The organism is Streptosporangium pseudovulgare, assembly GCF_014648055.1.
GTDB classification, from domain to species: domain Bacteria; phylum Actinomycetota; class Actinomycetes; order Streptosporangiales; family Streptosporangiaceae; genus Streptosporangium; species Streptosporangium pseudovulgare.
On sequence record NZ_BMQJ01000001.1, the window covers coordinates 645930 to 759355 of the forward strand.

Here is a 113426-nt window from a genome sequence, read left to right on the forward strand (position 1 = left end):
CACTGGTGACCAGGTAGCCCACGAGCACCCGCGGCGCGTCCCGTTCCTCGTCCGCCGTCATCTGGAACGCCGTCAGCGGCAGGATCGGCGCCTTCATCACCACCACGCCCACCAGGAACGGTGTGAAGACCGCCACGACGACGGCGAGCCCGTGGGTGAGCAGCCGGGCGAGCACCCTCGGCACCGGGCCGGTCAGCAGGCCCGCGATCCCGGGCGGCAGGAGGAGCAGGATCGAGGTGGTCACGTCCCGCGCGGCGATCGCCTGGCCGATGGCGGGCCACAGCGCGGCGTAGACGAGCACGGCGGCCACCGCGGGCAGGACGTAGCAGACGGCCACCCGCAGCGTCCTCCTGCCGGGGAAGCGGTCGCGCACCGTCAGCCCGGCGGTGGTCAGCGCCAGCATCTCCAGCGTGGGCAGGAACCGCAGTTCCCAGGAGACCAGGCCCACCGCCACCGCCAGCGCCACCACCCAGCCGGGCAGGCGCTCGGCGGCGCGCAGCAACCAGGAGGAGCGGTCCGCGCCGGTCCAGCCCCGCGTGCTGATCCAGTACAGGGCGCCGAGCATCCGCCCGCTCAGGACGAGGGCCGGCAGGATCCACACGGTCGTCAGCAGCACGGCGGTGAGCAGGCCCAGCGGGCTGATGTTCTGCACCAGCAGCAGCAGGGTCTGGGTGTCCTGGCGGCTGGCATACCACAGCCGCATGGTGAGCAGGAGCAGCGGGAAGGCCGGGAGCAGCGCGAGCAGCCACTCCTGGTTCCTGGGGTGCTCTCTGGACGTGCGCTTGGTCCGCCCGATGCCGCTCAACGGGTCGGGCACTCCTGGACGGGAAGCGTCCGCTCCCACGGCCATCGGCGTACCTCCGGAGGCAGCGCGCAGGGCTGTTCGGCCTGCGCCACGTTCACCCCGGGGTTGGCCGCCAGCAGCGGGTCGATGTACGTCCGGTACGCCTGCTCCCACCGCTGGTCCTGGGGGTCCGCGTAGGAGCGGTAGAGCGAGAGGTCGACCAGCGTGCGCAGGGCGGCGTTGGGGCCGGCGTTGACCGCCCACATCTCCGTCTTCTCCAGCGCGATGTCATGGTGGAGCAGCCCGCCGCCGGACTCGGCGACGAACCCGGCCAGGAGCGCCGCGTCGGTGGTCACCGCGTCGAACTCCTTCTTCTTGAGGCCTTCGACGCAGTCGCTGATGAGGTTCCGGGCGGTGACGGTGGCCCTGGTCGCCCGCTCCAGCGCGATCTCGGAGGTCGAGGTGCCCAGCGTGCAGACCTTCCTGCCCTCCAGCTGCCCCAGCGAGGTGATCTTCCCGGGATAGTCGGACCGGGTCACCACGGACTGCTCGGTGTAGAGGTAGGGCGTGCTGAAGCCGACCGCCGGGTCCTGCCGCCGCTCGGGCGTCATGCTGAAGGTGGCGACCACCAGGTCCACCTTGACGAACCGGCCCTGTTCGTCCTGGGCCTGCATGCGCGCCCTGTCCTCGGTCTCGATGGACAGGAAGTCGACCTTGTCCGGTGAGAAGCCCAGGTCGGCGGCGATCATGTAGGCGATCTGGATGTCGAACCCGGTGAAGGCGCGCCTGCCCGTCTTCTCCTGGAGCGCGATGCCGGGGGTGTCGGACTTCACGCCGATCCGGAGCCGGTCCTTGTTGAACAGCCCGGCCCGCTCCCGCAGCTCCGCCTCGGTGGGCGGCCCCTTCACCATCAGGACGGACGCGCCGACCACGACCGCGGCCAGGACCAGGGCGATCCAGGCGGCGATCCGAAAGCGGCGGAACCTCTTGATCGGCTGTGGCTCCGGCTGCGGGAACGGGTCGGGCACGGGATCGGCCGGGGGGTGCGGCGGCGCGTCGGCCCGTGGATCGGGCGTGCCCGCCGGCGAGCCGGGACGCCACCGCTTCCCGGCGAACAGACCGGCCTTTCCGGACGGCGCCGTCGCGTCCTCATGCTCTTCGGTCATAACCCCACGGACCCCCTGCTCGTTAGGCAGGCTATGACGTGGCTCCGGCCGGGAGGGGGCTCTTCATCAAGACGAGATCAAACCGCCTCCCGCCGAAGTGACCGGAATACCCCCTAAGATCCAGTACCGAATGTCAGGAACGGGGGATGGTGACTCCTCCGCTCCCCTAGGGGAGCGGCTTCTCGCTTTCCTCGGCCGAGGTAGGCGACGGACAAGCCCTGCCCGTTTCGAACGCATGGACCATATCAAGGAAGCGATTCCCCTGCCGGGCGAACCCGTCAGGGGGATGCTGGACGGGATGGATCTCATCATCGGGCCGTACCGCGTGACCGGCAGGCTGTGGCAGGACGCCGCCGGTGAGGCCTTCCTCGCCCACGACCCCGCCGGCCGGCAGGTCGTGGTCAAGGTCCTCGACCCGGCCCTGACCGCCGATCCCGGCGTCCGGTGGCGCTTCCAGCAGGAGACGGGCGCCGCGGCCCGGGTCGCCCCGCGCTGCGTCGTCCCGCTGGTCTCGGCGGGGTTCGACGGTGACCGCGCCTACGTCGTCACCGAGCACGTCGAGGGCCCCTCCCTGCGCGAGCGGGTCGAGGGGCAGGGCCCCCTGGCGGGGCCGGGCCTCAGCTCGCTGGCCGTGTCCGTCGCCGTCGCCCTGCAGGCGATCCACGCCGCGGGCGTCACGCACGGGCGGCTGACGCCGTCCGACATCCTGATGAGCCCGCTCGGGCCGAGGGTGGGCGGTTTCGGTCTCTCCTTCCTTCCCCTCCACGACCCCCGCCACGACGCCCCCGGCAGCGGTACGCCGCCCGAACGGGCGCGCGGCGAGGCGGCCACCGCGGCTTCGGACGTGTTCTCGTGGGGCGCGGCCGTCCTGTACGCGGCGACGGGACGCGAGCCGTACGGCGATGCCGGGCGCGAGCCGTACGGCGATGCCGGCGACCCCGAGGAGACCGCGCGGGTCGTCCGCCCCCGGCCCGACCTGACCGGCCTGCCCGGCCCGCTGCGCGACCTCGTGGCGAGCGCCCTCGCCGAGGATCCCGGCCGCCGCCCGGACGTGCGCGACATCGTCCGCGCCCTGACCGGCGTCAGCGATCCGGCCGCCGCGTCGGTCCCGCCCAGGCCGCCCGCCGCGAACGGGACTCCCGCCGGGCCGTCCACCGCCGCCGGATCGCCCGCCGCCACGGGCCTCGTGCCGGTCCCGCCCACCGGCCGCCAGGTGCCCGCCCCGCCTGACCTCGGTCAGGGACCGGTCGCCCCGCCCGTCATCGGTCAGGGACCGGTCGCCCCGTCGCCCGCCGTGGCCGGGACCCCCGCCGGACCGCCCGCCGCGGGGGCCGCGCCGGTTCCGCCGCCCGCCGTTCCCCAGCCGGTCTCCCTGCCCGTTCCCGGTCCGGGGGTCGCCCCGCCACCGGTCGCGGCGGCTCCGGGTCAGGCCCCGCCGCCCGCCGTACCGGCCGTCTCCGGGTATCCGGGCGCGGCCCGCCGTACCGACGCGGCGGCGGCCTCCGACACGGCGCGGCAGGTCAGGCGGCATCTCATCCCCGCCGCGGCGGGTCTGGTCCTCGCCGGGGTCATCGCCGGGGCCGCCTGGCTCCTGCCCCGGGACCCGGCGCCCGGCGACGTCGCGTCGCAGGCCCTGCCCACCGCTCCGGCGAGCGCCGGGCCCGCCCCGGTGACGGCGTCGCCCACATCGTCGCCCACATCGTCGCCCCCGCCCTCGCCGGCGCCCGCGCGGCGCACCGCCCGGCCCACCACCGAGCGCGCCCTGCCGTTCCAGGACGACTTCGGCGGCGCCGGCGGCTGGAGCAGCACGGCGGCGGGGAACGCCGGGAAGCACCGGCCGGACCACGGCGCCTACCGGCTCACCGTCCGGGCCGGCGCGAGCCTCCCGGTCACCGCCCCCGTCACCGCCTCGCTGCGGAACGCCGTCATCACCGTGAAGGCGCGCCTGCTCTCCGGCAAGGGGGACTTCGGGGTGTTCTGCCGCGGCCGGAAGTCGACGGACGAGCGCTACGAGTTCGCGCTCACCGGCGACGGCGGCGCCTCGATCACCCGGAGTGGCGAGGCGCCGTCGGCGGTGCGGCGCGTCCCGGGGCTGCGTCCCGGCCGGCTCACCGTCCTGCAGGCGGTCTGCCGCGGCGGCGTGACGGGGACCACGCTGAGCCTGCGGGTCAACGGCAAGGAGGTCATCTCCCGGGTGGACCGGGCCCGGCCGCTGACCGCCGGTTCCATCGGTGTCTTCGCCCGGGGCCGGCGCGGCGGTTCCGGCCTGGACGTCGCGTTCAACTCCTTCGCGGCCCGCCCCTGAGTCCTCCGGCCCGGCGGGGGAGGGTCGGCGCCGACCTCACCGCCCGGCACCGGGGCTCGCCGCGGTTCGCGCCCGAGCCGGCCGCCCGAGCCGCTCGGCGGTACGGCCGGGCTTCGCCCCGTGCGGCAGGGCCCGCCGCATCCGGCGCCGTCAGTCGTAGAAGCCCAGCCGGCGCAGCTGCTTGGGGTCGCGCTGCCAGTCCTTGGCGACGCTGATGCGCAGGTCGAGGTACACCCGGGTGCCGAGCAGCGCCTCGATGTGGCCGCGGGCCCGGCTGCCGACCTCCTTGAGGCGGCTGCCCTTGTGCCCGATCACGATGGCCTTCTGCGAGGGCCGCTCGACGAACATGTGGGCGTAGATGTCGAGCAGGTCGTCGCGGCCCTCGCGGGGCACCATCTCGTCGACGACGACCGCGATGGAGTGCGGCAGCTCGTCGCGGACGCCCTCCAGGGCCGCCTCCCGGATCAGCTCGCCCACCAGCACCTGCTCGGGCTCGTCGGTGAGCTGCCCGCCCTCGTACAGCGGCGGGCTGGCCGGGAGCCTGCCGACCAGCACGTCGCGCAGCACGTCGAGCCGCTCCCCGGACTCCGCCGAGACCGGGACGATCTCCTCGAACTCGGCGAGCTGCGACACGGCCATCAGCTGCGCGGCGATCTGCTCGCGGGTCGCCAGGTCGCACTTGGTGACGACGGCGACGACCGGGGTCTTCTTGACGGCGGCGAGCTTCTCGGCGATGAACCGGTCGCCCTTGCCGATGGGCTCGTTGGCCGGCACGCAGAAGCCGATCACGTCCACCTCGGTGAGCGTGGACAGCACCAGGCTGTCGAGCCGCTCGCCCAGGAGGGTCCGGGGACGGTGCAGGCCGGGGGTGTCGACGATGATGAGCTGGGCGTCCGGGCGGTGCACGATGCCCCGGATGACGCGACGGGTCGTCTGCGGCTTGGAGGAGGTGATGGCCACCTTGGTGCCGACCAACGCGTTCATCAGCGTTGATTTGCCGACGTTGGGCCGTCCGACGAAACAGGCGAAACCGGCGTGGAAATCAGCGGCTGGAGAACTCACGTCACCCATTGTCCCCGATCGTCGGCTCAGCTCTGACGCGGTGTCCCGTCCGGACCGGCCACCAGCAGCCGCTCGCCGCCCATGTCGCGCACGGCCCGCTCGTCCTCCGGGGAGGGGCCTTCACCCGCGGTGACCAGCGCCGCGGCCTCCAGGGACTCCGCGCCGCTGGAGACGGCCATGGCCACGGCGACCTGCAGCGCCGACAGCGTCAGCGAGGGCAGCGCCACATTGGTCGCCACGTAGGTCCGGCCCGTCTCGTCGCGCACCGCGGCCCCCTCGGCGGTGCCGTTGCGGGCGCGGGCGGAACGGGCCAGCACGATGATCTTGTTGTCCTCGGGGTCGAGGTTCGCGTCGCTCACGGCACAAGGGTATTCAGCCGCCGGATCAGGCGGAGAGCCGGCCGACCACGAGCCGGGCGAGCCGCCGGGTGCTCTCCTCGTCGATCCCGGCCATTCCGCTGTGCACCAGCGAGACGACGGTGTTGCCGACGCGGGCGAAGACCACGTGCAGCTCGTACGGGTAGCCGTTCAGCCGGCCGCGCAGTCTCCCGGCCCGCACGTCGCCGGGCACGTCCACCTCCAGGGGGGAGACCCGCAGCGAGGTGCCACGACCGGCGAGGGGGCCGGCCGCCACCGGGCAGCCGTCCAGGGCGTCGGAGATCTCGGCGAAGCGGAGGGCGGCGCCGGTGCCGGTGTAGGACACCAGGGCGACCCCGGCCAGCTCACCCACGTCGTCGCCCTGGTAGGTCACGGTGACCCGGGGCTCGGCGGTACGGCGCGGCGAGCCGCCTCCGGCCATGTTCAGGACGGTCCGGCACTCGGGGTTCTCCGCGCGGAACGGGGGCCGCCAGCCGTCCCGCGGCCGGGCCGAGAACCCCTCCGGCATGTCCTCCTGGAGCGGCAGCAGGCCGCGCAGCCGCGCCTGCTCCGCCCTGGCGTCCGCCCGGGTGTACCGCGCCGGCCCGGTGCCGCACGCGATCGGGGCCACCGCCAGCAGCCCGCAGACCGCGACCGCGACGGCGGCCCGGATCCCCGGGGTCCGAGTCCCCCGCCCCATGTCCGTTCCCCCGATGTCGGGCGCGGGCCCCCGCCCCCGCCGATCCGCTTCCTTCCCTCTTGGCAAAAGCGGCAATCATCGGCAAACACCCAGGACCCCGCCAACCCGCCTCACACGCCTCCTGTACGGCGACGCGGGCCGGTCCCGGGCCGGGGCCCGGAACCCCGGCCCCGGCCCGATGTCCGGGTCTCTCAGGCCCTGCTCTGGTCGTGCTCCGGGGCGGTCTCGGCCGGGTCGGCCTCCTCCTCCGGGGGGACCCGCCGGACGAGGACCGTGCCGATCCGGTTGCGCCGCCCGGCGAGGCTCTCGGCCGTCAGGCTGAGGCCGTTCACGACGGCCTCGGAGCCGGCGATCGGCACCCGGCCCAGCGCGTGGGCCAGCAGGCCTCCGACGGTCTCCACGTCGTCGACCTCCAGCTCGGCGTCGAACAGGTCCTCCAGGTCTCCCACGGGGAGCCGGGCGGTCACCCGGACCGAACCGTCCTGCAGCGGCTCGACGCGCGGGGCCTCCTGGTCGTACTCGTCGGTGATCTCCCCGACGATCTCCTCCAGGATGTCCTCGATCGTCACCAGGCCGGCCGTCCCGCCGTACTCGTCGATCACGATGGCCTGGTGGATCCGGCGGGCCTGCATCTCCCGCAGGAGCTGGTCGATCGGCTTGCTCTCGGGGACGTAGGCGGCCGGACGCATGATCGTCTCGACCTGCTCGGCGCGGCCCGCCTCGCCCGCCTCCTGCACCCGGCGCACGATGTCCCTGAGATAGGCGATGCCGATGACGTCGTCCTCGTTCTCGCCGACCACCGGGATGCGGGAGAAGCCGCTGCGCAGTGCGAGCGACAGGCCCTGGTGCAGGGTCTTGCCGCGCTCGATGAACACCATGTCGGTGCGGGGCACCATGACCTCGCGGACGATGGTGTCGCCGAGCTCGAAGACCGAATGGATCATCTCCCGCTCGTCCGGCTCGATGACCCTGCGCTCCTCGGCCAGGTCGACCAGGTCGCGCAGCTCGGCCTCGGAGGTGAACGGCCCCTCCCGGAAGCCCTTGCCGGGCGTCAGGGCGTTGCCCAGCAGGATGAGCAGCTTGGGCAGCGGGCCGAAGATCCGGGTGAGGCCGTACACCGGGGAGGCGCTGGCCAGCGCGACCGGCTCGGCGTGCTGGCGGCCCAGCGTGCGCGGGGAGACGCCGACGATGACGTAGCTGACGACGATCATGATCGCCGCGGCGGCGGTGTAGGCCCAGCCCTGGTCGCCGAGCCAGTCGATGCACAGCAGCGTGACGATCACCGTGGCGATCATCTCGCAGCTCAGCCGGATCAGGAGCAGCAGGTTGAGGTAGCGGGGCGGGTCGGCGACGATCTCCTGCAGCCGCGCGGAGCCCCGGCGCCCCTCGCGGACGAACTCCTCGGCCCGGACCCGCGAGATGCGCGTCAGCGCCGTCTCCGCGCTGGCTATCAGGCCGGCGACCACGACCAGGACGACCGCCGAGAACAACCACCCATTGGCACCGTTCACCGCTGGGCGCGCACCTCCCGCCACGATTCGAGCAGTTCGGCCTGGAGGCCGAACATCTCCTTGTGCTCCTCCGGCTCGGCATGGTCGTAGCCGAGCAGGTGGAGGATGCCGTGGGTGCACAGCAGCTCCAGCTCGGCCTCGGTGCCGTGTCCCGCCTCGGCCCCCTGCCTGGCGGCGACCTGCGGGCACAGCACCACGTCACCGAGGAGGGCAGGGTCGGCGGGGGAGTCGCCCTCCTGCCGGGCGCCGCTGCCGCCGCCGGGCCGCAGCTCGTCCATCGGGAAGGACAGCACGTCCGTCGGGCCGGGCTCCCCCATCCACTGCTCGTGCAGAACCGCCATGGCCTCTTCGTCGACGATGAGGATCGACAGCTCGGCGAGCGGGTTGATGTCCATCCGCTCCAGCACATGGCCGGCCAGCGAGACGATGAGGCCCTCGTCGACCTCGACGCCGGACTCGTTGTTGACCTCGATGCTCACCGGTCGTTCTCCACTACTTTCACGATCTTCCTCGGGGACGCTTGGCCACGCCCTTGATCGGCTGCGGCGCGCTCTGCCGCTGCGACTCGTCGTAACGGCCGTAGGCGTCGACGATGTCGCTCACCAGCCTGTGCCGGACCACGTCGGCGCTGGTCAGCCTACTGAAATGAATGTCAGGGATGCCGTCGAGGATGTCCTGCACCACCCGCAGGCCGCTCTGGGTGCCGCCCGGCAGGTCGACCTGGGTGACGTCGCCGGTGACGACGATCTTGGAGTTGAAGCCCAGGCGGGTCAGGAACATCTTCATCTGCTCGGGCGAGGTGTTCTGCGCCTCGTCCAGGATGATGTAGGCGTCGTTGAGCGTACGGCCGCGCATGTAGGCCAGCGGGGCGACCTCGATCGTGCCGGCCGCCATCAGCCGGGGGATCGACTCGGGGTCGAGCATGTCGTGCAGCGCGTCGTACAGCGGGCGCAGGTAGGGGTCGATCTTCTCGTACAGCGTGCCGGGCAGGAAGCCCAGCCGCTCCCCCGCCTCGACCGCCGGGCGGGTGAGGATGATCCGGTTGACCTTCTTCTCCTGCAGGGCCCGCACGGCCTTGGCCATCGCGAGGTAGGTCTTGCCGGTGCCCGCCGGGCCGATGCCGAAGACGATGGTGTGCCTGTCGATCGCGTCGACGTACCGCTTCTGGTTCACCGTCTTCGGGCGGATGGTCCGGCCCCGGGAGGAGATGATGTCGAGGGAGAGCACCTCCGCGGGGCGCTCGGAGGTCATCCGCAGCATCGCGATGCTGCGCTCCACAGCGTCCGCCGTGAGCTCGGCGCCGCCGCGGACGAGCTCGGTGAGCTCCTCGAAGAGACGCACGACGGTGCCGCTCTCCTCCGGGCTGCCGGTGATGGTGATCTCGTTGCCCCGGACGTGGATGTCGGCCCGGAAGGCTCCCTCGATGACCCGCAACAGCTCGTCGCCCGAGCCCAGCAGGCTGACCATCGAGTGCTCGTCCGGAATCACCACCTTCGCCTGGGTGCGCCCGGGGGTCTTCGACCGCGGCGACGTTCTGTTGGAATCGTTTGTCTCGGACATAGGCGGGCCTTTCGGCCTGTTCGCCTCCAGATATCGGAGTGTGACTTCTACGCCATGGTATCCGCGATGGGCGCCGTGACGCCTCCCGGTTGTCAGCCGGGCGGCCAGTTCAGGTCGCGCCCGCCGACCACGTGTCCGTGCACGTGGAAGACGGTCTGACCGGCGCCGGGACCGGTGTTGAAGACCAGCCGGTAACCGGACTCGGCGATCCCCTCCTGCTCGGCGACCTCGTGGGCGGCCCTGATCACCTCGTCGGTGAGCCCGTCGTCGGCGGCGGCCAGGGCCGCGGCGGTGGGGTAATGGTCCTTCGGCACCACCAGCACGTGGGTCGGCGCCTGCGGATTCACGTCACGGAAGGCCAGCGTGCGGTCGGTCTCGTGAACGATCCGCGCGGGGATCTCCTTGGCCACGATCCTGCAGAACAGGCAGTCGGCTTCACTCACCATGCGGGCACCCTATCCGGTCCGGGCGTTGCCAATCGGTGATGGTCCATCCCCGGCGAAGAAAGATCCACACGGATATGGTGGATGTGCGAAACTTCAACAACTACAGACCATTGCGATTCGCACGACATGGCCGCCGGGCCGAGGACACGACTGGGTCATGCCCCCTAATGAACCGGAAGAGCGTAAACCCTCTGGGAAGGCCGAGCGTCCCACTGATGTGACCACCGAGACCCTCGTGGCCGACAGGTCGCTCGGGGCGGTGCCCGTCGGCTGGGACGCCGACATGGCCGTGACCGCGCTCTACAGCGCGCACTATCGGTCGCTCGTGCGTCTCGCTGTTCTGCTCGTCCGCGATGTGGCAACCGCGGAGGAGGTCGTGCAGGACGCGTTCGTCGCCATCCACGGCGCCTGGCGCCGGCTGCGCGACACCGACAAGGCACTCGCCTACCTGCGCCAATCGGTCGTCAACCGATCTCGTTCGGTGCTGCGGCACCGGGCGGTCGTGGAGAAGTACGCCCCCAAGGGCATGCCGGACGCGCCGAGCGCCGAGAACGGCGCGATCGGCGAGTTCGAGCGCTCCGCCGTCATCGAGGCGCTGCGCGCCCTGCCCGCCCGGCAGCGCGAGGCACTGGTCCTGCGCTATTACGGTGACCTGTCCGAGGCACAGATCGCCGACGCGATGGGAATCAGCAAAGGCGCGGTCAAGAGCCACACGGCTCGCGGCATGGCCGCCCTACGAACCACACTGGAGCAACTGTCATGACCGAGTCCCCCGATGAGTACGGCGAGCTGCTGCGCCGTGCCCTCAACGCGGAGGCGAACTCGGTCGTTCCCTCCCCCGACGGACTGGAGATCATCCGGGCCCGGATCGAGCGTCGCGGGCTCCGCGGACTCCGCGGGCTGATGTGGTGGCGCGCCGGCGCCTCCGTCGCTGGAGCGGTCCTTGTCGCGGCGACCGTCGTGATGATGGTCCCCCAGCTGCGCGAGCAGGTGATCCAGGAGGTCTACAGCGGCGAGGTGAACTTCACCCAGTCCACCGCGCCCGACATGTCGGCCACCTCACGGCCGCCGGCGAACAACGACAACCGGGTCCCGGTCGTCCCCAGGACGTCCAGCGCCCCGCCCCCGCCGGAGCCGACCGAGCGTTCCAGGAGCACGGCGCCGAGCGTGAAGGCGACCCCGACGCCCAAGGCGACCCCCACGCCTGAGCCCACCCCGTCGGACGGCTGCCCCACGACGCCCGCGGACGACACCGCGCCCGGCGACGTCTCCGAGGAGTGCCCGACCACGCCGACCGCGGCGCCCGAGCCCACCGGCCAGTCCGAGAGCCCGTGCCCGCCGTCCGGCTGCCCCCAGCCGGACGAGCAGCCCCCCACGCCGAGCGAGGGCGCGCCCACCCCGGTGAGCCACTGACCGGCGGCGATCCGCCGCCGGTCGCCTACCAGCGGCCGGTGCGCGCCTGGAGCACCGCCGCGGCCGCGACCCCGGCCGTCGAGGTGCGCAGCACCGTCGGCCCGAGCAGCACCGGCGCGGCCCCGGCGGCGCGGAAGGCGGCGATCTCCTCCTCGGAGACCCCGCCCTCGGGGCCGACGACCACCACGATGTCCCCGTCGGCGGGCAGCGGGAGGCCGGACAGCGGCGAGGCGGCCTCCTCGTGCAGCACGACGCCCAACGCCGCCGCCGACAACAGGGCGGCGACCTCGGCGGTCCTCGCCGGGTCGGTCACCTCGGGCAGGTGGAAGCGGCGCGACTGCTTGGCCGCCTCCCGCGCCGTGGACCGCCAGCGGGCCAGCGACCTGGCCGCCCGCTCCCCCTTCCACTGGGTGACGCAGCGGGCCGCGGCCCAGGGCACGATCACGTCCACCCCGGCCTCGGTCATCATCTCCACGGCCAGCTCGCCCCGGTCGCCCTTGGGCAGGCCCTGGACGACGACCAGGCGGGGACGCGGCGCGGGCACCTCGTAGCGGCGCAGCACCCGCACCCGCAGGGAGTCCTTGCCGGCGTCGTCCACCACGCACTCGGCCACCGCGCCCGCGCCGTCGGTCAGATCGAGGCGCTCCCCGGCGCGCAACCGCCGTACGGCGGCCGCGTGCCGGCCCTCCGGGCCGGCGAGAGTGAACCCCTCCCGGCCCAGGTCGGCCGGATCGGCCAGGAAGACCGGCGCCGTCATGCGGCGGCGGGGACGCCGCGGCGGACCCGGGAGGCGCCGCCCGCGCCCCGCCGGGGAGCGCCGGCGGCCGCCGGGTCAGCGGCCATTGAAGGCGTCCCGCAGGCGGGAGAAGAAGCCCTGCTGGCCCGGGGCGAACTTGCCGGGCGGGCGCTCCTCGCCGCGCAGCCTGGCCAGCTCGCGCAGCAGCTCCTCCTGGGCGGGGTCGAGCTTGGCGGGGGTCTCGACGTTGACGTGGACCAGCAGGTCGCCGCGGCCGGTCTCGTTGAGCCGCTGGACGCCGCGGCCGTAGAGCGGGATCGTCTGGCCGGACTGGGTGCCGGGCCGGATGTCCAGCTCCTCGTTGCCGTCGAGGGTCTCCATGACCAGGATGGTGCCGAGCGCGGCGGCGGTCATCGGGATCTGCACGGTGCAGTGCAGGTCGTCGCCCCGCCGCTCGAAGACATCGTGCGGGCGCTCGACGATCTCCAGGAACAGGTCGCCGGGCGGGCCGCCGCCGGGGCCGACCTCACCCTCGCCGGCGAGCTGGATGTGGGTGCCGTCCTCCACTCCCGCGGGGATGCGGACCTTGATGGTCCGCCGGGTGCGGACCCGGCCGTCGCCGGAGCACTCCTGGCAGGGGTTACGGATGATCGAGCCGAACCCGCCGCACTGGGGGCAGGGCCGGGACGTCATGACCTGGCCGAGGAAGGACCTGGTGACCTGGGAGACCTCACCGCGGCCGTGGCACATGTCGCAGGTGTCGGGGTGGGTGCCGGGCGCGGCGCCCGCACCCGAGCAGACCTCGCAGAGCACGGCGGTGTCGACGACCAGCTCGCGGGTGGTTCCGAAGGCCGCCTCGCGCAGGTCCAGCTCCACCCGGATGGTGGCGTTGCGGCCCCGGCGGGCGCGTGAGCGCGGCCCGCGACCGCCGCCGCCGGCCGCCGCGCCGAAGAAGGCGTCCATGATGTCGCTGAACGGGAAGCCCGCGCCGAAGCCCCCGGCGCCCGCGCCCCCGCCGGGAGCGAACGGGTCGGCACCCATGTCGTACATCTGCCGCTTGCTGGGATCGGACAGGACCTCGTAGGCCTGCGTGATCTCCTTGAACCTCTCCTGCGTCTCAGGATCGGGGTTCACGTCGGGGTGCAGCTCGCGCGCCAGCCTGCGGTAGGCCTTCTTGATCTCCTCCGCACTGGCGTCACGGCGTACCCCGAGGGTGCCGTAGTAGTCGCTCTTAGCCACTTAGTTGACCTCTTAGGATGCAGCCAGGATCTGGCTGACGTAGCGTGCCACCGCGCGCACCGCGCCCATCGTGACCGGGTAGTCCATTCGCGTCGGGCCCAGCACGCCGAGCCTGGCCAGTTGCTTGTCCCCCGAACCGTACCCGGCGACGACGATGGACGTGCCCTGGAGACCGGTGTAGGGGTTCTCCGAGCCGATCCGCACCGTCAGCGCCGACAGGTCCGAGGTCTCTCCGAGCAGGCGCATCAGCACGACCTGCTCCTCCAGGGCCTCCAGCACGTCGCGGAGGCCGACGCTGAGGTCGGCTCCCGCGAGGTTGGCCGCCCCGGCGAAGACGATCTTCTCATCGTGCCGCTCGACCAGCGACTCCAGCAGCACCGACAGGATCGTGGCGGCGAGCGGGCGGTCCTCGGTCGGCAGCCGCGAGGGCAGATCGGCCACCCTGTCGGGGACCTCGGTCAGCCCGCAGCCGTCGAGGGAGGCGTTGAGCGTCGCGCGCAGGTGCGCGACGCGGGTCTCGTCGACCACCTCGGGCAGCTCGACGACGCGCTGCTCGACCCGGCCGGTGTTGGTGATGAGGACGAACATCAGCCGGCGCTCGCTCAGCGGGACCAGCTCGACGTGCCGGACCGTGGAGTGCGTCAGCGTGGGGTACTGCACCACGGCGACCTGGCGGGTGAGCTGCGCCAGCAGCCGCACCGTGCGGGTCACGACGTCGTCGATGTCCACCGCGCCGGCGAGGAAGCTCTCGATCGCCCTTCGCTCCGCGCCCGACAGCGGCTTGACCTGGGAGAGCCGGTCGACGAACAGCCGGTAGCCCTTGTCGGTGGGCACCCGCCCCGCGCTGGTGTGCGGCTGGGCGATGTATCCCTGCTCCTCCAGCACCGCCATGTCGTTGCGGATGGTGGCGGGCGAGACGCCGAGATTGTGCCGCTCGGCGAGCGCCTTCGACCCCACCGGCTCGTTGGTGGACACGTAGTCCTCGACGATGGCCCGAAGCACCGCAAGCCTGCGGTCATCGACCAACGTGCTCACCTCCTTGCCCTGCGCCGAACCGGGAACGCGGAGTCTGGCACTCTGTGTTCCCGAGTGCCAAGTGTACGGCTCTTGCCGACGGGGTGCGATAAGGCGACGGCCCTTTGCTAGCGTCCCCTTGATCGGCGAGGTGCGAGGAGGTGCGGCCGGCGTGTACGAGCGCGACGTGCTGGCGGGTGACTGGCGGCGTCCGGGCAGGGGGACGATCCCGCAGGTCCCCGCCGAGATCGACCTGGTCGTGGAGGACGCCGACGGCGGCTTCTGCGGCGCCGTGGTGGCCTGCGACAAGGAGGCCGTCACCCTGGAGGACCGGTTCGGGCGGCGGCGCGTCTTCCCGCTGGAGCCGGCCGCGTTCCTGCTGGAGGGCCGGGTCGTGACCCTGGTACGGCCGGCCGCCGCGCCCCGCGCCCCGCGGCGCAGCGCCTCCGGCTCCATCGCCGTGGAGGGCCTGCGCGCCCGGGTGGCCAGGGAGAGCCGGATCTACGTCGAGGGCGTGCACGACGCCGCGCTGGTGGAGAAGGTCTGGGGCCACGACCTGCGCGTCGAGGGCGTGGTGGTGGAGTACCTCGAAGGGGTGGACCACCTGCCGGAGATCGTCGAGGAGTTCGGTCCGGGCCCGGAGCGCCGCCTGGGCGTGCTGGTCGACCACCTGGTCGCCGGGTCCAAGGAGAGCCGGATCGCCGACCGGGTGGCCTCGCCGTACGTGCTGGTCGTCGGGCACCCGTTCGTGGACGTCTGGCAGGCGGTCAAGCCGTCGGTGCTGGGCATCGGCGCCTGGCCGCGGGTGCCGCGCGGCGTGCCGTGGAAGGAGGGGGTCGTCGCCGCCCTGGGCTGGGACCTCGCCCCGGCCGACGCCTGGCGGCGCATCCTCGGCTCGGTCACCACCTACGCCGACCTGGAGCCGGAACTCCTCGGCCCGGTCGAGCGGCTCATCGACTTCGTGACCGTCCCGCAGGAGGACGGCTGAGACCGGTGCCCGGCGCGGTCAGGTGAGGTCGCGGACCAGGGCGTCGGCCAGCAGCCGGCCGCGCAGCGTCAGCACCGCCCGGCCCGCCTTGAACGGCTCGACCTCCAGCAGCCCGTCGGCCAGCGCCCGGGCGACCACCGGCGGCCGCTCGATCTCCGCCAGGGGGAAGCCCTGGGCGAGCCGCAGCTCCAGCATCAGCCGCTCGACCGCCCGGTCCTCGGCCGACAGCACCTCGCGGGCGTAGGCGGGTGAGACGCCCTCGGCCAGGCGGCGGGCGTAGGCGGCCGGGTGCTTGACGTTCCACCAGCGGGTGCCGCCCACGTGGCTGTGCGCGCCGGGACCGACGCCCCACCAGTCGCCGCCCGTCCAGTAGAGGAGGTTGTGCCGGCAGCGCGCGGCCTCCGAGGTCGCCCAGTTGGACACCTCGTACCAGTCGAAGCCCGCCTCGGCGAGCATGGCGTCGGCGATGAGGTAGCGGTCGGCGGCCACGTCGTCGTCGGGCATCGGCAGCTCGCCGCGCCTGATCCTGGCCGCCAGGCGGGTGCCGTCCTCCACGATCAGCGAGTAGGCCGACACGTGGTCGGGCCCGGCCTCGATCGCCGCGGCCAGCGAGGCCCGCCAGTCGTCGTCGCTCTCGCCGGGCGTGCCGTAGATCAGGTCGAGGTTGACGTGGTCGAACCCGGCCTCCCTGGCCTCCCGTACGGCGTGCGCCGCCCGGCCCGGGGTGTGGCGGCGCTCCAGCACCCGCAGCACGTGCTCGCGGGCGCTCTGCATGCCGAAGCTCACCCGGGTGAACCCTCCGTCGCGCAGCCCGGCGAGGTAGGCACGGTCCACCGACTCGGGGTTGGCCTCGGTGGTCACCTCGGCGCCGGGGGCGAGCCCGAACTCCTCGTCGATGGCGCCGAGGATGCGGACCAGGTCGGCCGCGGGCAGCAGGGTGGGGGTGCCGCCTCCGAAGAACACCGTCTCGACCGGCAGGTCCGCGTCGCCGAGGACGGCCCGCGCCCGCCGCACCTCCGCGACGGCGGTCGCGGCGTAGTCGGCGTGCGAGGCGCCGGGCCCCAGCTCGGAGGCGGTGTAGGTGTTGAAGTCGCAGTAGCCGCAGCGGGTCACGCAGAACGGCACGTGGACGTAGAAGCCGAACGGCCGCTCACCGAGCCCGCGCAGCGCGCTGCCGGGGAGCCGGCCGGAGGCCGGTACGGGGTCGCCGTCGGGAAGTGTGGATGGCACGGGTCAAGTCTGCCGCCCCGGGACGGATGCCCGGTACCGCGCCCCCACCGGCCGGGCGGCCTCGTCGTACGCGCCGACCGCCGGGACCCCGCCCGCCGCTCCCCCGGCGGCGGGCGGCGGGGACCCTACTTCTTGGTCTTGTCGGAGGAGGAGGACTCGGTGGACAGCGCGGCGACGAAGGCCTCCTGGGGGACCTCCACCCGGCCGACCATCTTCATCCGCTTCTTGCCTTCCTTCTGCTTCTCCAGCAGCTTGCGCTTACGGGAGATGTCGCCGCCGTAGCACTTGGCGAGGACGTCCTTGCGGATGGCGCGGATGTTCTCGCGGGCGATGACCCGGGCGCCGATCGCGGCCTGGATCGGCACCTCGAACTGCTGCCTCGGGATGAGCTCGCGCAGCTTCTTGGCCATCTCCACGCCATAGCCGTACGCCTTGTCCTTGTGGACGATGGCGCTGAAGGCGTCGACGGCCTCGCCCTGGAGCAGGATGTCGACCTTCACCAGGTCGGCCTCCTGCTCGCCGTACGGCTCGTAGTCGAGCGAGGCGTAGCCGCGGGTGCGGGACTTGAGCTGGTCGAAGAAGTCGAAGATGATCTCGCCGAGCGGCATGGTGTAGCGGATCTCGACGCGGTCCTCGGACAGGTAGTCCATGCCCTGCAGGGCGCCCCGGCGGTTCTGGCAGAGCTCCATGATGGCGCCGATGAACTCCGACGGGACCAGCACTGTCGCCTTCGTCACCGGCTCGAAGACCTTGTCCACCTTGCCGGTGGGGAACTCCGAGGGGTTGGTGACGTCGACCTCCTTGCCGTCCTCCATGATCACCCGGTAGACCACGTTCGGCGCGGTGGAGATGAGCGAGAGGTTGAACTCCCGCTCCAGGCGCTCGCGGACGATCTCCATGTGGAGCAGGCCGAGGAAGCCGCAGCGGAAGCCGAAGCCCAGGGCGGCGGAGGTCTCCGGTTCGTAGACCAGGGCGGCGTCGTTGAGCTGGAGCTTGTCCAGGGCCTCGCGCAGCTCGGGGTAGTCGTCGCCGTCGATCGGGTAGAGGCCGGAGAAGACCATCGGCTTGGGGTGCTCGTAGCCGCCGAGCGCCTCGGTGGCGGCCCGGGCGGCCGACGTCACCGTGTCACCGACCCGCGACTGGCGGACGTCCTTCACGCCGGTGATGAGGTAGCCCACCTCACCGACGCCCAGGCCCTTGTCCGCGATCTTCGGCTCCGGCGAGATGACGCCGATCTCCAGCGTCTCGTGCGAGGCGCCGGTGGACATCATCTGGATGCGCTCGCGCTTGCCCAGGTGGCCGTCCATGACGCGGACGTAGGTGACCACGCCGCGGTAGGTGTCGTAGACCGAGTCGAAGATCAGCGCGCGGGCGGCGGCGTCGGCGTCGCCGACCGGGGCCGGCACCTTCTCGACCACGTGGTCCAGCAGCTCCCGGACGCCCACGCCGGTCTTGCCGGAGACCTTCAGCACCTCCTCCGGCTCGCAGCCGATGAGGTGGGCCAGCTCGGCGGCGTACTTCTCCGGCTGGGCGGCGGGCAGGTCGATCTTGTTGAGCACCGGGATGATCGTCAGGTCGGCGTTCATCGCCAGGTAGAGGTTGGCCAGCGTCTGCGCCTCGATGCCCTGCGCCGCGTCGACCAGCAGGATCGCGCCCTCGCACGCCTGCAGCGACCGGGAGACCTCGTAGGTGAAGTCGACGTGCCCCGGGGTGTCGATCATGTTGAGGACGTAGTCGGTCTCGCCGGCCTTCCACGGCAGCCGGACCGCCTGCGACTTGATGGTGATGCCGCGCTCGCGCTCGATGTCCATCCGGTCGAGGTACTGGGCGCGCATGGAGCGGTCGTCGACCACGCCGGTGATCTGCAGCATGCGGTCGGCAAGGGTGGACTTGCCGTGGTCGATGTGCGCGATGATGCAGAAATTGCGGATCACCGCGGGATCGGTCTGGCCAGGCTGAATGCGCACCGGTGTCCGTTTCGCAGTATTGACGTGATCTACGGCTGGCATCCCAGCCGTCTTCCATGGTGACATGTCCGGGTGATTGCCCGGACCAGAGCACGGCGCGGCCTGCGGTTTCTCGCGGTGGTGGCGGCCGTCCTCCTTGTGCTCCCGGGGGTGGCCGCGGCCACCCTCACCCTGCAGTTTACCGGGACCCCGGCGTCCTGGGCGAAGACGAGCGGCCACGACGCCCTGTGGCTGGGCCACGCCTGGGTGGACGGCCGCAAGAGCGCGGCGGACCTCAGGCGCCTGGCCGACCGGCTGCGCCGGACCGGGATCAGGGACGTGTACGTCCACACCGGGCCGTTCAACGCCGACGGCTCGCTGCCCGACCGGAGTCCAGGGGCGCGCGACTTCGTGAAGCGGTGGCACGCCGAGCTGCCGGATGTGCGGGTGTCGGCGTGGCTCGGGCAGAAGGTGGACGGCTTCCTGGACCTCGACGACCGGGCCACCCGGGACCGGGTCGTGGAGAGCGCGCGCTCGGTCATGGCGCTGGGCTTCGACGGCGTCCACTACAACTTCGAGCCGGTCGGCGACGGCGACGCCGACTTCCTGGACCTGCTGGAACGCACCCGCCCGGTCCTCGGCGACGGCCCGCTGTCCACCTCCACCCCGCAGATCGAGCCGTTCCCGCTGACCCGGCCGGTGGTGCGGGGCGTCATCGGCCACGACAAGTACTGGTCGCCGGCCTACTTCCGGCAGGTCGCGGCCCGCGTCGACCAGGTCGCGATCATGACCTACGACTCCTTCCTCCCCTCCGAGCTGCTCTACGGCGGCCACGTCGTACGGCAGGCCGTCTTCGCCCTGGACCTCGTGCCCTCGGACAAGACCCTGCTCATCGGCGCGCCCGCCTACCACGACCACGGCGCGTCGTGGTCCGACGGGGCCGAGAGCGTCGCGACGGCGGCGCGGGGCGCGCGGCTGGCGCTGACCGCCCACGGCGAGCGCCGCGAGCGGTTCGGGCTGGCGCTGTACGTGGACTTCGCCGCCACGGACCAGGACTGGGAGGAGTACCGGCGGTTCTGGTTCCGACCCTGATGGAAGAAGGGTAAGCTTGCCAGGCATCCTTCTGACCCGGCTGTCGATTTGAGCGATCGTCCGGTCCGTTGGTAGCCTGTTCAACTGCGTGTGGCGCGCCCTCTCTGCCCGCGCGCCCCACTCCGACAACTTTCACCGAGGCTTCTTCGTGGCGAACATCAAGTCCCAGATCAAGCGCAACCGGCAGAACGAGAAGGCCCGGCTGCGTAACAAGGCTGTCAAGTCGTCCCTGAAGACGGCGGTCCGCAAGTTCCGCGAAGCCGCCGAGCAGGGCAACGTCGACGAGGCCATCGCGCTGCAGCGCGCCGCCTCCCGCCAGCTGGACAAGGCCGCCAGCAAGGGCGTCATTCACAAGAACCAGGCTGCCAACCGCAAGTCGGCGATCGCCCAGCGCGTCGCCGCCCTGTCGGCCGCCAAGTAATCCCGGTTCTTTCGGAGCGCCGCGTCCCCTCGGGGCCGCGGCGCTCCGGCGTTTCCGGCCCACCCCGCGTCCCGCCCCGCCGACCGCGGAGATCCGCGGAACGGGACCTACCGGCCGGTACGGCTGGCGACGACGGTCTGGATCAAGTGCTCCAGCGCGTAGGCCGGGTCGGCGCCGCCGCCCTTGACCTGGGCGTCGGCCGCGGCGACGGCCTGCAGGGCGCGGGCGATGCCCTCGGGGCCCCAGCCGTTCAGCTGCTTCCTGGTCCGGTCGATCTTCCATGGCGGCATGCCGAGGTGGCTCGCGAGCTGCCCGCCCCGCAGATTGCGCGGAGCGCCGCCCACCTTGGCCAGCGAGCGCAGGCCCCCCGCGAGCGCGCTGACCAGCAGGACCGGGGCCGTGCCGGTGGCCAGCGCCCAGCGGAGCTGCTCCAGCGCGTCCCCCAGCCGGCCCTCCACCGCCGAGTCGGCCACGGTGAACCCGCTGACCTCCGCCTGCCCCCGGTGGTAGCGGGCGACGGCGGCCTCGTCGATGGTCTTGCCGGGGGTGTCGAAGGCGAGCTGGTTGCAGGCCGCGGCCAGCTCCCTCAGGTCGTTGCCGACCGCGTCGAGCAGCGCGGCCGCCGCGTCCGCGCCGATGGACCGCCCTGCCCGCTTCATCTCGGTCCTGATGAACGCCAGCCGCTCGGCCGGCTTGGTCAGCTTGGTGACGGTGACCACGTGGGCGCCGGCCTTCCTGACGCCGTCGGCCAGTGCCTTTCCCTTGGCCCCGCCGGCGTGCGCGAGCACCAGCACGGTGTCCTCGGCCGGGTGTGCGGCGTAGGAGACGACTTCGGTGACGACGTCCTTGACGAGGTCCTGGGCGGAGCGGATCACCACCACGGCCCCGCCGCCGAACAGCGACGGCGAGGACAACCGGGTCAGCTCCCCCGGCTCGACCTTCGCCCCGACCAGGTCGTGGACCTCCGCGCCGGGGTCGGCGGCACGGCACGCCGCGATCACTTCGCCCACCGCGCGATCGGCCAGCAACTCCTCGTCGCCGACCACCAGTGTCACCCGTGCCGGGTCGTTCGCCGCCATGCCCAGCAGCATGCCACGTGCGGGTGACCGAATCGCAATCAGCAAGCCGTTCGCAACCCGGATGCGGTCGTTCTCGGGCACGCTGTGGAGCAGCCGAAGGGGATGAATGATGATGCGCTCCGCCGTCTGCCGTAACACCTGTCCGCGCTGCGGGTCGCCCCTCGACGAGGGGCCCGTCGTGTACCGCTGCGCGTGCTGCGGCCGTTCGGTCTACGCCGCCGACGTGAACACCGAGTTCCGCCGCCCGGCCCCGCCCCCGGCTCCGGTCTCAGTCCCGCTTCCGGCTCCGGTTCCGGTTCCGGCTCCGGTTCCGGCTCCGGCCTGAGACAGCCGCCGGGAGGCGCCCGGCGGAACCTCACGGCGGGGGTCCGCGTCCTCTGACGACGACCGCCAGGCCGTCCTTCCCTGCCACCACGGCGAGGTCCCCCGACAGGTCGGTGCGGTAGACCCGCACGCCCAGGTGACTGAGCCGGGCCAGGGTCGCGGGGGCGGGGTGGCCGTAGTCGTTGCCCGCCCCGACGCTGATCAGTGCGGCCCGGGCACCGGTGGCCGCGAGGAAGCCGGGGTCGCCCCTGGCGGACCCGTGGTGGGGGACCTTGAGAACGTCGGCCCTGGGCAGGCCCCGCCGCAGCAGCTCCGCCTGGGCCTCCGTCTCGGCGTCCCCGCTGAGCAGCGCCGACCCCGCCGCCCAGCTCACGTGGACCACGACGCTGGCGTTGTTCACGGCCGTCTCCTCCCCTCCGCCGGCGGCGGACGCGCCCTCCGGCGGGCCGATGACCGTGAGCCGGGAGGGGCCGAAGGTCCAGCTCACGCCCGGCCGCGCCGCCCACTCGGGAATCCGCCGGCGGGCGAGGTCACCGCTCAGCCGGAGCCGCCCGGGCCCGGATCCCCCGTACGGGGTGACGACCACCGCTCCCACCTCGCGCCCCCGGAGGACCCCGTCCAGGCCGCCGATGTGGTCGAGGTGCGGATGGGTGAGGATGACCAGCGGCACCTGGCGGATCCCCATGGCCCGCAGGCACCGGTCGGTGGACACCGGATCGGGCCCGGCGTCGACCACCACGGCCCGCCCGGGGCCGGCGGCCACCAGGAGGGCGTCTCCCTGGCCGACGTCGCAGGCGACCAGCAGCCAGCGTTCGGGCGGCCAGCCGGACACGGCCGGCCCGGCCACGGCCGCTGCGGCGGCCGCGCCGACCGCCAGGGCGAGGACGACCAGGCGCGGCCGCCGGTGACGCAGCACCAGGACGGCGACGGGCACGGTGACGGCCAGCGCCACCAGACCTGGCACGCCGCCCGGCCACGGGATCACCCCCAGCGGGAGCCCGGCGGCCCGCCCGGCCACCGCGATGATCCACCCGGTGGCCAGGCCCGCAGGGCGGACCAGCAGCCGGGCGAGGTCCATCTGCACGGGTGCGACCAGCGCGGCGAGGAACCCGATCAGCGTGGCGGGCGCGACGGCGGGCCCGGCGAGGAGGTTCGCCGGGATCGCCACCGGTGCGAGCTGTCCGGCCATCAGGACCAGCACGGGGGTGACGGCGGCCTGCGCCGCCGCGGGCACGGCGATCGCCTCCGCGGCCCAGCGGGGCAGCCGGGTGGCGAGGCGGTCGCGCCAGCGCGGTGCGAGGAGCAGGATGCCGCCCGTGGCGCAGACCGACAGCGCGAAGCCGTAGGAGCGGGCGAGGACGGGGTCGAAGAGGATCAGCCCGAGGACCGTCGCCGACAGGGCCGCCACCCCGTCGCGGGACCGGCCGGTACCCAGCGCCACCGCCGCGACGAGGCCCATGACGAGGGCGCGCAGCACGCTGGGCGACGGCCGGGCCACCACGGCGAAGGAGAGCATGGCCACCGCCGCGAGCACCGCCCTGGCCGGCAGGGGGAGTCCCGCGACACGGGCCAGGGCGATCGCCGCTCCGGCCACGATCGCCAGGTTGGCTCCGGAGACCGCGGTGAGGTGGCTGAGCCCTGCGGCTTTGAAGTCGGCCGTGACCTGCCGGTCCATCCCGGAGACGTCACCGGCCACCAGTCCGGGCAGCAGGCCGCGCTCGTCGGGCGGCAGCACCGCGGCGGCTTCCCGCAGGCCGGAGCGGAGCGCCCCGGCCACCCGCTGCTCCCAGGAGGGCGCGCCGAGGATCCGCGGCGGCCCGCGCACGAGCACCACGGCGGCGAGCAACTCGGCGGAGTCCGCGTGGACGAACCGGCCCCGGACGGCGACCCGCTGGCTGGGCAGCAGCGGCCGCCACTCCCCGCCCGTGGTGAGCAGCATCACCGGGGCGCGCAGCGACATCCTGCCGTGCGCCGTCTCGACCGACTCGACCCTCGCGGGCACCGCGAAGCTCTCCCCGCGGTAGGGGCCCGCGCGCCGGGGCAGCTCCCGGGGGTCGCCCGTCAGCACCGCCTCGATCCCCGCCGGGGCTCCGCTCCTGACCAGCTCGGCCACCGGGCCCGTGCCGACGGCGTGGACCCGGAACGCCACCGTCCCGGCGACCGCGGCGACGCAGCCCAGCACCGCGAGGACCGTGTTCCGCCAGGCGGGGTGCACTCTCAGCACACGCGCGCCCGTGGCCGTACCGAGAGCCGCCGCGGCGGCGAGCACGGCGGTGACGGCGCCCGCCGGGGCCGGGCAGCCGAGAAGGACGAGAGCGGTCGCCCACGAGGCGAGCGCGGGCAGGGCGAGCCGCGGAGTCCGGTCGAGGATCCGTGCCACACCACTCATCCGGTCCCTCCGGCCGAGAATCCGCGCCACACCACTCATCCGGTCCCTCAGGTTGAGAATTCGTGTCAAACCCGCACCCTGTCCTTCATCTCGGCGTACTTCCGGTCGCCGATGCCGCTGACCTCGCGGAGCTGCTCTACGGCGCGGAACCCGCCGTGGCCGTCGCGGTATTCGACGATGCGGCGGGCCAGCACCTCGCCGACGCCCGGCAGCTGTTCGAGCTGTTGCGGGGTGGCGGTGTTGAGGTCGATGACGGCCTCCGCGGGATCGACCCCGACCGGCGGCGCGGTGGCGGGTCCCGGTGCGCCGACGTCGATCTGTTCGCCGTCGACGAGCCTGCGGGCGAGGTTGAGGTGGCCGGTGCCGGCCCCTCGGCGGACGCCCCCGGCGGCCCGGACCGCGTCGGTGACCCGGGAACCCGCGGGCAGGGTGATCACACCCGGACGGCGGACCTTGCCGGTGACGTGGACCACGACCTCGGGGACGACTCCAGGTGCCCGACCGGCTCCCGCGGCACCCGGCCCCGGAGGCTGCGAGCCCTGCCGCGCGAGGTCGGGCGGCGCGGAGGGAGGTGAGGGCGCCGGAGCCACGAGCGGAGCGCCGGAGACGGGGACGGGGACGGGCGGGGTGAGCGGCTCGGGCTCGGGCTGGGACCGCCAGGCGTAGAGACCGCCCGCGACGGCCGCGGCCAGGGCGACGAGGAGGAGCAGGCGCAGGCCGGGACCGCTCGGTGCGAGTGCGGGGGCCTGCGCGGCGACGGCCGTACGGAGGGCCTGGAAGGAGGAGGGAGCGGAAGGGGGGACGTGTGGGGGCGGGACGGTGGGGCCGGGCGCCGTCAGCGCCCGTAGCCGTGACTCGGCCCGGAATCGCTCGGTGTCGTGGTCGGTGATCCGCACATCCGGGACGCTACGGCGGCCTCACCGGCCGAATCCGCGCCGAATCCCGTTCTGGGGATAACCCGCTCTCCCAGGCGGCCTGTGGAAAAGCCCCACCCGGTTTCGCCCGGTCCCGGTGCCTCGGGGAACGCGGGCTCCCGAGGTCCGGCGCTGGAGGAAGCCGGAAGAAGAGGGCGGGCCGGTGAGGAATTCCGCGGGCCGACGACCAACGGGGCGGTGAGGAGTCCCGCGGGCCGACGACCGACGGGGCGGTAAGAGGCTCAGCAGTGCGGGGAGACCGTCAGGCCGAGCATGCCGGGGCCCACGTGGGCACCGATCACCGCGCCGACCTCCACCACGGTCACCGAGGCGAGCCCGGGGACGCGCTGGGGCAGCCGCGCGGCCATGGCGCCGGCGCGGTCCTCCGCGGCGAGGTGCTGGACGGCGATGTCCACCGGGCCGCTCCCCGCGGCCTGGACGGCGAGGTCCTCAAGGCGGGCGATGGCCCGGGAGGCGGTACGGACCTTCTCCAGGGGGACGATCACGCCGTCGGCGATGTGCAGCAGCGGCTTGGTCCGCAGTGCGGAGCCGAGCAGCGTGGCCGCCGCGCCGATCCGGCCTCCCCTGCGCAGGTGTTCGAGGGTGTCGACGTAGAAGAAGGTGCGGGTCGCCTTCATGCGGCGGCGGGCGGCGTCGGCCACCTCGGTCCGCCTGGCGCCCCGCGCGGCGGCCTCGGCGGCGGCGAGGACGGGGAAGCCGAGACCCATGGCGATCGACCGGCTGTCGACGACCTCGACGGGCACCAGCGAGTCCTCGGCCCCGGCGCGGGCCGCCTCGACCGTGCCGGACATCTCCCCCGACAGGTGGATGGAGACGATCCCGGCCGCGCCCCGCGCGGCGGCGGCCTCGTAGGCGTCCGCGAAGCGCTGGGGCGCGGGCCTGGAGGTCGTCACCGGAGCCCACTCGCCGAGCGCGTCGTTCATCCCCGCGCCGTCGATCTGGGCCACGTCGTCGAGTCCTCTGCCGCCGACGACGACCTGCAGCGGCACCACGGTGATCCCCAGACGGGAGACCGCCTCCTCGGGGAGGTAGGCGGTGGAGTCGGTGACGACGGCGACCGATGGCGGCATATGCCGAGATTACCCGGCGGGACCGGCCGGATGCGGGGCGCCGTCGCCCGACCCGGCGGGCGGCGATCCGGTGACCGGACCGCCTTGATCACTGGATCGGCCCGTCCACCGGACCACCCCGCTCACCGGACCGCCCCGACCACCGAAGCAGCCCGGTGACCGGACCGCCCCGACCACCGGAGCAGCCCGATCAACGGACCGGGACGGTCACTGGACCGGGACTCCGCCGCGCCAGACGCGGCGGGGCTTGAGGCCGAAGGCCCAGGCGAAGGCGCCCTCGTGGTCGGCGTCCCACTGGACGATGTCGGCCAGTCGTCCGGGTGCCAGGACGCCCCGGTCGGGGGCGCCCAGGACGGTGGCCCCGCCGAGGGTGGCCGCGCGGAGCGCGTCGCCGACGCTCATACCGAAGGCCGCCACGGCGAGACTGATGACCAGGGACATCGAGGTGATGCCGCAGTGGCCGGGGTTGTGGTCGCTGCCGAGTGCGACCGTGACGCCCTGGCCCAGCATCCGGCGCACCGGGGGCAGGCTGCCGTGCTGGAGGGCGGTGCCCGGGCAGACCACGGCGGGAACGCCGTATCTGGCCATCAGCGCGATGTCGTCGTCGGAGGTGTGGTGGAGCAGGTCGGCCGACGCGCAGCCCATCTCCGCGGCGAGCTGCACGGCGCCGCGGCGGCTGTGGGCACCGGCGTGGATGCGGGGCAGCAGGCCGACGTTGCGGCCGGAGGCGAGCACCCAGCGGGCCTCGTCGGTGGTGAAGTGGCCCTCGTCGCAGTAGACGTCGACGCTGTCGGCCCCGGCCGCCGCCGCGTCGGCGCACCAGGAGCCCACGGCCTCGACGTAGTCGCGCTGGCGGCCGAAGTACTCCGGGGGGACGACGTTCGCGGCCATGAACGTGACGTGCACGCGCGGCATCATCGGCTCCTTCTCCAGCTCGCGCAGGAGCCGCACGTCGGCCAGCTCGCCGTCGCGGGTGAGGTGGTAGCCGGTCTTGGCCTCGACGGTGGTGGTGCCGCTGAGCAGCCACTCGCGCAGGCGCTCGCGGACGCCGTTGCACATGGTCCACGGGTCGGTGCCGCGGGTCACGGTGACGGTGGAGCCGACGCCGCCGCCGGCGGCGGTGATCGCGGACATCGACGAGCCGCTGGAGCGCATCGCCATCTCGGCGTAGCGGTTGCCCGCGTAGACCGGGTGGGTGTGGGCGTCGATCAGGCCGGGGGTGACCAGCGCGCCGCCGAGGTTCTCCACGTGGTCGACGTCGACGATGTCGTCCACCACACCGGGGACGCTCTGCGGGAGGTCGGCCGCGCGGCCGACCCAGGCGATCCGGTCGTTGTGCACGAGGATCGCGCCGTTGCTGCAGACGTCGTTGCCGGTCCAGAGCCGGCCGATGTTGGTCAGGAGGCGGACCGTCATCGCATCACCGCCTTGTGCGCGGGGGAAGGCGTCGGGGAGGAGACCTCTCGCGGCCGGACCGGGCCGCCCCGGCCGATGCCGGACGCCGTGCCCGCCGGGACCGCTGTGCATCCGGACGACATCGGGGGGTCTCCTGCTCTTATCCGCTTGCTCGTTGGTGGGGCGGCGGTGGCGCCGGGATCATGATCAGGCGATTTCAGTTCAGTTACGTTATTTCACAAGTGAGCTTGCTGTACAGGCTAATTGGGAAGAACGCCGCTTCACCGTGACCACCGCCTACCGGCCGGCCCGGTGGCCGCACCCGGAGTCGGGGGCCCTCTCGCAGCTCAGGCCACTTTTTCCTCATCCGTAACAGCGGACCCCGGACCACCTTCCGGCGTGCTGTCTTGCCGAAGTTTTTATCATGGCGACCCCGCCCCTGGCGAGAAAATGTCGCTTTTAATAACTTCTGTACGATTCCTTGGGACCCTCAGTCCATTCCATAGAGGCCGCCGACCGCAAGAGGAACCATTGAAATGCAGTCGGCGGAATATCTAGTCTGAGCATCCGCGGCGACGAGGACGCCTCCGGCGCGTGACCGGAAACGGTCACCCCTGCGGCGCGAAACCACCCGGCGCGACGGCCCGCACGCCGCGGAACCATCCCGCGCGTACGGCTCCGCACGGCGGAGGACCGAGGACGCCACGACGGCCCCGCGCGACGGCCCCGGCGCGCCCCCTCCTCCTGCGCCAAGCCCCCCTACCAGCAAAAATGCCATCGAAGTGGGGCCTAGCATGTAATCTTTCGTGGAACCACCCGTCAGCTGTAAGCATGGGAGCTACCTTGTCGGTCTCCGCGGACGCCGGTCGGCATCGCATCGAAACACTTCTTGCCACGAACGAAGACCAGATCTTCAGGCGTTGGCTTGAGATAGCGGGAGCTTCCTCCAGCGGGCACGTCGACCGTGGGAACCTCAACGGTCAGCTTCGTGAACTCTACAACGCCCTCGTCCGGTCGTTCGGCGACTCCGGCCGGCCGGGTGAGTCCAGCGAACTGCGCGGGCTCCTCGCCGAACTCTCCCGCAACCGCGCCCGCCAGGGCTTCACCCCGACCGAGACCGCCACCGTGGTGTTCGGGCTGAAGGAGGCGGTCTACGAGAGCACCGGTGATGACGGCTCCTCCGAGGCGCTGCAGGGCTTCCTCTGGTTCTCCCGGCTCGTCGACGACCTGGGCCTCTTCACCATGGAGACCTACAGCGCGACCCGAGAGAAGATCATCCTCGACCAGGCCGAGCAGCTCCTCGAGCTCTCCACCCCCGTGGTCAAGCTCTGGGAGGGCATCGTCGCCGTGCCGCTGGTCGGCACGCTCGACTCGGCCAGGACCCAGGTCGTGATGGAGAAGCTGCTGCAGACGCTGGTGGACACCGGCTCCGAGCACGCGGTCATCGACATCACGGGCGTGCCCGCGGTGGACACCCAGGTCGCCCAGCACCTCCTCAAGACGGTGGTGGCGGCCCGGCTGATGGGCGCCGAGTGCGTGATCTCCGGCATCCGCCCGCAGATCGCCCACACCATCGTCACGCTGGGCATCGAGTTCGGCGACATCGTGACCAAGGCCACGCTCGCCGACGCCCTCGCCCACGCGCTGCGCGAGAGCGGCGTCGAGATCGTCAGAAATCGCGGGTCCCGCGTCGCCCTGCGGACCGTGGAGGAATGATGGATCGCGTACCCGTCCTCAAGCTCGGCGACATCCTGATCGTCTCCATCCAGATCGACCTCCAGGACCAGAGCGTGCTCGCGCTCCAGGAGGACCTGGCGAACAAGGTGGTGGAGACCGGCGCCCGCGGTGTGATCATCGACATCACCGCCGTGGAGATCGTCGACTCGTTCATCGGCCGCATGCTGGCGACCATCGCGGCCATCTCCCGCATGCTCGACGCCGAGACGGTCGTCGTGGGCATGCGGCCCGCCGTGGCGATCACTCTCGTGGAGCTGGGCCTTTCGCTGGGCGGCGTGCGCACCGCCCTCAACCTTGAAAAGGGTGTCGCATTGCTGAACCACATCGACGGCTCCGAGATCGCCACGGCAACACGGTGACCACCCCCGCCGAGATGCCCATCCACGGCAACAGCGACATCGTGCTGATCCGCCAGCGCGTCAGGACCGCCGCCGTGGAGGTCGGCCTCTCCCTCGTCGACCAGACGAAGGTCGTGACCGCGGCCAGCGAGCTGGCCCGTAACGCCCTGGTCTACGCGGGGGGCGGGCAGGTTCGGATCGAGGTCGTGCACAACGGCGTGCGACGGGGCCTGCGGCTCGCCTTCAGCGACGACGGCCCCGGTATCCCCGACCTCGACCAGGCGCTCACCGACGGGTGGACCACCGGCGGCGGACTCGGGCTCGGACTCAGCGGCTCACGCCGGCTGATGGACGAGTTCGAGCTCAAATCGGCTCCCGGCGAGGGGACGCTGGTGACGGTGACCAAATGGGCAAGGTGATCCGTTCCCAGAACGACACCTGGCTGCGGGCCGAGGACGCCAGCGCGATCGGCGCCCTGCGGCGGGTCGCGGTCACGCTCGCCGAGGGGCGGGGGTTCGGCGAGGAGGACGCCGGACGGGTCGCGGTCGCGGTGAGCGAGGCCGCGTCCAACCTGGTCAAGCACGCGGTCGAGGGGGTCATGCTGATCCGGCCGCACCCGGAGCTGCCCGAGGCGATCGAGGTCGTCGCGCTCGACCGGGGACCGGGCATGCGCGACGTCACCCGCGCCCTGCGCGACGGTTACTCCACCACGGGCACCCTCGGCATCGGCCTCGGCGGCATCGCCCGCATGGCCAGTGGGTACGAGGTTCACTCCATGCCCGGCCGGGGCACTGTGCTCGGCATGTACTTCGCCACCCGTGGCGCCCCGCGGCCCGAGGCCCGGGTCAGCGGGGTCACTCGTCCCATCGGCGAGGAGATGGTCTGCGGCGACGCGTTCGCGGTCGTCGAGACCGGCGCCACGACGACCGTGATGCTCTGCGACGGGCTCGGGCACGGCGACTTCGCCGCCCAGGCGTCGCAGGAGGCGGTGCGGCTGTTCCTGCAGGACGCGGACCGGCCCCCGGTCACCCTCCTCGAACGGCTGCACGCCGGCATGCGGCAGACCAGGGGCGGCGCCGCGGCGGTGGCCCACGTCGACCGGGCCGCGGGCAGGATCACCTTCGCCGGGCTCGGCAACGTCTCCGCCTGGATCGCGTCCCAGGACGGCCGCCAGGGGATGATCTCGGTGCCGGGCATCGCCGGGCACCAGGCCCGCACCCTGCGCCAGTACGAATACGACATGCCGCCGGAAGGCGTGGTCGTGCTCCATTCCGACGGGCTGTCGGACCGCTGGGACATCACCTCCTACCCGGGGCTCGTCACCCGCTCCCCCTCCGTCGTCGCCGCCACGCTGCTGCGGGACGCCGGGACCCGCAGGGACGACGCCTGCGTGGTCGCGGTGAGGACCGGCACATGACGGGCCGGACGACCGGCGAGGAGCTGATCCGGATCCGCGTCCGCGACGACTCCGACATCTTCGTCATGCGGAAACTCGGCCGCGAGGCGGCGGAGGCGGTCGGGCTGGCCCCCCAGGACCAGATCCGGGTGGCCACCGCGCTGAGCGAGATCAGCCGGGAGGTGCTGGGCGAGGGCCGCGAGGCGTACGCCGCGTTCCTGCTGGACGGCGAGGCCCTGGTCGTGACCATTGATCTTCCCGCGGCAGCCGGTTTCCGGTCGGCGGACGGCGTGACGCTGGCGGGGCGTCTCCTCGACGAGATCGAGTTCGACCCCGCCGGGGGACGGGTGAAGATGCTGAAACGGCTTCCCGCGGGGCGGCCCGACCTTTCGGTGGCGGAGATCCGCGCGCGGCTCGCCAGGCTGACACCGGCGACCGCCGTCGACGAGCTGCGGCAGCAGAACCGCGAGCTCGCCGAGACCCTCCAGGAGGTCCTGCAGCTCAACGCCGAGCTCCAGGAGACCAACCAGGGCGTGGTCGCCCTGTACAACCAGCTCTCCGAGGAGCTGGAGGAGACCAACCGCGGCGTGGTCGCCCTGTACGCCGAACTCGACGAGAAGTCCCGGCAGCTCCGGGCGGCGAGCGACGCCAAGAACAGGTTCTGGGCCACGGTCAGCCACGAGCTGCGCACCCCGCTGAACTCGATCATCGGCCTCGTCCGGCTCCTGGTGGGCCCCGGGGGCGAGCCGCTGGCCGAGGAGCAGCGTCACCAGGTCCAGCTCATCGGCTCCTCGGCCGAGACGTTGCTGACGATGGTCAGCGAGCTGCTCGACATGGCCAAGGCCGAGTCCGGGCGGCTCGAACCGCAGTCGTCCCGGGTCGACCTCGTCGCGCTGACCGAGCGGTTGCGGATGACGCTGCACCCCACCAGCGGGAACGACCGGATCGCGCTCTCGGTGGACATCCCCGGCGAGGCGTCGGAGATGCTGGTGGACGAGGTGATGCTCACCCGGATCCTGCGGAACCTGCTGTCCAACGCGCTGAAGTTCACCCAGGAGGGCGAGGTCAGGCTCGGCGTGCGGGCCGACGCCCCCACCCAGGAGATGGTCTTCACCGTGACCGACACCGGCGTCGGCATCCCCGAGGAGCACCTGGAGCGGGTCTTCGAGGAGTTCTTCCAGGTCCCGGGACCGATCCAGGTGCGGGTGAAGGGCACCGGCCTCGGCCTGCCGTACGCGCGCCGCCTGGCCGAGGCGATGGGTGGCACGCTCCAACTGGACAGCGCCCTCGGCGAGGGCACCCGGGTCACCGTACGGCTGCCGCACCGGCAGGACGGGGAGCCGGTGGTCGGGCGGGTGCTCGTCGTCGACGACAACGAGGAGTTCCGGGCCACCGTACGGCGCATGCTCGCCGGGTTCGCCGCCCACGTCGACGAGGCCCCGGACGGGGAGGTCGCGCTGGAGATGATGGCGCACGAGCGGCCCGACCTCGCGCTGGTGGACCTGTTCATGCCCCGCCTCGACGGCGCGGCGCTGATCGAGCGGATGGCCTCCGACGAGCGGCTCCGCGACGTGCCGGTGATCGTCGTGACCCTCGCGACCTCCCACCAGTACCCCCAGGGCGTCAGCAGGGTCCTGTCCAAGCAGGGGCTGCGGAAGGAAAACCTGCTGGAGACCGTACGAGAGGCTCTGGGGCGTGACGATGCCTGACGGACCGGCGACCGTGCTGGTCGTGGACGACACACCGACCAAGCTCTACATCCTGTCCAGCTGGCTGCGCCGCTCCGGGCACGAGGTGCTGCAGGCCACCGGCGGCGTGGAGGCGCTGGGCAAGGTCCGGGACCTCCGCCCCGACCTGGTGGTCCTGGACGTACGGCTGCCCGACATGAGCGGCTACGAGGTCTGCGAGCGGATCAAGGCCGACGAGGCGACGTCCTCGATCCCGGTCATCCAGATCTCCGGGGCGGCGATCACCCCCGCCGACCGGACCCAGGGGCTGGAACGCGGGGCCGACGCCTACCTCGCCGAGCCGGTCGAGCCGGACGAGTTCGCCGCCACGGTCGAGGCGACGCTGCGCTACTACCGCGCCCGGCAGCGGGCCGAGCGGATGGCGAACCGGCTGGCGACCCTCACCGAGGTCACCCTGGAGATGAACTCCGCCGACACCTTCGAGGCCCTGCTGAGCACGGCCGTCGAGGGCGCCTCCCGGATCCTCGGCCGGCGCGCCGGGGCGCTGGCGATCCCGCCGGACGGCCGGACCCGCAGGTTCGTCGCGACGCCGCCGTCCACCGTGGCCGTCTCCAAGGCCGTCGCTCCCGACCTGCTGCTCCGGATCGGCGCGATGTCGCTGGGCAACGCCGCGGGGACCCAGGTGTTCACGGCCCCGGCGGAGGAGTGGCTGCAGCTGATGCCCGACGCCGGCGTCGGCGGCGGCGATGACGGCGACGGCGGCGGCGATGCCACGGCCGTGTTCTGCCGGACCAAGGTCGGCCGCCCGCCGGTCTGCCTGGGGGTGTACGCGGCCCCGCCGCTGGACCCGGACGAGACCAACATCCTGCGTCAGCTCGGCCAGGCCCTGGCCCTCACCGCCGACGCCCTGCGCGCCTACGCCGAGGAGCACGCGATCGCCCTGACGCTGCAGCGGAGCCTGTTGCCGGCTCGGATCCCGGACACCCCGGGGCTGGAGATCAGCTGGCGTTACCAGCCGGCCGTCGACAACGTCGAGGTCGGCGGCGACTTCTACGAGGTGCTGCGGCTGGGCGACCAGGTCCTGCTGGCCATCGGCGACGTGCAGGGGCACTCCCTGGTGGCCGCGACGGTCATGGCGGAGCTCCGCCACGCGCTGCGCGCCTCCCTGCTCGGCCCCGTGGACCTGAGCGCGTCCATGGCGTTGCTGAACAACGTGCTGCGGTGCTACCACCGGCGCATGACCGCGACCGTGTGCCTGGTCCTGATCAATCCCGCGACCGGCGAAATGGAGATCGCCAACGCGGGACACATCCCGCCGCTGCTGATCGGCGGCGAGACCCGCTACCACGGTCTGGGCAACCTGCTGCTGGGGGTGGCGGACGAGACCTACCGCGTCGACCGGCTCACCCTGGGCGAGGAGGAGTCCGTGCTGATGTTCACCGACGGGCTCATCGAGGACCGCGACAAGCTGCTCGACGAGAGCCTGGAGATCGTTCGGTCCATGGCCGAGGCGTCCGACGAGGGCCTGGAGCCGTTCTGCGACCGGCTGATCCGGCAGTTCGGCGCCCGCGAGGACGACGTCGCCCTCGTGGCGTTCCGCCGCACGAAGGCCGCCTGAGACCGTACGGAGGCCGCCTGAGACCGCACGAGGACCGGCCGGGACCGCACGAGGACCGGCCGGGACCGCACGAGGACCGGCCGGGCCGGCGGGCGCCTCGCGGGCCCGGCTCGGGGCCGAAGGCCGTCTGAGGGCCCCGGACACGGCTCGGGGCCGGTCCGGCGACGCGGACCGGCCCCGAGGGGACGGCGGATCAGACGGTCTCGACCGGCTTGGCGGTCCGCTCCAGCTCCGCGAAGAGGGCGGGCAGGACCCTGGCGTGCAGGATCGTGCCGTCCTCGGTGTGCTCCACGCCGAGGACCTCGCCCTCGGCGTGGGCGCGGGAGATCAGGTCACCGCGCTGGTACGGCACCAGCATCCTGACCTCCTGGTCGAAGCGGGGCAGCTCGCGCTCGATGACGGCCATCAGCTCGTCGATCCCGGCGCCGGTGCGGGCCGAGACCACGACGGTGTGCTTCTCCCGCGCGGTCAGCTGGGCCAGCACCACCGGGTCGGCGACGTCGGCCTTGTTGACGACCACGATCTCCGGGATGTCCAGCGCGCCCTCGATGTCGGAGAGCACGGATCGCACGGCGGCGAGCTGGGACTCCGGGTCGGGGTGCGAGCCGTCCACCACGTGCAGGATCAGGTCGGCGTCGCCGACCTCCTCCAGCGTGGAACGGAACGCCTCGACGAGCTGGTGCGGCAGGTGCCGGACGAACCCGACGGTGTCGGCCAGCGTGAACAGGCGGCCGTCGGGGGTGTGCGCCCGGCGGACGGTCGGGTCCAGCGTGGCGAACAGCGCGTCCTCGACCAGCACACCGGCACCGGTCAGCCGGTTCAGCAGGGACGACTTGCCGGCGTTGGTGTAACCGGCGATGGCCACGGCGGGGACCTCGCGCTGCACTCGGCGTGCCCGCTTGGTCTCGCGCGCGGTGGTCATCTCGGCGATCTGCCGGCGCAGCTTGGCCATCCGCTCGCGGATCCGGCGGCGGTCCAGCTCGATCTTCGTCTCACCGGGGCCGCGGCCGCCGATGCCGACGCCGCCCGCGGCGCGCCCGCCGACCTGGCGGGACAGGTTGCCACCCCAGCCGCGCAGCCGCGGCAGCAGGTAGTTGAGCTGGGCCAGCTCGACCTGGGCCTTGCCCTCGCGGCTCTTGGCGTGCTGGGCGAAGATGTCCAGGATCAGCATGGTCCGGTCGATGACCTTGACCTTGACGACGTCTTCGAGCTGGCGGAGCTGGCCGGGGCTCAGCTCGCCGTCGCAGATGACGGTGTCGGCGCCGGTGACCGAGACGACGTCGGCGAGCTCCTGTGCCTTCCCCGAGCCGATGTAGGTCGCCGTGTCGGGCTTCTGGCGGCGCTGGATCAGACCTTCCAGCACCTCGGAACCCGCGGTCTCGGCGAGCAGCTTCAGCTCCAGGAGAGAGTTCTCGGCGTCCGCCGCCGTGCCGGAGGTCCAGACGCCGACCAGAACGACCCGCTCGAGTCGCAGCCGGCGGTATTCGACCTCGGTGATGTCCTCAAGCTCGGTGGAGAGTCCCACGACCCGGCGCAGTGCCTGGCGGTCGGCCAGGTCCAGCTCACCGGTGTCGATCGGCTCGTCGAACAGGTCGATGTCCAGCGGCTCACGAGTGTCTATGTCGTTGCTCCATTCAGATGCATGGTTCATACGCGTCCTCATCTCATAGAGAACAACGCCTGAACCCTCCGGGTATCTTCCCTCGATGGTGCCACGTGGGCACCGCCATTCTCACCCGGTTATCGGCTGTTTCGCGGTAAGGACCCGCAGCGCGTCCCGGTCGTTCCGCCGTCGCCGGGCCGGGATCCGCGCCGCCCGCCACCCGCCGCCCGCCGTACGCGGGCAGGGCCGTGCCGTTCGGGAGGGAAGGTCCGGGAGGGAAGGTCCGGGAGGGGAGGTTCAGGAGGGCAGCACGTCGATGTTCCCCGAGCCGCTGCGCGCCTCGACCTTCCTGGGGGAGGCCGGGTCGTTTCCGACCTGGACGGTCTTGTCGCCCGAACCGGTGTCGAGGGTCAGCGCGTAGGTGTTCCGCGGCAGCCGCAGGGTGACGTCGCCCGAGTCGGACCTGGCGGCGACCCGGTCCGGCGCGGCGTCGAACATCGCCTCGACCGTCCCCGAGCCGGTCTCGGCGGTGAACCGCCGGGAGGCCAGGGAGTGGGCGGCGATGTCGCCGGAGCCGCTCTCGGCCCGCACATCCTCGCCCTTCAGGCTCCGCAGGGTGACGTTGCCCGAGCCGGTCTCGGCGGTGAGCTCCCCGACCTCCGAGGAGCCGGCCTCGATGTCGCCGGAACCGGTCTTCGCGGTCGCCTTCGTCCCCTTCAGACCGCGGAGGGTGACGTTGCCCGAGCCGGTGTCGGCCGTGACGTCCAGCCCCCGCGGGATCTCGATCTTGTAGTGGACCTCGCAGCCGCGGGCGCATTCCTGGCGCAGGGTGAGCGTGCCGCCCTGGACCGGGTGCTCGGTCTCGGGCCGCCGGCTGCCGCGCCAGCGGAGCGTCTCGGTGACGTGGACGCCCTGCCGGTCCGAGGCGCCGACCACGATGTCCCCCGAGTCCGTGGTGACGTCCAGGACCTTCAGGGAACCGGTGACGTCGTAGGAGACGACGTCCTGCTCGGACGGGCCGAAGCCGATGCCGACCCCGCAGCCGGAGAGCAGGGCGACGGCGCCCAGGAGCGCCCCGGCGACGACCAGGTTCTTCTTCATGGGTCCCTTTCCTCGGCACGCCTCGGCCCGGGGGGTCTCCGCCCGTCCCGCGCCTCGGCCCCTCCCCGCCGCGGGGAGGCGGGATCAACTCTCACACGGCCCGGCGGCCGGGAGCATCCGGGACTCCCCCGAGCACACCCTGAGGAATCCCCCACCGTTGACCGGCAGGGATCCGCCCAGTAGCGTCTATTCCACATCCCAGAATTATTTTTCCGCTATACGGAAAGGAAGCGCATGGACGGCGTTGAGATCACCGGCCCCGTGCTGGACAGGTTCGACGAGATCCTCACGCCGGAGGCGCTGGCCTTCGTGGCCGCCCTCCAGCGCGAGTTCGGCCCCCGCCGTCTCGACCTGCTGCGCGCCCGCCAGGAGCGGCAGGCGCGGCTGTCGGCGGGCGGCACCCTGGACTTCCTGCCCGAGACCGCGCACGTGCGCGAGTCGGAGTGGACGGTCGCCCCGCCCGCGCCCGGCCTGGTGGACCGCCGCGTGGAGATCACCGGCCCGGTGGACCGGAAGATGACGATCAACGCGCTGAACTCCGGGGCGAAGGTGTGGCTGGCCGACTTCGAGGACGCCAACGCCCCCACCTGGGAGAACACCGTCAACGGCCAGCTCAATCTGCGCGACGCGCTGGACCGGGCCATCGACTTCTCCTCCGGCGGCAAGAGCTACGCGCTCGGGCCGGACGAGGAGCTGGCCACCATCGTGGTCCGCCCGCGCGGCTGGCACCTGGACGAGAAGCACGTCGTCGTCGACGGGTCCCCGGCCTCCGGCTCGCTCGTCGACTTCGGTCTCTACTTCTTCCACTGCGCCCGGCGGCAGATCGACAAGGGCAGGGGCCCCTACTTCTACCTGCCGAAGATGGAGTCGCACCTGGAGGCCCGCCTCTGGAACGACGTCTTCGTCCGGGCCCAGGAGCTGCTCGGCGTCCCGCGCGGCACGATCCGCGCGACCGTCCTCATCGAGACCTACCCCGCGGCGTTCGAGATGGAGGAGATCCTCTACGAGCTGCGCGAGCACTCCGCCGGCCTCAACGCGGGCCGCTGGGACTACCTGTTCAGCGTGATCAAGAAGTTCCGCACCCGGGGCCGGGAGTTCCTGCTGCCCGAGCGGAACTCGGTGACCATGACCGCGCCGTTCATGCGCGCCTACACCGAGCTGCTGGTCCGCACCTGTCACAGGCGGGGCGCGCACGCGATCGGCGGCATGGCGGCCTTCATCCCCTCCCGCCGGGACCCGGAGGTGAACCGGGTCGCGCTGGAGAAGGTCAGGGCCGACAAGACCCGCGAGTCGGGCGACGGCTTCGACGGGTCCTGGGTGGCCCACCCCGACCTGGTGCCGATCTGCCGCGATGTGTTCGACGGCGTGCTCGGCGACCGTCCCAACCAGCTCGACCGGCTGCGCGAGGACGTCCGGGTGACGGCCGAGGACCTGCTGGCGGTCTCCAAGACGCCGGGTGAGATCACCGAGGCCGGGCTGCGCAACAACGTGGACGTGGCGCTGCGCTACCTGGCGGCCTGGATGGGCGGGCAGGGCGCGGTGGCGATCCACAACCTGATGGAGGACGCCGCCACGGCGGAGATCTCCCGGTCGCAGATCTGGCAGTGGATCCACAACGACATCGAGCTGGCCGACACCGGGGCCGTGGTCACCAGGGAGCTCGTCGAGCGGATCATCGACGAGGAGCTCGACGGGATCAAGGCGGAGCCGGGCTACGACGAGGCCCGTTACGCCCAGGCCACCGCCCTGTTCAAGGAGGTCGCCCTGGACGACGACTTCGCCGAGTTCCTGACCCTGCCCGCCTACGCGCGGATGCCCTGAGGCGGTGTGACCACGCGGGGGACACGGAAGGAGGGGCGATGGCGGCGGAGCCGCTCGCGGAGCTGACCCGGCGGCTGGAGGAGGCCCTCGGCCGCGGATCGGTGATCACCGATCCGGTACGGCTGCGCACCTACGAGTGCGACGGGCTGACCCACCACCGGGCCGTCCCCGGCGTCGTCGTGCTGCCGGAGACGACCGAGCAGGTCGCGGCCGTGGTACGGCTCTGCGCCGCCCGCGGCGTGCCGTTCGTGGCCAGGGGCGCCGGCACCGGCCTGTCGGGCGGCGCGCTGCCCCGCACCGACGGGGTGCTGATCGTCACCTCCAGGATGCGGCGCATTCTGTCGGTCGACATGGCCGCCCGGCGGGCCGTGGTGGAGCCGGGGGTCACCAACCTCGCGATCACCGAGGCCGTGCGCGACCTGGGCTACTACTACGCGCCCGACCCCTCCAGCCAGCAGGTCTGCTCGATCGGCGGCAACGTGGCGGAGAACTCCGGCGGCGCGCACTGCCTGAAGTACGGCTTCACGGTCAACCACGTGCTCGGCCTGGAGGTCGTCACCCCCGACGGCGAGATCGTCGAACTGTCGGACGACGACCCCGGCTACGACCTGCTGGGGGTGTTCGTCGGCTCGGAGGGCACGCTCGGCATCGCCACCAAGATCACCGTACGGCTGACCCGGGCGCCGGAGGCCGTGACGACGCTGCTGGCCGCCTTCGACGGCATCGAGCGGGGCGGCCGGGCGGTGTCGGCGATCATCGGCGGCGGCATCGTGCCCGCCGCCATCGAGATGATGGACGCCCTGGCGATCGAGGCGGCCGAGGCCGCGGTGGCCTGCGCCTACCCCGAGGGCGCCGGGGCGGTGCTCATCGTCGAGCTCGACGGGCCCGCCACGGAGGTGGCCCGCCAGTACGAGGAGGTGACCCGGATCTGCCGGGAGACCGGCGCGTTCGAGCTGCGGACCGCCGACAGTCCGGAGGAGCGCGCCGCGATCTGGAAGGGCCGCAGGTCCGCCTTCGCCGCGGTGGGCCGGATCAGCCCCGCCTACATCGTGCAGGACGGGGTGGTGCCCCGGACCGCGCTGCCCGGGGTGCTGGCGAGCATCGACCGGCTGTCGCGGGAGCACGGCATCCGGGTGGCCAACGTCTTCCACGCCGGGGACGGCAACCTGCACCCGCTGGTGCTGTTCGACGACGCCCGGCCGGGGGAGGCCGAGCGGGCCGCGCTGGTCTCGGGGCGGATCCTCGACCTGTGCCTGGAGCACGGCGGGTCCATCACCGGCGAGCACGGCGTCGGCGTGGATAAATCCCGATATATGCCGAAGATGTTCTCAGAAGACGATCTCGACACCATGCAGCGGGTGCGCTGCGCCTTCGACCCCCGGAGCCTGTCGAACCCCGGCAAGGTCTTCCCCACCCCCCGCCTGTGCGGCGAGGTCCCCGGGGTCCGCAGAGGCGCGCACCCTCTGGTCGAGTCAGGACGGGCGGAGCAGTTCTGATGGACGGCCGGCGCGAGGACACACCACAGGGGACCGCACCGTACGGAACGGCCGCGCACGAGGCCGCCGCGCCGTACGGGACGGCCGCACGCGAGGTCACCGCACCGTACGAGACGGTCGCGCACGAGGCCGCCGCGCCGTACGGGACGGGGGTCGCGGTCCGGGAGGCCGGGCCCGGCGACGCCGTGTCCGGCGTCCGGCCCCGCTGGGTGGCGCTGCCGGAGAGCACCGGGGAGGTCGCCGCGCTGCTGCGCCACGCGGCCGCGCACGACCTCGCCGTGGTCCCGGCGGGCGGCGGCACCAAGCCGCACCGGGGCCTGCCGCCCGAACGCTGCGACCTGGTGGTCGGCACCGGCCGCCTCGACGGGGTGCTGGAACACGCCGCGGGCGACCTGATCGTCCGTGTCCTGGCCGGCACGACCATGGAGACGCTGGCCGCCGTCCTCGCCGGACGGGGACAGCGGCTCTGCCTCGACGTCCCCGCCGGCGGCGCCACGGTCGGCGGCACGCTCGCCACCGCCGAGGCGGGCCCGCTGCGGTTCCGCTACGGCACCGCCCGCGACCTGCTGATCGGCGTCACCGTCGTGCTGGCCGACGGCACGGTCGCCAGGTCCGGCGGCAAGGTCGTCAAGAACGTCGCCGGATACGACCTGGGCAAGCTGTTCACCGGCTCCCACGGCACGCTCGGCGTCATCACCGAGGCGGTCTTCCGCCTCAACCCCGTGCCGCCCGCCCGCCGCTGGGTCGTCGCGGAGCCGGCCGTGTCCGGTTCGCCGTCCTGTTCGCCGTCCTGTTCGCAGGGGAGCGCGCTGGACACGCTGGCCGGGCTGCTGGCCGCCTCCCCCGCCGAGCCGAGCGCGATCGAGGCCGACCTTCCCGGCCCCGGCCGGGAGCCCTCGCTCGCCGTCCTGGTCGAGGGGACCGCGGCCGAGGAGCGGGCGCGCGCCGTACGGGACCTGATGGACGGCCACGGCCCGGCGCGGGTCACCGATGAGGCGCCCGCGTGGTGGGGGGTGCCGCCCGGCGAGGAGACGCTGCTGGAGCTGCGGTTCCCGCCCGGTCGGGCCGGCGGTGCGCTGCGGGCCGTGGCGGCCGGCGTCCTGCCCGCCCGGGTGCGCGGGTCGGTCGCGTCGGGCGTCCTGCGGGCCGGGCTGCCCTCCGGCGTCGCGCCGCCGGAGTTCGCGGGGTTCGTGACGTCCGTCCGGGACGGCCTGGCCGGCCTCGGCGGCAGGCTGACCGTCGTCGCCGCGCCGCCCGCGCTGATGACCGCCGTCGACCCCTGGGGGCCGGTGAGCGCGCTGCCGCTGATGCGGCGGGTCAGGGAGCGCCTCGACCCCGGCCGCAGGATGTCCCCCGGCCGCCTCCCCGGAGGGATCTGACATGGACCCCGAACTGATCGCCGACTGCGTGCACTGCGGGTTCTGCCTGCCGACCTGCCCGACGTACGTGCTGTGGGGCGAGGAGATGGACTCCCCCCGCGGCCGGATCCACCTGATGGGCCAGCACGTCGGCGGCACCCCGCTGACCCCGGAGATGGCCGGGCACTTCGACGCGTGCCTGGGCTGCATGGCCTGCGTGACCGCCTGCCCCTCCGGGGTGCGCTACGACCGGCTCATCGAGCAGACCCGTGCCGTGGTGGAGCGCGAGCACGTCAGGGAGCCCGCCGACCGGGCGCTGCGGGAGATCGTCTTCCAGCTCTTCCCCTACCCCCGGCGGCTGCGGGCGCTACGGCTGCCGCTGCGCCTGTCCGCGGGGGCGCGCCGCCGGATCGCGCCGCGGCTGGAGCGGATCAACCCGTCCCTGGCGGCCATGGCCGGTCTCGCCCCCGACGTGCCGGACCGGGTACGGCTGCCGCGCCGGGTCAGGGCCGTCGGCCGGCGCAGGGCCACGGTCGGGATGCTCACCGGATGCGTGCAGGGCGAGTTCTTCCCGCAGGTGAACGCGGCCACCGCCCGGGTGCTCGCGATGGAGGGCTGCGACGTGGTCATCCCGCCGTCGCAGGGGTGCTGCGGGGCGCTGTCGCTGCACGCGGGGCGTGAGGAGCAGGCCGTACGGCTCGCCCGCCGGACGATCGCCGCCTTCGAGCGGGCCGGCGTGGACACGGTGGTGGTCAACGCGGCGGGCTGCGGATCGACCATGAAGCAGTACGCCGAGATCCTCGGCGGCGAGTGGGCCGAGCGGGCCCGCGCGATCCGGACCGCCGACCTGGCCGAGTATCTGGCCGCCCTCGGCCCGGTGGCCCCGCGGCACCCGCTGCGGCTCTCGGTGGCCTACCATGACGCCTGCCACCTGGCGCACGCCCAGGGGATACGGTCGGAGCCGCGCACGCTGCTGGCCGCCATCCCGGGCCTCACGGTGCGGGAGGTCGCCGAGGCCGCCGTGTGCTGCGGTTCGGCGGGCACCTACAACCTGCTGCAGCCCGAGGCGGCGCGCGAGCTGGGCGACCGCAAGGCCGAGCGGGTGCTGGCCACCGGGGCCGACCTGCTGGTCTCGGCCAACCCGGGCTGCACCATGCAGATCACCGCGGCCCTGCGCCGCCGGGGCGGCCCGGAGCTGCCGGTCGCGCACACCGCGCAGGTCCTGGACGCCTCCCTGCGGGGCCTGGCGAAGGTGCCGTGAGCGTAGGACGGATCGGACAGGGGGATCGCATGAGCGGCGTGCAGTCGGTCGACCGGGCACTGGACGTGCTGGAGGCGCTGGCCGAGCGGGGCGGCGAGGCCACGCTGTCGGAGATCGCCGCCGGGACGGGCCTGCCGTACGGGACGATCCACCGGCTGCTGCGCGCGCTGGTCGACCGCGGGTACGTCCGCCAGGACGAGGGCCGCCGGTACGCGCTGGGCGGCGCGCTGCTGCGGCTCAGCGGGGTGGCCGAGCGCATGGTCGGCACCTGGGCGCAGCCGTACCTGGCGAAGCTGGTCGAGCTGTCCGGCGAGACGGCCAACCTCGCGGTGCTGGAGGGCGACTTCGTGGTCTACGTCGCCCAGGTGCCCTCCCCGCGGCGGTTGCGGATGTTCGCCGAGGTCGGCAGGCGGGTGCTGCCGCACAGCACGGCCGTGGGCAAGGTCCTGATGGCCGCGCGGCCGGACACCGAGGTGGCCTCCATCGTGGAGCGGACCGGCATGCCGCGGCGGACCGCCAACACCATCACCGACCTGCCCGGCATGCTCGCGGAGCTGGAGCGGGTACGCGGGCGCGGCTACGCGACGGACCTGGGCGAGGAGGAGCTGGGCGTGCACTGCCTGGCCGTCGGGGTGCGTGACGGCTCGCGGGTGGTGGCCGCGATGTCGGTGTCCGGCCCGGCCGAGCGGATCGACGCCCTCGACCGGGAGGAGCTGGCCGGGGGCATGAGGGAGATCGCCGAGGCGTTCCGCGCCGAACTCGGCTTCTGACCGCCGGGTCCGCGCCTGGTCTGCGCCCGGTCCGCTTCCGCGCCGGGTCCGCGCCGGACCCGGGCACGCGGACGGCGGGGAGGGCCGGGCCGGGACGGGCCGGGACGCGCGGACGGTGGGGAGGGCCGGGACGGGACGGATACCGCGCGGCCAAGGGCGGGCGCGGGATCAGTCGTCGAGGGTGTGCACCGGGGTGCCCGAGGCCGAGCAGCGGACCTCGACCTTCACCTCGCCGGACTCCGACTCGAACTCGACGCGGGCCCGGCGGTCCGGCCCCCGGTCCACCTTGTCGACGTGGAAGCCCTGCGCCGGACTCCACGACCGCAGGGTCACCATTCCACCGTCGCAGCGGGCGATCACGTTCCCGCCCGCCGTGGCGATCAGCCGGCTGCGGCCGGGCGGCGGCCCGGCGGCGGTGGGCGCGGGGGTCACGGGGGTCATGGGGGTCGCAGAAACGGCCGTGGAGACGGCCGTGGGGGTGGCTGACGGCCCGGCGGCGGTCGGGGCGGCGGGGTCTTCGGCGGGGGCGTCCGCGGGCGCCTCGGTCACGGTGGTGGACGCCGGCCCGGCGGCGGTCGGGTCTGCCGAGGGGGCGGATCCCGCGGCGGTGACGTCCGCGGCCGGGGTCGCGCGGGCGAGCGCCTCGCGGACCTCCCGCGCGGACAGCGGACGACCGGCGGAGTCGGCCAGCGGCTCGCCGAGGACACCGATCACCGTTACGCCCGCCCCGGTCGCGATGGCGGCGGTGATCAGCCAGCCCGCGGCGGCGGCGAGGGGAATGCGCCTGCTCACGGGTCCCACTCTCCCAGCGCGATGGATAAGGCGTGGTTAAGACGTCGATAACGTGCTTATGCCGAGGGTCACAACCGGGCTACCGTTGCGGCAAATGTCCAATGTGCTGCTCATCGAAGACGACGCCGTGATCCGCGACTCGCTCACCCGCGCCCTGCGCGACCGGGGCCACGCGGTGGCGTCGGCCGCCGCCGCCCTCGACGGTCTCCGACTGGCCGTCGAGGAGCGCCCCGACCTGGTCGTGCTCGATCTGGGCCTGCCCGACCTCGACGGCCTCGACCTGCTGCGCATGCTCCGGGCGGTCAGCCGGATCCCGGTGATCGTGGCGACCGCCCGGGACGGCGAGGCGGAGATGGTCCGGCTGCTCGACGCCGGAGCCGACGACTACGTGGTGAAGCCGTTCACCGCCGCCCAGCTCGACGCCCGGATCCGGGCGGTGCTCCGGCGCGCCGGCGCCGGCCGTGCCGACGGCGCGGTGACCGTCGGGGCCCTGCGGGTGGACGCCCGCACCCGGGAGGCGAGCCTGGACGGCGCGCCGCTGGACCTCAGCCCCAAGGAGTTCGACCTGCTCCACTACCTGGCCTCCCGGCCCGGCGAGGTGGTCACCAAGCGGGAGCTGCTCACCCACGTCTGGCAGATCCCCTACGGCGGCGCCGACAAGACGGTGGACGTCCACCTCTCCTGGCTCCGCCGCAAGCTGGGCGAGACCTCCGCGGCCCCCCGGTACCTGCACACCGTGCGCGGCGTCGGCGTACGGCTGGCCGCCCCGGCATGAGGCGCTGGCTGGCCCTGCTGGTCGCGGCGACCACCTCCCTCGTCCTGATCGCCCTGCTCGTCCCGCTCGCGCTGCTGGTCCGCACGGCGGCCGAGGGCCGGGCGATGAGCGCCGCCGAGAGCGAGGCCGACTCGGTGGCCGTGACGGTCGGCTCGGTGGACACCGAGACGCTGCGGCTCGGCACCGAGCGGGCGGCGCACCCGGTGACGGTCTTCTTCCCGGACGGGCGGGTCGTCGGCGCCTCCGCCCGGCGCTCCCCCGCCGTCGAGCTGGCCGCCCGGGGCCGCAGCGTCACGGCCGCGGTGCCGGGCGGGCGGGAGGTCCTGGTCGCCGTCCAGGGCGTGCCGGGCGGCACTGCCGTGGTGCGGGTCCACCTGAGCGACGCCGACCTGACCGAGGGCGTGGCGCGGGTGTGGGCCGGGCTGGCGGCCCTCGGCGTGGCCCTGGCCGGGCTCGGCGTCCTGGTCGCCGACCGGCTGGCCCGCGCGGTGACCGGGCCGGTCTCGGCCCTGGCCGGGGTGTCGCACCGGCTGGCCCGCGGCGACCTGGCGGCCAGGACCGTGCCCGGCGGCCCGCCGGAGGTCCGGGCGGTCGGCCTCGCGCTGAACCACCTCGCCGAGCGCATCACCGGCCTGCTCGCCGAGGAGCGGGAGAACGCGGCCGACCTGTCCCACCGGCTGCGCACCCCGCTGACCGGGCTGCGGCTGGAGGCGGAGTCACTGGCCGACCCCGGTGAGGCGGCCCGGATCGAGGCCCGGGTGGACGCCCTGGAGCGGGCCGTCACCTCGGTGATCGTCGAGGCCAGGCGGCGGACGCGGGACCGGGCCGGCTGCGACGCGGCGGCGGTCGTCTCGGCCCGGGTCGCGTTCTGGTCGGTGCTGGCCGAGGACCAGGGCCGGCGGCTCGATCTCGACCTGGCCCCGGGGCCGCTCGCCGTCGCGGTCCCCGCCGACGAGCTGGCCGCCTGCGTGGACGCGCTGCTGGGCAACGTGTTCGCGCACACCCCCGAGGGGGCGGGCCTCGCCGTACGGCTGGCCGCGGCGGACGGCGGCGCGCTGCTGACCGTGTCCGACGACGGGCCCGGCTTCGGCACCGCCGCGCCGCCGGAACGCGGCAGGAGCGGCGCCGGATCGACCGGTCTCGGCCTCGACATCGCCCGCCGCACGGCCGAGTCGTCGGGCGGCTCGCTGTCCCTGGGCGCCTCCGCGACGGGCGGCGCGAGCGTCACCCTCCTGCTGGGCGGAGCGTAGGGTCCGCACGGGTCCGCACGGCACGGCCGCGTCCCGGGGACGGCGCGGCGCGTCCGGAGGGCGGCGATCCGGCGGGCGTGACGTTCCGGCGGGTGGTGCACGGCGAAGGCGTGACGCCCTTCGGGGCCGGCGGCGCCCCGGCAAAGAGTGCGGCTTGTTTTAGGGCGGGCTTAGCGCGGCGCTATCGTGATCGCGGCGAACCTGGGCACATGAGACAGATCACCAAGGTCGCCCTCGCGACCGCCGCCACCGCGACCACCGCAGCCCTCCTGTTCGGCGAGGGCGGGACCGTCCTCGCCGCCGCCCGGCCCGCGGCCGGCGCCCCCCTCTCCGCCGGCGCCGCGGCGGCCACCACCGTGGCGGTGCCCGCCGCGGCGACCATCACCACCGCGGGCATCTCCTACCGCGAGGCCGTACGGATCGCCCGGAAGCGGGTGCCCGGCGCCCGGGTGACCGAGGTCGAGCGGGAGTGGGAGCACGGCCGCCGGGTCTGGAAGGTCGAGCTGCGCAAGGGCCGCTGGGAGTACGAGGTCCACGTGTCGACCGCCACCGGGCAGGTCACCCGGGTCAAGCGGAAGCTGGACGACTGATCAGCAGGACTTCAGGACGGTCCGCATGGCGTCCTTCTCCGCGGACGTCACCCACAGGTCGTACTTGACCTTCACCTGGATCTGACGGGAGACGTAGGCGCACCGGTAGGCGCGGCGCGGCGGCAACCAGGTCGCCGCGTCGCCCGCACCCTTCTGGCTGTTCAGCGGGCCGTCCACGGCCAGCAGGTTCAGCGGGTCGTTGGCCAGTTCCTTGCGCTTGCTCTCCGGCAACTGCCGGGCGCCCTTCTGCCAGGCGTCGGCGAGGGCGACCACGTGGTCGATCTGCACCGCCGAGCTGGTCTTCTGGCCGCGCTCGAAATTGATCGTCTTACCGCTGTAGGGGTCGTCCAGGACGCCGCTCACCACGATGCAGTCGTGGGTTCCGGACTTGAACTTCTCGTCCTTCAGGTCGCGCTTGAGGATGTCGTTGCGGGTGTCGCAGCCGTTGTGGTCGACGTCCGACCATGCGGGCCCGAACTCATCGCGGTCGAAGCCGGTCAGCGGGGCCCGGCCCTTGACCTGCAGCCTGTCGAGATCCTTGAGCGCCTGGGCCGCGGACTTCCCGCCGGCCGCGCCCTGCCCGTCGCCGGGGGCCGCCCCGGTCAGACCGCCGCAGCCGGCCAGCGTGAACACCGTCACCGCGGCGACCGCGCCCCGTCCCAGCGCCGATCGCATCATGCCACCTCTCACACCGCTTCGTTACCCATGAAGTGGCAAAGTACCCCACCACCGACAGGGAGCCACCAAAACCTCAACCCTGCGGTGAGCCCGAAGCGGGAGGACATCTCCTACTTGGCCATGCTTCGTCCCCCGGCCCTCCCTGCGGCTCAGGCCCGGCCGTAGGAGTCTTCCAGCCGCTCGATGTCGTCCTCGTCGAAGTGGCCGAAGGCGATCTCCAGGATCCGGGTGGCCGGTCCCGAGGAGCTGAGGCGGTGGGTCTGGCCCGCCCGGATCAGCACCCGGTCACCGACGGCCGGCTCGATCCGCTCACCGTCGATCTCGAACACCGCGCCGGGGTCGATGGCGACCCAGAGCTCGTCGCGGTGCTCGTGCCGCTGCAGGCTGAGCCGCTGCCCGGCCGCCACCTCGATGATCTTCACCGTGGATTCCTCGTTGAGCGTGTACCGCTCGAACCCGCCCCAGGGACGCTCATCCCGGATAACCGCGCCGAGCCGGTCGATCTGCTGCAAGTCTCCTCCATTCACTCCCCCCGAGCATGTCAGGCGACTCGGGTAAGAGGCACTCTCGCATGCCTTCATGACGAACGCACATGTTCCGCGTGAACGGGCGGCTCGCCCCGGCCAGGTGACGGGCCGGTCAGGTGACGGGCCGGTCAGGTGACGAGGATCCCGCCGTCCACCGGGATCACCGCGCCGGTCACGTAGGAGCCGGCGTCGGAGGCGAGGAAGACCGCGGCGGCGACGAGCTCGGCAGGGTCGCCCGCGCGGCCCATCAGCACCCGTGTCTCCAGCTGCCGGGCCATGTACTCCGGGGCGTACTGCTCGGTCATCTCCGAGGCGAAGAACCCCGGCTCCAGGCAGTTCACCCGGATGCCCCGGCGGCCCGTCCACTGCTGGGCCAGGTCCCGGGTGAGGCCGATGACGCCCGCCTTGGACGCGCTGTAGGCCGCCTGCGGCAGCCCGGCCGTCGTCTCCCCCAGGATGCTGCCGACGTTGACGATCGAGGAGCCGGGACGCATGACCTGGGCGCAGGCCTGGGCCATCCAGTAGGTGCCGTGCAGGTTGACGTCCACGACCCGGCGGAACTGCTCGGGGGTCTCCCTGAGGGCCGGCACCGCCGTGCCGACGCCCGCGTTGTTGATCAGGACGTCCACCGCGCCCAGCTCGGCGACGGCGGTCTCCACCAGCCTCCGGCAGTCGTCGGGGCTGGTCACGTCGGTCTGTACGGCGACGCACCGCCTGCCGGTCTCCTCGACCAGCGCGCGGGTCTCATCCAGGCGCTCCCTGCGGCGCGCGCCGATCACGACGTCCGCGCCCGCCTCGGCCAGACCGCGGGCGAACGCCACGCCCAGCCCCGAGGAGGCCCCGGTGACGATCGCTACCTTGCCGTCCAGCCGGAATCGGTCCAGCATCCGGTTCCTCCCCGTTCGCGGAAATTACCGAATGAGATTCTAGAGGTGAACGCCGACCGCCCGTGAGGGGGCTCCGTCCGGCCTCGGCACGGTCGTGTCGGTGGACGGGAACGCCGACCGCCCGTGAGGGGGCTTCCCTCACGGGCGGTCGATGTACGCGCGGCGCTCCGGGCCGGCGGTTCCGGCCCTTCGCGGCTTCGGCCTCCTACAGGCCGTACTCCTTGACGATGCGCTCGTGCCGCTCCACCTCGACGTCGATCGACCGGGCCAGGTCGAGCCAGGCCAGCGGGTGGACCCAGCGCTCGGTGGCGTCGTCGAGCAGGGCGTCCACCTCGACCGGGGTCACGTTCGGCGGCACCGCGATCCAGCCGAAGACCCCGGGGACCCGCTCGCCGTTGGCCGGGTTGGTCACGGTGTAGTTCTCGTCGCTGTAGACCCACATCGGCCAGCCGCGCTCGGCCAGGACCTCGTTGAACTCGGCCCAGTCGGCCTCGCTCGGGGCCGCGCCGTCGAAGAACCAGCTCGTGTAGCCGCCGGGACGGAGCATGCTGACCGCGGCGAACGGCGGGATGAAGCTCTCCCGCTCCTCCGGCTTCTCCGGGATCGGCTCCAGCAGCTGCGGGTCGAAGACGACGAGGTCACCGGCGTTGTAGTCCATACCGGGAGGCTGCGGGATGGCCAGGCGGGCCGTGGCCGGGCCGGTGCGCAGGCTGATGACCGCCCGCTGGCTGCCGTCGGGCGCGGGGAGGATGACGCGCACCAGGCCCAGCTCCTCCTCGATCGGCCCCTCGGTCGACTGCAGCGGCATGCCGACCTTGGCGGCGCCCAGCCGTACCGTCTCCCAGTCCTCGGCGGCCGTCGCCATGGTGATCATCCGCCAGATGTCCTCGGCCTCGGCCTCGTCGGAGTCGATGATCTCCTTCAGGATCGCGGCGCCCTTGGCGTTGTCGCCGGACTGCTGCACGGCGCCGGCCCACAGCCGCCTCGCCTCGATGCCCGCGCCGGCGGTCACCGCCGCCTCGGCCTCGGCGGCGGCCTGCTCCCAGCGCTCCCGCGCCCGGTGCAGGCGGCCCAGGGCCAGGTGGCGCTGCCCGGCGGGCAGCATCTCGGCCAGCTGCTCCAGCCGCTCGTCCTGGCGGGCCTCGACCAGCAGGCCGGTGATGTAGGCGAGGTCCTGCGGGTCGGCCGTCGCGACGTCGCCGGATCCGACCAGAAGGGTCCAGTAGGTGTCGGCGCCCTGGGAGGGGTAGCCGAGGAAGCCCATCGTGGTGGTCTGCCGCCGGGTGGCCTCCAGGTCACGTCCGGCCAGCGGGGCCAGCCAGCCCGCCCAGCGCTCGGGGTCGGCGTTGAAGCCGTCGGCGGCGTCGAAGTAGGCGACCAGTTCGGCCTCGGGGCCGGGGGCCGGGATCGGGGTGGCCGCGTCGGCGGCGGCGCGCAGCTCGGCGACCCGTCCGGCGACGTCACCGGACTCGCGCAGCTCACCGGCCGCGGATCCGGCGAGGTCGGCGAGCAGCCGGGCCTGCCAGACGCCCTGCCGGGCGACGGCCAGGTGACCGGAGATGATCGCGAGCTCGACCCGGGCGCGGTGTCCGCCCATCATGGCGAAGTAGTCGATCCACTGCTTGAGCACCCGGCCGAGCTGCCAGCTGTTGGTGATCTGCTCCGAGCCGGAGAGGAGGCGGATGGCCCGCGCCCACTCCAGCCACACCCGCGGGTGGTCGGCCACCACGTCGAGGTCGGGCAGCGCCTCGACGGCCTCCGGCACCCTGCCGAGCGTGGCGAGCGTGAACGCCCGCAGCACGCCCTCGCGGTGCGCCTTGGCCACCGGGTCGTCGGGCTTGAAGTCGGTCGCGGCGTCCAGCGCGGTCAGCGCGTCCTCCGGGCGCCCGGCGGCCAGCAGCGCGCGGGCCGAGGCGGCCCCCAGCTCCCAGCTCGCCTCGCGGCCGGCCTCGCGCAGCGCCGCCACGGCGGCCTCGGCGTGGGCGACCGCCTCCACCGGGCGGCCGGCGTCGATCAGGGCGGCGACGTGCTGCTCGGCCACGGCGGCGAAGGCCGGGGAGGCGGGCGCGACGTCGAGGGCGCCCAGGGACGCGAGCCGCTCCGCGGCGTAGCCGGGGCCGTCGGTGTTCGCCTGCGTGGCGGCCAGCGCGATGACGGCTCCGGGGGCCGCCGGGCAGTCGCGGACGTCCTCGCGCCGGGCGAACTCGGCCAGCGCCTCGGCGTCGGCGAGGGCGACCGCGCCCTGGGCGCGGTCACCGATCCGGCCGACCAGGTGCCAGTAACGGGCGTAGAACTCGAGCCAGGGCTGCCCCATGGTTCCCGCCTGCTGGGCGATGGCCGGCGCGAGCACGTCGAGCTGCGCGTACCGGCCCTCCAGTGCCTGGGCGGGCACGTCGCCGATCGCCATCGCCAGGCCGGTGTTCCCGTCTTCGTGCAGTTGCCGCTGGGTGTCGCCGACCCAGGACCAGATGTCCACGTCCATGGGACGTCAGTCTGCCAGGTCGGCGACCATGCCCCAAACGACTTGACCATCTCGCCAGGTCCGATGCCCCGGCCGGTCCGGTCGTGCCCCTTTCGCCACCCGGCCCGGTCATGCCCCGGCCGGTCCGGCCCCGTTGTGCCCCCTCCGCCGTCCGGCCCGGTCGTGCCCCGTCCGCCGTACGGCCGGCCGTCAGATGAGGATCTCCCCCGAGGCGACCAGCACCGCGGGTCCCGCGAGGTGGCTGGTGTGCTCGTCGAGGGTGACGGTGAGGGTGCCGCCGGGGACCTCCACCTCCCAGGTGCCGGTGGTCTCCCCCGCCAGCCGCGCGGCCGCCACCGCCGAGGCCACGGTGCCGGTCCCGCACGACCGCGTCTCGCCCACGCCTCTCTCGTGGACCCGCATCACGACCCGGCGCGGGCCCACCGCGTTGAGCAGCTCGACGTTCACCCCGTGCGGGAACACCTCGGGGTCGAACGCGGGCTGCCGGGTCAGGTCGAGCCCGGCCACCGGGTCACCGATCACACAGGCCAGGTGCGGGTTGCCCATGTCGACGCGGACACCCTCGTACTCGCGGCCCCCCACGACCGCCCGGCTCTCCCCCAGCACCCGGGGCGCGCCCATGTCCACGCTCACGTCGCCCCCGCCGCGGGCCAGCCGTACGCGCTTGACCCCGGCGCGGGTCGCCACGCCGAACTCGCCCTCGTCCGCCAGCCCCGACTCGACCAGGTAGCGGGCGAAGACGCGCGTCCCGTTGCCGCACATCTCCGCGACGCCGCCGTCGGCGTTGCGGTAGTCCATGAACCACTCGGCCTCGCCGGCCTGGTCGGCCACCTCCGGGCTGAGCTTCGTCCGCGTCACGCGCAGCACGCCGTCGGCGCCGATCCCGGCGCGCCGGTCGCACAGCGCGGCCACCCTCGCCGCCGACAGCTCCAGCTCGCCGTCGGGGTCGGGGAGGATCACAAAGTCGTTCTCGGTGCCGTGGCCCTTCACGAATCGCATGTCCCAACTGTAGGCACGCCGCGGATCGGGAGGAGAATCGCGGACCCGCCCCGGACCGATCGCGAGCGCCCCCGGACGGACCGGGCCGGATCGCGAGCGCCCTCGAACGGACCGGGCCGGATCGCGAGCGTCCCCGGACGGACCGGGCCGGATCGCGAACATCTCCGGACGGACCGGGCCGGGTCGCGGGCAGGCCCCGGAGGTCACCTCGCCGGCGCGGCGTCCTCCACCACGGCCAGCGCGCGGCCGAGCAGGCCGGGGTCCTCCTGCGGGAGCCACACCACCCGCGGGTCGCGGCGGAACCACGACTCCTGGCGCCGGACGAACCTGCGGGTCGCCCGGATCGTCTCCGCCTTCGCCTGCTCCTCGGTCCACTCGCCGGCGAGGAAGCGGAGCACCTGGGCGTAGCCCAGCGCGCGGCTCGCCGTACGGCCCTCGGCCAGGCCGCGCCGCAGCAGCGACCGCACCTCGTCCACCAGCCCGGCCTCCCACATGCGCTCCACGCGCAGCGCCACCCGCTCGTCCAGCACGTCCCTCGGCACCTCGACGCCGATCTGCACGCTGTCGTAGACGGCGTCGTAGGAGGGCATCGTGGCCGAGAAGGGACGTCCGGAGATCTCGATGACCTCCAGTGCGCGGACGATCCTGCGGCCGTTGCCCGGCAGGATCGCCCCGGCCGCCTTCGGGTCGCGCTCGCGCAGCCGCTCGTACAGCGGGGCCGGGCCGAGGCGCTCCAGCTCGGCTTCCAGGCGGGCGCGGACCTCCGGGTCGGTGCCGGGGAACTCCAGGTCGTCGAGGGCGGCCCGCACGTACAGCCCGGACCCGCCGGCCAGGATCGGCACGGTCCCCTTCGCCCGCAGCTCCTCGATCAGCGGCCGGGCCATCGCCTGGTACTCGGCCACGCTCGCGGTCTCGGTGACGTCCCAGACGTCGAGCAGGTGGTGGGGGACCCCGCGCCGCTCCGCCGGGGTCAGTTTCGCCGTGCCGATGTCCATGCCCCGGTACAGCTGCATGGAGTCGGTGTTGATCACCTCACCGCCCAGCCGGAGGGCGAGGTCGACGGCGAGATCCGACTTTCCGGCCGCCGTGGGGCCGACGACGGCGATGACTGGTAGCTGACGCACGGGACAAGTGTGTCAACCTCCCGGGTATGGGTGAGCCCGCTGGGTATGCATCCGGTTGACCTCAGGTCACGTCGAACGGGGGACACAGCCATGTCGATCATGCAGAAGCTCAGGGAGATGCTGCGGGGCAACCCACGGGCCGGGGAGTTCGCCAGGAAGGGCATCGACAAGGCCGAGCGGATGGCCAAGCAGAAGAGCCACGGCAAGTACGACGACAAGATCAACCTCGCGGCGCAGAAGGCCCGGAAGGCGGCCGAGAGGATGACCGCCCGGCCCGGCGAGCCCGGCCGGACCGGCGGGTACGGCGAGGCGGGCACCGCCGCGGGATACGGCGAGCACGGCACGTCGCCCGGCCGGCCCGAGGCCGACACCGACGCGCCGCCGGCTCCCGGCCGTCCCGGGACGCCGCCGGCTCCTTAGGACCCCGGGTCCGCTTCCCCGGCCGGCCCGGCCGGAGGTCAGCCCCAGTCGAGCATCGGCTGCAGGTAGCCCTCCAGGGTCAGCAGCCACCGCTTGGACTCCACGCCCTCGCCGCCGCTGAAACCGCCCAGGCCGTTCCCGGCGACGACCCGGTGGCAGGGGACGATGACGGGGATCGGGTTGGCGCCCATGATCGAGCCGATGGCCCGCGCGGGGACGCCCGTCCCGCTGCGGGCGGCGAGCTCGCCGTAGGTCACGGCCTCGCCGTACCCGACCGTCTCGTACAGGGTGCCCAGCACCCTGCGCTGCACCGGCGTGGTCAGCCGCCAGTCCACCGGCGACCCGAACACCCGCAGCTCCCCCGCGTAGTAGCGGGCCAGCTCGTCCAGCACGGGGGCCGTGCGCGCGGGGTCGCAGACCTCGGCCAGCCCCAGGCGGACGAGCAGCCGTTCCCGCAGTTCCCCGTCGCGGCCACCGCTCCAGCCGATGCCGGCCACCCCGTCCTCGGTGACGGCGGCCAGCATGTCCCCCAGCGGGGTCGGGACGCTTCCGAACGCCACCGTTCCTACCATGTGCACCGTGTCCCTTCGCGAACTCGTCGTCCTCGGCACCTCAAGCGCGGTCCCCACCCGCCACCGTAACCACAACGGATATCTCCTGAGATGGGATGGTGAGGGGTTCCTGTTCGATCCCGGAGAGGGTACCCAGCGCCAGATGATCCGGGCGGGCGTCGGCTCCCACGACGTCACCTGGATCTGCGTCACCCACTTCCACGGCGACCACTGCCTGGGGGTCCCGGGCGTCGTCCAGCGCATCGCCAGGGACGGCGTCACCCACCGGGTGCGGGCGGCCTACCCCGCGAGCGGCGAGACCTACTGGCGGCGGCTGCGCCACGCCAGCGTCTTCGCCGACACCTCGGTGATCGACGAGTGCCCGTTCTCGGGTCCGGCGCCGTCCTTCGACGCCGGGCCGGTGACCCTCACCGCCCGGCCGCTCTCCCACCCCGTCGAGTCCTACGGCTACCGCCTCGACGAGCCGGACGGCCGGCGGATGCTTCCCGGGCGGCTCGCCGAGCGCGGCGTCCGGGGCCCGGCGATCGGGGAGCTCCAGCGCGAGGGCTCGGTGCGGGCCCCGGACGGGTCGGTCGTGCTCCTCTCCGAGTGCAGTGAGCCCCGTCCCGGCCAGAGCGCGGCGTTCGTCATGGACACCGCGCTGTGCGACGGCGTCTTCGCGCTCGCCGAGGGCGTGGACCTGCTGGTGATCGAGTCCACGTTCCTGTCCCCGGAGTCGGACCTCGCCACGCGGTACGGTCACCTGACCGCGGCCCAGGCCGGCCGGGTCGCCGCCGAGTCCGGGGTGCGCCGCCTGGTGCTGACCCACGTCTCCGAACGCTACGACGCCGCCGACGAGCCCCGCTTCACGGAGGAGGCGCGCCTGGCCTTCGACGGCGAGGTGGTGCTCGCCCACGACCTGATGCGTGTCCCGGTCCCGCGCCGCGATCATCCGGTCCAGCGGGCGACGAAGTAGCCGACGCCGTAGGGGGCGGCGTGGTGGAGCACCTCGCCGTTCAGTGCGCCGCCCGCCCCGGCGAGGACCTGGAGGGCGGCGCGGCCGGCCACCTGCAGCCCGGCGGCCTCGTCCGGGTCGAGCGCCGCGAGTTCCGGGGCCGCGCTCCGGGCCAGCGCGCCGACGATCGCGGCCTCGTACGGCTCGGCGCGGGGGTCGAGGTATCCGGGGGACTTCTCCGTCAGACAGGCCGAGCCGTCGGCCATGACGAGCATCGCCACCCGGCCGGGCCCGCCCGCCAGCCGCGCGCCGAGCGCGGCGCACTCCGCCGCCGGGGCGTCGAACGGCACCGTGTGGAAGGCCGAGGCGGCCATTCCCGCCCGGTCGAGCAGCCAGCGCCCGATCGTCAGGGAGAGGGGCAGGACCGGCTCTCCCTTCCCGGTCCGGACGCCGGCGCCCCAGGGCGCGAGGCTCCCGGAGGCGTCTGCCCCGTGGTCACCGGCCTGATCCGCTCCGCCGACCACCACGATCCGGTCGGGGCGGGAGTCGCGCAGCGCGCCCAGCGCGGCCGCGCAGGCCGCACGGAGGTCGTCGAGCTCGGGGCTCGCCGCCCCGGCGAGCTCGGGGACCAGCAGCGGCGGGTGAGGACACACGGCGGCGGCGACAAGCACCCGGCCAGACTAAGGGATCGCGTGCCTGACGCCGCCGCCGGTCGTCAGTGGGTGGGAGACAGCGGGGGGACGGAGCCGGGGGGGCCGTCCGAGCGGGGGTCGGTGAAGCCGTCCTCGCCCGAGGACTGCCCGGTGCCGCTCTGGTGCTCCTTGGACGGTGTGGACGAGTTCGTCTTGCCGTTCGTCGTCCTGCCGTTCGCCGTCTTGCCGGTCGATGAGCCGGAGCCGCTCTGCGAGCCGCTTGCGGCCGCGCCGTCGCCGCCGCCGGCGCCCTCGGCGCCCGACCCGTCGTATCCGCTCGATCCGCTGAAATCACCGACTTCGCCGGACTCATCCGATCCGCCGGACTCGGCGGATCCGTCCGAGGAGGCGTCTCCGGACTGCGTGCCGGACTCGCCGGAGGCCGGGTCCTGCCGGGCCTCCTGGCTGGTTCCGGTGCCCTTCGGCGCCGCCGGGCCGGCGGGGTCGTCGCCGCCGGCGACGGCGAAGACGATGCCGCCGCCCACGACGGCGGCCACCGCCACTCCGGCGACGGCGGAGGCGACGGTCATGGCCGGACCGCGCTTCCGCCTGCGGGTGGGGGCGGGCTTGCCGGTGGGTTCACCGGCGGGGGAAGGCTCACCGGCGGGGCCGGCGAGGATCTCGGTCTCCCCGAGCTGCCGGGGGTGATCCGGCGGGAAGGGAACGGGGCCTCCGGGCTGTCGGGGACGGCCCGGAGACGAAGGGTCATGATCTCCGAGCTGTTGAGGGTGACCCGGAGACGAGGGGACATGATCTCCAGGCTGTTGAGGGTGACCCGGAGATGAGGGGACGCGCATTCGGAACAACTCCTGCGGTTATCGGGGGGAAACCTCCACGGCTTCCGCGGGCGCCGAATCACACTAGCCACAGGAAAGGTGTGATCGCACACCGATCACAACGGAATCACGACTTGTCATCGACGGGATCATGCAGGGTCGCGGCGGCCGGAGACGTCCCGGCGGCACCCCGGAAAACCGTCCCGACCGGCGGTTCGGCGAACGGTCCCGCGCCGGGCGCGCGGGACCGGGAACGCCGGGACGCCGGCCGGAGAAATCGTGCGGGTCAGGAGCGGACGGAGCAGCCCGGCGCCTCCTGCGGCAGCGGGGCGGGCCGGCCGATCGCCGGCATGCCGAGCAGGACGCCCCCGCCGGAGACGGCCGGGGCGGTCTGCCGGGCCTCCCAGGCGTCGCCCGCGCGGGTACGGCGCAGGCCCAGCATCGGGCCGTCGGCGACCAGGTGGTGCGGTGCCGCGTAGGTGATCTCCACGGCGACCATGTCGCCGGGGCGCGGCGTCCCGGCGGCGTCGCCGTCCCGGGCGCTCGGCGTGAAGTGCACCAGACGGTTGTCGGGGGCGCGGCCGGACAGGCGGTGGGTCGCCTCGTCCTTGCGGCCCTCGCCCTCGGCCACCAGCACCTCGACCGTCCGGCCGACCTGCTTCTTGTTCTCCTCCCAGGAGATCTCGGTCTGCAGGGCGACGAGGCGCTCGTAGCGCTCCTGCACGACCTCCTTGGGGACCTGGCCGTCCATGGTGGCGGCGGGCGTGCCGGGCCGGATGGAGTACTGGAAGGTGAAGGCGTTGGCGAAGCGCGAGGCGCGCACGACGTCGAGGGTGGCCTGGAAGTCCTCCTCGGTCTCGCCGGGGAAGCCCACGATGATGTCGGTGGAGATGGCCGCGTCCGGCATGGCCGCGCGGACCCGCTCGATGATGCCGAGGTAGCGCTCGGCGCGGTAGGAGCGGCGCATCGCCTTCAGGACGCGGTCGGAGCCCGACTGCAGCGGCATGTGGAGCTGGTGCATCACGTTGGGCGTCTCGGCCATCGCGGCGATGACGTCGTCGGTGAAGGCGGCCGGGTGCGGGCTGGTGAAGCGGACGCGCTCCAGCCCGTCGACGTCACCGCAGGCGCGCAGCAGCTTGCCGAAGGCGAAGCGGTCGCCGAACTCCACGCCGTAGGTGTTGACGTTCTGGCCGAGGAGCGTGATCTCCAGGACCCCCTGGCCGACCAGGGTGCGCACCTCGTTGAGGACGTCGCCGGGGCGGCGGTCCTTCTCCTTGCCGCGCAGCGACGGCACGATGCAGAACGTGCAGGTGTTGTTGCAGCCGACCGAGACCGACACCCAGGCGGCGTAGGCGGACTCCCGCTTGGTGGGCAGCGTGCTGGGGAAGGTCTCCAGCGACTCCTTGATCTCGACCTGCGCCTCCTGCTGGACGCGGGCCCGCTCCAGCAGCACCGGCAACGAGCCGATGTTGTGGGTGCCGAACACCACGTCCACCCAGGGCGCCCTGCGGACGATCTCCCCCTGGTCCTTCTGGGCCAGGCAGCCGCCCACGGCGATCTGCATGCCGGGCCTGCTCACCTTCGTCGGGCGCAGGTGGCCGAGGTTGCCGTAAAGGCGGTTGTCGGCGTTCTCCCGGACGGCGCAGGTGTTGAACACGACCACGTCGGCCGTCTCCCCCTCGGACACCGGGACGTATCCGGCGTCTTCGAGAAGGCCCGACAGGCGCTCGGAGTCGTGCACGTTCATCTGGCACCCGTAGGTACGGACCTCGTACGTGCGGGGGCTCTCCACGGTGGCAGTCATCTCAACAGACAAGGGTAGGCGCTCCACGAGGCCCCCCGGTACGACCGCCGTCATCCGTACTCCCGGTAGAAGACGCGTCACGCAAGGTGTCCACGGCGGATCGGGGCGCCCTCTTTCCGGGGGCGGGGTGACGAGCGGCCGCCGATCGTGTCCGCCCGACGCCTCGACGGGTCCGGCGGCCACCGGGTCGCCGCCGGGCCCACCGGACCGTGCGAACCGGTACCCGATCCGGCGGGTCTCGCTCGGATCTGACACTCCGGAACGGACCTGACACGAATTCGTTTGGTTTTCATGGCATATCTCCAGGTCGTGACCTTATTGGTACCGCAGGGTTAGCCCGAGGTGCCCTTCACGGCTTTACGTTGTGCTCCATGACGGAGAACGGGGACGCGACTCCTCTTGTCGTGCTCAAGGACGTGAACAAACATTTCGGCAGCCTTCACGTCCTGCGCGACATCAACCTGACCATCTCCCGCGGCGAGGTCGTGGTCGTCATCGGCCCCTCGGGCAGCGGCAAGTCGACTCTGTGCCGGGCGATCAACCGGCTGGAGACCATCGACGGGGGAACGATCACCTTCGACGGGCAGCCGCTCGCGGCCGAGGGCAAGGCCCTGGCCCGGCTGCGGTCGGAGGTCGGCATGGTGTTCCAGTCCTTCAACCTGTTCGCGCACAAGACGATCCTCGAGAACGTCACACTGGGGCCGATCAAGGTGCGGGGCGTCGCCAGGGCCGAGGCCGAGCGCCGGGGCATGGAGCTGCTGGAACGGGTCGGGATCGGCGCGCAGGCGTCGAAGTACCCGGCGCAGCTCTCCGGCGGCCAGCAGCAGCGGGTGGCCATCGCCCGCGCCCTCGCCATGGACCCCAAGATGATCCTCTTCGACGAGCCGACGTCCGCACTGGACCCGGAGATGGTCCAGGAGGTGCTCGACGTCATGGTGCGGCTCGCCTCCGAGGGCATGACGATGGTGGTCGTCACCCACGAGATGGGTTTCGCCCGCCGCGCGGCCGACCGGGTGGTGTTCATGGCCGACGGCCAGATCGTCGAGGAGAACGCCCCCGACGAGTTCTTCACCGCCCCCCGGACCGACCGCGCCAAGGACTTCCTCTCCAAGATCCTTACGCACTGACGGCTCTGACCCCCCTTTTTTGACGAAAGACGAGGTAGCAGTATGCGTGTACGTCGTGTTGGAGCCGTGGTGCTCGCGGCGGCGGCGATGGCGGCCGGCCTGACCGCGTGCAGCGGCGGCGGTGACGACAAGTTCGTCGTGGGCATCAAGTTCGACCAGCCCGGCCTCGGCCAGAAGCAGCCCGACGGCTCGTTCAAGGGCTTCGACGTCGACGTGGCGAAGTACCTCGCCAAGGAGCTCGGCTACGCCGACGACAAGGTGGAGTTCAAGGAGGCCATCTCGGCCAACCGCGAGTCGTTCATCCAGCAGGGCCAGGTCAAGATCGTGATCGCCACGTACTCGATCACCGACGACCGCAAGAAGAAGGTCGGCTTCGCCGGACCCTACCTGGTGACCGGCCAGGACATCCTGACCCGCGCGGACGACACGTCGATCAACAGCGTGGAGGACCTGAAGGCCAAGAAGGTCTGCGGCGCCCAGGGCTCGTCCTCGCCCGCGCGCCTGGTCGAGAAGTTCGGCGACGCCTGGAAGGGCCAGTACCTCACCGAGCAGCAGGGCTACGGCGCCTGCCTGCCGCTGCTGGAGAACAAGCAGGTGGACGCGATCTCCACCGACGCGACGATCCTCGCCGGGTTCGCCGCCCAGTCGCCCGGCAAGTTCCGCCTCGTCGGCAAGCCCTTCTCCGAGGAGAAGTACGGCGTCGGCGTCAAGATGGACGACAAGGACACCCGCGAGAAGCTCAACAAGGCGATCGAGAAGATGTTCCAGGACGGCAGCTGGAAGAAGGCCGTCGACGCCAACTTCGGCGAGTTCGGCAAGTTCTTCGCGAACCCGCCCACCGTGGAGCGGTACTGACGGGCACTGATCGACACTGATCGGCCATGAGTCGGCCGGGGCGTCCCCACGCGCCCCGGCCGACGGCCATTGGAGGGACGAGTGCAGGCACTCATCGACGAATTCCCGGTCATCCGGGACGCCTTCTGGCTGACGATACGGCTCACGCTGGCCAGCGGGTTCATGGCGCTCGTGCTCGGGACGATCCTCGCCGCGATGCGGGTCAGCCCGCTGCCCGTACTGCGGACGATCGGCACGGCGTACGTCAACATCGTGCGGAACACCCCGCTGACCCTGGTGATCGTGTTCTGCGGCCTGGGCCTGGGGCTGGTCCTGGACGTCTCGTTCTCCACGAGCCTGTCCACCAACTACCTCTGGCTGTCGATCATCGGCCTGTCGGCCTACACGGCGGCGTTCGTCTGCGAGGCGATCAGGGCCGGGATCAACACGGTGCCGGTCGGCCAGGCGGAGGCGGCCCGGGCCATCGGCCTGACCTTCATGCAGAACCTGCGGCTGATCGTGCTGCCCCAGGCGCTGCGGTCGGTGGTCGCGCCGCTGGGCAGCATCCTGATCGCGCTGATCAAGAACACCACGGTCGCCGCCGCCATCGGCGTCGGCGAGGCGTCGCTGACCATGAAGACGTTGTTCGAGGCGCACGGCGACGCGGTCGTGCCGATCTTCTTCGGGTTCGCGGTGGCGTTCCTGGTCCTGACCCTGCCCACCGGACTGCTGTTCACCTGGCTGTCCAAGCGACTGGCGGTGATCCGATGAGCAGCACCACCCTGACCGCGGAGCCCAAGCCGGCGCGCGAGCGGACCCGCTCCGCCGAGCGGGTCAGCGTCCTGTACGACGTGCCCGGGCCGAAGGCGCGGCTGCGCAACACCGTGCTCACGGTCCTGGTGGTCCTCGTCGCGCTGTTCGCCGTCTACGCGCTGGTCACGAAGCTCGACGAGAAGAACCAGCTCGACGGGGCCCTGTGGACCCCCTTCCTCCGGGGCGACGTGTGGGTCAACCTCATCCTCCCCGGCCTGCTGAACACCCTCAGCGCCGCGCTGGTCGCCGCGGTGATCGCCGTGCCGTTCGGCTTCGTGTTCGGCATCGCCCGGCTGTCCGAGCACTCCTGGATCCGCGTTCCCGCGGGCGCCGTGGTCGAGTTCTTCCGGGCGATCCCGCTGCTGATGATGATCTTCGCGGTGATGTACGGCGGAAGCGCGGTCTTCGGGCTGACCGTGACCCCGTTCACGGCCGTGGTGACCGGCCTGGTCCTCTACAACGGGTCGGTGCTGGCGGAGATCGTGCGGTCCGGCATCCAGTCCGTGCCGCGCGGCCAGTCGGAGGCGGCGCTGGCGATCGGGCTGCGCAAGGGGCAGGTCATGCGGATGATCCTGCTTCCGCAGGCGGTCACGGCCATGATGCCGGCGATCGTGGCGCAGCTCGTCGTGCTGCTGAAGGACACGGCCCTGGGCTTCATCGTCTCCTTCGAGGACCTGCTGAACGCGGGCGCGCGGGTGCTGCCGTCCAACTTCAACAACATCATCCCCGCGGTGATGGTCATCGCGGTCGTCTACATCATCATCAACCTGATCGTCGGCGCCCTGGCCACGTGGCTGGAGCGGCGCAGCCGCCGCAGCCGCAGGACGGCCGCCCGGCCGGTCGCCCCGGCCGACTCCGTCGCCGCCCCCGGCGCACCGGGCGGCGTGGCCGCTCCCGGCATGCCGGGCGGCGTGACCACCGGGGACGACTAGCCCCGGCCTTCCCCGGGCGCCGGTACGGCGGCGCCCGCGACCGGCCTTTCCGAGGGCGGTCACCGCGACTCGCGGTGGCCGCCCTCCGCCGTTTCCCGGAACCGCCCGGAAGCCGTACCGGGTCACGCCGGCCGTACCGGGGTCGCGGTGCCGTACCGGGGTCGCGGTGCCGTACCGGGTCGCGCCGGCCGTACCGGGGTCGCGGTGCCGTGCCGGGGTCGCGGTGCCGTGCCGGAGGGCCGGGGTCCGACGCCCGCGCCGGATGGGGGCCATATCGGCGACACGCGCCGAGTTATCGGGCAGGATGACGTCATGTCCCCCGAGCAGGCCGTCCTGCCGTACGCCACCTGGCCTTCTCCGATATCCACCGCCGAGGTGGCCCGGTCCGGGCTGCGCCCGGCGTACCCGACGGTGGCCGGCGAGCAGGTGTGGTGGACCGAGGACCGCCCCGCCGAGGGCGGGCGGACCACGATCATGCGGCGCGACCCCGACGGCGCGCTCCACGAGCTGCTGGCCGCGCCGTGGAGCGCCCGAACCCGCGTCCACGAGTACGGCGGGCGCTCCTACGCGGTCGTCCCCGGCGGCGGCGTGGTGTTCGCCAACCTCGCCGACCAGCGCCTTCACCTGGTGTTCGCGGACGGCGAGCCCCGTCCGATCACGCCGGAGCCCGACCGGGACGCGGCGCTCCGCTACGCGGACATGACCGTCCGCGACGGCCGGGTCTGGTGCGTCCGGGAGCGGCACCACGACGACGGCCGGGTGAGCCGTTCGATCGTCTCGGTCCCGCTGGACGGCTCCGCCGAGCCGCACGAGCACGTCGGCGGGAGCGACTTCTACGCCTACCCGGAGCTCTCCCCCGACGGGGAGCACCTGGCCTACATCTGCTGGGACCACCCGCGCATGCCGTGGAACGGTACAGAGCTGCGGATCACCCGCCTGGCGGACGGCCGCTCGCGGACGCTCTGCGGCGGGCCCTCCGAGTCGGTGCTGGCCCCCCGCTGGTGCGGCGACCGCCACCTGTACCTCGTCTCCGACCGGTCGGGCTGGTGGAACCTCTACCGGATCGCACTGGACGGCACCGCCCCGGAGGCACTCCGCCCGGCGGAGGAGGAGTTCGCCGGGCCGCTGTGGCAGCTCGGCGCCCACCCCTACGCCGTGCTGGACGACGGGCGGATCGCGGTCCTGCACGGGCGGGGAGACCTGCGGCTGGGCGTCCTCGACCCGGCCGACGGCACGCTGACCGACCTGGACGTGCCCTACGCCGGCTGGGCCCCGGCCCTCGACCGAGACGGGCGCTCACTCGCCGGGATCGGGTACGGCCCGGCGACGCCCCGCTCGGTCGTTCGCCTGGATCTGCCGACCGGACACGCCGAGGAGCTCCGGCAGGACGCCGAGGAGCCTCCGGAGACCGCCTACCTCCCGGTCGCGCGGAGCGTGGAGTTCGAGGGCCGGTCCGGCCGGCGGGTCCACGCGTTCGTCCACCCGCCGTCGAACCCGCGGTGCCGCGGGGAGGGCGCCCCTCCCTACATCGTGTCCGTCCACGGCGGCCCCACCTCGCACAGCACGAGCGCACCCGAGCTGGAGAAGGCGTTCTTCACCAGCCGGGGCATCGGCGTGCTCGACGTCAACTACGGCGGCTCCACCGGATACGGCCGCGCCTACCGCGACCGGCTGCGCGGCGAGTGGGGGGTGGTGGACGTCGAGGACGTGATCGCCGCCGCCGGATGGCTGGCGGCTCAGGGGCTGGCCGATCCGGCACGGATCGCGATCCGGGGCGGCAGCGCGGGCGGCTGGACCGCCATGGCGGCCTGCTGCGCCTCCGGCGCGTTCGCCGGCGGTGTCTCCTACTACGGGGTGAGCGCGCTCGGCCCGCTCGTCGCCGCCACCCACGACTTCGAGTCCCGCTACGTCGAGTGGCTCGTCGGCCCGGAGGACCCCGCCCTGTACGCCTCCCGCGAGCCGCTCGCCCGGGTCGCCGGGGTGAGCTGCCCGATGCTGCTCCTGCAGGGTCTCTCCGACCCGGTGGTGCCGCCCGCCCAGTCGCGGGCGTTCGCCGACGCGCTCGCCGAGCGCGGCGTCCCGTGCACCTACATGACCTTCGAGGGCGAGGCCCACGGTTTCCGCCGCGTGGAGACCCGCAGCGCGGCCCTGGCCACCGAGCTCGCCTTCTACCAGCAGATCTTCCGCGGCTGAGAGCCCGGCGCCGGCCCGTCCCGGCCGGCCCGCGGACCGGCGGGCATGGGCCGGCGGGTACGGACCGACAGACACGGACCGACGGGCACGAACCGGCGGGTTCGACCTCCGTCAAGGCCGTCCGGCGGGCCGGAGGGCCGGAGGGCACGGACCGGCCAGGATGGGCGGGAGCCGCGGGTCGGAGGGCGCGGACCGGCAGGACGGGCGGGACGGCGGGTTCAGCGTGCGAACTCGGTGGCGCGGGACTCCCGCACGACCGTGATGCGGATCTGCCCGGGGTAGGTGAGCTCCTCCTCCACCTGCTTGGCCACGTCGCGGGCGATCACCTGGGCCTGGATGTCGTCCACCGCGTCGGGCTTCACCATGACGCGGACCTCCCGGCCGGCCTGCATGGCGAAGACCTTGTCGACGCCGTCGTAGGAGGTGGCGATCTCCTCCAGCCGCTCCAGCCGCTTGACGTAGGCCTCCAGCGACTCGCGCCGGGCGCCCGGCCGGCCGCCGCTGATGGCGTCGGCCGCCTGGGTCAGCACCGCCTCGACGGTCTTGACCTCCACCTCGTTGTGGTGGGCCTCGATGGCGTGGACGACGTCCTCATGCTCGCCGTACCTTCTGGCGATCTCCGCGCCGATGAGCGCGTGGCTGCCCTCGACCTCGTGGGTGAGGGCCTTGCCGATGTCGTGCAGGACGGTGCAGCGCTTGAGCAGCGTCGGGTCGAGCCGCAGCTCGGCGGCCATGATCCCGGCGATGTGGGCCGACTCGATGAGGTGGCCCAGCACGTTCTGGCCGTAGGAGGTGCGGTAGCGGAGCTGGCCGAGCAGGGTGACCAGCTCCGGGTGCATGTCGGTGAGGCCCAGCTCCACCAGGGCGTCCTCGCCGGCGCGTACGCACAGCTCCCGGACCTCCGCCTTGCTGCGCTCGTACGCCTCCTCGATCCGCTGAGGGTGGATGCGCCCGTCGAGCACGAGCTTCTCCAGGGTCAGCCGGGCGGTCTCCCGGCGAACCGGATCGAAGCACGACAGGAGGACCGCCTCGGGCGTGTCGTCGATGATGAGGTTGACCCCGGTCGTCGTCTCGAAGGCGCGGATGTTGCGGCCCTCGCGGCCGATGATGCGGCCCTTCATCTCGTCGCCCGGCAGGTGCAGGACACTGACGACCGACTCGGCGGTCTGCTCGGTGGCCACCCGCTGGACCGCCAGGGTGACGATCTTGGTGGCGCGCTTCTCGCCCTCCTTGCGGGCGTCGCCCTCGATCTGCCGGATGATCAGGGCGGCCTCGCGCTTGGCCTGGTTCTCGATCTCCCGCACCAGTTCGGTCTTGGCCTCGTCGCCGGTGAGGCCGGCGACGCGCTCCAGGACGGCCCTGCGCTCCTCGGCGACCCGGTCCAGCTCCTCCCGGCGGGCGGCCAGCTCGGTCTCGGTCTCGGCGAGCTTGCGGGCCCGCTCGGCCTGGCGCCTCGCCTCCTCGTCCAGGCGCTGCTCCCGCTCGGCCAGCCGGTTCTCCCTGCGCTCCAGGTCGGAGCGGAGCTCCTTGATCTCGTACTTCAGGCCCCGGCTCTCCGCCTCGGCCTCCTTGCGCAGCTCCGCGGCCGCCTCGACGGCCAGCTCGGACCTGCGCAGGATCTCCCCGGCGTCGTTCTCCGCCTTGGCGCGGATGTCGGCGGCCTCCCGCCGGGCGGCCTCCAGCTCGGTCTGAACCTCGGCCATCTGCGCGGGAGAAGGGCCTATCGGCCCGCCACCGGTACGGCGCAGCAACACGATCAGCGCGACTATCGTCACCACCGAAAGAACCGCGACGGCCCCGGTCAGTATGACGACCACAATCGGATCCATGCGCGCCCCGCCCTCCTCGCGTCGCGGATATCAAGCATGCGAGGGGTCACACGCACGGCACGGAGAAGTCAGGCGGTGTCGTCACCGCGGCAGGTGCCGACCGAGGGTCCACTCCACACCGGCTGATCACGCCGGCGCATTGTCCGCCCTCATCCGCCGCATTTGTTCGCCCGTAATCAACCGTTATGACAATCCGCGCTGCGCGGAGTAACTCCTCACTGTCGTCGAGGCTAAGCGTCAAACAGGTAACGGGCAAGCAAAGGCGCACCCTGAACCGGAGGCCTCACCAAAAGGATGATCAGGGAACCCGGAACGGAGGGCTAGTCGAAGGGATGATCGAGGTCGTCGGGGAAGGCCGGGCCGTCCGACTCCTCGTTCTCCAGGGCTTCGCGGACCACGCGGAACGCCAGCCCCGGGCCGTATCCCTTACGGGCGAGCATGCCCGCCAGCCTGCGGGTCCGGACGGCACGATCCAGACCCCGGGTGGCGGAGAGCTTGCGCGCCACCAGCCTGCGGGCGGTCTCCTCCTCCTGCTCGGGGTCGAGCTGCTCCACGGCCTCCTTCACCGTGTCCTCGTCGACCCCGCGGTGCCGGAGCTCCGAGGCGAGCGCCCTGCGGGCCAGCCCCCGCCCGGTGTGGCGCGAGCTCACCCAGGCGGCGGCGAACGCCTCGTCATCGATGAGCCCGACCTCGGAGAACCGTTCGAGCACCGCCTCGGCCGCCTCGTCCGGCACCTCGCGCTTGCGCAACGCCTCGGCGAGCTGCGCCCGGGTGCGCGGCCCCATGGTCAGCAACCGCAGGCAGATGGCACGCGCCACCGCCTGCGGGTCGGCGTCGGGTCCCTGGCTCGCCGGGGAACCCTCGACCGGCCCGTCCGGGAGTCGTCCGTCGGGGGCGCTCCGGGAACGCCTCCCTCCGCGCCGGCCCTCGCGCCTTCCTCCCTTCCGGGAGGGACCCGAGGGCTCGGGCACGTCGGGCCAGGCGCCCCAGTCCCGCGGCCCGGCCTGGTCGGCCGGACCGGGGTCAGGCCCCGTCGGTCCCGTCGTCATCGGCCGGTCCCGGATCAGACGTCACCCGGCTTGGGGGTCGCCTTGGAACCCCGGCCGGACGCGGCGGGAGCGGGAGCGGGAGCAGGAGCGGCGGGCGGGGCGGCCGGGCTGTCGATGCGCGGGCCGATGCCGAGCTTCTCCTTGATCTTCTTCTCGATCTCGTTGGCCATGTCGGGGTGGTTCCGCAGGAAGTTGCGGGCGTTCTCCTTGCCCTGGCCGAGCTGGTCGCCCTCGTAGGTGTACCAGGCGCCGGACTTGCGGACGAAGCCGTGCTCGACACCCATGTCGATCAGACCGCCCTCGCGGGAGATGCCGACGCCGTAGAGGATGTCGAAGTCGGCCACGCGGAAGGGCGGGGCCATCTTGTTCTTGACGACCTTCACCCGGGTGCGGTTGCCGACCGCCTCCGTGCCGTCCTTGAGCGTCTCGATGCGGCGGATGTCGAGACGGACCGAGGCGTAGAACTTCAGCGCCTTTCCACCGGTCGTGGTCTCGGGCGAGCCGAACATGACGCCGATCTTCTCGCGGAGCTGGTTGATGAAGATCGCCGTGGTGCCGGTGCTGTTGAGCGCGCCGGCCACCTTGCGCAGGGCCTGGGACATCAGGCGCGCCTGGAGACCGACGTGGCTGTCGCCCATCTCGCCCTCGATCTCGGCCTTGGGCACCAGGGCCGCGACCGAGTCGATGACCAGCAGGTCGACGGCGCCGGACCGGATCAGCATGTCGGCGATCTCCAGCGCCTGCTCACCGGTGTCGGGCTGGGAGACGAGCAGCGCGTCGGTGTCGACGCCCAGCTTCTTGGCGTACTCGGGGTCGAGGGCGTGCTCGGCGTCGATGAACGCCGCGATGCCCCCGGCCTTCTGGGCGTTGGCCACCGCGTGCAGGGCGACCGTGGTCTTACCCGAGGACTCGGGACCGTAGATCTCGATGATGCGGCCGCGCGGGAACCCGCCGATGCCGAGGGCGACGTCGAGCGCGATGGAGCTGGTCGGGATCACTTCGATGGGCGCCCGCGCCTCGTCGCCGAGACGCATGACGGAGCCCTTGCCGAACTGCCGCTCGATCTGGGCGAGAGCGGTCTCGAGCGCCTTCTCGCGGTCGTTAGCTGCCATGGGAGCCCCCCTGGAGGGTCACGGGATGAATCGGTTGCCAGAAAGCTACGGGGTGCGACCGACATTTTCTGGAAGAGCACGCCATCGGTGGCGGCGTGTCCAATATAGCCGAACGATTGTTCGATCGAGGTTCGACGCCCCCGCCCGTCCCCCGCCCGTCCCACGGTGCCCCGCGTCGCGGAGCGGACCGGCGCCGGCCGGCGGCTCAGCGCAGGCCGGCGGCGACGTCGGACACCTTGCACACGGCCCGCCAGACGTCCTTGGCGGCGACGCCTTCGGCCAGCGCCTGGTTCACCGTCCTGCCGTCCAGGTCGGCGATGACGTAGTCGCGGGCCCACGACTCGGCGTAGGCGTCACCGAAGTGGAGTCTCATCCGGTTCCAGAAGTCCGACAGGCGCATGGCTCCAGTGTGGCCCCTCCCCACGGTGCTCGTGACCGGACGCCCCGGAGGCCGTGCTCCGGGCGGGCGGTTCTGTCGGTGGCGGAGGGCAGTATGGATCCGTGACCGGCTCAGCGCTCGACCACTTCGGCCCGATGACCAGGGAATGGTTCGCCGGCGCCTTCGCCGCGCCCACCGCCGCCCAGGAGGGGGCGTGGGCCTCGATCGCCCGCGGGGACAACACCCTCGTCGTCGCGCCCACCGGCTCCGGCAAGACGCTGGCGGCGTTCCTGTGGTCGCTCGACCGGCTGGCCGCCGAGCGCGCGGCCGAGGCCGACTGCGCGGACGGTAACGCGGACGGCGACGCGGACGGCGGGCCGGGCTCCGCGACCCCGTCCGGCGGGGCCGCGCGGGGCGCCCGCGACTCCGGCGGCCGGCGGGGCACGCGGGGCTCCGGTGGGTCCCGTGGGCACTCAGGCCAGGGCGGCGAGGCCGCCCGGCGCTGCCGGGTGCTCTACGTGTCGCCGCTCAAGGCGCTGGCGGTCGACGTCGAGCGCAACCTCCGGGCGCCGCTGACCGGGCTGCGGCAGACCGCCCGGCGGCTCGGGCTGCCGGCGCCGGAGATCTCCGTGGCGATCCGGTCGGGCGACACCTCGCCGGAGGAACGGCGCCGGTTCGCGGCCAGGCCCGCCGACATCCTCATCACCACCCCCGAGTCGCTGTTCCTGCTGCTGACCAGCCAGGCCCGCGAGGCGCTGCGCGGGGTGGAGACGGTCATCGTCGACGAGGTGCACGCGGTGGCGGGCACCAAGCGCGGCGCCCACCTGGCCCTCACCCTGGAGCGGCTCGACGCGCTGCTCCCCGCCCCCGCGCAGCGCGTCGGGCTGTCGGCGACCGTGCGCCCGGTGAGCGAGGTCGCCGAGTTCCTCGGCGGCCCCCGCCCGGCCGTCGTGGTGCAGCCCCCCTCGGAGAAGGAGATCGAGATCGAGGTCGTCGTCCCGGTCGAGGACATGACCGAGCTCGACTCCGCCCCGACGCGGCCGTCCTCCGGCGACGGCGACGGTCCCGGCGGAGGTCCCGGCGGAGGTCCCGGCGGAGGTCCCGGTGACGGTGCCGACGATCTCGGCGACGACCGCTGGCTCACCGAGCCGCCCGCCCGGCGGTCCATCTGGCCGCACGTCGAGGAGCGGCTGTTCGACCTGATCGGCGCCCACCGCTCGACGATCGTGTTCGCCAACTCCCGGCGGCTGGCCGAGCGGCTCTGCACCCGGCTCAACGAGCTGGCCTGGGAGCGGCGGCCCGGCGACACCGGCGGCACGGGGGAGGCCGGCTCCCCGCCGCCCACCTCGTCCGCCGCCCCGGCGGAGATGATGGCGCAGGCGGGCGCGTCCAAGGGCGTGGTCCCGGAGATCGTCCGGGCCCACCACGGGTCGGTGTCGAAGCAGGAGCGCGCGGCGATCGAGGACGCCCTCAAGTCCGGGCGGCTGCCCGCCGTCGTCGCGACCTCCAGCCTGGAGCTCGGCATCGACATGGGCGCGGTCGACCTGGTCGCCTGCGTGGAGTCGCCGCCGAGCGTCTCCAGCGGCCTGCAGCGGATCGGCCGGGCCGGCCACCGGGTGGGGGCGGTCTCCCGCGGCGTGATCTTCCCCAAGTACCGCGGCGACCTGGTGCAGACGGCGGTGGTGGCCGAGCGGATGCGCGCCGGGGAGATCGAGGAGATGCGCTACCCCCGCAACCCGCTCGACGTGCTCGCCCAGCAGATCGTGGCGATGACGGCGCTCGACGAGTGGACGGTGGACGACCTGGAGGCCCTGGTACGGCGGGCCGCGCCGTACCGGACGCTGCCCCGCGGCGCCCTGGAGGCGACGCTCGACATGCTCGCCGGGCGCTACCCGAGCGAGGAGTTCGCCGAGCTGCGCCCGCGGATCGTCTGGGACCGCGTCACGGGCGTCCTGCGGGGCCGGCCCGGGGCTCAGCGGCTGGCCGTGACCAACGGCGGCACGATCCCCGACCGGGGGCTGTTCGGCGTGTTCCTGGCCGGGGAGAAGTCCTCGCGGGTGGGCGAGCTGGACGAGGAGATGGTCTACGAGTCGCGGGTGGGCGACGTCTTCGTGCTGGGCGCGACGTCCTGGCGGATCGAGGACATCACGGCCGACCGGGTCCTGGTCTCCCCCGCGCCCGGAAGGCCGGGCAAGCTGCCGTTCTGGCACGGTGACAGCGCGGGCCGCCCGGCGGAGCTGGGCCGGGCGATCGGCGCCTTCCTCCGCGAGGTGTCCGCCTCGGAAGACGGGGCGCCGGAGCGGATCCGGGCGGCCGGGTTCGACGGGTTCGCCGCGGCCAACCTCCTTTCCTATCTCGCCGAGCAGCGGGAGGCCACGGGATACGTCCCCGACGACCGGACGCTGGTGGTCGAACGGTTCCACGACGAGCTGGGCGACTGGCGCGTCGTGCTGCACTCGCCGTACGGCGCGCGGGTGCACGCGCCGTGGGCCCTGGCGATCGGACGGCGGCTGCGCGAGCGCTACGGCGTCGACGTCCAGGCGATCCACTCCGACGACGGGATCGTGCTGCGCATCCCGGACACGCTCTCCGACCCCCCGTCCGACGTCGCGGTCTTCGACGCCGAGGAGATCGAGCGGATCGTCACCGAGGAGCTCGGCGGCTCGGCGCTGTTCGCCGCGCGCTTCCGGGAGTGCGCGGGGCGGTCCCTGCTGCTGCCGCGCCGCACGCCCGGCAGGCGCACCCCGCTGTGGCAGCAGCGGCAGCGGGCCTCGCACCTGCTGGCCGTGGCGAGCCGCTACGCCTCGTTCCCGGTCGTGCTGGAGACGATGCGCGAGTGCCTGCAGGACGTCTTCGACGTGCCGGGCCTGGTCCGGCTCATGCGCGACATCGCGGCGCGGCGGGTGCGGCTGGTCGAGGTGGAGACCTCCCAGGCGTCGCCGTTCGCCGCGTCGCTGCTGTTCAACTATGTCGGCGCGTTCATGTACGAGGGCGACGCCCCGCTGGCCGAGCGCCGCGCCCAGGCGCTGGCGCTCGACACGACCCTGCTGGCCGAGCTGCTGGGCCAGGCCGACCTGCGCGAGCTGCTCGACCCCGACGTCATCGCCGACACCGAGCGCGAGCTGGCGCGGCTCGACCGGCCGCTGCGCGACGCCGAGGACCTCGCCGACCTGCTGCGCTCGCACGGCCCGCTGCTCGCCGAGGACGTCGGCCTGCGCGGGGGCGACCCGGCGTGGCTGGCCGGCCTGGAGGAGGCCCGGCGGGCGATCAGGGTGCGGATCGCCGGTCAGGAGCGGTGGGCGGCGATCGAGGACGCCTCCCGGCTGCGCGACGCGCTCGGCGTGCCGCTGCCGGTCGGCGTGCCGCAGGCGTTCCTGGAGCCGGTGGACGACCCGCTGGGCGATCTGGTCGCCCGGCACGCCCGCACCCGCGCCCCGTTCGCGGCGGCCACGGCCGCGACGCGGTTCGGCCTGGGGCAGGCGGTCGTCACCGACGCGCTGCGCCGCCTGGCCGCGGCGGGCCGGGTGGTGAGCGGGGAGTTCCGGCCCGGCGGCCGGGGCGAGGAGTGGTGCGACGCCGGGGTGCTGCGGCTGCTGCGCCGCAGGTCGCTGGCCCGGCTCCGCAAGGAGGTCGAGCCGGTCTCCCCCGAGACGCTCGCGGCCTTCGCCCCCGCCTGGCACGGCGTCACCGGCGCCTCCCGGGGGAGCAGGCCGCCGATCGACGCGCTGGTGGGCGCGATCGAGCAGCTCCAGGGCGCGGCGGTGCCCGCCTCCGCGCTGGAGACGCTGGTCCTGCCCTCCCGGGTGCCGGGATACGACCCGTCGTTGCTGGACGAGCTGACCTCCTCGGGCGAGGTCGTCTGGGCCGGTCAGGGATCGCTGCCGGGCGCGGACGGCTGGGTGGCGCTGTACTTCGCCGACACCGCGCCCCTGCTGATGCCCGAGCCGCTGGAGATCACCATGACCCCGCTGCACGAGGCGGTCCTGTCCGCCCTCGGCGGCGGGGGCGCCCTGTTCTTCCGCGAGCTGGGCGCCCGCGCCGGCGCGCTCCTCGCGTCCGGCCTGCCCCCGGACGACGTGGTGCTCACGGCCGCGGTGTGGGACCTCGTGTGGGCGGGCCGGGTCACCGGTGACACGCTGGCGCCGCTGCGCGCCACGCTCGGCACCGGGCGCCCGGCGCACCGCCCGGCCACCACCCGCAGGCGGCGGCCGGTGCTGCCCAGCCGTAGCGGCCCGCCGACCGTGAGCGGGCGCTGGTGGCTGCTGCCGGAGCCCGCGGGGGACGCCACCCAGCGGGCGCACGCCCAGGCCGAGACGCTGCTGGAGCGGCACGGCGTGGTGACCCGGGGCGCGGTGGCCGCCGAGCGGCTGCCCGGCGGGTTCGCCGCCGTCTACCAGGTCCTGCGCGCGTTCGAGGAGAGCGGCCGCTGCCGCCGGGGCTACTTCGTCGAGGGCCTGGGCGGGGCGCAGTTCGCCCTGCCGGGCGCCGTGGACCGCATGCGCGCCGCGGCGAGCCCGCTCCGGCCCGCCGAGCCGGCCCCCGACCTCTGGAGCACCCGGAAGCCCGTGGCGGACGCGCCGCGGGCGGTGGTGCTGGCCGCCGCCGACCCGGCCAACCCGTACGGCGCCGCCCTGCCGTGGCCTCCCCATCCCGGGGAGGTGTCCCACAAGCCGGGCCGCAAGGCGGGCTCCCTGGTGGTGCTCGTCGACGGGCACCTGGTGCTCTACGTCGAGCGCGGCGGCAAGACCCTGCTGTCCTTCACCGGCGGTGAGCGGCTGCGGCCCGCCGTGGACGCCCTGGCGCTGGCGGTGCGCGACGGCGCCCTCGGAAAGCTGACCGTGGAGCGCGCGGACGGCTCGGCCGTGGGCGACTCCCCCCTGGCCGCCGCGCTGGAGGCCGCCGGGTTCCATCCGACCCCGCGCGGCCTGCGCCTGCGCGCCTGACCGGAGACCGCCGTACGGTTCCGGGAGCATCCGCTCGCGGGCCCGGCCCGGGCCGGTCGGACGGTCTCGGGAACCACCCGCTCGCAGGCCCGGCCGGGGCCGGTCAGACGGTCTCGGAGAAGACCTGCTCGCGGGCCTGGCCGAGGGCCGAGACCAGGGCTCCGCGCAGCACCGGGTTGCCCTCGACCCGTGAGACCACGACCCGCGGCCGGCTCGGGCAGATCCTGGCCACCGCCTCCTCGACCCTGGCCGCGAGCGTGGGGCCGCCGGCCCGGCCGACGTCGCCGCTGAGCACGACCAGGCCGGGGTCCAGCACCACCGAGACCGCCGCCACGCCGACGGCCAGCCGGCCGGCCAGCTCGACGAGGAAGTCCTCCGCGCCCTCCTCGACGGCCGCGCGGACGTGGTCGCCCAGGGACGCGGACACGTCGGAGAGAGTGACCCCGCGCGAGCCGTTCGCGGAACCCGCCGCGTCGCCGCCGCCGATCCCGGTCCCTGAGACCGGCACGGAGACCGGCATGGAGACCGGCGCGCGGCCGGAGCCGATGCCGTGCGCGCCGGCAAGGCCGCGCACGGCGTCCCCGCCGACCAGACGCTGGAAGGAGCCGGACTGCGGCTCGTGCACGTCGGTGGGGAGCGGTTCCCCCGGCACCGGGAGCCAGCCGATCTCGCCCGCGCCGCCGGTGAAGCCCCGGTGCAGCCGCCCGCCGAGCATTACCCCGAGTCCCTGGCCGACCCCGGCCCAGACGAGCACGAAGTCGTCCAGGCCCGCGGCGGCGCCGTGGACGTGCTCGGCCAGCGCGGCGAGGTTGACGTCGTTCTCTATCCGCACCGGGACGTCGAGGGCGTCGCGGAGCCCGGCGAGCACCCCCACGTGCCAGGACGGCAGGTCGAAGGAGAAGCGGACGTCGCCGGTGCCCGGGTCGACGACGCCACGGGTGCCGATCACGAAGGCGCGCAGCCGGGAGCGGGTGATGCCGGCCGACGCGCAGACCTTGTCGACGGCGCCGCAGACGAGGCGGACCGGGTCCTCGTGGCCGTTGGGGTCCACCGACACCTCGGCCACGGTCTCGCCGGTGATGTCGGCCACCGCCGCGCTGACCCGGTCGGGTTGGACGTCCAGGCCGGCGGCGTACGCGCACGACGGCACGAGGCCGTAGAGGGCGGCGTTGGGGCCGCGACCGCCCGCCTGCTCGCCGACCACCGCGACGAGCTCGCGCTCCTCCAGGCGGGCCAGCAGCTGCCCCGCGGTGACCTTGGACAGGCCGGTGTGCTCTCCCAGCTCGGCCCGGGTCAGGGGTCCGCCGGCCAGCAGCAGTTCCAGCGCCGCCCGATCGTTGAGCTGGCGCAGCAGCCGGGGTGTTCCCGGGCGTCTGGGCAAGGTCCGCTCCCCCCGTCACGATCCGCTAACGGTCGTTTCTTTTAAGAAAGTTTATTGTTAGTTTAACCATGGTCAGCCCGCAGGCGACAGTCCCGCGGGCCACAGGACGCCCACTCCGCCCGGAGCGCGCTCAGGTCGCGGGGACCCGAGCCGACAGCCCGAAGAGCGTCACCCCCGTTGAAAGCCGGAAAGGGAGAACTCCAGTGAAGTTCGCGAGAATCGCCACCACGACGGCCGCCACCGCCGCCCTCGCGCTGGGCCTGGCCGCCTGCAGCGGCTCTGATTCGTCCGATGGCGCCGCCACCTCCGGGGCGTCGGCGCCGGCCGCATCCGGCCCCAAGTACGCCGGTCAGACGCTCACCGTGTGGCGGCTCGGCGACAGCAACCCCGCCGCCCAGAAGTACATGGACGAGCTGAACGCGGCCTTCGAGAAGGAGTCCGGCGCCAAGGTCAACCTCGAGTGGATCCCCTGGCCCCAGGTGAACGACAAGTTCACCGCCGCCGCCGCGGGCGGCGCCGGCCCGGACGTCACCGAGATCGGCAACGACCAGGTGCCGCTCTGGCAGAGCCAGGAGGCGCTGTCCCCGATCACCCCGCTCCTGCAGGCCGGCGACCAGGCGGAGATCCCGAAGAACCTCCTCGGCCTGGAGACCATCGACGGCGAGGTCTACGCCGTCCCGTGGGGCGCGGGCTCCCGCGCGGTGCTCTACCGCAAGGACTGGTTCAAGGATCTCGGCATCGAGGTTCCGAAGACCTGGGACGAGGTCGTCGCCGCGGCCAAGAAGATCCAGGAGAAGAAGGGCAAGGACGTCGACGGCTTCGCCTTCAACGGCGGCTCCGACGCCAACCACCTGCTCGCCGCGTTCGCCTGGTCCGAGGGCGGCGAGTACGCCGTCAAGGAGGGCGACAAGTGGGTCGGCAAGGTGACCGACCCCGCGTTCAAGGCCGGCTTCGCCACCTACACGGGTCTGGTCACCGACGGCCTGTCCGGAAAGTCGCGCCTCACCCAGAACACGGTGGACATCCGTAAGCGGTTCGCCAACGACAAGGTCGGCATGTACCTGACCGCCGGCTGGGACCTGCCGGGCATCGAGGAGGACAGCAAGGGCAAGCTGAAGGGCGACAAGCTGGCCTTCTTCCCGCTCCCCGCCAAGTCCGGCGGCGAGGCCCCGTCCTTCTTCGGCGGCAACGACATCACCGTCTGGGGCGGCGCGAAGAACAAGGAAATGGCGGCCGACTACGTCAAGCTGGCCACGAACAAGGAGTGGGCCGGCCGTTACGCCTCCGAGGGCGGCCTGCTGCCGATCTACCCCGAGGCGCTGGCGAAGCTGAAGGACGACCCGGCGCAGGCCCCGTTCGCCGCCGCCTTCGCCAAGGCCAAGGCGTTCCCCGCCGACCCCAACTGGACCGAGGCCAACGAGACCAAGGCCGTGCTGCAGAACGCCGCCCGGTCGGTCATCGAGGGCAAGGCCACCGCCGACGAGGCCCTGGCCAAGGCCAACGGGGAAATCGAAGAGATCCTGAACCAGTAGCGCGATGACGAACACGTCCACGGTCGCCCGGGGCGGGGGCGCGTCCCCCGCCCCGGGGCGGCGCCGCCACGCCCCGCAACGTCCCGCCAAGGCCCGCGGGCTCTCCCCCCGGGCCGTCCCCTACGTCCTGCTCGCGCCCGGCCTGCTGGTGATCGCCGGGCTGCTGCTCTACCCGCTGGGGCAGATGATCGTCATCTCCTTCCAGAAGGTGGGGATCCCCCAGATCAACGGGAAGAAGCCGGCGACCTGGGAGGGCTGGGACAACTACACCAGGGTCCTCGACAACGAGATCTTCTGGTCCTCCCTCCGCAACACCCTCGTGTTCGCGGCCGTCACGGTGGCCCTGACGCTGGTCCTCGGGACCGCGGTCGGCACCCTGCTCAACCGGCTGAGCAAGAAGATGTCCACCTTCGTGGTCATCGGCATCATGTCGGCCTGGGCCGTGCCACCGGTCGCCCAGGGCGTCATCTGGCGATGGCTCTTCGACGCCGACGCCGGAATGATCAACTGGGCGCTGAACCTCCTGCCCGACGGGCTGTCGGAGCTGCTGTTCGGGCGGTCCGACTGGACCGGTGAGCCGTGGCTGAACGACGCGTTCACCATCTACCTCGTGTTGATCGTCTGCGTGCTCTGGTCGTCGTTCCCGTTCGTCGCCGTGTCGGTGCTCGCCGGTCTCAAGGGCATCCCCGCGGAGCTCTACGAGGCGGCCCGGGTCGACGGCGCCACCCCCTGGCGGATCTTCCGGAAGATCACCTTCCCGCTGCTCAAGCCGGTCTTCTCGGTGCTGACGATCCTGTCCATCATCTGGGACTTCAAGGTCTTCAGCCAGCTGTACGTGCTGATGGGCGGGCCGACCAACCGCGAGGCGTTCAACCTGTCGATCTTCTCCTTCGCCGAGGCGTTCCGCAGCCCGCCGAAGATGGGCGTCGGAGCGGCGATCGCGGTGATCCTGACGCTGATCCTGCTCGTCGTCACCGCCGTCTACATCAGGCAGATCGTCAAGACGGAGGACCTGCGATGACCCCGTTCGCCCGCAAGCGCCTGACGAGGATCGCGCTGAACGCGGCCGGCCTGCTGGTCTTCCTGTTCGCGGTGTTCCCCGTCTACTGGATGGTCTCGACCTCCTTCAAGGCCAACGACCAGATCTTCACCACCGACTTCATCCCGTTCCCCACCCACTTCACCGTCGAACACGTGGACCGGGTGCTCAGCGAGGGCGTGGCCGGCAACTCCATCTGGCTCTACATGCGCAACAGCGCGATCGTCGCCCTGGGCACCGTCCTCATCGGCGCCGCGCTCGCGCTGCTGGCGGCCACCGCCATCGCCCGCTTCACGTTCCGGGGCCGTACGAGCTTCCTGATCCTGCTGCTCATCGTGCAGATGATCCCGGCGGAGGCCCTGCTCATCCCGCTCTTCCTCAACGTCAAGCGGCTCGGCCTGTACGACCAGCTGCTGGGCCTGATCGTCATCAACGTCGGCCTGACGCTGCCGTTCGGCATCTGGATGCTGCGCACGTTCGTCGCCGCGGTGCCCAAGTCTCTGGAGGAGGCCGCCTGGATCGACGGCGCCAGCCGGATGACGACCTTCTGGCGGGTGCTGTTCCCGCTGGTGGCCCCCGGCCTGGTGGCGACGAGCATCTTCTCGTTCATCACCGCGTGGAACGAGCTGATCTTCGCGCTCATCCTGATGTCGGACTCCTCGGGCTACACGATGCCCGTCGCGCTGCAGTTCTTCTTCGGCCAGCGCGGCACCGACTGGGGCGCCATCATGGCCGGCTCCACGATGATGACGATCCCCGTCGTCGTCTTCTTCCTCCTGGTGCAGCGGCGGATGGTCTCCGGCCTCGTCGCGGGCGCCGTCAAGGGCTGACCCCGGCGCCGGTACGGCCCCGCGCCCGCGCGGTGCGGGCCGTACGGCACGCCACCGGCGGCCGGGCCCGCACCGCACGGCCCCGCCGCCCCCGCCCCTCCATCAGGCCACTTCTCCCGGAAACTTCCCAGGTAAGGAGCGTTCCAGCGCCATGTCCGAGTTCAGCGCGAGTCCCGGCGACCGCGGCCTTCACCGCCTTGCGGCCGGCACGCTGCTCGCCGCCTTCCAGGGCGTCACCGCCCCAGAGTGGGTCGTGCGGGAGTTGGAGGCCGGCCTCGGCGGCGTCACCCTCTTCGGCTTCAACGTCGCGGGCCCCGACCGGCTGGCGGCCCTCACCGCGCGGCTGCGCGAGGCGGGCGAGCCGGTCATCTCACTGGACGAGGAGGGCGGCGACGTCACCCGCCTCGACTACCACGTGGGCAGCCCCTACCCCGGCAACGCCGCCCTGGGCGCCGTCGACGACGTCGAGCTGACCCGGCGCGTGCACCGGGCGATCGGCGACGACCTGGCCCGCTGCGGGATCAACCTCGACATGGCCCCGTCCGCGGACGTCAACAGCGCCGACGACAACCCGGTGATCGGCACCCGCTCGTTCGGGTCGGACCCCGCCCTGGTGGCCCGGCACACCGTCGCCGCGGTGCGGGGGCTGCAGTCGGCCGGGGTGGCCGCCTGCGTCAAGCACTTCCCCGGTCACGGCGCCACCCTCCAGGACTCCCACCTGGAGGTGCCGCTCGTCGACGCCTCTCCGGAGCTGCTGCGCGCGCGCGAACTGGTGCCCTTCCGCGCCGCGATCGACGCCGGAACCAAGTCGATCATGACCGCGCACGTCCGCGTCCCGGCGCTGACCGGCGCGCTCCCCGCCACGCTGTCACCGGCCGCGCTGACCGGGCTGCTCCGCGGCGAGCTGGGCTACGACGGGGTGGTCGTCTCCGACGCCCTCGACATGCGGGCGGTCACCGACGCCTACGGCCTGGTGGACGGCGCGGTGCTCTCCCTGGCCGCCGGAACCGACCTGCTCTGCCTCGGGCCGCTGCCGACGGAGGAGGACACCCGCCGGATCGTCGCCGGGATCGTCGCCGCGGTGCGGGACGGCCGTCTGCCCGGGGAGCGTCTGGAGGAGGCGGCCGAGCGGGTGGCGCGGCTGCGCGCCTGGTTCGCCGCGTCCCGGGCGGACGCGGCGGCGGCGGGCGCGGCGGGCATGGACGGGGAGCGGGTGGTCGGCCTGGCTGCGGCCCGCCGGGCGGTCAGCCTCACCGGGACCGCGGCCCCGCTCGTCGATCCGCTGGTGGTGGAGATGGAGACCCCGCCGACCATCGCGGTGGGGGACGTGCCATGGGGGTTCACCCCGCTGCTGCCCCGCGCGGAGGTCGTGCGGGTCCGGCCGGAGGACGCCGACGTGCCGGACCTGCTGGCACGCGCCGCGGGCCGCTCCCTGGTCGTGGTGGTCAAGGACGCCCACCGCCACGCCGTCGGCCGTTCGGTGATATCGGCGCTGCTGGCCGCCCGCCCGGACGCGACGGTGGTGGAGATGGGCCTGCCGGTCTGGCGGCCCGAGGGCGTGACCTACCTCGCCACGTACGGCGCCGCCCGGGCCAACGCCCAGGCCGCCGCCGAACTGCTCGGCGTCTGACGGTCCCGGCGACCGGACCGGCCGGGCCGGTCGTACAGGGGCGGGCGGGAACGGCACGGCCGTCCAAGCAGGGCGGAGGCGGCGCGGCCGTACGAGCAGGGCGGGAACGGCGCGGCCGTACGGATGCTCGGGCGGCGTGGGCGGTTCAGGACGCGAAGAGCTCCTCGCGCGCCTGCTCCAGCGCCGCCAGCACGGCGCCGCGCAGCACCGGGTCACCCTCGACCTCGCCGGACACCACCCGGGGACGCACCGGGCACATCCGGGCCACGGCCTCCTCGATCCTGAAGGTCAGCTCGCCGCCGCCCGCCCGGCTGACCTCGCCGGCGAGCACCACGAGCCCGGGGTCCAGCACCACGCACACCGACGCCACGCCCAGCGCCAGCCGCCGGGCGATCTCGTCCAGCAGCGGCCGGCCGCGCTCTCCCGCCTCGACGGCCGCCGCCACGCATTCGGCCGCGCCGCGCCCGGCGAAGCCGTGCGTCCGGGCCAGTTCGGTCACCGCCTCGTCGGTGACCAGCGACTGCAGCCCTCCGGCGAGGGACGGCATGCGCCCGGGGACCTCCCGCACGTCCTCGGCGAGCGGCACGCCCGGCACCGGCAGGTAACCGATCTCCCCGGCGCTGCCGGAACGGCCGCGGTGCAGCCGGCCACCGAGGACGACGCCGAGGCCGATGCCGCGGTCCACCCAGAGCAGCACGAAGTCGTCGGCCCGCCGCGCCGCGCCCAGGGCGCGCTCGGCGACGGCCACCAGGTTCACGTCGTTCTCGATCCTGACGTCGCGGCGCAGGTCGCGGGCGAGCCGCTGGTGGATGCCCTCGCGCCAGCCCGGCAGGTCGAAGGAGAACCGGACGTCCCCGGTGCGGGGATCGACGACGCCGGGGGTGCCGATCACGACCGCCCGCAACCTGGCCAGGGCGACCTTGGCGGACCGGCACGCCTTGACCATCGCGCTGTGCACGAGGGCGACCGGGTCGTCGTGCCCGTCCGGGGCGACCGTCACCTCGGCCACGATATCGCCGCTGATATCGGCGACGGCGGTGGTGACGAATTCCGGCCCGACGGCCAGGCCCGCGACATAGGCGGAAGACGGAATAACCCCATAAAGAGCGGCATTCGGCCCTCGTCCTCCCGCCTGCTCCCCGGTCACCTCGACCAGTCCGCGCTCTTCGAGCCGGGCCAGCGTCTGGGACGCCGTCACCTTGGAAAGGCCGGTCAGCTCGCCGATCTGCCCCCGGGTCAGGGGACCGGAGTCGAGCAGGAGCTCCAGGGCGGCCCGGTCGTTGATCTCCCGCAGAAGCCTGGGCACGCCAGGACGTCGCTCCATACGCATGCTCTCTTGTCCGCCGTTTCCCCGTCGCTTTTGCATTCAGGCGAGAAGCGTTCGCATTAGTCAATAAAGGTTCCTGACAGCTTAGCCGCGCGGGGGCCGACGCGGGTTCCCGCCGACGGCCGCGCCGTACCGCCGCGGGTTCCCGCCGACGATCGGGCCGTACCGCCGCGGTTCCCGCCGGCGCGCCATACCTCCGGTGGTCTCCGCGGACGGCCGTGCCGTACCTCCGCGGGACCCGTGGCCCGCACGGCGCGGCCGCCCGCCACCGGGACACGCCCGGCGCCATGGCATCCCCTCATCATGACGCTTCAGGCGTGGTTCGTCACGGAGTGTCACGGGCGCCCCCGCCGGACGGACCGGGCGCCGGCCGCAGAGGCGACATGTTCGGCTCTTCCGATCCCTGGCGCCTAAGCAGTCAATAGCAGGCGGGATAATCGACTACATGCGCCTATCTGCTCGTGTCGACTATGCCCTTCGTGCCGCCGCCGAACTCGCCGCCGCCGGTGACGGACCGACCACGGTGGGCGAGCTGGCCAAGGAGCAGGACATGCCGCCGAAGTATCTGGAGAACATCCTGCTGCAGATGCGCCGGGCCGGCCTGGTCCGCGGCCAGCGCGGCCCCGAGGGCGGCTACGTGCTGGCCCGCCCGGCGCGGGAGATCACCCTGGCCGACGTGATCCGCGCGGTGGACGGCCCGCTGGCCAACGTCCGGGGCGAGCGGCCCGAGCACGTCGGCTACCGCGGCCCCGCCGAGTCGCTGCAGAAGGTCTGGATCGCGCTGCGCGCCAGCGAGCGGGCCATCCTGGAGGAGGTCACGCTCGACAGCGTGGCCACCGGCATGCTCCCCGAGCGCGTCATGACCCTCGCCGCCGACCCCTCCGCCTGGGACTGAGCCGGCCCCATGCCCGAGGGCGACGTCGTCTACCGCACCGCGAGGCGGCTCGGCCGGGCGCTCGACGGCCGGGTCCTGGTCAGGTCCGACTTCCGCGTCCCGCGGTACGCCACCGCCGACCTGACCGGCAGGCGGGTCCTTGAGACCGTCTCGCGCGGCAAGCACCTGCTCACCCGGGTGGAGGGAGACCTCACCGTCCACACCCACCTGCGGATGGAGGGGAGCTGGCAGATATCGCCCGCCGGGCGGCGCCTCCCCCCGGGTGACGTGGTCCGCCTCGTGCTGGCGAACACCGAGTGGCAGGCGGCGGGGGTACGGCTCGGCATGGTGGACCTGGTGGCGACCGCCGAGGAGCATCGGCTGGTCGGGCATCTGGGCCCCGACCCGCTGGGGCCCGACTGGGACGTGGCGGAGGCCGCGCGGCGACTCGCGCGCGATCCCCGGGCGACCATCGGCGAGGCGCTGCTCGACCAGCGCAACCTCGCGGGGGTCGGCACCGTCTACCGGGCCGAGACGCTCTTCCTCGCGGGGGTCTCGCCGTGGCGGCCGGTGGGTGAGATCGAAGATGTGGAAAGGATCGCCGTGCTCGCGCGGCGGCTGCTGCACGCCAATCGCGACCGGGCGACCAGGGCGACGACGGGCGACCCGCGCGCGGGACGGGACATGTGGGTGTACGGCAGGGCAGGAAGGTCATGCCTGCGCTGCGGGCATCGGATCAGTCGTGGCGAGATGGGGGCACAGCCGCAGGAACGGCTGATCTTCTGGTGCCGTCACTGTCAGCCGGGAGAACCGGCCGGCTAGGCGGCGACCATGTCGTTGACCTCGGGGAACACATCCTCGGAAAGAGAGCCGGGCACGGTCTCGGCGATCGGCAGGCGCTCCCGCTCGGGAACGTCGCCGGCGAGCACCGGGGCGTGCTGGAGCTCGGCCAGGGCGAACTGGTCGGAGACCTCACGGAGCACCTGCGACAGCGGCACCCCGAGGGCGCCGCAGATCGACGCGAGCAGTTCCGAGGACGCCTCCTTCTGGCCACGCTCCACCTCGGAGAGATATCCGAGGGAGACACGGGCCAACGTGGAAACCTCACGCAGGGTGCGACTCTGCCGCACCCGCAGTCGCCGCAGCACGTCACCGAGCAGCTGACGCAGCAGGACCATCTGTCGCTCCCTCCCCAGCGCGGGAGCCTGGGCGACCCCCCGCGCGATCGGTTCGTGCCGCCCGTTCGTGCGCGACCCTTGGTACATACTCCTCGCCGTCATCATCGCTTGACCTTTACATCACTCACAGTTCCACCGTACCCGCATCCACCGATGCGACGGCAGACCACGGTGAGCATGTTCGCTGGGGACGTAACGCGGTAATCACCCGGAATGTTCCCTCATGCTCGTCTCCAGAACTCTCCGCAGAAGGTCCACTGCCTCGATCACCGTCGACCGCCGGATCTCGTCACGCGTTCCGGCGAGGTTCAGATCTTCCTGCCATACCCGCCCATCCGAACCGCTAACGGCCAAATGCACGGTACCGACCGGTTTTCCGTCCTGCGGGTCGGGCCCGGCCACCCCGGTCGAGGCCAGGCCGTAGGAGGCGCCGGTGAGCCGGCGGACGCCGTCCGCCATGGCCGCGGCGACGTCCGGGTGGACCGCCCCCTCCCGCGCCAGCAGGTCGGCGGGGACGCCCAGGAGGCGGTGCTTGAGCTCGGTGGCGTAGGAGATGACACCACCGGCGAAGGCGGCCGACGCGCCGGGCGGGACGGTGAGGGCCGCGCCGATCAGCCCCGCGGTCAGCGACTCGGCCACCGCCACCGTCTCCCCCCGGCGGACGAGCAGGGACAGCACCTCGGCGGCGGGCGGGACGCGGCCCATCAGGCCTCCCTCGCCTGCTTCGCCACCTGCCGCAGCTTCACCGCGCGGACGACGTAGTCGACCCCCGTCGCCACGGTCACCACGACCGCGGCGCCCATCACGATCCAGCGGAGCACATCCGGCATGCCCGGCCACATGTAGAGGGCGATCGCGGCGATCTGCAGGACGGTCTTCACCTTCCCGCCGTAGCTGGCCGGGATGACCCCGTGCCGGATCACCGCGAACCGCAGGAGGGTCACACCCAGCTCCCGGCCGAGGATCACGACGGTGACCCACCACGGAAGCTCGCCCAGGACCGACAGGCTGATCAGCGCGGCGCCGGTCAGCGCCTTGTCCGCGATCGGATCAGCGATCTTCCCGAAGTCGGTGACCAGGCCGTAGCGGCGGGCCAGCTCGCCGTCCAGCAGGTCGGTGAGCGAGGCCACCAGGAAGACCACCAGCGCGGTGATCCGCCAGCCGTCCCCCTCCAGGAAGAGGCACACCACGAAGAGCGGGACCATCGCCAGACGGAGCACCGTGACGACGTTGGCGATGTTCCAGGCGCTCGGCCTGGGACCCATGGACGCCGAGGTCGATCCGGTGCCGGTCTCTGGCGTGTTGGTCATACGCTCTCCCGGCCGGGCGGCGCGCTCACGGAGCGGCCTTGATTCGGGCGATCAGGTCGACCCCCTCGGAGTCGACGACGATGGCCCGCACGATCTGCCCCGGCACCAGGCCGATGCCCTGGACCGTGACGGAGCCGTCCACCTCGGGCCCCTGGTGGGCCGCCCGCCCCTCGTAGCCGCCGTCACCGAGGTCCTCCTCGACGAGGACGTCCACCTCGGTGCCGATGCGCTCCTCGGCCCGCTGGGCCATGAGCTCGTCGGCCAGCTCGGTGAGCGCGGCCACCCGGGCGTCGACGACCTCCTGGTCGAGCTTGCCGGGCAGGGACGCCGCCTCGGTGCCCTCCTCGTCGGAGTAACCGAAGACGCCGATGACGTCGAGCCGGGCCTCCTGCAGGAAGTCGACCAGCTCGCCGAACTCCTCCTCGGTCTCACCGGGGAAACCGACGATGAAGTTGGACCGCACGCCCGCCTCCGGAGCGGCCGCGCGGATGGTCTCCAGCAGGTCGAGGAAGCGCCGGGGGTCTCCGAAGCGGCGCATCCTGCGCAGCACCGTGCCGCTGGCGTGCTGGAAGGACAGGTCGAAGTAGGGCGCCACACCCTCGGTCGAGGAGATCGCCTCCAGCAGGCCCGGACGGAGCTCGGCGGGCTGGAGGTAGCTGGCCCGCACCCGCTCGATCCCCTCGACGGCGGCCAGGGCCGGCAGCAGCCTCTCCAGGGCCCGCAGGTCACCGAGGTCCTTGCCGTAGGAGGTGGAGTTCTCGCTGACGAGGACGAGCTCCCTGACGCCCTCGCCGGCCAGCCAGGCCGCCTCGGCGAGGATCTCCTCCGGCTTCCGCGACACGTAGGCGCCGCGGAAGGCGGGGATGGCGCAGAAGGTGCACCTCCGGTCACAGCCGGAGGCCAGCTTCAGCGAGGCCACCGGGCCGTCTCCGAGGCGTTTGCGCAGCGGGCGGGGGCCGCTGGCCGGGGCCAGGCCCTCGGGCAGGTCGCCGTGGCCGGGGATGTGGGATTTGGGAGCGGCGGCGCGCTCGACCGGCGAGATCGGCAGCAGCGTCCGGCGGTCGCGCGGGCTGTGCGGGACGAGCGGCCTGTCGGCCAGCACGTCGTCCAGCCGCGCGCCGATCTGGGTGTAGTCGTCGAAGGAGATGACGGCCGACGCCTCGGGCAGCGCGTCGGCGAGCTGGTCGCCGTAGCGTTCGGCCATGCAGCCCGCGGCGACCACCTTGGCGCCGGAGTCGGCCGCGGCGAGCAGCGTGTCGATGGAGTCCTTTTTCGCTGAGTCGATGAAGCCGCAGGTGTTGACGACGATGACGTCCGGATCGTCGTCGCCCACCTGCCAACCGGCAGCCTCAAGGCGCGCCGCGAGCTCTTCGGAGTCGACCTCGTTGCGCGCGCAACCCAGTGTGATCAGCGATGCGGTTCGGCGGGATGACATGGTGAACACTACGGTATCGGGAGTTGGCCACCATCGGCGCACTCCCCCTCCCCCAGGTTCCCCCTCCGGGCCTCTCTGGAAGGCTCCCCCGGCCCTGCCCGCTTCCCCGTACGGTCAGGGCTTGGAAGCCTTGTAGGAGTGTTTGAGCACCTCTCCCCCGGAGCCCGGGACACCGAGGTCCACGCCGTTCATCCGGACCGAGAAGGCCCCGGCGTCACCGAAGGTGACCTTCAGCGCCTTCTGTGCCCGCCACACGGACGCCTGCCCGGCCGTCATCCGGCCGGAGAAGAGCCGGTGCCCGGCCGCGTCCTTGACGTCGAGCCAGGACGGACGTCTCGCCGTGATCTGGAGGACCACCTCGCCCTGCTTCGGGGCGAGCGCCGCACCGGCCCGGCGCTGGCCGCCGGCCAGCGGCCGCGCGTGCGCCGAGTGCGGCGCGGCCGACTTCTTGGCCGGGCGGATGTCGGCGGTCGGGGTCTCCTCCCCGCCCATCATCTTCACCACGCCGAACACCACGAGGATGGCCAGCGCCACCCCCATGGCCATCGTCCAGTTGGGTGAACGGCGCTCCCGGATGTTGATCGGCTTGTCGGCCTGGAAGACGCTGGCCGCCCGCACCGGCAGCGGGACGCCCCCGTGCAGCTCGTCGTACTCGTGCACCATGGCCTCGGGATCCAGCCCGAGGACCTTGGAGATGTTGCGTATGTGACCCCGCGCGTAGAAGTCGCCCCCGCAGTGCGAGAAGTCGTCGCGTTCCATCGCGTGGATCAGTGCCTCGCGCACGCGCGTGCGCGCGCTCAACTGCCCGACGGTCATGCCCGCCGTCCGGCGCGCCTCTGCCAGACTGCCGCCAATGCTCATGCCGCACGCCCCCCAGCCCCCGACGTAGCGTAGTGAGTCATATTCAATCAGTAATCGGGGGGACTGTGTATGCCGGGGGGGGTCATCACCCTCTCAAGTCGGCCAGGAGACCCGGCAGGTCGTCGGGTTTGACCAGCACCTCCCTGGCCTTCGACCCCTCGCTCGGCCCGACGACGTTGCGGCTCTCCAGCAGGTCCATCAGCCGGCCCGCCTTGGCGAAGCCCACCCGCAGCTTGCGCTGGAGCATGGAGGTGGAGCCGAACTGGGTGGTGACGATCAGCTCGGCCGCCTGGACCAGCAGTTCGAGGTCGTCGCCGATGTCCTCGTCGATCTCCTTCTTGGCGGTGGCGGCGGCGGTGACGTCGTCGCGGTACTCGGCCTGCATCTGGGCCTTGCAGTGCGCGACGATCTCGACGATCTCCTTCTCGGAGACGAAGGCGTTCTGCAGCCGCATGGGTTTGCTCGCGCCCATCGGCAGGAACAGCGCGTCACCCTGTCCGACGAGTTTCTCGGCGCCGGGCTGGTCGAGGATGACGCGGCTGTCGGCCAGGCTGGAGGTGGCGAACGCCAGCCGGGACGGCACGTTCGCCTTGATCAGGCCGGTGACGACGTCCACCGACGGCCGCTGGGTGGCGATGACCAGGTGGATTCCGGCGGCGCGGGCGAGCTGGGTGATGCGGACGATGGAGTCCTCGACGTCGCGCGGGGCGACCATCATCAGGTCGGCGAGCTCGTCCACGATCACCAGCAGGTACGGGTAGGGCTGGTAGACCCGCTCGCTGCCGGGCGGCGGCACGAGCTTGCCCGCGCGCACCGCCTTGTTGAAGTCGTCGACGTGCCGGAAGCCGCTGGCGGCCAGGTCGTCGTAGCGGCGGTCCATTTCGCCCACCACCCACTCCAGGGCCTCGGCGGCCTTCTTGGGGTTGGTGATGATCGGCGTGATGAGGTGCGGGATGCCCTCGTAGACGCTCAGCTCGACCCGCTTGGGGTCGACCAGGACCATCCGCACCTCGTCGGGCGTGGCGCGCATCAGGACCGAGGAGATGAGGCCGTTGACGCAGACCGACTTTCCGGCGCCGGTGGCGCCCGCGATGAGCAGGTGCGGCATCTTGGCCAGGTTGGCCACGATCGTGCGGCCCTCGACGTCCTTGCCCAGGCCGACGATCATGGGGTGCTCGTCGGCCTGGGCGACCTGGGAGCGCAGGATGTCGCCCAGCGACACGAGGTCCTTGTCGGTGTTGGGGATCTCCACCCCGATCGCCGACTTGCCGGGGATCGGGCTCAGGATGCGGACGTCGGCCGACTTGACCGCGTAGGCGATGTTCTTGGTGAGCGCGGTGACCTTCTCGACCTTGACCGCCGGGCCCAGCTCGATCTCGTAGCGCGTCACCGTCGGGCCACGGGTGAACCCGATCACCTGGGCGTCGATGGCGAACTGCTCCAGGACGCTGGTCAGCGCGTTGACCACGACGGTGTTGGCCTTGGTCTGCGGCTTCGGGGCACTGCCGGGGCGCAGGAGCTGGGTGTCGGGCAGCGTGTACGGGCCCGACTGCGAGGAGAGCACGAGCTGCTCGACCTTGCGCGGCGCCGGGGTCGGCGCGGGCGGCTCGACCGGCGCGGTCCTGGGCGCGGGCGGCTCCTCCACCAGCCCCGGCACGATCTCCGGCGAGTGCTCGGCGGCCCGCTCGCCCGTCTCGGTGAGCAGCGGCGTGTCGTACGGCCGGGCGCCCTCGGGCCCCTCCCGGCCCTCCTCGCCCCCGCCCTCGCGGTCGTCGCGGGACCGCTCGCCGGGCTTCTTGCGCGCCGGGCGTTTGCGCGGCTCGCGGGTCCGGGCCGGGAGGTCCCGGTTGAAGAGCATGTGCCGGATCTCGGTCAGCCGTTCCGGGACGCGGTGCACCGGGGTGGCGGTGATCACCAGGACGCCGAAGCCCGCCAGGATCAGCAGCAGCGGGACGGTGATGAAGGCGGGCAGGATGCTCGCCGGGGGCGCGGAGACGATGAACCCGATCATGCCGCCCGCGGCGGCGACCTTGTCCATGCCGTCGGCGCCGCCCCCCGACGGGTACGGCGTGCCGTGCGCCACGTGCACGACGCCGAGCAGCCCGGCCACGAGGGCGGACCAGCCGATGCCCATCCGGCCGGTGTCGGCGTTCTCGTCCGGGTGCCGCAGCAGCCGCCAGGCCAGCAGCGCCACCAGGATCGGCGCCAGCCAGGCGAGCGAGCCGAACGCCCCGCGCATGAAGCCGTTGACGATCTCCGAGAACGTCCCGGTGGTCTCCCGCCAGATCAGCGCCGCCAGCACGATCGCCCCGGAGAAGACGGCCAGCCCGAGCCCGTCGCGGCGGTGGACGGGGTCGAGCTCACGGGCGTTCTGCCCCATGGCCCGCGCCGCGCTGCCGACGGCCCCGGCGAGCAGCATCCAGATCCCCATGAGCAGCTTGCCGAACATGATGAAGACCCAGCTGATCGGGTCGGGCTGCGAGGGTGCGGACCTGCGGGCGGCGGGCTTCGCCCGCGCGGCGGCCGCCCGCCTGGCGGGGGCCGTACGGGAGGAGGCGGACCTCGCCCGGCCGGGGCCTCCCTTGGCCGGGGACTTGCCTGAAGGTCGGGACGTACGGGTGGCCATGGTAGCGAGGCTAACGAGCCCGGGGGCGGATCGCGCGGCGGCGCGCCGGGGAGGACCGAAGAAGCCGGGAGGACCGGAGAAGCCGGGGAGGACCGGGGAAGCCGGAGACCGGGGAAGCAGGCAGGCCGGGGAAACCGGAAGGCGCCGGGCGGACGGTGGAACCGTTCCGCCCGGCGCCGGGGAGATCCCGGAGGGGATCAGGAGTAGGAGATGTCGGAGGAGGAGTAGAGGCAGTTCACCCCGTCGGCGCCGCTGCCGGTGTGGCTCGGTTCCCCGCTGGTCACGCCCTTGTACTTGTCGCAGATCACGACCTTGCGGCTGGAGTCGTCGACGATGCGGATCGAGGAGAACCTGGCGGTGTCGCCGTAGTTGGTGTTGATGCCGGCGATCACCTTGCCCGGGGTCGTCGCCACCACGTTGGAGATGACCACGTTGCGCTGGTACTGCTTGGAGCAGTTGCCGCAGGACCGGTAGAGCTTGCCGAAGTTCTCGACCCGGAAGTTCTTTATGTACATCGTGCCCGGGCCGTTGTGCTGGAAGACCTTGTCGCTGGCGGATCTGGCGCCGCCGCCGTCGATGGTCATCGTCTGGGAGGCGGAGGTGCCCTTGAAGGTGGCGGCGTCCTCGCCGACGTCCTCCCACCAGACGTTCCTGAGCGTGCAGGTGCCCGTGCAGTGGATGCCGTCGGCCGCGGGCGCGCCGAGGATCACGTTCTGCAGCGTGGCGCCGTCGGCCAGCTTGAAGATCGGGTCCTGGCCCTCGCCCTGCCCGCCGTCACCGAGGTCGCCGGTGCCGTAGTAGCGCTTCATGCCGCCGTCCATCGAACCGCTGACGTTGATGGTGGAGCCGACGGCCTGCTGGCCGTTCGGCGAGGGCCAGGAGCCGGTCGGCGGGGTCGTCGGGCCGGTGGTGGGGGTGACCGTGGGGGTCGGGGAAGGGCCGGGGCCGGAGCCGGCGGGCTTGAGGGTCCACTGCTTGCTCGCCGCCGAGTCGCAGGAGTTCTGCTTGACCGTGCTCCCCTCGGCGTTGAGGCACTTGGCGCTGCCGGCGTTGACGACCCGGTAGTTCGAGCCGCCGACGGTCAGATCCCAGCCCTGGAAAGCGCTTCCCGAACAGGCCTGCTGAATGACGGGTTTGCCCGCCGAGGTACTGGCGCCCTGGATGTCGGCGCACTTGCCGCTGTGCGAGGCGACCAGCTTCTGGCCGCCGGAGGCGGACGAGAGCTGCCAGATCTGGCTGGCGGCGCCGTTGCACGAGGACTGGGTCAGCGCCGCGCCGTCGGACGCCGAGGCGCCCGTCACGTCGAGGCAGAGTCCGCTGGAGGAGTTCACCAGCGTGTAGGACCCGGAGGCCGGCGCGGCGGAGGCGGGGAGTTGCAACCCCACCACCGCGCCGACCGCGAGCAACGCCGCGGCGCCCGCCACGACGCAAGCCCGGAGCCTGCTGTTCGTCGACACGATCATCTCCCTTGTGAGCCTGGCTCGTTGAGCCTGTCAGGTGGGCCGAAGGTTGTTTCACAACATAGGACCACTTCCCGTGGAATGGAACAGTCGGAACCGGCCAATCTTCGGGATCGAAGGAAAGCGCATTCCGTCCTATGTATTGACATGATGTTTCGTGTAATAGAACCTCCTCACCAACGAGGCGTTGGGAGGAGACTTCATGTCCGCACTCGACTGGTCCGTTCTGGGCGCGTACTTCCTGGTCATGGTGGGCATCGGCGTGTGGTCGAGGAGCCGGATCAGAAGCGTGATCGACTTCTTCACCGCCGGAGGCCGGATCCCCTGGTGGCTGTCCGGCATCTCCCACCACATGTCGGGCTACAGCGCGGTCATGTTCGTGGCGTTCGCCGCGGTGGCCTACACCTACGGCCTGGCCATGTACGTCTGGTGGGCGCTGACGATCGGCATCGGCGTCGGCATCGGCGCGTTCCTGTGGGCGGCCCGGTGGAACCGGCTGAGGTCCCGGCACGGCGTCGTCTCACCGCTGGAGTACCTCGCCCGCCGCTACGACCTGCCCACCCAGCAGGTGCTCGCCTACAGCGGCGCGCTGCTGAAGGTCGTCGACATCGCGGCCAAGTGGGTGGCGATCGCCATCCTGCTCCGGGGCTTCACCGGGATGCCGATCTTCTGGGGCATCACGATCACCGGCGTCGTCACCCTCGTCTACATCACGGCCGGCGGCCTGTGGGCCGACGTGCTGACCGACTTCGGGCAGTTCGTCATCCAGGGCGTCGCGGGCGTCGCCATGTTCGTCGCGATCATGAGCCACCTGGACGGCGTGGCGACCCTGTGGACGATGTGGGACAGGCTGCCCCCGGGACACGGCGACCCGTTCGCCGGGCCGTACACCACGACGTTCTTCCTCGCCCTGCTGTTCATCAAGACCTTCGAGTACAACGGCGGCATGTGGAACCTGGCCCAGCGCTACATGGCCTCACCCTCGGGCTCGGCGGCCAGGCGGTCGGCGCTGCTGTCCAGCGCGCTGTGGCTCGTCTGGCCGCTGGTGCTGTTCATCCCGATGTTCGCGGCTCCCCTCATCGTTCCGGGCCTGGCCGACCCCGAGGAGGCCTACGTACGGCTGGCCCAGACCCTGCTGCCGCAGGGCGTGATCGGCCTGGTGCTCGCCGGCTTCTTCTCGCACACCATGGCCATGGTCGCCTCCGACGCCAACGTGATCTCCTCCGTGATCACCAGGGACATCGCGCCGGCGATCGTCCGCCGGGTGCGCGACCTGTCGGCGCGGGCGGAGCTGACCTTCGCCCGGGTGACCACGTTCGTCTTCGTGCTGGTGAGCATGACGATCGCGATCGCCACCCAGGGCGAGGGCGTGGTGCTGAAGATCGTCGTGGACCTGGTCGCGGCCACGATGGGGCCGATCTCCATCCCGCTGATGCTGGGCATGCTCCCCTGGTTCAAGCGGAGCGGCCCCACCGCCGCGATCGTCTCCTGGGCGGCGGGGCTGGGCGTCTGGGCGTACGTCAAGTGGATCCTGGAGTCCAAGGACACCGCGATGGTGGTCGGGGTGCCGCTGGCCACGTCGCTGGTCCTCTACGTGGTGGTCGGGCTGCTGAGGCCGGAGAACCGGGCCGACCGCGACGCCCTGGTCGACTCCCTGGGCGACGACACCGAGCCGGAGCGGGCCGCCGCGGGCGCCTGACCGCGGCGCCGGGGCGGGCCGTACCCGCGCCGGAGACCGCGCGGGCCGCCCCGGACGCCCGATCGCGCCACCGGGGCGGCCCCGCCGCCTCGCCACGCGGACGGGAGGGCCCGTCGCCGCCCGGTGCCTCACCGGACGGCGGCGGGGCGTTCCCTCCCGCCCGCGCCTACCTGTCGGACTCCAGGACGCCGCCGTTGGCGACGTCGGACCTCTCGATCTCCGTGAAGACGATGCGCACCGCCTCCGGACGGACCTTGAGGATGTCCACGGCGGCCTGGGTCACCGCGCTGACGAACTCCCTGCGCTGGTCGAGGGTGCGGCCCGAGAGCAGTTCGACGGTGATGTTCGGCATGCTGAACCTCCACTCCGATCTGTTGCGTTACATGAGAGCACATCCCATTACATGAAACAATATGGAAACGTGCGCACCTGTCCCGCCGGACCGGGCGGAGCGGCGGGTGACCGGGCGGCGGCGCCGTACGGAGCGGGAAGAGGGTCAGCGGGCCCGGGGCGGGTCGGGGGCGCCGAGGGCCTGCGAGACCTCCCGGGCGGCGCTCACCACCTCGGGGGCGAGCCGCTCGATCTCCTCGCGGCCGAGGTCCATCGCGAGGGCGGAGATGGAGATGCCGCCGAGCACCCGGCCCGTGTGGTCGAGGACCGGGGCGCCGACGCACAGCACGCCCGGGAGGTTCTCCTCGTCGTCCAGGGCGTACCCGCGGGCCCGGACCACGGCGAGGTGGGCCAGCAGGTCGTCCGCGGTCACCAGGGTGTTGGGCGTCCGCCCCGGCAGCCCCGCGCGGGCGCAGATCTCCCGCACCTCCTCCTCCGGGAGCTGCGACAGCACGGCCTTGCCGATGGCGGTGCAGTGCAGGGGCAGGCTCATGCCGATCCGCGAGGGCATCTGGTACGGCCGGCGGCCCTCCAGCTTGTCGACGTAGACCGCCTCGTCCCCGCTGCGGACGGCGAAGTGCGTGGTGTAGCCGGTGCGCTCGTGCAGCGCCCGCAGCGCCCCGGCCGCCTGCCGTGCCGGGTCGAAGCGGTTCATGACCCGGCCCGCCAGGGTGAGGATCCGGGGGCCGGGCTCGTAGCCCCCGGAACCGTCGGACCGCGCGAAGCCCCACTCGACGAGCGACTGGAGGATACGGTGGACCGTCGACTTCGACACGCCCGTCACCGCGGCGATGTCGGTCACGCGGTGGTGCTCGGCGATCGCCTCCAGCACCGCCAGCGCCTTGTCAATAGAACTGCCTTCCCTGACCACGCTGCGAGCCTACTGGTCAGCGCGCCAACCAGCCTCCGTCCACCGCCAGCAGATGGCCGTTGACGTAGTCGGACGCGGAGGAGGCGAGGAAGACCGCCGCGCCCACGAGATCCTCCGGCGCACCCCAGCGGCCCGCCGGGATGCGCCCGGCGATCTCGGCCTCCCGCACCCGGTCCTCGCGCAGCCGCCGGGTGTTCTCCGTCGCGATGTAACCGGGGGCGATCGCGTTGACCTGCACGCCGGAGGCGGCCCACTCGCAGGCCAGCGCCCTGGTCAGCCCGGCGACGGCGTGCTTGGAGGCCGTGTAGCCGGGGACGTTGATCCCGCCCTGGAACGACAGCATCGAGGCGATCATGATGATCTTCCCCGAGCGCCGGGCGAGCATCCCCGCGCCGACCGCCCGGCTGAGCAGGAAGACCGCGTCGAGGTTGACGTCGAGCACGTCGCGGAAGTCGGCGTAGGAGTGCCCGGCCGCCGGGGCCCGGCGGATGATCCCGGCGTTGTTGACCAGCACGTCGACCGGGCCCAGCCGCTCGGCGGCCTCCGGGATCCGCCCCGGGTCGGACAGGTCGAGGATCCAGCGCGTCGCCCGCCGGCCGGTCCTGCGGACCTCGGCCTCGACCTCGTCCAGGTCGTCGTCCCGCCCGTGCAGCACCAGGTCGGCCCCGGCGGCCGCCAGGCCCACCGCGACCGCCCGGCCGATCCCGGTCCGGGCGCCGGTGACGAGCGCGGTCCTGCCCTCCAGCGAGAACATCAGCGCATCTCACCGATCGCGACCTGCTCCACGTCGTCGTACGCCTGGTTCTCCCCGCCCATCGCCCAGACGAAGGAGTAGCTGTGCGTGCCGAAACCGCAGTGCACCGACCAGGGCGGCGAGATCACCGCCTGGCGGTCGGCGACCACGAGGTTGCGGGTCTCGTCGGGGCGCCCCATCAGGTGGATCACCCGCTGGTCGGCGGGCAGATCGAAGTAGAAGTAGACCTCGGTCCTGCGCTCGTGGGTGTGGCAGGGCATGGTGTTCCACATGCTGCCGGGCGCGAGCACGGTCACGCCGAGCACGAGCTGGCAGCTCCGGATGCCCTCGGCGTGGACGTACTTGTGGATCGTGCGCTCGTTGGAGCCCTCGGGGGAGCCCAGCCGTACGGGCTCGGCGTCCTCCAGGGTGGTCTTCATCGTGGGGAGGGAGGCGTGCGCGGGGGTGGAGACGAGGTAGAACGGGCCGCCCTCGAACGTCACCTCCCGCGCCCCCATCCCGGCGTACAGGCACTCCTTCCCGGACAGCTCGTACGGCGTGCCGTCCACCGTCACCGTGCCCGTCTCGCCCACGTTGACCACGCCCAGCTCGCGGCGCTCCAGGAAGTACCCGGCCCGCAGCCCGTCGGGGCAGGGCAGCTCCAGCGGCCCGTCGCCGGGCAGCGCGCCGCCGACGACGATGCGGTCGTGGTGCGAGTGGACCAGGCGGACCTCCCCGGGCACGAAGAGCTGCTCCGCCAGGAAGCGGCGGCGCAGCCACTCGGTGGTCGCGCCGGGGATCTGGTCGGGCGCCGTGGCGTGCCGTACCTCCATCGACCCTCCATGTTCTCTGTTGATCAGAGTTGTTCTATTACATGGAATTAAAGCCTGTTACATAGAACATGTCGAGCGTACGGCGCAGCTCCTCGCGGGCTTGCCCCTGACGCGCGGGTCAAGGGTTAACGTCGCGACGCCGCACACCCCCCGGCCTCCCGCATTCCCCCACTCCACAGAGGAACATCGCATGCCCACTCCGCCGCGTGTCTCCCGCGAAGTCCGGCTGGCCGCCCTGCCCGACGGCCTGCCGGGCCCGGAGCACTTCGAGATCGCCGAGACCCCACTGCCGGCGCCCGGGGACGGCCAGGCCCTGGTCAGGAACCGCTTCTTCCACGTGTTCGCCGCGCTGCGCACCCTCATCGGCGAGGGCGTGGACGGTGCGCCGTTCCCGCCGCTGCGCCCCGGAGACACCCTGTTCGGGGCAGCCGTCGGCGAGGTCGTCTCGGCCCCCGAGGGCAGCGGGCTGCGCCCCGGCGACCTGGTCTCGCACTGGCTCGGGTGGCGCGAGTACGCGGCCGTGGACGTCACAGGCTGCACCCCGCTGGACGGCTCCCTGCCCGATCCGGCCGCCCACCTGGCACCGGGCCGGTTGGCCTACACCGCACTGACCAGGGACGCCGAGATCCGGCCCGGCGACACGGTCTTCGTCTCGGGCGGCGGCGGGGCGGTCGGCTCGATGGCCGGGCAGATCGCCCGGCTGCTCGGCGCGGGCCGGGTGATCGGCAGCGCCGGCTCGCCGGAGAAGGCCGCGCGGCTGGTCTCCGAACTCGGCTACGACGCGGCAGTGGTCCGCGGCGCGGGCCCGATCGGCGAGCAGCTCGCGCGGGTCGCGCCCGACGGCGTCGACGTACTGCTGGACAACGTCGGCGGCGAGCAACTGCGGGCCGCGGTGGCGGCGGCCCGGCCCGGGGCACGGTTCGTCCTGGTCGGCGCGCTGTCCGGTCAGCTGTCTCCGCACGGTTCCGGCACCGAGGCGCCGGTCGAGCTGGACTCCTACCGGCTCATCCTCAGGCAGGTCACGATCCGCGGCTTCGGCGGCTTCGGCGGCTCTGAGGAGCTCTCACGGTGGAATGAGCGCTTCGGCGGCTGGCTGCGCTCCGGCGACCTCGTCTTCCCGCACGTGCGGGTCCGCGGCATCGAGAACGCCCCGCGGACGCTGCACGAGGTGTTCCACGGCCGGCACCTCGGCACCGTTATCGTGGAGCTCTAGGTTCTGCTCGTGGATCCTCGTTACGGCGGAGATTCACAAAACAGGACCCGGGCCCCGCCGGGGCGGGGCCGCGGAACGCGAGAACCCGGGTGCCGGAGGGCTGATGAGGATCGGCGACGCGGCGGCCGCGGCGGGGACCACCCCGCGCGCGCTGCGCTTCTACGAGCAGCGCGGGCTGCTGCCCCCGCCGCCGCGCACGGCGTCCGGGCAGCGGGAGTACGGCCCCCGCGAGGTGGCCCGGATACGAATCGTCCGCGAGCTGCTGTCCCTCGGGCTGACCGTCGAGGACGTGCGGAGCCGCGCCGATCGCCTCCACCTCCTGGAGGGCGACGACCCGCCGTACGACGCCCCCGGGTGCGCCGAGGGCAGGGGGGTCGTCGGACGCCGGCTCGCGGCGCTCGACGAGGAGATCGCCCGCCTGACCCGGCTGCGCGAGCGGCTCGCCACCCGGACCGGCGTCCAGGACACCGTGGCCCCGTAGCCGCGTGGCCCCGTGACCGCACGCCCGCGTACAGCGTGCCCTCGCGGCCTCACGGTCCGACGGAAAAGGGGTTCCCGCCACACGGCGGGAACCCCTCCGGAACGCGGGACCGTCAGACCTCGATGATCACCGGGACGATCATCGGGCGGCGGCGGTAGGTGTCGCTCACCCACCGGCCGACGGTCCTGCGGACCACCCGGCGGATCTGCTGGGCGTCGGCGACCCCGTCGGCCGCGTTGTTCTCCAGCGCCCTCTCGATCTGCGGCAGGATCTCGTCGAACATGTCCGGGTCGATGCCGGAGCCCCGGGCGTGGATCTCCGGGCCGCCGGCCAGCTTGCCGGTGGCGGAGTCGACCACGATGACGATGGAGATGAAGCCCTCCTCGCCCAGGATCCGCCGGTCCTTCAGCGCGAAGTCGGTGACGTCGCCCACGGAGGTGCCGTCCACGTAGACGTACCCGGCGGAGACCGCGCCGGTGAGCCGGGCGCGGCCGTCGACGAGGTCCACCACGACGCCGTCCTCGGCGATCACGATGTGGTCGCGCGGCACCCCGGTCAGCGCGGCCAGCTCGGCGTGCGCCCGCATGTGCCGCCACTCGCCGTGCACCGGCATGAAGTTGGACGGCCGGGTCACGTTGAGCAGGTACAGCAGCTCGCCCGCGGCGGCGTGCCCGGAGACGTGCACCTTCGCGTTGCCCTTGTGCACCACGCGGGCGCCCCACCGGGTCAGGCCGTTGATCACCCGGTTGACGGCGGTCTCGTTGCCCGGCACCAGCGAGGACGCCATCAGCACGGTGTCGCCCTCGGCGATCCGGATCGGGTGGTCGCGGTTGGCCATGCGCGACAGCGCGGCCATCGGCTCGCCCTGGGAGCCGGTGCAGATCAGCACCAGGTCCTCCGGCGGGAGGGCCTCGACGTCCCTGGAGTCGATGATCAGCTCCGGCGGCACCTTCAGGTAGCCCAGGTCGCGGGCGATGCCCATGTTGCGGATCATCGAGCGGCCGACCAGCGCGACCTTGCGGCCGTGGTTGGCCGCGGCGTCCATCACCTGCTGGACCCGGTGCACGTGGGAGGCGAAGCTCGCCACGATCACGCGCTTCTGCGCGGTGCGGATCACCTCGTCGATGACCGGCGCGATCTCCCGCTCGCTGGTGACGAACCCCGGCACCTCGGCGTTGGTCGAGTCGGACATCAGCAGGTCCACGCCCTCGGCCCCGAGCCTGGCGAAGCCCCCCAGGTCGGTCAGGCGGCCGTCCATCGGCAGCTGGTCCATCCGGAAGTCACCGGTGTGCAGCACCAGCCCGGCCGACGTCCTGATCGCGACGGCGAGCGCGTCCGGGATCGAGTGGTTGACCGCGAAGAACTCGGTCTCGAACGGCCCGAACCGGTGCCGCTCTCCCTCGACGACCTCGACCTTGACCGGCTGGATGCGGTGCTCGGTGAGCTTGGCCTCCACCAGCGCCAGCGTCAGCCTCGATCCCACGATCGGGATGTCACGCCGCTCGCGCAGCAGGTACGGCACGGCGCCGATGTGGTCCTCGTGGCCGTGGGTCAGCACCAGCGCCTCGACGTCGTCCATCCGGTCGCGGATGTATTCGAAGTCGGGAAGGATCAGGTCGATGCCGGGCTGCTCGGGCTCGGGGAACAGCACCCCGCAGTCGACGATCAGCAGGCGTCCGTCGTGCTCGAAGACCGCCATGTTGCGGCCGATCTCCCCGAGGCCGCCCAGCGCGACGATGCGCAGCCCGCCCTCGGCCAGCGGCGGCGGCGTCCCGAGATCCGGGTGGGGGTGGCTCATCCGGTCACCCCTTCCCGGTGCGCCGCGAATCCCTCACCGGGTGCCGCGGACCTCGGCCGGACGGGGTGCCCCCCACGTTCTCCATGTTCTCTGTGGCTCAAGCTTCCGTTCCTCCCCACTGCGGCCACCTGCGGCCGCCACGTTTCCTTTGTCATGCAACCCCGTCGGGCAGCTTCACGCCGCCCGCGACCAAGTCTTCTCGCAACCGCGCGACCTGCTGCTCCGTGGCCTCCGCCAGGGGCGGCCGCACGGATCCGGCCGGGCGGCCCAGCAGGGCCAGCGCCGCCTTCGCCATGATCGCCCCGCCGGCCTGCGTCATGATCCCGGAGATCACCGGGAGCAGCCTGCGGTGTACGGCGAGCGCGCCCGAGACGTCGCCCGCGCGGTACCGCTCCATCAGGGCGGCGATGTCCGCGCCCGCCACGTGCCCGATCACGCTGACGCAGCCCGCGGCGCCGACCGACAGCCACGGCAGGTTGAGCGCGTCGTCACCCGAGTAGAACGCCAGGCCCGTCGCGGCCATCACCTGCGAGGCGGCGAACAGGTCGGCCTTGGCGTCCTTGACCGCGACGATCCGCTCGTGGGCCGCCAGCCGCAGGAGGGTCTCGGTCGCGATCGGCACGCCGGTGCGTCCCGGGATGTCGTACAGCATGACGGGCAAACCGGTGGCGTCGGCGACGGCGGTGAAGTGGCGGTGGAGCCCCTCCTGCGGCGGCTTGCTGTAGTACGGGGTGACCACCAGCAGGCCGTGCGCCCCGGCCCGCTCCGCGGCCCTGGCCAGCTCGACGCTGTGGCGGGTGTCGTTGCTGCCCGCCCCGGCGACGACCACGGCGCGGTCACCGACCGTCTCGACGACGGCGCGCAGGAGACGCTCCTTCTCCTCGTCGGAGGTCGTGGGCGACTCGCCCGTCGTGCCGCTCACGACGAGGCCGTCGTTGCGCTGCTCGTCCACCAGATAGGCCGCCAGGCGCCGAGCCCCCTCATAGTCGACCGAGCCGTCCTCGGCGAACGGCGTGACCATCGCGGTCAGCATGCGCCCGAAGGGCGCGTCAGAGGCTCTCGTCGGCGCTGTCATAGACCGAACGGTACCCGGACTCCCTCAAAACGGTTGACCCCGCCACCCCGTCCGCGCTACTCACGAGGACGGGCCGGTGAGGACGGATCGGCTCGCGACGCTCCGCCGCAGGCGACGGGCATGGACGCGGGCGCGGACGCGGCGGCCGCCGGAGCGGGCCGTTCCCGCTCCCGGGACGTCTTCCCCGTCGGCTCCCGAGCCACACCCCACAGTACTCGAAGCCTTCCCGGGGTGACGGTCAGGCGAGACCGGAGCAGCCCGGTTTTCCCACTTTTATGGCAAAAAAATCTTCAACATACGCCATGTCGGGTCACCGACCGGACGTCGTTGCTCACCGGACATGCGAGAGACCGCCGATATGTGCTCGGGGGTACACACATCGGCGGTCTCTTCCGTTGAATCGGGGCCGCTTACTCGGGCGTTACACGGTCTCTGAGATATTTTCTGGCGCTTTCGGCGGAAGGCAAAGTTGGGGCTCCAAACAGTCACGATCACCCTCCGTGTCGTCGCGTATACGACAGGATGAGGCGACGCCCGCCGACCCCTGGGATGGACATCGTGGCAACCTCCGATCCTGTCTACCTGCGCGTCGTCGCCGACATCCGCCGCCAGATCGTCGACGGCTCCCTGCTCCCCGGCGCGCCCGTCCCCTCCCGCGCCCAGCTCACCCGCAAGTACGGCGTGGGCGAGACCGCGGCCCGGCACGCGCTGCGCGTGCTCGCCGCCGAGGGCCTGATCGTCGGCCGCGTCGGCTCCGGCCACTACGTGCGGGCCCAGCCGGTGCTGCTGCCCCTGCACCGCTGGCGCCTCCACGACCACCACGTCCCCTTCGGCGCCGACCCCGGTCCCGAGGACGTGCGCGTCACCTGCGACCGCCGATCCGATACGGCCACGGCCACCCCCGACATCGCCCTGCGCCTGCGTCTGGGCGGCTGCGCCACGGTGGCTCGCACCCACTACGTCTTCCGCGGCGACGGCAGGCCGATCCAGCTCGCCACCTCCTACGAGCCCGCCGGGCTCGGCGAGCCCGGTCCCGGCGCCGGCTTCGGCTCCGTCCTGGGCTCCAGCCTTGGTTCAGGTCCCGGCGCCGGTCCCGATGAGCATCTCCGCGGGCCGGCCGGCCGCCTCGCCGCCCTCGGCATCAAGGTCACCGAGATCGTGGAACAGGTCCGCACCCGCGTCCCCCAGCCCGCCGAGAGCGACGCGCTCGCCCTGCCCGCGGGCGTCCACGTCCTGCACGTGGAGCGCACCCACTGGGCCGGCGACCGCCCGGTCGAGACCAGCGACATCGTCATCCCGGGCGACCGCTTCCGCCTGATCTACACTCACGCGGTCCAGCAGTAGACCCGCTCCGCGAGCCTTGCGGGCCATGCGGGCCATGCGGGCCATGCGGGCCATGCGGGCCATGCGGGCCATGCGGGCCATGCGGGCCGCCGTGGAACGCCGTACGACGAAACCGGATTCCCGCCGCGGCGGGCCCGAGAGGTCCCGCGGGCCCCGTGGACTCCCTTGGTCCCGGGCAGGCCGGAATGTCGGCGGCCCCTGGTACAACCGACCTGGTTTCCCGAGCCGGAGGTGCCTCGCGTGCGCGTCAAGGACATGCCCCCCAGCGACCAGCCTCGCGAGCGGCTCCTGTCGAACGGCGCGACCGCGCTGGCCGACCGGGAGCTGCTCGCACTGCTGATCGGCTCGGGGAGCCGGGGCACCAACGCGGTGGAGCTCGCCTCCCACCTGATCGCGCACTGCGGCGACCTTCGCGGACTGGCCCGCTCCGACGCCCACCGCCTGATGTCCGTCCCCGGCATCGGCCCCGCCAAGGCCGCCCGGGTGATCGCCGCCTTCCACCTGGTGCGCCAGGCGCAGTCGGAGCCGGAGCGGCGGCGGATCACCTGCTCGGGAGACCTCGCCGCGGTCACCGCGCCGCTGCTGCGCGGCCTCGGCCGCGAGCGCGTGGTCGTCGTGGTCTGCGACGCCGGGGGCGCGGTGACCCGCCGGGCGGTCGTCAGCGAGGGCGGCGGAGACCACGTCCCGGTGTCCGTCCGCGAGATCGTCAGCACGGCCCTGACCTCGGGCGGCATCTCCTTCGGCCTCGCCCACAACCACCCCGGCGGCTCCCTCGATCCCAGCCCCGACGATCTGGAGCTCACCGCGCGCCTGCGCGAGGCGGCCGAGACCGTCGGTCTCCGCTTCCTGGACCATGTGATCGTCACCGACACCGCCTGGCGCCGGGTCGGCCTCGGCACCCCCTGACGACGTCTCCGAGGTGGTTCGGAGTGAGGGCGCCGTGCCACCCGGACGGCACGGCGCCCCACCCCGGGCCTGTTCGCGGACCCCTCCCCCGCCGTGGCCGGCCAGGCGTCTCCTCACGACATCGTGAGGAGACGTCCGGCCGATCCTCGCCACGGCGGAAACCCGCGGAACAGGACCGGACCCGGCGAGCCGATGGAGCGTGGGAAGCGACTCGCCGGACGGCCGGGCCCCGGCGGGCGGCATGGGGTCGCCCGCCGGGGATTCCTGTGGTCCCGCATCGGCCCTCCACCGATGCGGGACCGCCTCCCGCCTCGAGCGCCATGGCCCCCCAAGAGACGGGTGGTTGGTATGCCCGGCGGCGGGAGACCTCTGCGCGTCCCGCCGCCGGGCACGTTCATCGGCCGTCACCGCGCGGCGCCGGCCAGCAGGCGGCGCCAGAGCTCCTGCGTCCGGCTTGCGATCTCCCACGGTGACTCGTGGACGACCGTCACGCCGTTCCGCCGCTCCGTTCGCCGTACGAACATCAGCCCTCCCGCCTGACACAGCTCGTAGAACGTGGCCAGGCAGTCGCAGGTGTGCTCCTTCACCCGCACCCGCGAGGTCCTCGGCCGCTCGGGCCGCCAGTCGACCAGCCCGTGCTCCGAGTTCGGCGAAGCGGGATGAAGGCTGTGATGAACCTCCTCCAGCCTGCCGAGCGCCTTCCCGCCCCTCCGCTGCTTGGCCACGCCCTAACTATATGTCTAGTCGTATCTCTCCGTCAAAGCCTGAACGTCTTGTCTCTTAGACGTACCGTTATGGCAGGGCTCGTGTCTGTTCGTCTACCTTTTCAATGTGCTCGACTACGATGGAGACACCCACCTCTACCTCCAGATCGCCGAGATCATCCGGGAGCGGATCGCCGAGGGAAAGCTCTCCCCTGGCCATCCCGTCGCCAGCGAGACCGCCATCAGAGATGAGTTCGGCGTCGCGAGGACGACCGCCAGGCGAGCGGTGCGACTGCTGCGCGAGGAAGGGCTCCTCTACACCGTTCAAGGTGAGGGCACTTTCGTGGGGCCTCCCGGCGAGGGAACCCGGCAGCCGAGGAAGACGCCGATGTACCGGCAGATCGCGGAAGACATGATCGAACGCATCCGCAGCGGCGCCATCCGGCCACGTCGCCCCATCCCCAGTGAGATGACCCTGACCCAGGAGTACGACGTGGCGCGGGAGACCGCCCGCCGGGCCGTCGCCCTCCTCCGCGAGCAGGGATGGATCTACACCGTGCCGCAGCGCGGAAGCTTCGTCTCCCCGCAGGAGAGAAATGGCCCGCCGAATGATCCGGCCTTCCCGGGGCCGTCCGCTCCCTCATATCGGGGCGCCGGTCTTCCCACCCGCCGATCACCGCATTCGGTATGTACGGACGTCCTCCCCCGTCTAGAGCTCGGTCGTGCTCGATCGAGACGGTCCCATACCGCTCTACAAGCAGATCGCCGAGGTGATCCGCGAGCGGATCCTGGGCGGGGAGATCATCCCCGGCGAAGCCGTGCCCAGCGAGACGGAGTTGGAAAGCGAGTACGGCATCGCCCGCACGACCGCGCGGCGCGTCGCCCGGGAGCTACGCGAACAGGGGCTCGTCCACACGGTCCGAGGCGAAGGCACCTTCGTCGGCGAGCCGGACGTACCACGCGAACCCCGTAGGACACCCCGTTATCAGCGGATAGCCGAAGATGTCGTCGGCCGCATCCGGCGGAGCGACTTCCCACCGAACCGCGCCATCCCCAGCGAGAAGGCGCTCATGGCGCAGTACGGCGTCGCCAAGGCCACCGTCCGGAACGCCGTGGCGCACCTCCGCGAGCAGGGATGGGTCTTCACCGTCTCCCATCGCGGCACGTACGTCTCCCCCGAGGAGAAGTGGCCCGGCGCTGCGGCCGGGCGCTGAGCCCCGGAGCCTCCGGAGCCCTGGAGTGCCGCGCTCTCCGGGCTATCCCGGCGACTTGGCGGCGACGACGCCGAACGGGTTGATCGCCGGGGCCTTCTCGAAGAGGTCCGGGGCCTGCTCCGACAGCGCCCGGATCAGCTCACCCGACATGTGGGCGGTGCGGGCCTCCTCGTCGGGGAACGCGCCGAAGATCGCGTACAGGGTGGAGCCCAGGCGCATGGCGAACCAGTCCGTGGTCCCCGGCTCCTTCTCGACGAGTTGGAGGGCCTCGGTCAGGAAGCCCTCCGCCGCCTCCTCCTTGCCCGGCTTGACTTCCAGCAGGGTGAGCAATCCCAGGGTGACCATGTCGCCTCCCGCGGGTCTCTCCGATGAAGGACCTCTCACCCTCAGCGTTCCCAGACCGGGACCATGGCTACCGGATTCACCCGCGGGATCACGCGCCGGCGCGTGAGCGCAGGGCCGCGAGGGCCCGGTCGGCGTGGACGCGCATGTTCGTCTCGCTGTGCACGACCTCCAGCACGCGGCGGTCGGTGTCGATGACGAAGGTCATCCGGCGGGTCAGGAACGGCCCGGCCGCGAAGGTACGGCGGACGCCCAGCGCGCGGGCGACGGCGCCGCCGGGGTCGGACAGCAGGGGGAAGCCCAGCCCGTAGGTGTCGGCGAACCTCTTCTGCCGGGCGACACCGTCGCGGCTGATCCCGACCGGGTGGGCCCCCAGCGCGGCGAAGTCGCCGGCCAGGTCGCGGAAGTGGCAGCTCTCGGCCGTGCAGCCGGAGGTCATGGCGGCCGGGTAGAAGAACAGCACCACCGGCCCTTCCGCCAGCAGGTCGCTGAGGCGCCGCGCCTTACCGGTCTCGTCGGGAAGTTCGAAGTCCTCGACCACGTCCCCGACCGCGGGCCCACCACTCATGCCTCGTCCTTCCCTCGCGCCGCCGGCGCGTCCTCTCCCGCCCTGGAGCGGGACCGTGCCCCGGTTCTCCGGCCCCCCATTGTGGGGTGGGCGACGGCCCGCGGAACAGGGCCCCGGCGACCGGCCGTACGGGGCTTTCCACGGGGCCGGCGGCGGTGGCCGCCCCAGTGAAGCGGCGTGCTAGCGTCGCCGCCCATGACGGAGAACGTGTACGTGGGCAACGCCGGCGTGGACGCCCCCGGTGACCGCGGCTGGCTGCTCGGGCACTTCAAGCCGGTCGGCGACGTACGGCACAGCGAGGACGTGGAGATCAAGTGGGGCGTGCACCCTCGCGGCGACGAGCGCGCGGAGTGGGTGCGGGGCGAGAAGCGCACCGCGCTGCTGGTGCTGATCAGCGGGCGGTTCCGGGTGGAGCTGCCCGGACGCAGCGTGGTCCTGGCCGAGCAGGGTGACTACGTGGTGTGGGGGCAGGGCGTGGACCACTCCTGGTACGCCGAGGAGGAGTCGGTGGTGCTGACCGTGCGCTGGCCGTCCGTCCCCGGCTACGCCGTCTCCTGAGTCCTTATCGGCATCACCGCGGGCCCCGGCGGAGTGAACCGTAACCCGCCCGTCCGCGCGCGTGCCCGCTCCGCGCGCCAGCATCGGGGCATGAGCGCTGAATCCCGGACCGTCACCTTTCCCGACGGCCGTCACCTGACCTGCGACACCTGTGGCAACGAACAGTTCGAGCAGCATTCCTGGAAGCTGCAGACCACGGGGATGACCTTCATGAACCTCGACTGGGCCAACCGCGACGCGACCTGCTACGTGTGCTCGGCCTGCCGGCGGATCCACTGGTTCCACCTCTGATCCGCCGGCCGGCGCGCGCCGGCGCCCGGCATCGGGCGTCCGGTGCCGGGTGCCCGCTCAGAACACCGGGATGATGTCGTCCGGGTCGAGGACGTCGACCTGGACGCCGTCGATGTCGAGCTCGGGGATCGCGGGGAACTCGATGCCCCAGCGCTGCACGATGACCCGGATCTTGGCCATCGCCACCCGCCAGTTGTCGGCCTGCTCCTCGTAGGAGAGCACCCCCAGGCCCGCGTCGCGCGCGTGGCCCATCAGGACGCGGTGGTTGGCCAGGAAGTACGGCGGAAGCTCCCAGAAGCCGTCCGGCGGCTCCCACAGGATCATGGACAGGAACACGAACCCCGCCCGGAGCTGCCGGGTGATCAGCGTGCGGGTGTCGTCGGTGAGGCCGGGCCACTCCTTGTCGAGGATGGTCATGCAGATCTGCAGGTGGCGGGACTCGTCACGGCCGATGCGGTGGAACATCTCGCTGAAGACCGGGTGTCTGGTGCCGCTCGCCATGCCGCGGAAGAGGGTGGAGGCCGCCATCTCCCCCATCATGAAGCTGGTGAACAGCACCGGCAGGGTGTACTTGCCGACGGCGCTGTTGTAGCCGGTCCAGTAGCGGCCGCCGTTGTGGTAGAGCCAGCCGATGTTGTTGTGGGCGGCCTTCTCCAGGTCGGTGACCGGGGTCCAGTCGAGCGGGCCGCCCGGCCACAGCCTGGCGATGGCGCGCTGGCAGCACTCCTCGTGGTTCATCTCGTCGCGGGTGATCGAGAAGAAGCACTTGCGGACTGGGTCCTCCTCGTGCTTCTCGAACGCCTGGATGGTGGCGCGGGCGAAGACCGCCGGGCCGGAGGCGTCGAAGTTGGCCAGCACGGAGAACCAGTACATGATCCCGAGCCGCTGCTCGGTCGTGAAGGCGGCCGGGTCGAGGTCGTCCCAGGGCAGGTCCGCCGGGTTCCAGACCATGCGCTTGGACTTCTCGTAGATGGCCGCCAGCTTCTCGGTCTCGACCCGCCATTCCATCGGGTAGATGTTCGGTTGGGGAACCGCGGGGGCGGGCCAGAACCCGCCCTCGGGAACCGTCAGGTCCGCCATGATGCCACCCCTTCGGCCGCCCGGTTGTGACAGGCACAGCTCACATCCTGCGCCCGGATGTCACAATCTTTCAAGAGCGTGCCCGCTGGGAGGCGGCGACACACGCGAGCACCGCGACGGCCGCCACGACCGTGACCGGCCCGAACCGCTCGCCCATCAGGAGCCAGGCCCACACCAGCGTCAGCAGCGGCTGGGCGAGCTGGGTCTGGCCGGCACGGGCGATGCCGCCCGCGGCCAGGCCGGCGTACCAGGGGATGAAGCCGAGGAACATGGAGAACAGGCCGACGTAGGCGAATCCCGCGACCGACACCGCGTCCGGCCGCGACTCCGTCGCCAGCGCCAGCGCGACGGTCACCGGGACGGTGAGGGGCGCGGCGACGACGAGGGCGTGGGAGATGACCCGTGAACCGGGGATCTCGCGGGCGAGCCGGCCGCCCTCGGTGTAGCCGACGGCGGCCGACACGAGCGCGCCGACGAGCAGCAGGTCGGCCCCGGTGACGTGGCCGCCGCCCCGGCTGAGGGTGAAGGCGGTGATCGCCGCGGCGCCCAGGGCGCACGTCGCCCAGAACAGCGGCCGGGGCCGCTCCCCGCCGCGTACGGCGGCGCAGGCGGCGGTGGCGGCGGGCAGCAGCCCGATGACCACCGCGGCGTGGGAGGCGCTCGCCCCGGCGTCGAGCGCCAGGCCGCTGAAGAGGGGGAAGCCGATCACGACGCCGGCCACGATGAGCAGGTAGGAGCCGAGCAGGCGACGGGGCGGCAGCAGGGGCGCCCGGGTGGCGAGGAGGAAGACCAGCGCCGCGGCGGCGGCGACGGCGGCCCGGCCGACGGCCACGAGATAGGGGTCGAAGCCCCTCATCGCGAACGCCGTGGCCGGGAACGACATGGAGAACGTCAGCACGCCGAGTCCGGCGAGGAGGGTGCCGCGCCACGCCGTACCCGGCAGAGCCTCCGGGTGGGGCACCGCTACTCGATTCCGGACAATAGCGCTACTCTTAACCATCATGAATGACGATAGCAGTATCGTCCGATTGGCGGCCAGCATCAGGGAGACCGCGGCCCGGATGCGCCCCGGCGACCGGCTGCCGTCGAGCCGCGAGCTGGTGCGGGCCTACGGCGTGAGCCCGGTGACCGTGTCGCGGGCCCTGGGACGGCTCGCCGCCGAGGGCCGGGTGGTGGTCAGGCCCGGCAGCGGCACCTACGTCGCCGCCGCCGCTCCCCGCCCGGACGACGCGGCGGACCTGTCCTGGCAGACGGTGGCCCTCGGTGACCGGGTGGTGGACGACGCCGCGGTGAGCGGTCTGCTCACCCCCGCGCCGGAGGGCGTCGTCCCGCTCACCGGCGGCTATCTCCCGGAGGCGCTGCGGCCGGAGCGGGCGCTGTCGGCCGCGGCCTCCCGCGCGGCACGCCGTCCCGGCGTCTGGGACACGCCGCCGCTGAACGGCCTGGCCGGACTGCGCGGGTGGTTCGCCCGGGAGGTCGGCGGCGGCATGACCGCGGCCGACGTCCTGGTGGCCGCCGGGGGCCAGGCCGCCCTGACCCACGCCTTCCGCGCGCTGGCCGCGCCGGGCACACCCGTCCTCGTCGAGACGCCCACCTACCCGGGCGCGCTCGCCGCCGCGCGGGCGGCCGGGCTGCGGGCCACGGCCGTGCCGGTGGACCGCGACGGGGTGCGGCCGGAGCTGCTCGCGGAGGCGTTCGCGGTGACGGGCGCCCGGATCTTCTACTGCCAGCCCACCCTGCACAACCCCACCGGCGCGACACTGCCCCTGGACCGGCGGCGCCAGGTGCTCGCGGTGGCGCGGGCCGCCGGGGCGTTCGTCGTCGAGGACGACTACGCCAGATACCTGACGACCTCTCCCGCCCCGCCCCCGCTGGTCGCGCTGGACTCCCACGGCACCGTCGTGCACGTCAACTCGCTGACCAAGCCGCTGTCGGCGGGCATGCGGGTCGCCGGGGTCGTCGCCCGCGGGCCCGCCGCGCTGCGGCTGCGGGCGAGCCAGGTCGTGGAGTCGTTCTTCGTGCCCAGGCTGCTCCAGGAGACGGCGCTGGAGCTCGTCGGCTCCCCCGCCTGGCCCCGCCACCTGGCGACGCTGGGCGCCGAGCTGGCGGCCCGCAGGACCGCGCTGGTCACGGAGCTCACCGCCCGCCTGCCGGCCGCCGGGATCCACCTCGTGCCCGCGGGCGGACTCCACCTGTGGTTACGGCTGCCGGCCGGCACCGACGAGGACGCGGTGGTGGAGGCGGCCCGGCGGGCGGGCGTCACGGTCAGTCCCGGCCGCATCTACCACCCGGCCGAGCCCCCCGGGCCGCGCATCCGGGTGACCCACTCGGCCGCCGCCCACGCGGTGGAGCTGGCCGAGGGGGTGCGGCGGCTGGCGGCCGCGCTGGAGGAGACCCGCTGACGGACCCGTACGGCGGCACCTGTCCGCCCTGCGGAAACACCATCGAACCGGTCACGATGGAGTCGCACGGAATACAACCCTCTAATGCCATACAGTGGTTGCGAAGAGGTGATCGCCCCGATGAACGATCCTGCCGCCCTGGTCTGCGACTTCGTGAACACCTATGACGTCGAGAGCGGCACCGACGCGGTCCCGTCCCCCGCCGCGCTGGCCGCCTGGCTCGCCGGGCGCGGACTGACCGCGCCGTCCGACGCGGCCACCGGTGACGACCTCGCCCTCGCCGTCGCCCTGCGGGAGACCCTGCGCGAGGCGCTCCGCCGCAACCACGACGCCCGCGCCGCCGATGCCCCCGACGGCTCCGGCGGCTCCGGCGGCTCCGGCGGCTCCGGCGGTCCCGACGGGCCGGGGGGCGACGGCGCCGCCGGCGGGCGGCCCGGCCCCCCGTCGCGGGTCTTCGCCGGGCTCCCGCTGCGGGTGGCCCTGACGGCCGGCGGACCGGCCCTGGAGCCGGTCGCGGAGGGGGTGCCCGCGGGTCTGGCGCGGATCGCGGCGGCGGTGATGGCCGCGCACGCCGCCGGGATGTGGCCCAGACTGAAGGTGTGCACCGAGAGCACCTGCCAGTGGGCGTTCGTCGACTCCTCGAAGAACCGCTCACGGTCCTGGTGTTCCATGAGGGTGTGCGGCAACCGCACAAAGACCCGGGCATATCGGGCACGGCGCCAGGCGGAGACCGGATCGCGTCATCTACGAGCCGGATTCCCCGATACGGTGTAGGGGCCTGTCTCACGGATCACCGTGCCTGATGCCCGCTCGCGTGGCCGGAGAACCGCGAGGCAGCGCGTCCTGAGGCGACGGCACGGCAGCAAAGGAGCGGGCCGAGATGGCAGACGTAGGCGTGCGGGTGGCTCGGCACGATGATGTCGCCGCGGTGACGAGCACCCAGATTCGCGCCTGGAAATACGGTTACCGGGACTTCCTTCCCGAGGGACCGCTCGAGCAGATGACCAATGCGGCGGCCGAGGCGATGTGGCGGCGCCAGTGGGACGAGGCGATCACCAGCCCGCCGTCCTCCCGCCACCGGGTGCTGGTGGCGGTCGAGCAGGTCGTCCTCGACACCGACGCGTTCCCCGCGCTCGGCCCCGGCGGGATCGAGGCGGCCGCGGCGATGCGAGGCGCCGAGCGCGTGGTGGGCCTTGCCTCCCACGCCCCGGCCGAGGACCCCGACCTGAACCCGGACACCACGGCGGAGATGCTCAGCTTCCTGGTGGATCCCGACTACGTCCGGCGGGGGCACGGCAGCCGCCTGCTCAACGCGACGGTCGACTACCTCCGCGACGACGGCTACCAAACCATCGTGACGTGGGCCTTCGCCGACAACCACCGGACCCTCGGGTTCCTGGAATCGGCGGGGTGGGGTGAGGACGGCGCCGAGCGGGTCCTTAACATGGGGCGGCCGGTGCGGATGGTCCGCCTGGCCACCGACATCAGCTGAACGCCGGCGCGCGCCGGTCCGGGGCCGCGAGGCGTCCGGGGCGGCCGCGGACCGGTGACAACGCCCGAGAGGAACCCCGCAGCCCATGGCCACCCCGAGCCAGTGGATCGCCGGAGCACGTCCGCGTACCCTTCCCGCCGCCGTCGTCCCCGTCGCCGTCGGCACCGGCGTCGCGATCGGGGACGACGGGGCGGTGTGGTGGCGCGCCCTGATCGCCCTGTTCGTGGCGCTCGCCCTGCAGATCGGGGTGAACTACTCCAACGACTACAGCGACGGCGTGCGCGGCACCGACGACCAGCGGGTCGGGCCGATGCGCCTGGTCGGCTCGGGGGCGGCGGCCCCCCGTCAGGTCCTCGCCGCGGCCCTGGGCTGCTTCGCCGCCGCCGCGGTGGCGGGGCTGGCGCTGGTCCTGGTCACCCGGGCGTGGTGGCTGCTGGCGGTGGGCGCGCTGGCGATCGCGGCGGCCTGGTTCTACACCGGCGGCTCCCGGCCCTACGGCTACCGCGCGCTCGGCGAGCTGTCGGTGTTCGTGTTCTTCGGTCTGGTGGCGACGGCGGGCACGACGTTCGTCCAGCTCGAACGGCTCTCCTGGACCGCTCTGGCGGCCTCCGTGCCGGTCGGCCTGCTGGCCTGCGCGATGCTGGTGATCAACAACCTGCGCGACATCACCACCGACGGCCCGGCGGGCAAGCGCACCATGGCCGTGGTGCTGGGCGACAGCCGCACCCGCGTCCTCTACACCCTCTGCCTGGTCCTGCCGCTGGCCGTCGCGCTCGTCATGGCGGTGTGGCGGCCGTTCGGGGCGCTGGCCATCCTGTCCGCGCCGCTGGCGATCGCCCCGGTGCTGTTCGTCGGGCGCGGCGCCACCGGCCCGGCCCTGATCGCCACGCTCCAGCAGACGGGCCGCTTCCAGCTCGCCTTCGGCCTGCTGTTCACCGTCGGCCTCGCCCTCTGACCTTCGGTACGGCCCGGCCGGCGGCCCCGGCGCCCGGCCGCCGGGCACCGCGCCCCGATGTCACATCGGGGCGCGCCCTCTCGTCCTTCCCGTGAAAGCACGGAAGAAGGAGGGGGAAACATGTCCCGCATCGTGATCGTCGGCGGGGGGTTCGCGGGGGTCTGGAGTGCCGTCGCGGCGGCCCGCACGCGTGGGGATGGGAAGAGCCCGCGCATCACGCTCGTCACCCCGGACGACGACCTCGTGCTACGTCCCCGGCTGCACCGGCTCGACCCGGACGCCGCCCGCGTGCCGCTGAAGCGGATCCTGGCGCCGGTGGGCGTGGAGCACCTGCGCGCGAAGGTGACGGGCATCGACATCTCGGGACACCGCGTCACCGCGGACGGCCACGAGATCGGCTACGACCGCCTGGTGCTGGCCTCCGGCAGCCGCCTGGTGCGCCCCGGCCTGCCGGGCGCCGAGCACCTGTTCGACGTCGACACCGCCGAGGGCACGGCCCGGCTCGCAAGCCGCCTGCGGGGGCTGGACGATTTCACGGCCGTGGTCGTCGGGGCCGGATTCACCGGCCTGGAGGTCGCCACCGAGCTCGCCGCCCGCGGGAACGTGGTGCTGGTGGAGCGCGCGGACGTCGTCGGTCCCGACCTCGGGCCCGGACCGCGCCCGGTGATCGAGGCGGCCCTGGCCGACCTGGGGATCCGGACCCTGCTCGGCACGACCGTCGCCGCCGTGGACGCCGGGGGCGTGACCCTCGCCGAGGGCACCCGGATCGCGGCCGACGCGGTCGTCTGGACGGGAGGCGTGCAGGCCGGCCCGCTCACCGCGCTGGTCCCCGGCGAGCGGGACCACCTGGGCCGCCTCGCGGTGGACCGGCATCTGCGGGTCCGCGGGGAGGCCACCGGTGACGTCTTCGCCGCCGGGGACGTCGCCGCCGCCCTCGCCGAACCCGGCCACCATGTCCTGCAGTGCTGCCAGCACGCCGTGCCGATGGGGAAGGTGGCGGGCCGCAACGCCGCCGCCGACCTGCTCGGGCTGCCGCCGGAGGACTTCGCGCCCGATCCGTACGTCACCTGCCTGGACCTCGGGGCCGCCGGGGCGGTGACCACCGCGGGCTGGGACCGCACGGTCCGGCTGAC

The 113426-nt window shown here is 72.9% G+C and carries 103 protein-coding genes and 1 pseudogene (2 of these 104 cut by a window edge); 48 read left to right on the plus strand and 56 right to left on the minus strand.

From position 1 onward, the window contains the following. Together IEZ10_RS02810 and IEZ10_RS02815 are read right to left on the minus strand one after the other, a co-directional pair. Positions 1-817 carry the 5' portion of a hypothetical protein gene (locus IEZ10_RS02810; RefSeq protein WP_189244816.1) on the minus strand. It extends 221 nt beyond the left edge of the window, so the window shows 817 of its 1038 coding nt (coding positions 1-817); its start codon is at positions 815-817; its stop codon lies off the left edge, out of view. Then, a complete protein-coding gene (locus IEZ10_RS02815; protein ID WP_189244817.1) occupies positions 802-1950 on the minus strand; it encodes a transporter substrate-binding domain-containing protein in 1149 nt (382 codons plus the stop codon). The genes IEZ10_RS02810 and IEZ10_RS02815 overlap by 16 nt, the downstream gene beginning before the upstream one ends. A gap of 298 nt (positions 1951-2248) precedes the next feature. Between IEZ10_RS02815 and IEZ10_RS02820 the strand changes: the two genes are divergently transcribed. Further along, entirely contained in the window at positions 2249-4255 is a 2007-nt protein-coding gene (locus tag IEZ10_RS02820; protein ID WP_189244818.1) for a serine/threonine protein kinase, read from the plus strand. A gap of 150 nt (positions 4256-4405) precedes the next feature. Here the strand turns inward: IEZ10_RS02820 and era are convergent, their stop codons facing one another. The 7 genes from era to IEZ10_RS02855 form a co-directional block, all read right to left on the minus strand. Further along, positions 4406-5326 (minus strand): GTPase Era, encoded by a 921-nt coding sequence (gene era, locus IEZ10_RS02825; protein WP_189244819.1) that lies wholly within the window; start codon positions 5324-5326, stop codon positions 4406-4408. 17 nt (positions 5327-5343) lie between these two features. Beyond that, complete coding sequence (locus tag IEZ10_RS02830; RefSeq protein ID WP_189244820.1) at positions 5344-5676, minus strand: cytidine deaminase-like protein; 333 nt, start codon at positions 5674-5676, stop codon at positions 5344-5346. Positions 5677-5701: 25 nt separating this feature from the next. After that, entirely contained in the window at positions 5702-6373 is a 672-nt protein-coding gene (locus tag IEZ10_RS02835) for a hypothetical protein (protein WP_189244821.1), read from the minus strand. Positions 6374-6564: 191 nt separating this feature from the next. Next, positions 6565-7884: a hemolysin family protein gene (locus IEZ10_RS02840; RefSeq protein WP_189244822.1), complete on the minus strand. Its 1320-nt coding sequence runs from the start codon at positions 7882-7884 to the stop codon at positions 6565-6567. Continuing rightward, positions 7881-8363, minus strand: coding sequence for an rRNA maturation RNase YbeY (gene ybeY / locus IEZ10_RS02845; RefSeq protein ID WP_189244823.1), 483 nt, complete (start codon positions 8361-8363; stop codon positions 7881-7883). The genes IEZ10_RS02840 and ybeY overlap by 4 nt, the downstream gene beginning before the upstream one ends. Before the next feature lie 19 nt (positions 8364-8382). Continuing rightward, positions 8383-9444 carry a PhoH family protein gene (locus IEZ10_RS02850; RefSeq protein ID WP_179818799.1) on the minus strand — a complete coding sequence of 354 codons (1062 nt, stop codon included), beginning with the start codon at positions 9442-9444 and terminating at the stop codon, positions 8383-8385. 92 nt (positions 9445-9536) lie between these two features. Next, on the minus strand, positions 9537-9887 hold the full coding sequence (locus IEZ10_RS02855) for a histidine triad nucleotide-binding protein (RefSeq protein ID WP_189245083.1): 351 nt from the start codon (positions 9885-9887) through the stop codon (positions 9537-9539). Between the two features lie 286 nt (positions 9888-10173). On the opposite strand from IEZ10_RS02855, the gene IEZ10_RS02860 reads away from it, so the two are divergent. Together IEZ10_RS02860 and IEZ10_RS02865 are read left to right on the plus strand one after the other, a co-directional pair. Continuing rightward, a complete protein-coding gene (locus IEZ10_RS02860) occupies positions 10174-10653 on the plus strand; it encodes a SigE family RNA polymerase sigma factor (RefSeq protein ID WP_179822874.1) in 480 nt (159 codons plus the stop codon). Next, positions 10650-11303 (plus strand): hypothetical protein, encoded by a 654-nt coding sequence (locus IEZ10_RS02865; RefSeq protein WP_189244824.1) that lies wholly within the window; start codon positions 10650-10652, stop codon positions 11301-11303. Before IEZ10_RS02860 ends, IEZ10_RS02865 begins: the two co-directional genes overlap by 4 nt. A 25-nt stretch (positions 11304-11328) precedes the next feature. Here the strand turns inward: IEZ10_RS02865 and IEZ10_RS02870 are convergent, their stop codons facing one another. The 3 genes from IEZ10_RS02870 to hrcA all read right to left on the minus strand — a co-directional run bounded on the left by IEZ10_RS02870 (position 11329) and on the right by hrcA (position 14304). Beyond that, on the minus strand, positions 11329-12060 hold the full coding sequence (locus tag IEZ10_RS02870) for a 16S rRNA (uracil(1498)-N(3))-methyltransferase (RefSeq protein ID WP_189244825.1): 732 nt from the start codon (positions 12058-12060) through the stop codon (positions 11329-11331). Between the two features lie 75 nt (positions 12061-12135). Further along, positions 12136-13278 (minus strand): molecular chaperone DnaJ, encoded by a 1143-nt coding sequence (dnaJ, locus tag IEZ10_RS02875; RefSeq protein WP_189244826.1) that lies wholly within the window; start codon positions 13276-13278, stop codon positions 12136-12138. A gap of 12 nt (positions 13279-13290) precedes the next feature. Further along, positions 13291-14304: a heat-inducible transcriptional repressor HrcA gene (gene hrcA / locus IEZ10_RS02880; protein ID WP_189245084.1), complete on the minus strand. Its 1014-nt coding sequence runs from the start codon at positions 14302-14304 to the stop codon at positions 13291-13293. A 160-nt stretch (positions 14305-14464) separates the two neighbouring features. Between hrcA and IEZ10_RS02885 the strand changes: the two genes are divergently transcribed. Beyond that, positions 14465-15280, plus strand: coding sequence for a DUF3097 domain-containing protein (locus IEZ10_RS02885; RefSeq protein WP_189244827.1), 816 nt, complete (start codon positions 14465-14467; stop codon positions 15278-15280). 18 nt (positions 15281-15298) lie between these two features. Here IEZ10_RS02885 and hemW read toward each other — a convergent pair whose 3' ends face one another. Next, on the minus strand, positions 15299-16510 hold the full coding sequence (hemW, locus tag IEZ10_RS02890; RefSeq protein WP_189244828.1) for a radical SAM family heme chaperone HemW: 1212 nt from the start codon (positions 16508-16510) through the stop codon (positions 15299-15301). A 125-nt stretch (positions 16511-16635) separates the two neighbouring features. Next, positions 16636-18519 carry a translation elongation factor 4 gene (gene lepA, locus IEZ10_RS02895; protein ID WP_229810873.1) on the minus strand — a complete coding sequence of 628 codons (1884 nt, stop codon included), beginning with the start codon at positions 18517-18519 and terminating at the stop codon, positions 16636-16638. Between the two features lie 30 nt (positions 18520-18549). On the opposite strand from lepA, the gene IEZ10_RS02900 reads away from it, so the two are divergent. Continuing rightward, positions 18550-19548 carry a glycoside hydrolase family 18 protein gene (locus tag IEZ10_RS02900; protein WP_189244830.1) on the plus strand — a complete coding sequence of 333 codons (999 nt, stop codon included), beginning with the start codon at positions 18550-18552 and terminating at the stop codon, positions 19546-19548. A 148-nt stretch (positions 19549-19696) separates the two neighbouring features. Further along, positions 19697-19969, plus strand: coding sequence for a 30S ribosomal protein S20 (gene rpsT, locus IEZ10_RS02905; RefSeq protein ID WP_189244831.1), 273 nt, complete (start codon positions 19697-19699; stop codon positions 19967-19969). 107 nt (positions 19970-20076) lie between these two features. Here the strand turns inward: rpsT and holA are convergent, their stop codons facing one another. The 5 genes from holA to IEZ10_RS02930 all read right to left on the minus strand — a co-directional run bounded on the left by holA (position 20077) and on the right by IEZ10_RS02930 (position 27182). Next, the gene (holA, locus tag IEZ10_RS02910) at positions 20077-21048 is read right to left on the minus strand and encodes a DNA polymerase III subunit delta (RefSeq protein WP_229810874.1); all 972 of its coding nucleotides are present in this window, start codon (positions 21046-21048) and stop codon (positions 20077-20079) included. Positions 21049-21403: 355 nt separating this feature from the next. Further along, positions 21404-23761, minus strand: coding sequence for a ComEC/Rec2 family competence protein (locus IEZ10_RS02915; protein ID WP_229810875.1), 2358 nt, complete (start codon positions 23759-23761; stop codon positions 21404-21406). A gap of 65 nt (positions 23762-23826) precedes the next feature. After that, the gene (locus tag IEZ10_RS02920; protein WP_229810876.1) at positions 23827-24657 is read right to left on the minus strand and encodes a ComEA family DNA-binding protein; all 831 of its coding nucleotides are present in this window, start codon (positions 24655-24657) and stop codon (positions 23827-23829) included. 260 nt (positions 24658-24917) lie between these two features. Continuing rightward, the gene (locus tag IEZ10_RS02925) at positions 24918-25766 is read right to left on the minus strand and encodes a DegV family protein (protein ID WP_189244833.1); all 849 of its coding nucleotides are present in this window, start codon (positions 25764-25766) and stop codon (positions 24918-24920) included. A 207-nt stretch (positions 25767-25973) separates the two neighbouring features. Then, positions 25974-27182: an amidohydrolase family protein gene (locus IEZ10_RS02930; RefSeq protein WP_189244834.1), complete on the minus strand. Its 1209-nt coding sequence runs from the start codon at positions 27180-27182 to the stop codon at positions 25974-25976. A gap of 810 nt (positions 27183-27992) precedes the next feature. On the opposite strand from IEZ10_RS02930, the gene IEZ10_RS02935 reads away from it, so the two are divergent. The 6 genes from IEZ10_RS02935 to IEZ10_RS02960 are packed head-to-tail and all read left to right on the plus strand — an operon-like array spanning position 27993 to position 33938. Beyond that, complete coding sequence (locus IEZ10_RS02935; protein WP_189244835.1) at positions 27993-28877, plus strand: STAS domain-containing protein; 885 nt, start codon at positions 27993-27995, stop codon at positions 28875-28877. After that, on the plus strand, positions 28877-29257 hold the full coding sequence (locus tag IEZ10_RS02940) for an STAS domain-containing protein (protein WP_229810877.1): 381 nt from the start codon (positions 28877-28879) through the stop codon (positions 29255-29257). The genes IEZ10_RS02935 and IEZ10_RS02940 overlap by 1 nt, the downstream gene beginning before the upstream one ends. Before the next feature lie 14 nt (positions 29258-29271). Beyond that, the gene (locus IEZ10_RS02945) at positions 29272-29655 is read left to right on the plus strand and encodes an anti-sigma regulatory factor (RefSeq protein WP_189245087.1); all 384 of its coding nucleotides are present in this window, start codon (positions 29272-29274) and stop codon (positions 29653-29655) included. Then, entirely contained in the window at positions 29643-30653 is a 1011-nt protein-coding gene (locus tag IEZ10_RS02950) for an ATP-binding protein (RefSeq protein ID WP_189244837.1), read from the plus strand. The genes IEZ10_RS02945 and IEZ10_RS02950 overlap by 13 nt, the downstream gene beginning before the upstream one ends. After that, complete coding sequence (locus tag IEZ10_RS02955; RefSeq protein ID WP_189244838.1) at positions 30650-32341, plus strand: ATP-binding response regulator; 1692 nt, start codon at positions 30650-30652, stop codon at positions 32339-32341. Before IEZ10_RS02950 ends, IEZ10_RS02955 begins: the two co-directional genes overlap by 4 nt. Further along, positions 32334-33938 carry a fused response regulator/phosphatase gene (locus IEZ10_RS02960; RefSeq protein WP_189245088.1) on the plus strand — a complete coding sequence of 535 codons (1605 nt, stop codon included), beginning with the start codon at positions 32334-32336 and terminating at the stop codon, positions 33936-33938. The genes IEZ10_RS02955 and IEZ10_RS02960 overlap by 8 nt, the downstream gene beginning before the upstream one ends. 193 nt (positions 33939-34131) lie before the next feature. Here the strand turns inward: IEZ10_RS02960 and hflX are convergent, their stop codons facing one another. Next, entirely contained in the window at positions 34132-35589 is a 1458-nt protein-coding gene (hflX, locus tag IEZ10_RS02965; RefSeq protein WP_229810878.1) for a GTPase HflX, read from the minus strand. Between the two features lie 249 nt (positions 35590-35838). After that, positions 35839-36642 carry a DUF4097 family beta strand repeat-containing protein gene (locus IEZ10_RS02970; RefSeq protein WP_189244839.1) on the minus strand — a complete coding sequence of 268 codons (804 nt, stop codon included), beginning with the start codon at positions 36640-36642 and terminating at the stop codon, positions 35839-35841. Positions 36643-36876: 234 nt separating this feature from the next. Between IEZ10_RS02970 and aceB the strand changes: the two genes are divergently transcribed. Genes aceB through IEZ10_RS02995 form a run of 5 tightly spaced genes read left to right on the plus strand, consistent with a single transcriptional unit; the run spans position 36877 to position 43348 of the window. Further along, entirely contained in the window at positions 36877-38463 is a 1587-nt protein-coding gene (aceB, locus tag IEZ10_RS02975) for a malate synthase A (RefSeq protein ID WP_189244840.1), read from the plus strand. 38 nt (positions 38464-38501) lie between these two features. Continuing rightward, positions 38502-39959 (plus strand): FAD-linked oxidase C-terminal domain-containing protein, encoded by a 1458-nt coding sequence (locus tag IEZ10_RS02980; protein ID WP_189244841.1) that lies wholly within the window; start codon positions 38502-38504, stop codon positions 39957-39959. Beyond that, a complete protein-coding gene (locus IEZ10_RS02985; protein WP_189244842.1) occupies positions 39959-41338 on the plus strand; it encodes an FAD-binding oxidoreductase in 1380 nt (459 codons plus the stop codon). The genes IEZ10_RS02980 and IEZ10_RS02985 overlap by 1 nt, the downstream gene beginning before the upstream one ends. A 1-nt stretch (position 41339) precedes the next feature. Then, positions 41340-42578 carry a (Fe-S)-binding protein gene (locus IEZ10_RS02990; protein ID WP_189244843.1) on the plus strand — a complete coding sequence of 413 codons (1239 nt, stop codon included), beginning with the start codon at positions 41340-41342 and terminating at the stop codon, positions 42576-42578. A gap of 29 nt (positions 42579-42607) precedes the next feature. Then, the gene (locus IEZ10_RS02995; protein ID WP_189244844.1) at positions 42608-43348 is read left to right on the plus strand and encodes an IclR family transcriptional regulator; all 741 of its coding nucleotides are present in this window, start codon (positions 42608-42610) and stop codon (positions 43346-43348) included. Positions 43349-43516: 168 nt separating this feature from the next. Here IEZ10_RS02995 and IEZ10_RS03000 read toward each other — a convergent pair whose 3' ends face one another. After that, a complete protein-coding gene (locus IEZ10_RS03000) occupies positions 43517-44140 on the minus strand; it encodes a hypothetical protein (protein WP_189244845.1) in 624 nt (207 codons plus the stop codon). Between the two features lie 94 nt (positions 44141-44234). Here IEZ10_RS03000 and IEZ10_RS03005 point away from each other — a divergent pair, with 94 nt between their 5' ends. The 3 genes from IEZ10_RS03005 to IEZ10_RS03015 all read left to right on the plus strand — a co-directional run bounded on the left by IEZ10_RS03005 (position 44235) and on the right by IEZ10_RS03015 (position 46755). Beyond that, positions 44235-44915, plus strand: coding sequence for a response regulator transcription factor (locus IEZ10_RS03005; protein ID WP_189244846.1), 681 nt, complete (start codon positions 44235-44237; stop codon positions 44913-44915). Beyond that, positions 44912-46165 carry a sensor histidine kinase gene (locus tag IEZ10_RS03010; RefSeq protein WP_189244847.1) on the plus strand — a complete coding sequence of 418 codons (1254 nt, stop codon included), beginning with the start codon at positions 44912-44914 and terminating at the stop codon, positions 46163-46165. The genes IEZ10_RS03005 and IEZ10_RS03010 overlap by 4 nt, the downstream gene beginning before the upstream one ends. A 209-nt stretch (positions 46166-46374) precedes the next feature. Beyond that, a complete protein-coding gene (locus tag IEZ10_RS03015; RefSeq protein WP_189244848.1) occupies positions 46375-46755 on the plus strand; it encodes a PepSY domain-containing protein in 381 nt (126 codons plus the stop codon). Here the strand turns inward: IEZ10_RS03015 and IEZ10_RS03020 are convergent, their stop codons facing one another. The 6 genes from IEZ10_RS03020 to miaA form a co-directional block, all read right to left on the minus strand. Then, on the minus strand, positions 46756-47430 hold the full coding sequence (locus IEZ10_RS03020) for an HNH endonuclease family protein (protein WP_229810879.1): 675 nt from the start codon (positions 47428-47430) through the stop codon (positions 46756-46758). A 152-nt stretch (positions 47431-47582) separates the two neighbouring features. Beyond that, positions 47583-47945, minus strand: coding sequence for a phosphomannose isomerase type II C-terminal cupin domain (locus tag IEZ10_RS03025; protein WP_229810880.1), 363 nt, complete (start codon positions 47943-47945; stop codon positions 47583-47585). 143 nt (positions 47946-48088) lie between these two features. Further along, positions 48089-48847 (minus strand): SDR family NAD(P)-dependent oxidoreductase, encoded by a 759-nt coding sequence (locus tag IEZ10_RS03030; protein ID WP_179818828.1) that lies wholly within the window; start codon positions 48845-48847, stop codon positions 48089-48091. A gap of 205 nt (positions 48848-49052) precedes the next feature. Continuing rightward, positions 49053-51329, minus strand: coding sequence for a tetratricopeptide repeat protein (locus tag IEZ10_RS39755; protein WP_189244851.1), 2277 nt, complete (start codon positions 51327-51329; stop codon positions 49053-49055). Between the two features lie 189 nt (positions 51330-51518). Continuing rightward, the gene (dapF, locus tag IEZ10_RS03040; protein WP_189244852.1) at positions 51519-52328 is read right to left on the minus strand and encodes a diaminopimelate epimerase; all 810 of its coding nucleotides are present in this window, start codon (positions 52326-52328) and stop codon (positions 51519-51521) included. 203 nt (positions 52329-52531) lie between these two features. Beyond that, positions 52532-53452, minus strand: a complete 921-nt coding sequence (miaA, locus tag IEZ10_RS03045; protein ID WP_189244853.1) for a tRNA (adenosine(37)-N6)-dimethylallyltransferase MiaA — start codon at positions 53450-53452, stop codon at positions 52532-52534. Positions 53453-53542: 90 nt separating this feature from the next. Between miaA and IEZ10_RS03050 the strand changes: the two genes are divergently transcribed. Next, the gene (locus tag IEZ10_RS03050; RefSeq protein ID WP_189244854.1) at positions 53543-53872 is read left to right on the plus strand and encodes an antitoxin; all 330 of its coding nucleotides are present in this window, start codon (positions 53543-53545) and stop codon (positions 53870-53872) included. Positions 53873-53910: 38 nt separating this feature from the next. Here the strand turns inward: IEZ10_RS03050 and IEZ10_RS03055 are convergent, their stop codons facing one another. Then, positions 53911-54432 carry a methylated-DNA--[protein]-cysteine S-methyltransferase gene (locus tag IEZ10_RS03055; protein WP_229810881.1) on the minus strand — a complete coding sequence of 174 codons (522 nt, stop codon included), beginning with the start codon at positions 54430-54432 and terminating at the stop codon, positions 53911-53913. Between the two features lie 19 nt (positions 54433-54451). Between IEZ10_RS03055 and IEZ10_RS03060 the strand changes: the two genes are divergently transcribed. Further along, positions 54452-55399: a ribonuclease Z gene (locus IEZ10_RS03060; protein WP_189244855.1), complete on the plus strand. Its 948-nt coding sequence runs from the start codon at positions 54452-54454 to the stop codon at positions 55397-55399. Here IEZ10_RS03060 and IEZ10_RS03065 read toward each other — a convergent pair. From IEZ10_RS03065 to miaB, 3 genes are all read right to left on the minus strand, one after another. Further along, complete coding sequence (locus IEZ10_RS03065) at positions 55372-56049, minus strand: class III extradiol dioxygenase subunit B-like domain-containing protein (RefSeq protein WP_189244856.1); 678 nt, start codon at positions 56047-56049, stop codon at positions 55372-55374. The genes IEZ10_RS03060 and IEZ10_RS03065 overlap by 28 nt on opposite strands. Positions 56050-56093: 44 nt before the next feature. Then, a complete protein-coding gene (locus tag IEZ10_RS03070) occupies positions 56094-56600 on the minus strand; it encodes a hypothetical protein (protein WP_189244857.1) in 507 nt (168 codons plus the stop codon). A 532-nt stretch (positions 56601-57132) separates the two neighbouring features. Continuing rightward, positions 57133-58650: a tRNA (N6-isopentenyl adenosine(37)-C2)-methylthiotransferase MiaB gene (miaB, locus tag IEZ10_RS03075; protein WP_189244858.1), complete on the minus strand. Its 1518-nt coding sequence runs from the start codon at positions 58648-58650 to the stop codon at positions 57133-57135. A gap of 371 nt (positions 58651-59021) precedes the next feature. On the opposite strand from miaB, the gene IEZ10_RS03080 reads away from it, so the two are divergent. The 5 genes from IEZ10_RS03080 (at position 59022) to IEZ10_RS03100 (ending at position 64549) form a co-directional block, all read left to right on the plus strand. Continuing rightward, positions 59022-59777, plus strand: coding sequence for an amino acid ABC transporter ATP-binding protein (locus tag IEZ10_RS03080; RefSeq protein ID WP_189244859.1), 756 nt, complete (start codon positions 59022-59024; stop codon positions 59775-59777). A gap of 42 nt (positions 59778-59819) precedes the next feature. Then, positions 59820-60632 carry a glutamate ABC transporter substrate-binding protein gene (locus tag IEZ10_RS03085; RefSeq protein WP_179818838.1) on the plus strand — a complete coding sequence of 271 codons (813 nt, stop codon included), beginning with the start codon at positions 59820-59822 and terminating at the stop codon, positions 60630-60632. Positions 60633-60713: 81 nt separating this feature from the next. Beyond that, positions 60714-61382 carry an amino acid ABC transporter permease gene (locus IEZ10_RS03090; RefSeq protein ID WP_189244860.1) on the plus strand — a complete coding sequence of 223 codons (669 nt, stop codon included), beginning with the start codon at positions 60714-60716 and terminating at the stop codon, positions 61380-61382. Further along, entirely contained in the window at positions 61379-62356 is a 978-nt protein-coding gene (locus tag IEZ10_RS03095; RefSeq protein ID WP_189244861.1) for an amino acid ABC transporter permease, read from the plus strand. The genes IEZ10_RS03090 and IEZ10_RS03095 overlap by 4 nt, the downstream gene beginning before the upstream one ends. Positions 62357-62668: 312 nt before the next feature. Next, complete coding sequence (locus IEZ10_RS03100; RefSeq protein ID WP_189244862.1) at positions 62669-64549, plus strand: S9 family peptidase; 1881 nt, start codon at positions 62669-62671, stop codon at positions 64547-64549. A 218-nt stretch (positions 64550-64767) separates the two neighbouring features. Here IEZ10_RS03100 and rny read toward each other — a convergent pair whose 3' ends face one another. The 4 genes from rny to IEZ10_RS03120 form a co-directional block, all read right to left on the minus strand. Then, positions 64768-66378, minus strand: a complete 1611-nt coding sequence (rny, locus tag IEZ10_RS03105; RefSeq protein WP_189244863.1) for a ribonuclease Y — start codon at positions 66376-66378, stop codon at positions 64768-64770. A gap of 320 nt (positions 66379-66698) precedes the next feature. Then, a complete protein-coding gene (gene recX, locus IEZ10_RS03110) occupies positions 66699-67349 on the minus strand; it encodes a recombination regulator RecX (RefSeq protein ID WP_189245091.1) in 651 nt (216 codons plus the stop codon). Positions 67350-67441: 92 nt separating this feature from the next. Then, complete coding sequence (recA, locus tag IEZ10_RS03115; protein ID WP_189244864.1) at positions 67442-68539, minus strand: recombinase RecA; 1098 nt, start codon at positions 68537-68539, stop codon at positions 67442-67444. A gap of 205 nt (positions 68540-68744) precedes the next feature. Beyond that, positions 68745-68939, minus strand: coding sequence for a DUF3046 domain-containing protein (locus IEZ10_RS03120; protein WP_179818844.1), 195 nt, complete (start codon positions 68937-68939; stop codon positions 68745-68747). Between the two features lie 134 nt (positions 68940-69073). Here IEZ10_RS03120 and IEZ10_RS03125 point away from each other — a divergent pair, with 134 nt between their 5' ends. After that, positions 69074-73861 carry an Lhr family helicase gene (locus tag IEZ10_RS03125; protein WP_229810930.1) on the plus strand — a complete coding sequence of 1596 codons (4788 nt, stop codon included), beginning with the start codon at positions 69074-69076 and terminating at the stop codon, positions 73859-73861. 103 nt (positions 73862-73964) lie between these two features. Here IEZ10_RS03125 and IEZ10_RS03130 read toward each other — a convergent pair whose 3' ends face one another. Then, a complete protein-coding gene (locus IEZ10_RS03130) occupies positions 73965-75242 on the minus strand; it encodes an ROK family transcriptional regulator (RefSeq protein WP_189244866.1) in 1278 nt (425 codons plus the stop codon). Positions 75243-75445: 203 nt separating this feature from the next. On the opposite strand from IEZ10_RS03130, the gene IEZ10_RS03135 reads away from it, so the two are divergent. From IEZ10_RS03135 to IEZ10_RS03150, 4 genes are all read left to right on the plus strand, one after another. Beyond that, on the plus strand, positions 75446-76774 hold the full coding sequence (locus IEZ10_RS03135; RefSeq protein WP_189244867.1) for a sugar ABC transporter substrate-binding protein: 1329 nt from the start codon (positions 75446-75448) through the stop codon (positions 76772-76774). Positions 76775-76778: 4 nt separating this feature from the next. Next, entirely contained in the window at positions 76779-77795 is a 1017-nt protein-coding gene (locus IEZ10_RS03140) for a carbohydrate ABC transporter permease (protein ID WP_189244868.1), read from the plus strand. After that, entirely contained in the window at positions 77792-78643 is an 852-nt protein-coding gene (locus IEZ10_RS03145) for a carbohydrate ABC transporter permease (RefSeq protein WP_189244869.1), read from the plus strand. The genes IEZ10_RS03140 and IEZ10_RS03145 overlap by 4 nt, the downstream gene beginning before the upstream one ends. Positions 78644-78794: 151 nt before the next feature. Then, positions 78795-80273, plus strand: coding sequence for a glycoside hydrolase family 3 protein (locus IEZ10_RS03150; RefSeq protein ID WP_189244870.1), 1479 nt, complete (start codon positions 78795-78797; stop codon positions 80271-80273). 145 nt (positions 80274-80418) lie between these two features. Here IEZ10_RS03150 and IEZ10_RS03155 read toward each other — a convergent pair whose 3' ends face one another. Then, the gene (locus tag IEZ10_RS03155) at positions 80419-81597 is read right to left on the minus strand and encodes an ROK family transcriptional regulator (protein WP_189244871.1); all 1179 of its coding nucleotides are present in this window, start codon (positions 81595-81597) and stop codon (positions 80419-80421) included. Between the two features lie 448 nt (positions 81598-82045). Here IEZ10_RS03155 and IEZ10_RS03160 point away from each other — a divergent pair, with 448 nt between their 5' ends. Then, the gene (locus IEZ10_RS03160) at positions 82046-82495 is read left to right on the plus strand and encodes an RrF2 family transcriptional regulator (RefSeq protein WP_179818851.1); all 450 of its coding nucleotides are present in this window, start codon (positions 82046-82048) and stop codon (positions 82493-82495) included. Positions 82496-82504: 9 nt separating this feature from the next. Beyond that, on the plus strand, positions 82505-83296 hold the full coding sequence (locus tag IEZ10_RS03165; RefSeq protein WP_189244872.1) for an Fpg/Nei family DNA glycosylase: 792 nt from the start codon (positions 82505-82507) through the stop codon (positions 83294-83296). Here the strand turns inward: IEZ10_RS03165 and IEZ10_RS03170 are convergent. The 7 genes from IEZ10_RS03170 to IEZ10_RS03200 form a co-directional block, all read right to left on the minus strand. After that, entirely contained in the window at positions 83293-83652 is a 360-nt protein-coding gene (locus tag IEZ10_RS03170; RefSeq protein ID WP_179818853.1) for a helix-turn-helix domain-containing protein, read from the minus strand. The two genes, IEZ10_RS03165 and IEZ10_RS03170, sit on opposite strands and share 4 nt — an antisense overlap. Positions 83653-83856: 204 nt before the next feature. Then, on the minus strand, positions 83857-84357 hold the full coding sequence (locus tag IEZ10_RS03175) for a CinA family protein (protein ID WP_189244873.1): 501 nt from the start codon (positions 84355-84357) through the stop codon (positions 83857-83859). Beyond that, positions 84357-84962 (minus strand): CDP-diacylglycerol--glycerol-3-phosphate 3-phosphatidyltransferase, encoded by a 606-nt coding sequence (gene pgsA, locus IEZ10_RS03180; protein ID WP_189244874.1) that lies wholly within the window; start codon positions 84960-84962, stop codon positions 84357-84359. The genes IEZ10_RS03175 and pgsA overlap by 1 nt, the downstream gene beginning before the upstream one ends. Before the next feature lie 25 nt (positions 84963-84987). Then, on the minus strand, positions 84988-86397 hold the full coding sequence (rimO, locus tag IEZ10_RS03185) for a 30S ribosomal protein S12 methylthiotransferase RimO (RefSeq protein WP_189244875.1): 1410 nt from the start codon (positions 86395-86397) through the stop codon (positions 84988-84990). 114 nt (positions 86398-86511) lie between these two features. Further along, positions 86512-87258: a helix-turn-helix domain-containing protein gene (locus tag IEZ10_RS03190; protein ID WP_189244876.1), complete on the minus strand. Its 747-nt coding sequence runs from the start codon at positions 87256-87258 to the stop codon at positions 86512-86514. A gap of 85 nt (positions 87259-87343) precedes the next feature. After that, positions 87344-89884, minus strand: a complete 2541-nt coding sequence (locus tag IEZ10_RS03195; RefSeq protein WP_189244877.1) for an FtsK/SpoIIIE family DNA translocase — start codon at positions 89882-89884, stop codon at positions 87344-87346. A gap of 197 nt (positions 89885-90081) precedes the next feature. Then, entirely contained in the window at positions 90082-91341 is a 1260-nt protein-coding gene (locus IEZ10_RS03200) for a pectate lyase (RefSeq protein ID WP_229810883.1), read from the minus strand. 205 nt (positions 91342-91546) lie between these two features. On the opposite strand from IEZ10_RS03200, the gene IEZ10_RS03205 reads away from it, so the two are divergent. Then, on the plus strand, positions 91547-93043 hold the full coding sequence (locus IEZ10_RS03205; protein WP_189244879.1) for a sodium:solute symporter family protein: 1497 nt from the start codon (positions 91547-91549) through the stop codon (positions 93041-93043). Positions 93044-93209: 166 nt separating this feature from the next. On the opposite strand, the gene IEZ10_RS03210 is transcribed toward IEZ10_RS03205, so the two are convergent. The 4 genes from IEZ10_RS03210 to kduI all read right to left on the minus strand — a co-directional run bounded on the left by IEZ10_RS03210 (position 93210) and on the right by kduI (position 95870). Next, positions 93210-93395, minus strand: coding sequence for a tautomerase family protein (locus IEZ10_RS03210; protein WP_189244880.1), 186 nt, complete (start codon positions 93393-93395; stop codon positions 93210-93212). Between the two features lie 144 nt (positions 93396-93539). Beyond that, on the minus strand, positions 93540-94304 hold the full coding sequence (locus tag IEZ10_RS03215) for an IclR family transcriptional regulator (RefSeq protein WP_189244881.1): 765 nt from the start codon (positions 94302-94304) through the stop codon (positions 93540-93542). 16 nt (positions 94305-94320) lie between these two features. After that, on the minus strand, positions 94321-95058 hold the full coding sequence (locus IEZ10_RS03220; protein WP_189244882.1) for an SDR family oxidoreductase: 738 nt from the start codon (positions 95056-95058) through the stop codon (positions 94321-94323). Continuing rightward, positions 95058-95870: a 5-dehydro-4-deoxy-D-glucuronate isomerase gene (gene kduI, locus IEZ10_RS03225; RefSeq protein ID WP_189244883.1), complete on the minus strand. Its 813-nt coding sequence runs from the start codon at positions 95868-95870 to the stop codon at positions 95058-95060. The genes IEZ10_RS03220 and kduI overlap by 1 nt, the downstream gene beginning before the upstream one ends. Positions 95871-96060: 190 nt before the next feature. Here kduI and IEZ10_RS03230 point away from each other — a divergent pair, with 190 nt between their 5' ends. Together IEZ10_RS03230 and IEZ10_RS03235 are read left to right on the plus strand one after the other, a co-directional pair. Next, a complete protein-coding gene (locus IEZ10_RS03230) occupies positions 96061-97083 on the plus strand; it encodes an MDR family NADP-dependent oxidoreductase (RefSeq protein ID WP_189244884.1) in 1023 nt (340 codons plus the stop codon). 103 nt (positions 97084-97186) lie between these two features. Further along, on the plus strand, positions 97187-97564 hold the full coding sequence (locus tag IEZ10_RS03235; RefSeq protein ID WP_189244885.1) for a MerR family transcriptional regulator: 378 nt from the start codon (positions 97187-97189) through the stop codon (positions 97562-97564). Positions 97565-97676: 112 nt separating this feature from the next. On the opposite strand, the gene IEZ10_RS03240 is transcribed toward IEZ10_RS03235, so the two are convergent. Then, positions 97677-99362, minus strand: a complete 1686-nt coding sequence (locus tag IEZ10_RS03240) for a ribonuclease J (protein WP_189244886.1) — start codon at positions 99360-99362, stop codon at positions 97677-97679. Positions 99363-99513: 151 nt separating this feature from the next. Then, positions 99514-100437 carry a 4-hydroxy-tetrahydrodipicolinate synthase gene (gene dapA / locus IEZ10_RS03245; protein WP_189244887.1) on the minus strand — a complete coding sequence of 308 codons (924 nt, stop codon included), beginning with the start codon at positions 100435-100437 and terminating at the stop codon, positions 99514-99516. A 558-nt stretch (positions 100438-100995) separates the two neighbouring features. Here dapA and IEZ10_RS03250 point away from each other — a divergent pair. Then, complete coding sequence (locus IEZ10_RS03250) at positions 100996-101781, plus strand: GntR family transcriptional regulator (protein WP_189244888.1); 786 nt, start codon at positions 100996-100998, stop codon at positions 101779-101781. Between the two features lie 240 nt (positions 101782-102021). Next, positions 102022-102687 carry a JAB domain-containing protein gene (locus IEZ10_RS03255; protein WP_189244889.1) on the plus strand — a complete coding sequence of 222 codons (666 nt, stop codon included), beginning with the start codon at positions 102022-102024 and terminating at the stop codon, positions 102685-102687. A gap of 404 nt (positions 102688-103091) precedes the next feature. Here the strand turns inward: IEZ10_RS03255 and IEZ10_RS03260 are convergent, their stop codons facing one another. After that, positions 103092-103412 carry a hypothetical protein gene (locus IEZ10_RS03260; protein WP_229810884.1) on the minus strand — a complete coding sequence of 107 codons (321 nt, stop codon included), beginning with the start codon at positions 103410-103412 and terminating at the stop codon, positions 103092-103094. A gap of 106 nt (positions 103413-103518) precedes the next feature. On the opposite strand from IEZ10_RS03260, the pseudogene IEZ10_RS03265 reads away from it, so the two are divergent. Next, positions 103519-103911, plus strand: a pseudogene (locus IEZ10_RS03265) (GntR family transcriptional regulator); the annotation flags it as partial. Between the two features lie 202 nt (positions 103912-104113). Further along, a complete protein-coding gene (locus IEZ10_RS03270; RefSeq protein WP_189244890.1) occupies positions 104114-104605 on the plus strand; it encodes a GntR family transcriptional regulator in 492 nt (163 codons plus the stop codon). 42 nt (positions 104606-104647) lie between these two features. Here the strand turns inward: IEZ10_RS03270 and IEZ10_RS03275 are convergent, their stop codons facing one another. Next, positions 104648-104950, minus strand: a complete 303-nt coding sequence (locus IEZ10_RS03275; RefSeq protein WP_189244891.1) for a putative quinol monooxygenase — start codon at positions 104948-104950, stop codon at positions 104648-104650. Positions 104951-105038: 88 nt separating this feature from the next. Then, complete coding sequence (locus IEZ10_RS03280; RefSeq protein WP_189244892.1) at positions 105039-105515, minus strand: peroxiredoxin; 477 nt, start codon at positions 105513-105515, stop codon at positions 105039-105041. A 195-nt stretch (positions 105516-105710) separates the two neighbouring features. On the opposite strand from IEZ10_RS03280, the gene IEZ10_RS03285 reads away from it, so the two are divergent. Together IEZ10_RS03285 and IEZ10_RS03290 are read left to right on the plus strand one after the other, a co-directional pair. Next, entirely contained in the window at positions 105711-106073 is a 363-nt protein-coding gene (locus tag IEZ10_RS03285; RefSeq protein WP_189244893.1) for a cupin domain-containing protein, read from the plus strand. A 90-nt stretch (positions 106074-106163) separates the two neighbouring features. Beyond that, positions 106164-106364 (plus strand): hypothetical protein, encoded by a 201-nt coding sequence (locus IEZ10_RS03290; RefSeq protein WP_189244894.1) that lies wholly within the window; start codon positions 106164-106166, stop codon positions 106362-106364. Between the two features lie 57 nt (positions 106365-106421). Here IEZ10_RS03290 and IEZ10_RS03295 read toward each other — a convergent pair whose 3' ends face one another. After that, complete coding sequence (locus IEZ10_RS03295; RefSeq protein WP_189244895.1) at positions 106422-107444, minus strand: hypothetical protein; 1023 nt, start codon at positions 107442-107444, stop codon at positions 106422-106424. 70 nt (positions 107445-107514) lie between these two features. Further along, positions 107515-108405: a DMT family transporter gene (locus tag IEZ10_RS03300; protein ID WP_229810885.1), complete on the minus strand. Its 891-nt coding sequence runs from the start codon at positions 108403-108405 to the stop codon at positions 107515-107517. Between the two features lie 58 nt (positions 108406-108463). Here IEZ10_RS03300 and IEZ10_RS03305 point away from each other — a divergent pair, with 58 nt between their 5' ends. The 5 genes from IEZ10_RS03305 to IEZ10_RS03325 all read left to right on the plus strand — a co-directional run. Continuing rightward, complete coding sequence (locus IEZ10_RS03305; protein WP_229810931.1) at positions 108464-109846, plus strand: aminotransferase-like domain-containing protein; 1383 nt, start codon at positions 108464-108466, stop codon at positions 109844-109846. 120 nt (positions 109847-109966) lie between these two features. After that, complete coding sequence (locus IEZ10_RS03310) at positions 109967-110620, plus strand: CGNR zinc finger domain-containing protein (RefSeq protein WP_189244898.1); 654 nt, start codon at positions 109967-109969, stop codon at positions 110618-110620. Between the two features lie 106 nt (positions 110621-110726). Continuing rightward, positions 110727-111338: a GNAT family N-acetyltransferase gene (locus IEZ10_RS03315; protein WP_189244899.1), complete on the plus strand. Its 612-nt coding sequence runs from the start codon at positions 110727-110729 to the stop codon at positions 111336-111338. 85 nt (positions 111339-111423) lie between these two features. Beyond that, positions 111424-112293 carry a 1,4-dihydroxy-2-naphthoate polyprenyltransferase gene (locus IEZ10_RS03320; RefSeq protein WP_189244900.1) on the plus strand — a complete coding sequence of 290 codons (870 nt, stop codon included), beginning with the start codon at positions 111424-111426 and terminating at the stop codon, positions 112291-112293. A 120-nt stretch (positions 112294-112413) separates the two neighbouring features. Continuing rightward, positions 112414-113426: the 5' portion of an NAD(P)/FAD-dependent oxidoreductase gene (locus IEZ10_RS03325; protein WP_189244901.1), read on the plus strand. Its footprint extends 118 nt past the window's final position; 1013 of the gene's 1131 nt are visible here — the first part of the coding sequence; the start codon lies at positions 112414-112416; the stop codon falls past the right edge of the window.

What these genes read in the sequence shown, in the direction of transcription:
- IEZ10_RS39755 (WP_189244851.1), bottom strand. Translation starts at nt 51,329, where the DNA reads ATGGACGTGGACATCTGGTCCTGGGTCGGCGACACCCAGCGGCAACTG.
- IEZ10_RS03100 (WP_189244862.1), top strand. Translation starts at nt 62,669, where the DNA reads ATGTCCCCCGAGCAGGCCGTCCTGCCGTACGCCACCTGGCCTTCTCCG.
- IEZ10_RS03195 (WP_189244877.1), bottom strand. Translation starts at nt 89,884, where the DNA reads ATGGCCACCCGTACGTCCCGACCTTCAGGCAAGTCCCCGGCCAAGGGA.
- era (WP_189244819.1), bottom strand. Translation starts at nt 5,326, where the DNA reads ATGGGTGACGTGAGTTCTCCAGCCGCTGATTTCCACGCCGGTTTCGCC.
- IEZ10_RS03290 (WP_189244894.1), top strand. Translation starts at nt 106,164, where the DNA reads ATGAGCGCTGAATCCCGGACCGTCACCTTTCCCGACGGCCGTCACCTG.
- IEZ10_RS02820 (WP_189244818.1), top strand. Translation starts at nt 2,249, where the DNA reads ATGGATCTCATCATCGGGCCGTACCGCGTGACCGGCAGGCTGTGGCAG.
- IEZ10_RS03015 (WP_189244848.1), top strand. Translation starts at nt 46,375, where the DNA reads ATGAGACAGATCACCAAGGTCGCCCTCGCGACCGCCGCCACCGCGACC.
- IEZ10_RS02915 (WP_229810875.1), bottom strand. Translation starts at nt 23,761, where the DNA reads ATGAGTGGTGTGGCACGGATCCTCGACCGGACTCCGCGGCTCGCCCTG.
- IEZ10_RS02970 (WP_189244839.1), bottom strand. Translation starts at nt 36,642, where the DNA reads ATGAAGAAGAACCTGGTCGTCGCCGGGGCGCTCCTGGGCGCCGTCGCC.
- IEZ10_RS03140 (WP_189244868.1), top strand. Translation starts at nt 76,779, where the DNA reads ATGACGAACACGTCCACGGTCGCCCGGGGCGGGGGCGCGTCCCCCGCC.
- hflX (WP_229810878.1), bottom strand. Translation starts at nt 35,589, where the DNA reads ATGAACCATGCATCTGAATGGAGCAACGACATAGACACTCGTGAGCCG.
- IEZ10_RS03280 (WP_189244892.1), bottom strand. Translation starts at nt 105,515, where the DNA reads ATGAGTGGTGGGCCCGCGGTCGGGGACGTGGTCGAGGACTTCGAACTT.
- IEZ10_RS02860 (WP_179822874.1), top strand. Translation starts at nt 10,174, where the DNA reads ATGGCCGTGACCGCGCTCTACAGCGCGCACTATCGGTCGCTCGTGCGT.
- IEZ10_RS03160 (WP_179818851.1), top strand. Translation starts at nt 82,046, where the DNA reads ATGCGCCTATCTGCTCGTGTCGACTATGCCCTTCGTGCCGCCGCCGAA.
- IEZ10_RS02945 (WP_189245087.1), top strand. Translation starts at nt 29,272, where the DNA reads ATGCCCATCCACGGCAACAGCGACATCGTGCTGATCCGCCAGCGCGTC.
- IEZ10_RS03240 (WP_189244886.1), bottom strand. Translation starts at nt 99,362, where the DNA reads ATGAGCCACCCCCACCCGGATCTCGGGACGCCGCCGCCGCTGGCCGAG.
- IEZ10_RS03030 (WP_179818828.1), bottom strand. Translation starts at nt 48,847, where the DNA reads ATGCTGGACCGATTCCGGCTGGACGGCAAGGTAGCGATCGTCACCGGG.
- IEZ10_RS03010 (WP_189244847.1), top strand. Translation starts at nt 44,912, where the DNA reads ATGAGGCGCTGGCTGGCCCTGCTGGTCGCGGCGACCACCTCCCTCGTC.
- holA (WP_229810874.1), bottom strand. Translation starts at nt 21,048, where the DNA reads ATGGCGGCGAACGACCCGGCACGGGTGACACTGGTGGTCGGCGACGAG.
- rimO (WP_189244875.1), bottom strand. Translation starts at nt 86,397, where the DNA reads ATGTCATCCCGCCGAACCGCATCGCTGATCACACTGGGTTGCGCGCGC.
- IEZ10_RS03275 (WP_189244891.1), bottom strand. Translation starts at nt 104,950, where the DNA reads ATGGTCACCCTGGGATTGCTCACCCTGCTGGAAGTCAAGCCGGGCAAG.
- IEZ10_RS02980 (WP_189244841.1), top strand. Translation starts at nt 38,502, where the DNA reads ATGGCGGCGGAGCCGCTCGCGGAGCTGACCCGGCGGCTGGAGGAGGCC.
- IEZ10_RS02870 (WP_189244825.1), bottom strand. Translation starts at nt 12,060, where the DNA reads ATGACGGCGCCGGTCTTCCTGGCCGATCCGGCCGACCTGGGCCGGGAG.
- IEZ10_RS03050 (WP_189244854.1), top strand. Translation starts at nt 53,543, where the DNA reads ATGTCGATCATGCAGAAGCTCAGGGAGATGCTGCGGGGCAACCCACGG.
- IEZ10_RS02925 (WP_189244833.1), bottom strand. Translation starts at nt 25,766, where the DNA reads ATGCCGCCATCGGTCGCCGTCGTCACCGACTCCACCGCCTACCTCCCC.
- IEZ10_RS03220 (WP_189244882.1), bottom strand. Translation starts at nt 95,058, where the DNA reads ATGTTCTCGCTGGAGGGCAGGACCGCGCTCGTCACCGGCGCCCGGACC.
- IEZ10_RS03095 (WP_189244861.1), top strand. Translation starts at nt 61,379, where the DNA reads ATGAGCAGCACCACCCTGACCGCGGAGCCCAAGCCGGCGCGCGAGCGG.
- IEZ10_RS02985 (WP_189244842.1), top strand. Translation starts at nt 39,959, where the DNA reads ATGGACGGCCGGCGCGAGGACACACCACAGGGGACCGCACCGTACGGA.
- dapA (WP_189244887.1), bottom strand. Translation starts at nt 100,437, where the DNA reads ATGACAGCGCCGACGAGAGCCTCTGACGCGCCCTTCGGGCGCATGCTG.
- IEZ10_RS03315 (WP_189244899.1), top strand. Translation starts at nt 110,727, where the DNA reads ATGGCAGACGTAGGCGTGCGGGTGGCTCGGCACGATGATGTCGCCGCG.
- pgsA (WP_189244874.1), bottom strand. Translation starts at nt 84,962, where the DNA reads ATGACCAACACGCCAGAGACCGGCACCGGATCGACCTCGGCGTCCATG.
- recA (WP_189244864.1), bottom strand. Translation starts at nt 68,539, where the DNA reads ATGGCAGCTAACGACCGCGAGAAGGCGCTCGAGACCGCTCTCGCCCAG.
- IEZ10_RS03230 (WP_189244884.1), top strand. Translation starts at nt 96,061, where the DNA reads ATGCCCACTCCGCCGCGTGTCTCCCGCGAAGTCCGGCTGGCCGCCCTG.
- IEZ10_RS03235 (WP_189244885.1), top strand. Translation starts at nt 97,187, where the DNA reads ATGAGGATCGGCGACGCGGCGGCCGCGGCGGGGACCACCCCGCGCGCG.
- IEZ10_RS02815 (WP_189244817.1), bottom strand. Translation starts at nt 1,950, where the DNA reads ATGACCGAAGAGCATGAGGACGCGACGGCGCCGTCCGGAAAGGCCGGT.
- IEZ10_RS02930 (WP_189244834.1), bottom strand. Translation starts at nt 27,182, where the DNA reads ATGACGGTCCGCCTCCTGACCAACATCGGCCGGCTCTGGACCGGCAAC.
- IEZ10_RS03285 (WP_189244893.1), top strand. Translation starts at nt 105,711, where the DNA reads ATGACGGAGAACGTGTACGTGGGCAACGCCGGCGTGGACGCCCCCGGT.
- IEZ10_RS02995 (WP_189244844.1), top strand. Translation starts at nt 42,608, where the DNA reads ATGAGCGGCGTGCAGTCGGTCGACCGGGCACTGGACGTGCTGGAGGCG.
- IEZ10_RS03120 (WP_179818844.1), bottom strand. Translation starts at nt 68,939, where the DNA reads ATGCGCCTGTCGGACTTCTGGAACCGGATGAGACTCCACTTCGGTGAC.
- IEZ10_RS03155 (WP_189244871.1), bottom strand. Translation starts at nt 81,597, where the DNA reads ATGGAGCGACGTCCTGGCGTGCCCAGGCTTCTGCGGGAGATCAACGAC.
- IEZ10_RS02955 (WP_189244838.1), top strand. Translation starts at nt 30,650, where the DNA reads ATGACGGGCCGGACGACCGGCGAGGAGCTGATCCGGATCCGCGTCCGC.
- IEZ10_RS03310 (WP_189244898.1), top strand. Translation starts at nt 109,967, where the DNA reads ATGAACGATCCTGCCGCCCTGGTCTGCGACTTCGTGAACACCTATGAC.
- IEZ10_RS03175 (WP_189244873.1), bottom strand. Translation starts at nt 84,357, where the DNA reads ATGGGCCGCGTCCCGCCCGCCGCCGAGGTGCTGTCCCTGCTCGTCCGC.
- IEZ10_RS02960 (WP_189245088.1), top strand. Translation starts at nt 32,334, where the DNA reads ATGCCTGACGGACCGGCGACCGTGCTGGTCGTGGACGACACACCGACC.
- IEZ10_RS03190 (WP_189244876.1), bottom strand. Translation starts at nt 87,258, where the DNA reads ATGAGCATTGGCGGCAGTCTGGCAGAGGCGCGCCGGACGGCGGGCATG.
- IEZ10_RS03150 (WP_189244870.1), top strand. Translation starts at nt 78,795, where the DNA reads ATGTCCGAGTTCAGCGCGAGTCCCGGCGACCGCGGCCTTCACCGCCTT.
- IEZ10_RS03165 (WP_189244872.1), top strand. Translation starts at nt 82,505, where the DNA reads ATGCCCGAGGGCGACGTCGTCTACCGCACCGCGAGGCGGCTCGGCCGG.
- IEZ10_RS03320 (WP_189244900.1), top strand. Translation starts at nt 111,424, where the DNA reads ATGGCCACCCCGAGCCAGTGGATCGCCGGAGCACGTCCGCGTACCCTT.
- IEZ10_RS02935 (WP_189244835.1), top strand. Translation starts at nt 27,993, where the DNA reads ATGGGAGCTACCTTGTCGGTCTCCGCGGACGCCGGTCGGCATCGCATC.
- IEZ10_RS03080 (WP_189244859.1), top strand. Translation starts at nt 59,022, where the DNA reads ATGACGGAGAACGGGGACGCGACTCCTCTTGTCGTGCTCAAGGACGTG.
- IEZ10_RS03125 (WP_229810930.1), top strand. Translation starts at nt 69,074, where the DNA reads ATGACCAGGGAATGGTTCGCCGGCGCCTTCGCCGCGCCCACCGCCGCC.
- rny (WP_189244863.1), bottom strand. Translation starts at nt 66,378, where the DNA reads ATGGATCCGATTGTGGTCGTCATACTGACCGGGGCCGTCGCGGTTCTT.
- IEZ10_RS02940 (WP_229810877.1), top strand. Translation starts at nt 28,877, where the DNA reads ATGGATCGCGTACCCGTCCTCAAGCTCGGCGACATCCTGATCGTCTCC.
- IEZ10_RS03085 (WP_179818838.1), top strand. Translation starts at nt 59,820, where the DNA reads ATGCGTGTACGTCGTGTTGGAGCCGTGGTGCTCGCGGCGGCGGCGATG.
- IEZ10_RS03005 (WP_189244846.1), top strand. Translation starts at nt 44,235, where the DNA reads ATGTCCAATGTGCTGCTCATCGAAGACGACGCCGTGATCCGCGACTCG.
- IEZ10_RS03145 (WP_189244869.1), top strand. Translation starts at nt 77,792, where the DNA reads ATGACCCCGTTCGCCCGCAAGCGCCTGACGAGGATCGCGCTGAACGCG.
- IEZ10_RS03205 (WP_189244879.1), top strand. Translation starts at nt 91,547, where the DNA reads ATGTCCGCACTCGACTGGTCCGTTCTGGGCGCGTACTTCCTGGTCATG.
- IEZ10_RS03295 (WP_189244895.1), bottom strand. Translation starts at nt 107,444, where the DNA reads ATGGCGGACCTGACGGTTCCCGAGGGCGGGTTCTGGCCCGCCCCCGCG.
- IEZ10_RS03210 (WP_189244880.1), bottom strand. Translation starts at nt 93,395, where the DNA reads ATGCCGAACATCACCGTCGAACTGCTCTCGGGCCGCACCCTCGACCAG.
- IEZ10_RS03020 (WP_229810879.1), bottom strand. Translation starts at nt 47,430, where the DNA reads ATGCGATCGGCGCTGGGACGGGGCGCGGTCGCCGCGGTGACGGTGTTC.
- IEZ10_RS02865 (WP_189244824.1), top strand. Translation starts at nt 10,650, where the DNA reads ATGACCGAGTCCCCCGATGAGTACGGCGAGCTGCTGCGCCGTGCCCTC.
- IEZ10_RS02990 (WP_189244843.1), top strand. Translation starts at nt 41,340, where the DNA reads ATGGACCCCGAACTGATCGCCGACTGCGTGCACTGCGGGTTCTGCCTG.
- miaB (WP_189244858.1), bottom strand. Translation starts at nt 58,650, where the DNA reads ATGACTGCCACCGTGGAGAGCCCCCGCACGTACGAGGTCCGTACCTAC.
- lepA (WP_229810873.1), bottom strand. Translation starts at nt 18,519, where the DNA reads ATGCCAGCCGTAGATCACGTCAATACTGCGAAACGGACACCGGTGCGC.
- IEZ10_RS03170 (WP_179818853.1), bottom strand. Translation starts at nt 83,652, where the DNA reads ATGGTCCTGCTGCGTCAGCTGCTCGGTGACGTGCTGCGGCGACTGCGG.
- aceB (WP_189244840.1), top strand. Translation starts at nt 36,877, where the DNA reads ATGGACGGCGTTGAGATCACCGGCCCCGTGCTGGACAGGTTCGACGAG.
- kduI (WP_189244883.1), bottom strand. Translation starts at nt 95,870, where the DNA reads ATGGAGGTACGGCACGCCACGGCGCCCGACCAGATCCCCGGCGCGACC.
- IEZ10_RS02950 (WP_189244837.1), top strand. Translation starts at nt 29,643, where the DNA reads ATGGGCAAGGTGATCCGTTCCCAGAACGACACCTGGCTGCGGGCCGAG.
- dapF (WP_189244852.1), bottom strand. Translation starts at nt 52,328, where the DNA reads ATGCGATTCGTGAAGGGCCACGGCACCGAGAACGACTTTGTGATCCTC.
- IEZ10_RS03070 (WP_189244857.1), bottom strand. Translation starts at nt 56,600, where the DNA reads ATGACCGTCGCCTCCGCCGTCGCCGGAGTGGCGGTGGCCGCCGTCGTG.
- IEZ10_RS02835 (WP_189244821.1), bottom strand. Translation starts at nt 6,373, where the DNA reads ATGGGGCGGGGGACTCGGACCCCGGGGATCCGGGCCGCCGTCGCGGTC.
- IEZ10_RS02850 (WP_179818799.1), bottom strand. Translation starts at nt 9,444, where the DNA reads ATGTCCGAGACAAACGATTCCAACAGAACGTCGCCGCGGTCGAAGACC.